This window comes from Micromonospora sp. D93, assembly GCF_018070365.1.
GTDB lineage: Bacteria > Actinomycetota > Actinomycetes > Mycobacteriales > Micromonosporaceae > Micromonospora > Micromonospora ureilytica.
In genome coordinates, this window is record NZ_JAGPXW010000008.1 from 112,849 (window position 1) to 201,347 (window position 88,499).

General features: G+C 71.2%; 82 protein-coding genes and 2 riboswitches (1 of these 84 running past the window's edge). Of the genes, 37 read left to right on the forward strand and 45 right to left on the reverse strand.

Translation table 11 applies throughout. From position 1 onward, the window contains the following. From KBX71_RS12450 to KBX71_RS12495, 10 genes are all read right to left on the reverse strand, one after another. On the reverse strand, positions 1-432 hold the 5' portion of the coding sequence (locus KBX71_RS12450) for an ABC transporter ATP-binding protein (protein WP_210818088.1). It extends 339 nt beyond the left edge of the window; the window shows 432 of its 771 coding nt (coding positions 1-432); its start codon is at positions 430-432; the stop codon falls past the left edge of the window. Then, on the reverse strand, positions 432-1,175 hold the full coding sequence (locus KBX71_RS12455; RefSeq protein ID WP_210818089.1) for an ABC transporter ATP-binding protein: 744 nt from the start codon (positions 1,173-1,175) through the stop codon (positions 432-434). Before KBX71_RS12455 ends, KBX71_RS12450 begins: the two co-directional genes overlap by 1 nt. Next, positions 1,172-2,191 carry a branched-chain amino acid ABC transporter permease gene (locus KBX71_RS12460; RefSeq protein ID WP_210818090.1) on the reverse strand — a complete coding sequence of 340 codons (1,020 nt, stop codon included), beginning with the start codon at positions 2,189-2,191 and terminating at the stop codon, positions 1,172-1,174. The genes KBX71_RS12455 and KBX71_RS12460 overlap by 4 nt, the downstream gene beginning before the upstream one ends. After that, entirely contained in the window at positions 2,188-3,084 is an 897-nt protein-coding gene (locus tag KBX71_RS12465) for a branched-chain amino acid ABC transporter permease (RefSeq protein WP_210818091.1), read from the reverse strand. Before KBX71_RS12465 ends, KBX71_RS12460 begins: the two co-directional genes overlap by 4 nt. Continuing rightward, entirely contained in the window at positions 3,081-4,274 is a 1,194-nt protein-coding gene (locus KBX71_RS12470) for an ABC transporter substrate-binding protein (protein ID WP_210818092.1), read from the reverse strand. The genes KBX71_RS12465 and KBX71_RS12470 overlap by 4 nt, the downstream gene beginning before the upstream one ends. A 55-nt stretch (positions 4,275-4,329) precedes the next feature. After that, entirely contained in the window at positions 4,330-4,734 is a 405-nt protein-coding gene (locus KBX71_RS12475) for a roadblock/LC7 domain-containing protein (RefSeq protein ID WP_030490280.1), read from the reverse strand. A 16-nt stretch (positions 4,735-4,750) separates the two neighbouring features. Further along, positions 4,751-7,150: a nitrate- and nitrite sensing domain-containing protein gene (locus tag KBX71_RS12480; RefSeq protein ID WP_210818093.1), complete on the reverse strand. Its 2,400-nt coding sequence runs from the start codon at positions 7,148-7,150 to the stop codon at positions 4,751-4,753. A gap of 253 nt (positions 7,151-7,403) precedes the next feature. Beyond that, positions 7,404-7,886, reverse strand: coding sequence for a helix-turn-helix transcriptional regulator (locus KBX71_RS12485; RefSeq protein WP_210818094.1), 483 nt, complete (start codon positions 7,884-7,886; stop codon positions 7,404-7,406). 263 nt (positions 7,887-8,149) lie between these two features. Beyond that, entirely contained in the window at positions 8,150-9,442 is a 1,293-nt protein-coding gene (locus KBX71_RS12490; RefSeq protein WP_210818095.1) for a cytochrome P450, read from the reverse strand. Positions 9,443-9,853: 411 nt separating this feature from the next. Beyond that, entirely contained in the window at positions 9,854-12,208 is a 2,355-nt protein-coding gene (locus tag KBX71_RS12495; protein WP_210818096.1) for an AbfB domain-containing protein, read from the reverse strand. A gap of 194 nt (positions 12,209-12,402) precedes the next feature. Here KBX71_RS12495 and KBX71_RS12500 point away from each other — a divergent pair, with 194 nt between their 5' ends. From KBX71_RS12500 to pdxY, 3 genes are all read left to right on the forward strand, one after another. Further along, a complete protein-coding gene (locus KBX71_RS12500; protein ID WP_247683359.1) occupies positions 12,403-13,419 on the forward strand; it encodes a LacI family DNA-binding transcriptional regulator in 1,017 nt (338 codons plus the stop codon). A gap of 132 nt (positions 13,420-13,551) precedes the next feature. Continuing rightward, complete coding sequence (locus KBX71_RS12505; RefSeq protein ID WP_210818097.1) at positions 13,552-14,346, forward strand: trypsin-like serine protease; 795 nt, start codon at positions 13,552-13,554, stop codon at positions 14,344-14,346. A 142-nt stretch (positions 14,347-14,488) separates the two neighbouring features. Then, a complete protein-coding gene (gene pdxY, locus KBX71_RS12510; protein WP_210818098.1) occupies positions 14,489-15,340 on the forward strand; it encodes a pyridoxal kinase PdxY in 852 nt (283 codons plus the stop codon). A 58-nt stretch (positions 15,341-15,398) separates the two neighbouring features. Here pdxY and KBX71_RS12515 read toward each other — a convergent pair whose 3' ends face one another. The 7 genes from KBX71_RS12515 to KBX71_RS12545 all read right to left on the reverse strand — a co-directional run bounded on the left by KBX71_RS12515 (position 15,399) and on the right by KBX71_RS12545 (position 24,447). Next, a complete protein-coding gene (locus KBX71_RS12515) occupies positions 15,399-15,731 on the reverse strand; it encodes a putative quinol monooxygenase (protein WP_210818099.1) in 333 nt (110 codons plus the stop codon). 9 nt (positions 15,732-15,740) lie between these two features. Beyond that, positions 15,741-18,989, reverse strand: coding sequence for an ATP-binding protein (locus KBX71_RS12520; protein WP_210818100.1), 3,249 nt, complete (start codon positions 18,987-18,989; stop codon positions 15,741-15,743). After that, positions 18,986-19,717, reverse strand: a complete 732-nt coding sequence (locus KBX71_RS12525) for a hypothetical protein (protein WP_210818101.1) — start codon at positions 19,715-19,717, stop codon at positions 18,986-18,988. The genes KBX71_RS12520 and KBX71_RS12525 overlap by 4 nt, the downstream gene beginning before the upstream one ends. Next, positions 19,714-20,817, reverse strand: a complete 1,104-nt coding sequence (locus tag KBX71_RS12530) for an endonuclease domain-containing protein (RefSeq protein ID WP_210818102.1) — start codon at positions 20,815-20,817, stop codon at positions 19,714-19,716. The genes KBX71_RS12525 and KBX71_RS12530 overlap by 4 nt, the downstream gene beginning before the upstream one ends. Positions 20,818-20,885: 68 nt before the next feature. After that, on the reverse strand, positions 20,886-22,304 hold the full coding sequence (locus tag KBX71_RS12535; protein ID WP_210818103.1) for a PQQ-binding-like beta-propeller repeat protein: 1,419 nt from the start codon (positions 22,302-22,304) through the stop codon (positions 20,886-20,888). 60 nt (positions 22,305-22,364) lie between these two features. Continuing rightward, positions 22,365-23,324: an acetamidase/formamidase family protein gene (locus KBX71_RS12540; protein ID WP_210818104.1), complete on the reverse strand. Its 960-nt coding sequence runs from the start codon at positions 23,322-23,324 to the stop codon at positions 22,365-22,367. Positions 23,325-23,421: 97 nt separating this feature from the next. Then, positions 23,422-24,447, reverse strand: coding sequence for a polysaccharide deacetylase family protein (locus tag KBX71_RS12545; protein ID WP_210818105.1), 1,026 nt, complete (start codon positions 24,445-24,447; stop codon positions 23,422-23,424). A gap of 429 nt (positions 24,448-24,876) precedes the next feature. On the opposite strand from KBX71_RS12545, the gene KBX71_RS12550 reads away from it, so the two are divergent. Further along, positions 24,877-25,956 (forward strand): glycoside hydrolase family 19 protein, encoded by a 1,080-nt coding sequence (locus tag KBX71_RS12550; RefSeq protein ID WP_210818106.1) that lies wholly within the window; start codon positions 24,877-24,879, stop codon positions 25,954-25,956. Between the two features lie 276 nt (positions 25,957-26,232). Continuing rightward, entirely contained in the window at positions 26,233-31,854 is a 5,622-nt protein-coding gene (locus tag KBX71_RS12555; RefSeq protein ID WP_210818107.1) for a GH92 family glycosyl hydrolase, read from the forward strand. Positions 31,855-31,956: 102 nt separating this feature from the next. On the opposite strand, the gene KBX71_RS12560 is transcribed toward KBX71_RS12555, so the two are convergent. From KBX71_RS12560 to KBX71_RS12570, 3 genes are read right to left on the reverse strand one after another with little or no spacing between them, the layout of a single operon-like run. Next, entirely contained in the window at positions 31,957-32,544 is a 588-nt protein-coding gene (locus KBX71_RS12560) for a histidine phosphatase family protein (protein WP_210818108.1), read from the reverse strand. Then, positions 32,541-33,311, reverse strand: a complete 771-nt coding sequence (locus KBX71_RS12565) for a CbtA family protein (protein WP_210818109.1) — start codon at positions 33,309-33,311, stop codon at positions 32,541-32,543. The genes KBX71_RS12560 and KBX71_RS12565 overlap by 4 nt, the downstream gene beginning before the upstream one ends. Next, positions 33,302-33,505: a CbtB domain-containing protein gene (locus KBX71_RS12570; RefSeq protein WP_124822026.1), complete on the reverse strand. Its 204-nt coding sequence runs from the start codon at positions 33,503-33,505 to the stop codon at positions 33,302-33,304. Before KBX71_RS12570 ends, KBX71_RS12565 begins: the two co-directional genes overlap by 10 nt. 58 nt (positions 33,506-33,563) lie before the next feature. Further along, positions 33,564-33,644: riboswitch (cobalamin riboswitch) on the reverse strand. Between the two features lie 317 nt (positions 33,645-33,961). Between KBX71_RS12570 and KBX71_RS12575 the strand changes: the two genes are divergently transcribed. The 5 genes from KBX71_RS12575 to KBX71_RS12595 all read left to right on the forward strand — a co-directional run bounded on the left by KBX71_RS12575 (position 33,962) and on the right by KBX71_RS12595 (position 39,094). After that, the gene (locus tag KBX71_RS12575; RefSeq protein ID WP_210818110.1) at positions 33,962-34,840 is read left to right on the forward strand and encodes an amidohydrolase; all 879 of its coding nucleotides are present in this window, start codon (positions 33,962-33,964) and stop codon (positions 34,838-34,840) included. Positions 34,841-35,159: 319 nt separating this feature from the next. Next, positions 35,160-36,167, forward strand: a complete 1,008-nt coding sequence (locus KBX71_RS12580; RefSeq protein WP_210818111.1) for an ABC transporter permease — start codon at positions 35,160-35,162, stop codon at positions 36,165-36,167. 40 nt (positions 36,168-36,207) lie between these two features. Further along, positions 36,208-37,260, forward strand: a complete 1,053-nt coding sequence (locus KBX71_RS12585) for an ABC transporter substrate-binding protein (RefSeq protein ID WP_210818112.1) — start codon at positions 36,208-36,210, stop codon at positions 37,258-37,260. Continuing rightward, on the forward strand, positions 37,260-38,078 hold the full coding sequence (locus tag KBX71_RS12590) for an ATP-binding cassette domain-containing protein (RefSeq protein ID WP_247683360.1): 819 nt from the start codon (positions 37,260-37,262) through the stop codon (positions 38,076-38,078). Before KBX71_RS12585 ends, KBX71_RS12590 begins: the two co-directional genes overlap by 1 nt. Next, a complete protein-coding gene (locus KBX71_RS12595; RefSeq protein WP_307847052.1) occupies positions 38,075-39,094 on the forward strand; it encodes an aldo/keto reductase in 1,020 nt (339 codons plus the stop codon). The genes KBX71_RS12590 and KBX71_RS12595 overlap by 4 nt, the downstream gene beginning before the upstream one ends. A gap of 10 nt (positions 39,095-39,104) precedes the next feature. Here the strand turns inward: KBX71_RS12595 and KBX71_RS12600 are convergent, their stop codons facing one another. Both KBX71_RS12600 and KBX71_RS12605 read right to left on the reverse strand, forming a co-directional pair. Then, the gene (locus KBX71_RS12600; RefSeq protein ID WP_210818113.1) at positions 39,105-39,824 is read right to left on the reverse strand and encodes a FadR/GntR family transcriptional regulator; all 720 of its coding nucleotides are present in this window, start codon (positions 39,822-39,824) and stop codon (positions 39,105-39,107) included. Positions 39,825-39,831: 7 nt separating this feature from the next. Next, positions 39,832-41,229 (reverse strand): enolase C-terminal domain-like protein, encoded by a 1,398-nt coding sequence (locus KBX71_RS12605; protein ID WP_210818114.1) that lies wholly within the window; start codon positions 41,227-41,229, stop codon positions 39,832-39,834. Between the two features lie 280 nt (positions 41,230-41,509). Then, positions 41,510-41,727, forward strand: a riboswitch (cobalamin riboswitch). A 191-nt stretch (positions 41,728-41,918) separates the two neighbouring features. Here KBX71_RS12605 and KBX71_RS12610 point away from each other — a divergent pair. Together KBX71_RS12610 and KBX71_RS12615 are read left to right on the forward strand one after the other, a co-directional pair. Beyond that, complete coding sequence (locus tag KBX71_RS12610) at positions 41,919-44,243, forward strand: ribonucleoside-diphosphate reductase subunit alpha (protein WP_247683386.1); 2,325 nt, start codon at positions 41,919-41,921, stop codon at positions 44,241-44,243. A gap of 56 nt (positions 44,244-44,299) precedes the next feature. After that, positions 44,300-45,295 (forward strand): ribonucleotide-diphosphate reductase subunit beta, encoded by a 996-nt coding sequence (locus KBX71_RS12615; RefSeq protein WP_210818160.1) that lies wholly within the window; start codon positions 44,300-44,302, stop codon positions 45,293-45,295. On the opposite strand, the gene KBX71_RS12620 is transcribed toward KBX71_RS12615, so the two are convergent. Next, positions 45,292-46,206 (reverse strand): MerR family transcriptional regulator, encoded by a 915-nt coding sequence (locus KBX71_RS12620; protein WP_210818115.1) that lies wholly within the window; start codon positions 46,204-46,206, stop codon positions 45,292-45,294. The two genes, KBX71_RS12615 and KBX71_RS12620, sit on opposite strands and share 4 nt — an antisense overlap. Positions 46,207-46,324: 118 nt before the next feature. On the opposite strand from KBX71_RS12620, the gene eno reads away from it, so the two are divergent. Then, complete coding sequence (gene eno, locus KBX71_RS12625) at positions 46,325-47,590, forward strand: phosphopyruvate hydratase (protein WP_210818116.1); 1,266 nt, start codon at positions 46,325-46,327, stop codon at positions 47,588-47,590. 422 nt (positions 47,591-48,012) lie between these two features. On the opposite strand, the gene KBX71_RS12630 is transcribed toward eno, so the two are convergent. The 7 genes from KBX71_RS12630 to KBX71_RS12660 form a co-directional block, all read right to left on the reverse strand. Continuing rightward, a complete protein-coding gene (locus KBX71_RS12630) occupies positions 48,013-48,366 on the reverse strand; it encodes a TraR/DksA C4-type zinc finger protein (protein WP_210818117.1) in 354 nt (117 codons plus the stop codon). A gap of 23 nt (positions 48,367-48,389) precedes the next feature. Next, complete coding sequence (locus KBX71_RS12635; protein WP_210818118.1) at positions 48,390-49,601, reverse strand: ferritin-like domain-containing protein; 1,212 nt, start codon at positions 49,599-49,601, stop codon at positions 48,390-48,392. Beyond that, positions 49,598-50,443: a phosphate/phosphite/phosphonate ABC transporter substrate-binding protein gene (locus KBX71_RS12640; RefSeq protein ID WP_210818119.1), complete on the reverse strand. Its 846-nt coding sequence runs from the start codon at positions 50,441-50,443 to the stop codon at positions 49,598-49,600. Before KBX71_RS12640 ends, KBX71_RS12635 begins: the two co-directional genes overlap by 4 nt. Continuing rightward, complete coding sequence (locus KBX71_RS12645) at positions 50,443-51,612, reverse strand: acyl-CoA dehydrogenase family protein (protein WP_210818120.1); 1,170 nt, start codon at positions 51,610-51,612, stop codon at positions 50,443-50,445. Before KBX71_RS12645 ends, KBX71_RS12640 begins: the two co-directional genes overlap by 1 nt. Positions 51,613-51,688: 76 nt before the next feature. Further along, on the reverse strand, positions 51,689-52,636 hold the full coding sequence (locus KBX71_RS12650) for an ion transporter (protein WP_210818121.1): 948 nt from the start codon (positions 52,634-52,636) through the stop codon (positions 51,689-51,691). Between the two features lie 182 nt (positions 52,637-52,818). Next, the gene (locus KBX71_RS12655) at positions 52,819-53,283 is read right to left on the reverse strand and encodes a GNAT family N-acetyltransferase (protein WP_210818122.1); all 465 of its coding nucleotides are present in this window, start codon (positions 53,281-53,283) and stop codon (positions 52,819-52,821) included. A gap of 160 nt (positions 53,284-53,443) precedes the next feature. Beyond that, positions 53,444-54,301: an SDR family oxidoreductase gene (locus KBX71_RS12660; RefSeq protein ID WP_210818123.1), complete on the reverse strand. Its 858-nt coding sequence runs from the start codon at positions 54,299-54,301 to the stop codon at positions 53,444-53,446. A 96-nt stretch (positions 54,302-54,397) separates the two neighbouring features. On the opposite strand from KBX71_RS12660, the gene KBX71_RS12665 reads away from it, so the two are divergent. Continuing rightward, positions 54,398-54,793, forward strand: a complete 396-nt coding sequence (locus KBX71_RS12665; protein WP_196930147.1) for a helix-turn-helix domain-containing protein — start codon at positions 54,398-54,400, stop codon at positions 54,791-54,793. A gap of 72 nt (positions 54,794-54,865) precedes the next feature. On the opposite strand, the gene KBX71_RS12670 is transcribed toward KBX71_RS12665, so the two are convergent. Then, complete coding sequence (locus tag KBX71_RS12670; RefSeq protein ID WP_210818124.1) at positions 54,866-55,828, reverse strand: helix-turn-helix transcriptional regulator; 963 nt, start codon at positions 55,826-55,828, stop codon at positions 54,866-54,868. Positions 55,829-55,863: 35 nt separating this feature from the next. Between KBX71_RS12670 and KBX71_RS12675 the strand changes: the two genes are divergently transcribed. The 3 genes from KBX71_RS12675 to KBX71_RS12685 all read left to right on the forward strand — a co-directional run bounded on the left by KBX71_RS12675 (position 55,864) and on the right by KBX71_RS12685 (position 58,677). Next, positions 55,864-56,004, forward strand: coding sequence for a hypothetical protein (locus tag KBX71_RS12675; RefSeq protein WP_210818125.1), 141 nt, complete (start codon positions 55,864-55,866; stop codon positions 56,002-56,004). A 247-nt stretch (positions 56,005-56,251) separates the two neighbouring features. Then, positions 56,252-56,914, forward strand: a complete 663-nt coding sequence (locus KBX71_RS33670) for a hypothetical protein (protein ID WP_247683361.1) — start codon at positions 56,252-56,254, stop codon at positions 56,912-56,914. A 251-nt stretch (positions 56,915-57,165) separates the two neighbouring features. Beyond that, a complete protein-coding gene (locus KBX71_RS12685; protein WP_210818126.1) occupies positions 57,166-58,677 on the forward strand; it encodes a phosphoesterase in 1,512 nt (503 codons plus the stop codon). Positions 58,678-58,758: 81 nt separating this feature from the next. Here KBX71_RS12685 and KBX71_RS12690 read toward each other — a convergent pair whose 3' ends face one another. Next, positions 58,759-59,355 carry a MarR family winged helix-turn-helix transcriptional regulator gene (locus KBX71_RS12690; RefSeq protein WP_210818127.1) on the reverse strand — a complete coding sequence of 199 codons (597 nt, stop codon included), beginning with the start codon at positions 59,353-59,355 and terminating at the stop codon, positions 58,759-58,761. 114 nt (positions 59,356-59,469) lie between these two features. Between KBX71_RS12690 and KBX71_RS12695 the strand changes: the two genes are divergently transcribed. The 3 genes from KBX71_RS12695 (at position 59,470) to KBX71_RS12705 (ending at position 63,016) form a co-directional block, all read left to right on the forward strand. Then, positions 59,470-61,092, forward strand: a complete 1,623-nt coding sequence (locus KBX71_RS12695; protein ID WP_210818128.1) for an LLM class flavin-dependent oxidoreductase — start codon at positions 59,470-59,472, stop codon at positions 61,090-61,092. 62 nt (positions 61,093-61,154) lie between these two features. Further along, positions 61,155-61,751, forward strand: a complete 597-nt coding sequence (locus tag KBX71_RS12700) for a helix-turn-helix transcriptional regulator (protein ID WP_210818129.1) — start codon at positions 61,155-61,157, stop codon at positions 61,749-61,751. Next, positions 61,748-63,016, forward strand: coding sequence for an MFS transporter (locus tag KBX71_RS12705; protein ID WP_210818130.1), 1,269 nt, complete (start codon positions 61,748-61,750; stop codon positions 63,014-63,016). The genes KBX71_RS12700 and KBX71_RS12705 overlap by 4 nt, the downstream gene beginning before the upstream one ends. Before the next feature lie 5 nt (positions 63,017-63,021). On the opposite strand, the gene KBX71_RS12710 is transcribed toward KBX71_RS12705, so the two are convergent. The 4 genes from KBX71_RS12710 to KBX71_RS12725 form a co-directional block, all read right to left on the reverse strand. Beyond that, positions 63,022-63,717, reverse strand: coding sequence for an alpha/beta fold hydrolase (locus KBX71_RS12710; RefSeq protein WP_210818131.1), 696 nt, complete (start codon positions 63,715-63,717; stop codon positions 63,022-63,024). A gap of 39 nt (positions 63,718-63,756) precedes the next feature. After that, the gene (locus KBX71_RS12715; RefSeq protein ID WP_196927021.1) at positions 63,757-64,137 is read right to left on the reverse strand and encodes a VOC family protein; all 381 of its coding nucleotides are present in this window, start codon (positions 64,135-64,137) and stop codon (positions 63,757-63,759) included. 105 nt (positions 64,138-64,242) lie between these two features. After that, positions 64,243-64,812, reverse strand: coding sequence for a hypothetical protein (locus KBX71_RS12720; protein ID WP_210818132.1), 570 nt, complete (start codon positions 64,810-64,812; stop codon positions 64,243-64,245). Positions 64,813-64,930: 118 nt separating this feature from the next. After that, complete coding sequence (locus tag KBX71_RS12725; protein ID WP_210818133.1) at positions 64,931-65,668, reverse strand: class I SAM-dependent methyltransferase; 738 nt, start codon at positions 65,666-65,668, stop codon at positions 64,931-64,933. Positions 65,669-65,715: 47 nt separating this feature from the next. On the opposite strand from KBX71_RS12725, the gene KBX71_RS12730 reads away from it, so the two are divergent. Together KBX71_RS12730 and KBX71_RS12735 are read left to right on the forward strand one after the other, a co-directional pair. Further along, positions 65,716-66,132, forward strand: coding sequence for a GNAT family N-acetyltransferase (locus KBX71_RS12730; protein WP_210818134.1), 417 nt, complete (start codon positions 65,716-65,718; stop codon positions 66,130-66,132). An 85-nt stretch (positions 66,133-66,217) separates the two neighbouring features. Continuing rightward, positions 66,218-66,751, forward strand: a complete 534-nt coding sequence (locus KBX71_RS12735) for a DUF6817 domain-containing protein (protein ID WP_210818135.1) — start codon at positions 66,218-66,220, stop codon at positions 66,749-66,751. Positions 66,752-67,025: 274 nt separating this feature from the next. Here the strand turns inward: KBX71_RS12735 and KBX71_RS12740 are convergent, their stop codons facing one another. Next, positions 67,026-67,448: an MmcQ/YjbR family DNA-binding protein gene (locus KBX71_RS12740; RefSeq protein WP_210818136.1), complete on the reverse strand. Its 423-nt coding sequence runs from the start codon at positions 67,446-67,448 to the stop codon at positions 67,026-67,028. Between the two features lie 154 nt (positions 67,449-67,602). On the opposite strand from KBX71_RS12740, the gene KBX71_RS12745 reads away from it, so the two are divergent. Further along, positions 67,603-69,405: an acyl-CoA dehydrogenase gene (locus KBX71_RS12745; protein ID WP_210818137.1), complete on the forward strand. Its 1,803-nt coding sequence runs from the start codon at positions 67,603-67,605 to the stop codon at positions 69,403-69,405. Positions 69,406-69,420: 15 nt separating this feature from the next. Here the strand turns inward: KBX71_RS12745 and KBX71_RS12750 are convergent, their stop codons facing one another. Both KBX71_RS12750 and KBX71_RS12755 read right to left on the reverse strand, forming a co-directional pair. Then, positions 69,421-69,597 carry a hypothetical protein gene (locus KBX71_RS12750; RefSeq protein ID WP_210818138.1) on the reverse strand — a complete coding sequence of 59 codons (177 nt, stop codon included), beginning with the start codon at positions 69,595-69,597 and terminating at the stop codon, positions 69,421-69,423. Positions 69,598-69,694: 97 nt separating this feature from the next. Beyond that, positions 69,695-70,414, reverse strand: a complete 720-nt coding sequence (locus KBX71_RS12755; protein WP_196927017.1) for a spermidine synthase — start codon at positions 70,412-70,414, stop codon at positions 69,695-69,697. Positions 70,415-70,543: 129 nt separating this feature from the next. On the opposite strand from KBX71_RS12755, the gene eccB reads away from it, so the two are divergent. Next, positions 70,544-71,929, forward strand: a complete 1,386-nt coding sequence (gene eccB / locus KBX71_RS12760; RefSeq protein ID WP_210818139.1) for a type VII secretion protein EccB — start codon at positions 70,544-70,546, stop codon at positions 71,927-71,929. A gap of 22 nt (positions 71,930-71,951) precedes the next feature. On the opposite strand, the gene KBX71_RS12765 is transcribed toward eccB, so the two are convergent. From KBX71_RS12765 to KBX71_RS12780, 4 genes are read right to left on the reverse strand one after another with little or no spacing between them, the layout of a single operon-like run. Beyond that, on the reverse strand, positions 71,952-72,557 hold the full coding sequence (locus KBX71_RS12765; protein ID WP_210818140.1) for a bifunctional 2-polyprenyl-6-hydroxyphenol methylase/3-demethylubiquinol 3-O-methyltransferase UbiG: 606 nt from the start codon (positions 72,555-72,557) through the stop codon (positions 71,952-71,954). Positions 72,558-72,611: 54 nt separating this feature from the next. Continuing rightward, positions 72,612-73,478 carry a carbohydrate ABC transporter permease gene (locus KBX71_RS12770; RefSeq protein ID WP_091406739.1) on the reverse strand — a complete coding sequence of 289 codons (867 nt, stop codon included), beginning with the start codon at positions 73,476-73,478 and terminating at the stop codon, positions 72,612-72,614. Next, positions 73,478-74,434, reverse strand: a complete 957-nt coding sequence (locus KBX71_RS12775) for a carbohydrate ABC transporter permease (protein ID WP_210818141.1) — start codon at positions 74,432-74,434, stop codon at positions 73,478-73,480. Before KBX71_RS12775 ends, KBX71_RS12770 begins: the two co-directional genes overlap by 1 nt. Further along, on the reverse strand, positions 74,431-75,825 hold the full coding sequence (locus tag KBX71_RS12780) for an ABC transporter substrate-binding protein (protein ID WP_210818142.1): 1,395 nt from the start codon (positions 75,823-75,825) through the stop codon (positions 74,431-74,433). The genes KBX71_RS12775 and KBX71_RS12780 overlap by 4 nt, the downstream gene beginning before the upstream one ends. Before the next feature lie 115 nt (positions 75,826-75,940). Between KBX71_RS12780 and KBX71_RS12785 the strand changes: the two genes are divergently transcribed. The 5 genes from KBX71_RS12785 to KBX71_RS12805 all read left to right on the forward strand — a co-directional run bounded on the left by KBX71_RS12785 (position 75,941) and on the right by KBX71_RS12805 (position 80,160). Beyond that, positions 75,941-76,978 (forward strand): zinc-binding alcohol dehydrogenase, encoded by a 1,038-nt coding sequence (locus tag KBX71_RS12785; RefSeq protein WP_210818143.1) that lies wholly within the window; start codon positions 75,941-75,943, stop codon positions 76,976-76,978. Further along, a complete protein-coding gene (locus KBX71_RS12790) occupies positions 76,979-77,800 on the forward strand; it encodes a sugar phosphate isomerase/epimerase family protein (RefSeq protein WP_196927011.1) in 822 nt (273 codons plus the stop codon). Positions 77,801-77,916: 116 nt separating this feature from the next. Continuing rightward, complete coding sequence (locus KBX71_RS12795; RefSeq protein WP_210818161.1) at positions 77,917-79,203, forward strand: hypothetical protein; 1,287 nt, start codon at positions 77,917-77,919, stop codon at positions 79,201-79,203. A gap of 44 nt (positions 79,204-79,247) precedes the next feature. Next, the gene (locus KBX71_RS12800) at positions 79,248-79,646 is read left to right on the forward strand and encodes an NUDIX domain-containing protein (protein WP_210818144.1); all 399 of its coding nucleotides are present in this window, start codon (positions 79,248-79,250) and stop codon (positions 79,644-79,646) included. A 40-nt stretch (positions 79,647-79,686) separates the two neighbouring features. Continuing rightward, positions 79,687-80,160, forward strand: a complete 474-nt coding sequence (locus KBX71_RS12805) for a DUF2267 domain-containing protein (protein WP_210818145.1) — start codon at positions 79,687-79,689, stop codon at positions 80,158-80,160. Positions 80,161-80,194: 34 nt separating this feature from the next. Here KBX71_RS12805 and KBX71_RS12810 read toward each other — a convergent pair whose 3' ends face one another. Next, positions 80,195-81,466: a hypothetical protein gene (locus KBX71_RS12810; RefSeq protein WP_210818146.1), complete on the reverse strand. Its 1,272-nt coding sequence runs from the start codon at positions 81,464-81,466 to the stop codon at positions 80,195-80,197. Positions 81,467-81,708: 242 nt separating this feature from the next. Between KBX71_RS12810 and KBX71_RS12815 the strand changes: the two genes are divergently transcribed. The 3 genes from KBX71_RS12815 to KBX71_RS12825 all read left to right on the forward strand — a co-directional run bounded on the left by KBX71_RS12815 (position 81,709) and on the right by KBX71_RS12825 (position 83,828). Further along, positions 81,709-82,200 carry a type II toxin-antitoxin system PemK/MazF family toxin gene (locus KBX71_RS12815; protein ID WP_030336385.1) on the forward strand — a complete coding sequence of 164 codons (492 nt, stop codon included), beginning with the start codon at positions 81,709-81,711 and terminating at the stop codon, positions 82,198-82,200. A 699-nt stretch (positions 82,201-82,899) separates the two neighbouring features. After that, positions 82,900-83,643, forward strand: a complete 744-nt coding sequence (locus KBX71_RS12820) for a helix-turn-helix transcriptional regulator (RefSeq protein ID WP_210818162.1) — start codon at positions 82,900-82,902, stop codon at positions 83,641-83,643. Continuing rightward, on the forward strand, positions 83,634-83,828 hold the full coding sequence (locus KBX71_RS12825; protein ID WP_196927002.1) for a DUF397 domain-containing protein: 195 nt from the start codon (positions 83,634-83,636) through the stop codon (positions 83,826-83,828). Before KBX71_RS12820 ends, KBX71_RS12825 begins: the two co-directional genes overlap by 10 nt. Before the next feature lie 35 nt (positions 83,829-83,863). Here KBX71_RS12825 and KBX71_RS12830 read toward each other — a convergent pair whose 3' ends face one another. Then, a complete protein-coding gene (locus tag KBX71_RS12830; protein ID WP_196927000.1) occupies positions 83,864-84,514 on the reverse strand; it encodes a GGDEF domain-containing protein in 651 nt (216 codons plus the stop codon). A gap of 264 nt (positions 84,515-84,778) precedes the next feature. Between KBX71_RS12830 and KBX71_RS12835 the strand changes: the two genes are divergently transcribed. From KBX71_RS12835 to KBX71_RS12855, 5 genes are all read left to right on the forward strand, one after another. Then, the gene (locus tag KBX71_RS12835; protein WP_088947853.1) at positions 84,779-85,018 is read left to right on the forward strand and encodes a DUF397 domain-containing protein; all 240 of its coding nucleotides are present in this window, start codon (positions 84,779-84,781) and stop codon (positions 85,016-85,018) included. Between the two features lie 142 nt (positions 85,019-85,160). Then, complete coding sequence (locus KBX71_RS12840) at positions 85,161-86,048, forward strand: helix-turn-helix transcriptional regulator (RefSeq protein ID WP_210818147.1); 888 nt, start codon at positions 85,161-85,163, stop codon at positions 86,046-86,048. A gap of 113 nt (positions 86,049-86,161) precedes the next feature. Next, positions 86,162-87,226, forward strand: a complete 1,065-nt coding sequence (locus KBX71_RS12845) for a LacI family DNA-binding transcriptional regulator (RefSeq protein WP_210818148.1) — start codon at positions 86,162-86,164, stop codon at positions 87,224-87,226. Between the two features lie 2 nt (positions 87,227-87,228). After that, entirely contained in the window at positions 87,229-87,432 is a 204-nt protein-coding gene (locus KBX71_RS12850) for a hypothetical protein (protein ID WP_247683362.1), read from the forward strand. 99 nt (positions 87,433-87,531) lie between these two features. After that, positions 87,532-88,499: serine/threonine-protein kinase (locus KBX71_RS12855; RefSeq protein ID WP_247683363.1), on the forward strand; the 968-nt coding region annotated here is incomplete at its 3' end.

The window sequence follows — 88,499 nt, forward strand, 5'->3', positions numbered from 1 at the left end:
CATCTGCTGCTCGCCGCCGGAGAGTTCGCAGCCGCGGTGTCGCAACCGCACCGCGAGCCTCGGCAGCAGTTCCAGGGTCCGGGCGACCGTCCAGCCCTCACCGCCGGAGGTGGGGGCCCGCCACGGCGCGGCCGCCAGGTGCAGGTGCTCGGCCACTGTCAACCGGGAGAAGACCCGCCGGCCCTGCGGGACGAGACCGACGCCGGACTGGGCGATGCGATGCGGTTGTCGGCCGGCGACGTGCACACCGCCGATCTCGATGCGACCGCTGGACGCACGAACCAGCCCGGCGATGGTGTGCACGAGCGTGCTCTTGCCGGCCCCGTTGCGGCCCACCACGGCCTGGATGCTGCCCGGGCGTACCCGCAGGCTGACCTCGTGCAGGACGATGCCCCCGCCGTAGCCGGCGCTGAGGCGATCCACTGTGAGCATCAGGCCACCCCGTCGGCGTAGGCCTGCCGCACCAGCGGAGAGGTACGGATCTCGTCCGGTGTGCCGGCGGCCAACGTCTGACCGTCGCGCAGCACCGTGACCGTGTCGGAGAGGGCGTACACCAGGTCCAGTCGATGTTCGACAAGTAACACGGCGACGGCCCTGGGCAGCGCCTGGAGCAACTCGACCAGCCGGCCGACCTCGACGGCGGACAGCCCGGCCGCCGGTTCGTCGAGGAGCAGCAGGCGGGGGCGACCGGCCAGGGCCATCGCGATCTCCAACTGGCGTCGTTGCCCGTGCGCGAGGTGCCCGGCGGGCACCGTCGCGACCGCGGTGAGCCCCATCTGATCCAGCAGCGGACCCGCCAGGTGTTGCGCGGCGCGTCGGCGTCCGCCCGGCAACCACCGGCGGTGCGGGATGACCCGTGGCAGCGCGGCCACCACGACGTTCTCCGTCGCGCTGAGCGTCGGAAAGACCGCGGGTCGCTGGTGGATGCGGTTGATGCCCCGCCGGGCCCGGGCCGCCGGGCCGAGCCGACCGACGTTCCGTCCGTCGAACCGCACAGTGCCGCGCTGCGGCCTGGTGGACCCACCGATCACGTTGAGCAGTGTCGTCTTGCCGGCCCCGTTCGGGCCGATCAGGGCGTGCCGCTGGCCGTCGTGGACGCACAGGTCCACGCCGTCGAGCGCGGCGAGCGAGCCGTACCGCACGCTGATCTCCTGGGCGTCGAGCAGGCAGGTCATCGGCGCAGCCCCGGGACGGTGGCCTGCCTCTGGGCGGCCGGCGGGTCCGGCTGGTGCGCCGGGGCCCCCGGCGGGCGCAGCCGGACCCGGGCCCGGCTGACGCCGGTGGGCAGCAGGTAGACCGTCGCCACGAACAGCACGCCCAACACCAGCGGCGCGTGGCCGGGCAGCACCCCGAAGAGCCAGTCCCGGACGGCGATGACCAACGCCGCACCCACCAGGGCGCCACCCACCGAGGCGGTGCCACCGATGACGACACCGAGCAACAGCAGGGCGGACGTGTCGAAGCCGAAATCGGCGGGGGAGATGTACTGCTGGGCGACGACCAGGAGCGAGCCGGCGGCACCGGCTATCGCCCCGGCGGCGATGTGCGCGCCGGACAGGTGCAGCGCCACCCGGTGGCCGCTGGCGCGCAGCCGCGTCTCGTCGTCGCGGCCGGCCCGCAACACCAACCCGGCCCGGGTACGCAGCAGCACCAGCACCGCGCCGATCAGCGTCGCCACGACGACCAGGGCGTACAGGTAACGGGCCTGATCGCTGGCCAGGGCGGGGAGCCCCCAGAACGGGCGGACCGCGGGGATGCCGGCCAGCCCGTCCGTGCCACCGGTCACCGACCGCCACCGCCCGAGGACCACGACGACGAGTTCGCCGATGGCCAGGGTGATCATCAGGACGATCACCCCTCGGGCGTGTACGACGAGCGGCACGGTGAGCGCCGCCAGCAGCGCCCCGGCGGCCGCCGCGACGACGAGCTGCACGACGCCGACGTCGGAGATTCGGCTGCCGACCACGGCACAGGCGTATGCGCCCGCCGCGTACGGTGCGGTCTGGCCGAGGGTGGGCATGCCGGCGACGCCGGTGAGCAGCGCGACACTCACCCCGACCAGGGCCAGCGCCAGCGTCCGGGCCAGGATCGACGTGGTGTAGTCGTCGACCACCCAGGGCGCCACGACCAGGCCGACCAGGACGAGCGCCGCGATGCCGCCCCGAACCCGTCGGATCACCTCACCCCTCATGTCGTCCTCCACCTGCCGGCCAGGCCACGCGCCCGCATGGCCAGCACCGCCGCCATGGCGGCGAACAGCAGAAACGGCGCGGCGGACGGCAGCAGCGCCACTCCCAGGGTCTGGATCTCACCGATCGCGAGCGCGGCCAGCAGGGTGCCCGCCATCGACCCGAGACCACCGAGGACGACGACCACCAGGGAGAGCAGCAGCACCGTGTCGGCGGTGCCCGTGCCGGGGCCGATGATGGGCGCGCCCAGGACCCCGGCCGCGCCGGCCAGAGCACCGGCGGCGGCGAGCACACCGGCCCGGATCCGCGCCGGACTCACGCCCAGACAGGCGACCATCTCCGGGTCGTCGACGGCCGCCCGGACCAGCATCCCGGCCCTGGTGCGTCGCACCACCAGGTAGAGCCCGGCGGCGAGCACCGCGGCGACCACGATGAACACCAACCGGTACGCGGCGTAGCGGTGACCGGCGACCATCACCGACCCCTCCAGGGCCGCGGGAACCTGGACCTGCGGGTTGTCGGGCCCGAAGCCGGCGACGAGCAGGCTGCCGCCGGCCAGCGCCACCCCGAACGTCAGCAGCGCCTGACTCAGGTGATTGCCGGTGGCGACGGGTGTGAGCAGGCCGGCCAGGAGTACCCCCGCCGCTGCGGCGGCGAGCACACCGATGGCGAGGGCCAACGCCAGGCTCGCCCAGCCGCCGTCGAGCACCGCCGCGGCGGTGTACCCGCCGATCGCGTAGAGCAGGCCGTGCGCCAGGTTGAGGATGTTGGCGACGCCGAAACAGAAGACCAGGCCCGACGCGGCGACGAACACGAGCAGCCCGTAGGCGACCCCGTCCAGGGCTGGGATCAGGTACGGGTCGATCCGGTTCGTGCCGGCCGCCACCGCTGTCACCGGCCGACGGTCGCGAGGTCACCCACGACGGTGTTGGACAGCGCCCGGCCGTCCTGGCGGACCTGCCGCAGGTACCACTTCTGCACGGGGGAGTGCGTGGTGGTGGAGAACTGCCAGGTGCCGCGCGGGCTGGCGATCTGACCGAGTTGGCCGATGGCCGCGTTGATGGCCTCGGGGGTCGGGTCGCTTCCGGCGGCGCCGATCGCCCGGTCCAACACCGCCGCCGCGTCGTACGAGGCGAGCGCGTAGGTCGTCGGCGAACCGTCGTGCTTCGCCTTCCACGCGGCCACGAAGGCACGGTTCTCCGCGTTGTCGAGGTCGGGCGAGTAGTTGAGCACCGAGTAGATGTCCCGGGCGGCCTCGCCCTGCGCGTTGAGCACGCCGCCCTCGGTGAGGAACCCGGCCGCGTACAACGGGATGTCCTTGATCTCGGACTGCGCGTACTGCTTCACGAAGTCGACGGCGGCGCTGCCGGCGTAGAAGGTGTAGACCGCCGCCGCGCCCGAGGCCTTGATGCGGGCGAAGTACGGGAGGAAGTTGGCGGTGGCCGGGAACGGCGTGAACGTCGTCTTGCCGTCGGTGTTCGCGAGCTTCCCGCCGATCTTCCCGAACGCGTCGGTGAAACCGCGCAGCTCGTCCCAACCGCCCTGGTAGTCCGGGCCGATCGCGTAGACGGAGCCCTTCACGTTGTCACGGACGTGCTGGGCGATCGCCGCCCCGGGCTCGTCGGAGAGGTACGAGGTGTGCCAGACCCGGGAGACGTCCTTGAGTTCCGGTCGGCCGTTGGAGCCGACAAGTGGCACCTTGGTCTCGTTGAGCAGCGGGGTGACTCCGGCGACCGAGCCGCCACCGACGATGCCGGTCAGCGCGGACACCCGGTCCTGCTTGAGCAGCTTGGTCGCCGCCGGGACCGCGGTCTGGGCGCCGTTTCCCTCGTCCGCGACGACGAGGTCGACCTGCCGGCCGCCCAACTTGCCGTCGTGGGTGTCCAGGTAGAGCTGGAAGCCGTCGCGGATCTCGGTGCCGACCGCCTGGTACGTCCCGGACAGCGACGCGAGCAGACCGATCTTTATCGAGCCGCCGGCGCTCGTGCCCGGCGCGTCGTCACCGCAGGCCGTGCTTGTGGTCAGCACGGCCGCGAGCAGCGCGGCGGTCAGGGCACGGCTGCGCCAAGGGGTGGTGAGAGGCATGTCTGACTCCAGGGGAAGGGGAAGGGGTCTCCGGCGTGTGGGGGCGCCGGGGTTGTCAGCGACTGCGGGCGAGCGCCGCTCGGGCAGCGGGGGTCAGGGCGTCCCCGATGCGGTTGGCCAGCTCGGTCATCTCGTAGGAGACCTTGCCCACGTCGCACTCGGGGGCGGCGAGCACCAGCAGCGAGGCGCCGTCGTTGAAGGCCATCGAGAACATGAACCCGCCCTCGAGCTGCGTGACGTTGGAGATCACCGCGCCGGCGTCGAAGAAGGCCGCCGCGCCCCGCAGCAGGCTGACGAGCCCGCTACCCGTGGCGGCCAACTGGTCGGCCCGGTCCGGTGGCAGGTCGCGGGTGGCGGCCACCATCAGACCGTCGCTGGAAATGGCGATCGCGTGGCTGACCTCGGTCGCCCGCGCGGCGAAGTTGTCCAGCAGCCAGCCGAGATCCTGTTGGTCGGTCACGTGCTCTCCTGTCCCGTCATTTGTTGCCGAGGTTTATCGGGGTACGCCGTCGGTTCGCCACACCCCTCGCGTACGCGGCCATCGCCGTCGCCACCTGCGCCGGGTCGCGGTACTCGGAGCGTTGCTGCTGCTGGGGCACCGTCACCCCGCCGGGCACGAGGTGCCGTTGCGGCTGCCGTTTCGGCAGACCGGAGTTGGTGGTCGTGGCGACCTCGGGGGTGTGCGCCTGGGCGGCCGTACGCCAGGCGTCGTCGGCGGGGGTGGACCACTGCTGACCGTTCTGACCGTTCTGGCCGTCGACGACGTCGTTCTGGAACCAGTGGTTGACCTGTTCGAAGATGAGGAGCTCCTCGGTGGGCGCGTCACCCCGGTCCGGGGGTTGGGGAGCCGGTCGGAAGACCGGCGCCGCCGGCAGCGTCCGTTCGGCCGCAGGGCGTCCGGCGGTGGGCTCGGGGCGCGGCTGGTACGGCGGCGGAGTGCTGGGCGTCCGCGCTGCCCGCCGCGACAGCCGGCCGGGTGCGAGCAGGTACTCCTCCGGCGGCAGGGACCGGATGATCGCCGCGGGCAGTGTCGCCTCGGCGAGGATGCCGCGTCGGGGGCCGCGTCGCAGTTGGACGGTCGCGCCCAGCCGAGCCGCGAGCTGGCCCACGACGACCAGCCCCATCGCCCGCACGGCGGCCACGTCGATGGCCGGCGGGCGGGCCAGCAGCTCGTTCAGCTGTTGCATCCGCAGCGCGGACAGCCCCACACCCTCGTCGCTGATCTGGACGATGACGCGGTCACCCAGGCTCCGGCCGCTCACCCAGGTCTCACTGCCCGGCGGCGAGTACGTCGTGGCGTTGTCCATGAGTTCGGCGAGCAGGTGCACGACCTCGTCGACGGTCTTGGCGGCCACTGCCACGTCGCCGTCGATCATGCCGAGCCGGACCCGCGCGTAGTGCTCGATCTGGGACAGCGCAGCCTGGAGCACCTGTTGCAGAGGGACGTCCCGCTGGCGTACGCGACCCACGCCGACGCCGCCGAGCACCAGCAGGCTGGCGTTGATCCGGCCCATCCGGGTCGCCAGGTTGTCCAGTGTGTAGAGCTGGTCGAGCCGGTCGGGGTCGGTCTCGTCCCGCTCGACCAGGTCGACCTGGGCCAGGACGGCGTCGACCAGTCGCTGTTCGCGGCGGCTCAGGTGGATGAAGATGTCGGCGGTGTTGGCGCGCATGACTGCCTGTTCGGCGGCGGTCCGCACGGCGGCCTGGTGCACGGCGCTGAACGCCTGACCCAGTTCGCCGATCTCGTCGTCGCTGGACGGTTCCAGGGCGGCGCTGGACTGCTGGTGGGCCAGCTTCTGTGGGTCGACGGTGGCGCTGCCGGGCTGTTGGAGCTGGGCCACCACGGCGGGAAGCTGTTCGAACGCCACGGCGTTGGCCGCGTCCCGGAGGCGACGCAGCCGTCGGGTGATCTGCCGCGCGACGGCCCAGGTCACCAACGCGGTCAGGATCAGGGCCAGGAGGACGCTGGCGGCCTCGGCCACGGCCCGGCGGCGCTGGTCGGCGTGCGCGGCCCGAACGTCGTCGCGGACCGCGTCGTCGACCCGGGCGCGCAGGTCGGCCAGGCGGGCGGCGCGCGTCTGGGTGGTGGTCACCCACGCGCCGGTCTCCAGTCGCAGCTGTGACCCCGGCTGGGCCCGGGACACCTCGTCCTGCATCCGTTGCAGGGCGAGCGCCTCCTTGCCGGTGCCGGCCTGCTCCCACCAGATGCCCCACTCGGGTGGGGCCAGGGCCAGGAACGACAGGCTCGACTCGGTGTAGCTGGTGCGGGCCGCTGTGATGTCCTGCTGCATGGCCGGGGTCAGCTCGCCGCCCGCGACGGCGCGCAGCACGGCGACCTGCTGCTGACCGATGGCCTCGGCCGTCTTCGACAGCGCCGCCGAGGCCCGGATCCCGTCGGCGAGTTGGGCGTCCACCACGCCGTGTGAGACGTTCTCCCGGAAGTTGATGAGGTCGGCGATCGCGATGCGGTAGCTGAAGGTCATCGCCGACACCGAGGCGTGCGTGGCGGTGCGCACCTGGGTGCGCAGAGGGGCGAGGCCATCCAGAGCCGCGTCGATGCGCCGCAGGAGAGACGGATTGGTGTCGTTGTCGTTGGACAGCCGGTCACGCTGCTCGCGGTAGCGGGCCACGGCGTCGTCGGTGGCGGCCATCTCCGCGCCGAAGGCGTCCTGCTGCTCCGGCCGGGCGTAGGTGAGCAGGTCGGCGGCGGCAATGCGTTCGCGTTGCAGCCGGTAGGCCAGGTCGCCGGCCTCGGCACCGACCTGGGCCAGGATCTGCAGGTCGCTGGCACGGGCCGTCTGGCGTGCGCTCTCGGTCAGTGCGAGACCGGCGAAGCCGATCACGGCGACGAGGGGGGCCGCGACGATGAGGCGCATCCGGCCGGCTATCTTCCAACCGCGTCGGCGGGTCGGGTAGGGTCTGGCCGCGTGGGACCGGGTGCTCGACGCCAAGATTGACTCCCACGACTCGTCGATGACGGTCTATCCGCACCTTGCCGAATGCAAGTCCCATTCGGCCGGACGCCGCGCTCGTAGACCAGACCTGGCCGTGGTACAAACTGCCCGTACCAGCATCTGTACCCAACGTCAGCGACCGGTGACGCCGCGAGGTCGTGCCGAGTCGGTCGGGTCAGCGCTGGTTGTCCAGGGGTTCGGCCGGCGGGTGCCGCCGCTCCGGATCGTCCAGCTCGGGCTGGCCGTTGAGCACCTGGCCGATCAGTTCACGCAGCTCGTCGATCGCGTCCACAACGGCGCCCGGGTCGCGCGCGTCACGCCGCCCAGGCTGACGCGGCACCCGTCGATCCAGCCGAGCCGGTTCCGGAGCGCGCGGTCCCCGGCGACCGTCGGCCGCCAACTGCTCGGCCGCGACCTGCGGCCACAGGGCGGCCAGTCGGCCGTCGGTGCCGAGCACGTCGTCGCAGCGCAACGCGAACTCGTGACTGCCGAACCGGCGACCCGACTCGACCGCCGCCACCGTCTCCCGGCTGAACCGCACCAGATCCGCCAGGGCCCTTTGGGTCAGGCCCCGTTGGACGCGACAGTTGCGCAACTCCCATCGGAACCGCTGACTGGCCGCGGAGGGAGCCGAGCTCGACGGGGACGTGTGCTCCATGCGCTCACCTTCGTGGAACGGATATTCGGCGGCGGACACCAGATCGAGATTGGCCGATGAGCAGGACATTCACAGAGGGCAATTCTTAACCCAACACGTGATGGGTGTGAAGACGTTCACCGGTTTGAATCGTCGGGCAAAGCGCGAAAGGTGCGCGCCGGGCCCGTTGCCGGCACCGAGGTGCGCCCGGTGGAGCGGGCAACACGCGCCCCGCCCCACCCTCGACCCGTCCGCAGGTCAGCACCGCTGGCGCTCGCGTCCACTCAGGCGGCGCGCACTTCGGCCGTCACCCCACCCCGTGCCACCGGCGCGTCCGCGGGCGTCGGGATATCGATTATCGCGAGCAGTGTGCGGTGCGCACGGAACGCGACATTGGGTTTGTACGTGCGATGCTGCTCCGGTGACAACCGTAGGTCGGGAATGGTTTCGGCGAGCCGGCTGAGGGCGACCCCGGCCTCAAGTCGCGCCAACCCCGCGCCGATGCAGAAATGCGGACCGTGCCCGAACGACAGGTGATTGCCGACATCGGCCCGGTGTGGGTCGAACCGGTCCGGGTCATGGAACGCCGCGGGGTCCCGGTTCGCCGCTCCGATCAACAGCAGGCAACGCGCCCCGGCGGGGATCGTCACCGCCCCCACTGTGACATCCCGCGTGGTCACCCGGAGCCAGCCGTCGATGGCCGGCGCGAAGCGCAGCGTCTCGCCCACGAAGGCGGGAACGAGCCCCGGGTCCTTGGCGATCGCCGACCAGCGCTCGGGATTGGACAGGGCCTGGTCGAGGGCGTGCGCGAGCAACCCGGCGGTGGTCTCGTGGCCCGCTACCAGGAGATTGAAGGCCAGGCTCGCGACCTCGGGCACCGTCAACACGGTGTCGTCGTCGTCCCGGTAGGCCAGCGCGCGACTGATGAAGTCGTCACCCAGGTGCCCGCTGTCCACCCGCTGGCGGACCAGATCTTCGCAGTAGTGCCAGAACTCCAGTAGGCCCTGCGCCAGGCGCACCTGTTCGGCCGGGTCCGGCTGCCCCCAGATGAGGGCGATCTGGCCGTCCGCCCAACTCCGGATCCCCCCGATGTCGGCGTCGGGCACCCCGAGGATGTCCAGGACCACCAGCAGCGGAAGCTCGGTGGCGAATTCCGGGATCAGGTCGACCTGGTCGCCCCGGCGGGTGGCGAGCCGGGACACGAGTTGGTCGACCCGGCGCCGGACGATCGCACCGTACTCGGCCTCGACCCGCTCGGCGGTGTTCGCGAAGGTCGCCCGTAGGGCCCGGCGGGTGCGCGGGTGCGCCGGTGGGTCCGCTGCGGCCGTCGTGGGCGGCGCGTCGATCTGCATGATGACGTTCAGTGCCGGGGGGCACACCTCGTAGACCGGGGCGAGGGTGAGGGCGTTGGCGAATGTCGCGGCGTCGGCGAGGGCCCGTCGGACGTGTGCGTGCCTGCTGATCAACCACAGGCCCAGATCCTCGGCGTAGTGCACCCCGTCGGGATCGTCGAGAATACGCCGCCACATGCTTGCCGGGTCGGTGAGGTAAACCCCGGTGAACGGATTCAACCGCATGGAAAGCCTCCTGATGCACGCGGCGCAAAACCGGCAGCGCCCCCATTTGGCGATCCACTTCAGCCGGGCCGATAATGGCGCGCATCTGCCTCTGGCTCTTTACGGTGCGCTGGCCGGCCGCACAAGTCAAGATTGGGTTTCGTCTATTTATTGGTCGGCATAATTGCGTGTTGCAACCGCCGGGCGAACCTGGCCAGATGCAAGTTGCGGCTCGGTCCTTGCCATGAGGTCGACCCAGCCGGATGGTGCATTCGACTCCCCGATTTCCCTCATGACCGGGGAAACGACCCCCGCGACGCCGGGTGACGCCGAAGTCCGGTCACCGACCCCAGACAGAAGCGGGGGGCTCCAGCCAGTGCCGGAACCCCCCGCGCGTCGTCGTGTCGTGACGGCTCGGTCAGCGCGCAGCGGTCAGGGCGCCCATGGGGCGGCGATGCTCCAGGTGCTGTCGGCGGTCCACGACGTCGGCGTGTTGTACGCGTCGCCGCCGGTGCCGTTGCTGAGCCAGACCTCCGCGTTGTAGTGCCGCAGGTACTTACCCCGGAAGTTGTACGACTCCAGCGACACGCCGGTGCCGGTCAGCCCGGTGCGGGCGCACCAGGTGGCGTCGGCGCGCAGCAGCGCGGAGCCGTCGTCCGGTGAGTTGCGGACCCGGGAGTTCTGGTGGCGCAGGTACTGCCCGGGAAAGTTGACCGACTCGAACGAGTAGCAACCGGTGCCGGCCAGGCCGGGTCGGACGGTGTACGTGGCGTCGGCCTTGAGCAGGCTGGAACTCGCGGCGTCGACCACCTCCGTGTAGGCCAGGCTGTCCTGGTGGCGTAGGTAGCGGTTGGTGAAGCCGGGCGTGGTCACCTGCAACGACCGGCGGGTGTTGACCGGCAGGGCGACGGGCGCCGAACTGCCGATGGTCTTCGAGGCGTTGATCAGGGCGGTGTTGGCGGCGCGCACCCGCGCCTGGTCCATCTTGATCACCTGCCGGTCGTAGGTGACGAAGCCGTTCAGCTCACCCTCCAGGTCGGTGATCTCGGTGTAGATCGAGGCGCTGAGCCCCTTGCCGAGCATCAGGTTCTGGGTGCCCTGCACCAGCCCGACGTACCGGTCGGTGAGGGCACTCGAACTGGACTGCCACTCGTACGCGAAGAAGCTGCCGCTCGGGCTGTACTCGTGACCCGGCGTGTGCAGGCCCAGGCCGCCGAACTCACCGAGAACCGCGATCCGGCTGCTCGACGGTACGGGGGAGTCCGGTCCGAGGTAGACGTGCCAGTCGTCGATGTCGCCGTTGCCGGGGTTGCCGAGGGACTGGCAGCAGTTGTGGCCGCTGTGCGGGTTGACCAGACGGGTCGGGTCCTGGTTCTTGATGTTCTGCGCGACCCGCCGGGTGTCGGTGAGGGACCGCTCGCCCCAGCCCTCGTTGTAGGGCGTGTACGCGATCACGGCGGGTGAGCTGCGGTGCTCGTCGACGATCTCCCGTGCCTCGGCCTCGAACTGCGCCTGCTGGGCGTCGGTCGGGTCGACGTCCTGGGCGGTCAGCGAGGGGATGTCCTGCCAGACAAGCAGGCCGAGCCGGTCGGCGTGGTAGAACCAGCGCTGCGGTTCCACCTTGATGTGCTTGCGCACCATGTTGAAGCCCAGATCCTTGTGCTTCTGCAGGTCGAAGGCGAGGGCTGCGTCGGTCGGCGCGGTGTAGAGCCCGTCCGGCCAGAAGCCCTGGTCCAGGGTGCCGACCTGGAACACGAACTGGCCGTTGAGCTTGGGGCGCAGCACACCGTTGACCATGCCGGTGGTGATCTCCCGCATGCCGAAGTAGTGCGTGGTCCGGTCCACTGTGGTGCCGGTGGCGTTGCGCACTGTCACCCGGAGGTTGTAGAGGAACGGGTCGTCGGGTGACCAGCGGCGGGCGTTGGGCACCGGCACGCTGAAGTCGGTGAAGCCGCCGGTGGCCGAGCCGACCACTGTGCCACCGTTCAGCGCCTCGGCGAGCACGCTGTGACCGCTCACGTCGCCCCGGGTGGAGACCCGGACCCGCACTGTGTTGTTGCTCAGGTTCGGGTAGACGTCCACGCTGCTGATCGAGGCGGCGGGCACCGGCTCCAGCCACACCGTCTGCCAGATGCCGGAGCTGGGGGTGTAGAAGATCCCGCTGGGTGTCTTCGTCTGCTTGCCGATGGCGGGCAGGCTGCCGTTCTGCCGGGTGTCGGTGGGATCCCAGACCTTGACGACGATCTCGTTCGTCCCGGCGGTGAGCTGGGGAGTCACGTCGAAGGTGAAGGCGTCGTAGCCGCCGGTGTGCGCGCCGACCCGGACACCGTTCACCCAGACCGTGCTCTGCCAGTCGACGGCGCCGAAGTGCAGCAGGGTCCGTCGACCCGACCAGTTGGCCGGGATGGTGACGGTGCGTCGGTAGAACAGGTAGTTGCGGTTGTCGTTGGCGGCCCGCTGGATGCCGGACAGGGCGCTCTCGACCGGGAAGGGCACGTTGACCCGCTCGGGCAGGTTGGCGCCGAACTGTGGGGCGTCGTCGGTCGTCGACTGGCGTAGCTGCCACTCGCCGTTGAGGTTGAGCCAGTCCGGCCGCGTCATCTGGGGTCGCGGGTACTCGGGCAGTGGTGTGCCGGCCAGGGCCTGGCTGGTCCAGGGGGTGGTCAGTGGTGGCGTCTTCGCCGGCGCGGCGTACGCCGACGAGGAGGGCGCGGCGAGAATGCCGGCCACCAGGGCGAGGATGAGCAGTAGGGGCAGGGCGGGGCGGATGGGGACGTGACGTGTCATGCCGTCTCCGAGGGGGCGAGTCGCCGCGGGCGGTGCAGCCAGGCCCGAAGCGCGTGGGTGGTGGGCATCGGTGACCGGCATATTGACATCCATCATCACCTGTATAACGTTATAGAGCCGCGCCGGGCGTCCCGTCAATGCTTGTTCATCAATGCCTTGTCGGTCCGCCTGCCGAATTCGCGAAAGGTTGGTGGATGGGCGTCAACCTGAAGGACATCGCCCAGCGCGCCGGCGTCTCGCTGGCCACGGTCTCGAACGTGGTGAACGGGTACCGGCCGGTGGGGGAGCGGACCCGACAGCGGGTGCAGCAGGCGATCGACGAACTCGGCTACAGCCCCAACCTCGGCGCCCGACATCTCCGCCGGGGGCGTACCGGCCTGATCGCCCTGGCCGTCCCGGAACTGACCAACCCCTACTTCGCCGAACTCGCCGAGATCGCCATCGCCGAGGCCGCCGCGCTCGGCTACACGCTCGTCATGGAGAACACCGCGGCGGACCGGGGGGCGGAGCTGGCGCTCCTCGACGGTTCCCGGCAGCGCGTCATCGACGGCCTGATCCTCAGTCCGGTGCGCATCGGCCGGGAGGAGGTGCTGGCCCGGTCCGCCGGCAGTCCACTGGTGCTGATCGGCGAGGGCGTCTTCGACGTGCCGCACGACCACATCGCCATCGACAACGTGGCCGCCAGTCACGCGGCGATCCGGCATCTCGTGGCGATCGGGCGCCGCCGGATAGCGTTCATCGGCGCCACCCCGGGCGGTGACCGGCAGTCGGCGCACCTGCGGTTCCGGGGTTACCGGGAGGCCCTGGCGGCCGCCGGCCTGCCGTACCGACTGCGGCTGGTCGCCCGCACCGACGCGTTCGGCCGGCTCGACGGCAAGCGGGCCATGCGTGACCTGCTCGCGCTCGGTGACCCGCCGGACGCGGTGTTCGGTTACAACGACCTGGTCGCCATCGGCGCGCTGCGGGCGCTGGCCGAGGCCGGTCACCGGGTGCCCGAGGACGTCGCGGTGGTCGGGATCGACGACATCGAGGAGGGCCGGTTCAGTGCCCCGACCCTCACCACGATCGCCCCGGACAAGAGGGAGATCGGCCGTCTCGCGGTACGCCGTCTCGTCGCGCGCATCGAGGTCGCGGAGGTCGCGGGGCCGCTGACCGTGCAGACGCCCTTCCGGCTCATCCGCCGGGAGAGCACCGGCACGCCGGGCGGGTGAGACCGAGATCCATAGTCTCGGTGGTACGACCCAGAGAGGATGACCCGCAACATCCACGCACCTCAATATGATGACCGCTATCTCGAAACGGGGTGCGCTCACGAGGCGCGCCATCCTGATGCGGAGGAATGCATGGTTCGCTGGCGTACCCTCACTGGCCTGCTGGCCACCGCGTTGGCCGCGGTGACCGCGGCCAGCCTCACCCTCACCGCGCCGGCCGCCGCGGCCGACAGTCCCGTGACGCCGAACGTCGTCGGTGGCACCCGCGCCGCTCAGGGCGAGTTCCCGTTCATGGTGCGTCTCTCGATGGGCTGCGGCGGGGCGCTGTACAGCTCCCGGCTGGTGCTCACCGCGGCACACTGCGTGGGCTCGACCGGCACCAACACCAGCATCACCGCGACGCTCGGGACTGTCGACCTCCAGTCGTCCAGCCGGATCACCGTCCGGTCCAACTACGTCTACCGCGCCCCCGGTTACAACGGCGCCGGGCGCGACTGGGCGCTGATCCGGTTGGCCAGTCCCGTCACCGGGCTGAGCACGCTGCCGATCGCCAGCACTACCGCGTACGACAGCGGCACCTTCACCGTCGCCGGTTGGGGCGCCGCGCGCGAGGGCGGCGGCCAGCAGCGGTACCTGCTCAAGGCGACAGTGCCGTTCGTCAGCGACTCCACCTGCAACGCCAACTACGGCGGGGACCTCATCCCGGCCCAGGAGATCTGCGCCGGCTACGCCAGCGGCGGCACGGACACCTGCCAGGGTGACTCGGGTGGCCCGATGTTCCGCCGTAACGCCAGCAACGCCTGGATCCAGGTCGGCATCGTGAGCTGGGGCAACGGCTGCGCCCGGCCCAACTACCCGGGCGTCTACACCCAGGTGAGCTACTTCGCCTCGTCGATCGCCTCGGCCGCGGCGAGCCTCGGCGGCTGACCGTACGACCGCTCGGGCGGCCCGGACGACACGGTCCGGGCCGCCCGTTCGTGCCGTCAGACGGAACGGGCGGCGAGTGGGCCACCCGACAGATTCGGCGGGCCGTCGGTGCGGCACCGGGCGCAACGGCGATGATGGGCCGGTGAAGATCCTGTCCATCCAGTCGTCGGTCGCCTACGGTCACGTCGGCAACTCGGCGGCGGCCTTTCCTCTGCAACGGCTCGGGCACGAGGTCTGGCCGGTCCTGACTGTGCACTTCTCCAACCACACCGGGTACGGCGCGTGGCGGGGCCCGATGCTCCCGGCGGCGGACGTGGCGGAGGTGATCGCGGGCATCGAGGACCGCGGGGTCCTCGGCGACGCCGACGCGGTGCTCTCCGGCTACCAGGGCGACCCGGCCATGGGCGCGGTGATCCTGGACGCGGTGGCGACGGTGAAGGCGACAAACCCGGCCGCTGTGTACTGCTGCGACCCGGTGATGGGCGACGCCGGTCGGGGCATGTTCGTCCGGCCGGGAATTCCGGAGTACCTACGGGACACCGTCGTGCCACGCGCGGACATCATCACGCCGAACCACTTCGAGTTGGACTTCCTCGCCGGCCGTACGACGAACTCGCTGGCCGAGGTGCTCGACGCGGTCGACGTGGTGCGCGCGACCGGGCCGCGGCACGTCCTGGTGACCAGCGTCCTGCACGGCGGCCTGCCGCCGGACTCGCTGGAGGTGGTGGCGGTCTCCGACGAGGGCGCGTGGGCGGTGACCACGCCGCTGCTGCCGATCAACCCGAACGGTGGGGGCGACGTCACCGCGGCGCTGTACCTCGCGCACCTGTGGACGACCGGCTCACCGGCGACAGCGCTGGAACGCACCATCGCCTCCGTCTACGCCGTGCTGGAGGCGACTCTCGCGGCCGGCACCCGGGAGATCCAGCTGGTCGCGGCGCAGGACGTGATCGCCGACCCGCCGACCCGTTTCACCGCCCGCCGGCTGCGCTGACGGCGGACGGCGGGTCACCGACCGGCGACGCTGACGGCGGGCAGCGGGTAGGCGGCGGTCAGCGGCCCTCGGGGACGGCCATCTCGCCGAGCAGCGACCAGTCCTCCTGCGGCACCGTTGCGTTCACGATGCGCGGCGTCTCGGCCAGGTGCGGCGGCAGGGTCTCCTGGGCCGCGCGGAAATGGGCGGACTGGACGTGAGCCGCGCCGGCCTGGTCGTCGCGGAACGCCTCGACCAGCACGTACTCGGTCGGATCGTCTAGGCTGCGGGACCAGTCGAACCACAGGCAACCCGGCTCCGCGCGGGTCGCCTCGGTGAACTCGGCGGCGATCTGCGGCCACTGGTCGGCGTGCTCGGCCAAGATCCGGAATTTGGCGGTAATGAAGATCATGGGCCCAGGCTACCCAGCCGGGCGGGCGCGGGCGACGACCTCCTCGGGGGTCAACGGCGCCTTCGGGTGGTGCGTCAGGCACAACGGGGTGCGGACCTTGACGAACGAGAATCCCTCCCCGGCGGCGTAGAACTCACCGCTGTTGAGCAGGCCGATGTCCGGCAGCCGCCCGCCCTTGGCCTCGGCGAGTTGCCGGGCCGCGTCGATCTGCGCCGGCGCGTTGAGCAGCCCGAAGAACTGCGTCGTCGCGTTGCCGGAGATCTGGTTGTGCAGACCCTTGGGCGCCTGGGTGGCGAAGACCAGCCCGAGCCCGTACTTGCGGGCCTGCGCGGCCAGCGCGATCGAACTGGCCGTGCAGGCCGTGGTGCCGGTCGATGGCGCCAGCGTCTGCGCCTCGTCCATCACGAACAGCCCACCCAACGGTCGGTCACCGGCGGGGTGCCGCTTGATCCACGCGAAGAGCGCCATCTGCAACTGGTTGACGAAGCTCTGCCGCTCCTGGTCGGAGGTGAGGCCGACGAAGCTGATCACCGACACCCGGGCCCGCCGCCCCGGCGACGGCGTCAGCAACAGCCCCGGGTCGGCCGGCGCGCCAACCCCGCCGAAGAGCGGATCGGTGACCATCGCCGCCTTGAGCGCCTCGGCCAACTCCTCGGCGAGCTTCCCGGCGCGGGCCAGCCGACTGACCCCCTCGGGCAGGTCGGTGAGGAAGTCGGTGAAGCCGGGCAGGCCCACCATCCCGCTTCGCGCGTACGCCTGGAGGGCCTCGGTGAGCACGGCCTTGCCCTGCTGGGCGAGCCGGCTCGACCTGTCGACGCCGGCTCGGGGCGCGAGCGCCTCCACGGCGGAGCGGACGGCCTGGTCGAACTCGTCGGGCCAGTCCCGCAGGGAGGTGAAGTCGGGCAGCGGCTGGAAGCTCAGCGGCCGACCGGCGGTGACCCGGGGCGTCCACACCACCACCTCGGTGTGCGCGAGGTAGTCGGCGGCCCGTTCGGCGTCGCCGGGACCCCAGCCGCTCGGTGGATCGGGCCACGCGTCGCCGAGCCGGGCGAGGTCGTTGTTGGGGTCGAGCACGATCGCCGAGACTCCCTCGCGGGCGCACTCCTCGACCAGCCGACGGATGAGCACGGTCTTGCCCGAGCCGGACCCGGCGAACACGACGGCGTGGCGGCGCAGCGACTCCAGGGGCACCGTGAACGGTTGACCACCGTCGACGGTCCGCCCCAGCCCGACCGCCAGACCATCGGCGCCGACCACGGGGTCGACCGTGTCAGTCGGCACCGGCCCGGCCGCCGAACCGGTCGCCGGACCACCTGCCACGTCGGCGACCGGCGCGTTCGTCGGGTCGGAGTCGCTGCCGTCCGACGGTGGCTCGCCGTCGTCCGGCGTCGTCGGCGGGGCGCCGCCGCGCGTCCCGTCGGGCCCGGGCAGGACCGCGCGGAACAGCTCGGTGCCGCTGGCCGGGCGACGGGTCACCAGCCACTCCTGCAGGGCCGTGGACGGCTCGGCCGCCATCACCCGCAGCGCCGCGAAGACCCGCAGGTCCGCCTCCGGCACGGCGCACCGCAGGCCGCCGGCCGCGTCGAAGCCGGCCAACACCTCGGTCGTACGTTTCCCCGTCGGCCACGGACCGTTGCGCAGCAGGATCAGCCGCCGTTGTGGCAGGTCCCGGTCCAACCCGGCGAGGGTGCACGCGGCCTTGACCCGCGCGGTGACGGCGACGGCGTTGGGGTGCGCGATGGCCCGGAAGCACCAGTGCGCCTCGTTCTCGGTGGCCTCGTCGAGCACCTCGATCAGCCGCCCGTGCAGCGCGGGCTTGCGCCCGGGCGGCGGATCGTACTTGTAGGTGGCGCCGGTCGGTGCCTGCTCGGCGATCCAGGCGGCCAGGCCGGCGGCGAGCAGCGGTGGCATGTGTTCGTCCTCGCCCGCAGGGTCGACGGCGGCCGACACGTCCGCGGCCTCGACCAGCTCGGCGAACCGTGCGTCCAACTCGTGCAGGCGGCGCTCGTCCGTCGTCGGGTCATTGGAAGCGCCACGGACGGGGCCCACCGTCGGCGTCGAGTCGGCGCCGTCGATGAGCCGGTCCAGCTCGACCACCTCGTCGCGGTCACGGCACCAGGCGATGTGGCGGTCCACCCGGCGCAGCAGGGCGCGTGGCGTCAGGGTGGGGGCGTCGGCGAAGGCGGCGGGGGCGATCGGCCAGGTGGGGTGCGGTGGCCCGAAGAACATCCCCGCGAACGCTGCGGTGAGGCGCTTCGCCACGATCGCCTGCCCGATCTCCGCGGTGGGGATCCGGTCCGGCAGGGTCGACGTACGGAAGCGGTCGGCGACCGGGGTGGGCGCGGCGCGGGTCATCAGCACCCAGGTGTCCGGCAGGCACGAGACAACGACCAGGGTGCGGCGGGTGATGTCGCGGAGCTTGAGCAGGCCGTCGGCGATCGGGCCGAGCATCTTGGCCTGGCCGTCCTCCAGCCCCTGATGCTGGTTGAGCAGTGAGGTGCTGGTCTGGGCGAACAGCGTGTCGAGCTGGTCCACGGCGATGACCGTGGGGTCCAGGGTCAGGGCCATCAGCCGGGAGATGTCCTGCACGACCTGCTGCGGGGTGCGGATCGCGGTGCTCAACCCCCACGCCGCCCGCGCGGCCGGGTCACCCGGTTCGGAGATCAGGTGGGCGTAACCGACGTCCTGTGCCTCGAAGTCGATGGCGCCGTGCAGGACGAGCGCCCGAGCGGTGTCCTGGGCGTCCCGCCCGACCTCCCGATCGCGCTCGCGTAGCGCCCAGATGAAGGTGTCGAGCTGTGCGCGGGTCACTGGTTGGGCGCCGGCGACCGCGTCACGGACCTCAGTCGGCAGGCCGAGCTGGGGGGTGAGTCGACGCAGGAAGGTCTTCAGCTGGGTGCCCCAGCCGACGTGGGGCCGACCCATCCCCTCCACCAGGGCCAGGGCCACGCTCTCCCAGAACGTCTTGCCACTGACCATGTCGACAAGGAAGAAGTAGCCGCCGTCGCGTTGGATCCGTTCGCGCACCGCCCCGAGTAGGTGCGTCTTGCCGGCGCCCGCTCGGCCCTGCATGGCCACGCCGAGCGGCATGCTCGTGTCGTCGGTGCGGGCCCGCGCCACCCCGCGCAGGATCTCCGCGGCCACCTTCTCGTGCAGCTCCGGCACGTTGTGCGGGCTGGGTCGCCACACGTCGTCCGGGGTGACCGCCGGGTTGAGACTCACCGCGTCCAGCGCGGTCCGCTGGTCGTCGGAGATCATGCCGGGCCGATCGCCAGGGCGTGGTTGTCCTCGTTCCCGATGCGGACGGCCGCGGTCCGGTCCCGTGCGGTCAGTGACTTGGTGTTCGCCACCGGGATGATGCGGACGTCCTCCCGGCCGACCATCGCCCGCAACGCCGCGTCCAGGGCGACCCGATCGGTGTCGACGAGCCGGTCGCGGACGTCGGCGAGGCCGACCCAGGCGCCAGGCGCGGTGGCCAGATCCCGGTACGCCGAACGGACCAGCGCCTCCACCTCCACCGCGGACACGGGTGCCGCCGGTGCCGGTGCCGCCGCAGTCGGTGCCGCCGCCGTGGCCGGTGCCGGTGCGTCGGGCCGAGACTCGCCGGCCGCCAGCGCCGTTGCTCCGGTCTGCTTGAAGAAGTCGCCGTGGCTGACCCGGAGCCGGTCCAGCGAACGGTGCAGGTTGGACAGGACGACGAACAGCGAGCGGGTCGTCGAGCCGCCCTGCTTCGGCGGCGGGGAGGTGTGCAGCTGACGTGCCACTCGCCAGCCCTCCTCGGTCAGCTCGTGGGCGAACGGCCGGTGATTCTTGTCGGTGTCCACCAGGCCCAGGTCGACGAGCTTCGTGTTGTCCTTGCCGGTCAGCGTGAAACCGGCCAGCTCCTTCAGCTCGACGTTTGTGACTCGACGCGCCTCGACCATCAGCACCACGAGGGCGTTGATCTGGTTCGGCGTCAGGTGCGGGACGTCCGCCGGGCTCGTCATGATGTCTCATCTCCATGGGGGTACGTGCCGCCCGCGCGCCGCCGGGCCAGTAGCCGACGGATCCCGTCGACCACCGCCGGAGCGTCGGTCAGCACCTGCTCGTTGGTGAAGCGGAGCACGTCCAGCCCGAGGAGTTGCAGCTGCACGTCTCTCCGCCGATCGTTGGCGAAAGCGATTCGCCCACGATGCTCCGGGCCGTCCACCTCGACCGCAAGACCCTCCACGGGCCAAAACAGATCCAGTCGGTATGCCGCACCCAGGACGTGCCACTCGTAGGTCTGGTTCCACCGCCGGCCCCGCGCCCAGTCGTGCGGCGCGAGCGCGCGTTCCAACGCCTGCTCGGCGGCGCTGTCACCGCGTGGCACGCCCGCGATCGGTGGCCACGCCAGCACCGTCGACTCCGGCTCGGCGGCGGTGGCCGGAATCGGTTCGGTCGTGCTGGCCAGCTCGGCGAATCGCTTCGGCACCGGCAGGGGCACCGAGCGCACCCGGTCGACGTGGCGCAGCGGCCCGCCGACCAACCACACTGTGAAGCCGCCGTGCCGCACGAACCACTCGGCGGCTGCCACCAGCGTCCGCTCGGCGTCCGCGTCCAGGTCGGGTAGGGCCACGACGAGTACGCAGCTCTCCCGGTCGTACGCCTCGGCGATCACGCGGGCGAGCCCGGCGGCGCGTACCCCCGGGGCGAAGCGGGACCGGTCGGCGGCACGGCGCCGATCGCGCAGCCCACGCTCGGCGAGGTCGGCGAGGAACGGGCCGAAGTGCCGGGAGCGGGCGGCGGTACGGGCCGCGAGGGCGCGCACCGCCGCCACACCGAGCGTGCCCGCGCTGTCGAAACGGTCGGCCCCCGCCAGCCAGCGGGGGAACATCGTGAGGGCTGCGGTGTCCAGTTGGTCGAGCAGGGCGTCCACGAGGTCACCGAGCGGACCTACCACAGTGGGCCGGTAGTGCACGATCGCGGGCGCTGCCGGTGGCAACGGGTCGAGCGCCACCCGCAGCAGCTCCGGGTCGACGCCCGGTAGGTGACTCACTCGCCGCGTCGGCGGGGCGGCCCACCAGGCCCTGGTGGCGTCTCCGTTGACCCGGACGGGGTGCGCCATGCCGGCACCCTACGACACGAGCGTGCGCGACCGGGGCCCCTCGACAGCGGAAGCGGCGCGCTCGCCGGTCAGCGCAGACGGCGGATGTCGCCGTACGCGCGGTAGTAACCACCGCGGCTGGACTCGCGTACCTCGGTCACCAGATAGCGGGCGCCCGGCTCGCGAATCCCCTTGGGGAACTGCACCGACCAGTCGCGCCGGTAGCCGTCGGAGAGCACCTGAACCCGCAGCCGCCCCCGGTCGTCAAGGCACTGCACGACCACGCCCGCGCCCGAGTCGCTTGTCACCTCGACGATCGTCGGTTGCACCGGTTGGGGCGCCTGGCGGGGGGCCTTGATGTCGCGGACCTGGGGAACGTCACCGGCCTGCGCCGCGCGGATGGCCGGCTCGCTCGCGTCGATGCAGGCCAGATGGCCGCCGGTGGTGACGACGTAGAGCCGGTCGTCGTGGTACTGCATGGAGTACGCCGAGCCGCACCCGGTGCCGAGCTTCCACAGCCGGGTGCCCGCCGCGTCGAAGCAGTAGATCGAGGACTGGCTGTCGCCGGCGAAGACGTACCGACCGCCCTCGGCGGTGGCGCAGGAGAAGACCGGGGCGTCGCAACGGTAGGTGCGTTCGAGGCGACCCGACTTGGACAGGCGCACCACCTCGCGGGTGCCCGTCCCGGCGAACACGCTGCCGTGCTCCTGCCAGCCGAAGAGCACCGAACCGGTAGTGGTGTGCCACAGCTCCCCGCCGGTACGCCACTCGTAACCGGTCACGCCCTGCGAGTGGCCGTGGTAGATGGCGTCGTTGTCGCACCGCACCATCCAGGCCGAACGCCCCCGCCCGGGGCGACGCCACAGGAACTCGTCCTCGTGGTCGACGGCGGTGATCCCGCCGTCGGCGTCGGAGACGCCGAGGACGCCGTCGTGGATGTCCAGCCAGTAGATGTCGATCTCCGGGGCGATCGCGTACGCCACGCGGGGCACCTTGCCGGACAGGTCGTAGACGTTGCCGTCGTCGCAGCCGGCGTAGATCCAGGCGTCGTCGGCGACGATGCACTTCACACCGTCGGGGAGGCGGACCTGGCTGCGGACCTGCGCGTCGTGGTCGAGCGTCGTGATGACACCGTGCTCGTTGCCGACCATGCAGTGCTGCCCGTCGACGAAGATGCCGAACGCGGGGGCGCCGGAGTCGTAGCGCCAGAGCACCGGGGCGGTGTGGGCGGTGGAGCGGGTGCTCACGATCTGCCGCCGTGACACGGTGCGCTTCTGGCGGACGCCGGGGACCGCCGGCGCGTAGCCCTTGCGGACCTTTTCCCCGATTTTCTTCGCCGCGGCGGCCCGGGCCCGGGTGTTGTCCGGATAGGCACTCGCCTTGACCTGCCCCTGGTCACCGATCCGGCCGTAGCGCACCGTCAGTGTGGCGTTGTCGACGATGACCTCGTAGAACTTGTGCGCACCGTCCACTTCGGACAGTTCGAGGTAGGTCGTCTCCTGGGACATGGGGGCCTCCGAGGGTCAGCGAGCGCGCGATCCGGCCGGCGCGGCGACAGTGCCCACACGCTAACGGCGGCCCCCGACAGAATCGGTGTCCGGCCAGCGCAGCGCGTCGTCGCGGAGCACCGCGTGCGCGCCGACGGTCTGGTTGACGATCTGCGTCACCCGTACGTCGACAGCGATGCTGGCCAGCGCCACCGCGTCCGCGCGGCTGAGGGAGTGCAGCCGCTGCATCAGGGTCAGCATCGAGTCCAGGGCGGCGAACGTGGCGTCGTCGAGGGACGCACCGACGCCCAGCGTCAGCCAGGCATCGGGGGTACGGGCCACCGGGCCGGTGACCGGAAAGTCGTCGCGCACGTCGAAGGTCAACGTCACCTCGTCCATCGGACACTCGATCGCGGTGCCGCCGACCTCGCCGTCACCCTGTGCGGCGTGCCCGTCCCCGACGGAGAACAGCGCGTCGTCGACCGGGATCGGCAGCAGGAGGGTGCTGCCGGCGGTGAGGTCCCGGCAGTCCAGATTGCCGCCCCAGGGGCGCGGTGGGGTCGTCGAGTGCCGTCCCGGCTCCGCGGGTGGCATGCCGAGCACTCCCATGAAGGGCCGCAGCGCGACAGCGTGGCCATGCTGGTTGCGGCCGGTCATCGTCACCGGGTCCAGCGTCCAGGCGTGCACCACCTGGTGGTCCTGCACGCCGTAGCGCTCGTTGAACCCGCTCGGCCAGCCGCCGGCCACTGTGGTTCCCCAACTGGCCGGGACGACCGCGTCGATGCGTACCACGAGGGTCTGTCCGGCGCGCGCACCGCGGACCGCGACCGGACCGATCAACGCGTGTCCGTGGTCGGGTTGGTGCTGCGCGACACGGGGCCGGTCCCGGTTCGGTCCGCCCGGGTACGGGCCGGCGGACCACCAGCAGTCCAGGGTGCGATAGGTGACTGTGTCGCCGGCGTCGATGGTGAGCACCGGCGGGAAGTCGGGGGAGAAGTGACCGTGGAGGCTGTCATCCCCCGGGATGAGGGTGTGTCGCATCTGTGCAGGCTAGTGGCAGCTGGTTCGCGCCGCGGGTGGCCCGGTGCGCGGTGGGTGCCGGGCGCACCCACCGCGCACGTCTCGGACCCGGGCGATGTCAACCCGAGGTGCAGGAACGGATCTGCGGGCGGGCGCTGCTGTTGCCGTTGGTCATCGTGGTGAAGCCGAAGGTGTTGCCGCTGCCGTTGGACCGCATGGTCATGACGGTGCCGCTGCTGTCCCAGGTGGCGGTGCCGTTCCAGATCGTGGAGACCCGCTGCGGCGAGGTGATGGCCACGACCACTGTCCACGTGCTGGCGCCGCTGACCGTCACCGACGTGTTGTACCTGTCGCCCCAGACGTTGGGGGTCGTGGCGGTGGCGGTGCAGGTGCCGCCGGCGGGCGGCGGGGTGGTGGTGGTGGGCGGCGGGGTGCTGCCGTCGGGCGCTACCGCGCGGCCGGTGGACGGCGAGATCATGCCGGGGCACAGGTTGCGACTGGTCAGGTTGGCCATGATCTGGGGGATCGCGTCGCGGGTGTTCTGGATCCCGTCGTGCATCAGGATGACCTGACCGGCCTGGAGTCGGCTCGCGTTGGCCACGATCTGGCTGACGCTGGCGCCGTTCCAGTCCTGGGAGTCCACGTCCCAGATCACCTGGCGCATGCCCAGCGACGACGCGACCGACTGCAACGTGGAGTTGGTCTCCCCGTAGGGCGGCCGGAACAGCGTCGGTCGGCTGCCGGTCGCCGACTGGATCGCCGAGCTGGTCTGGGACAGGTCCGACTGCATCTGAGACTGCGACATCGAGGTCATGTGGGCGTGGTTCCAGCTGTGGTTGGCGACCCACATGCCGGCGGCCACCTGGGCCTGCGCGGCCGACCGGTTGTTCTGGACGTTCTGCCCGACGTTGAACATCGTGGCGCGTACGCCGTTGGTGCGCAGCACGTTCAGCAGCGAGCTGGTGCTGCCGGTCGGACCGTCGTCGAAGGTCAGGCCGACGTAGCCGTTGCAGGTGGCGGCGCTCGACGGGGTCGAGGTGGCCGCGAGGACGACGCCGCACATGGCGACGGCGGTGGCCAGGACGGCGAGCGCCGCGCGCAACCGCCTCGACCACAGGGCGGTGCGGGGGAAGAGCCTGCTCATCTGGTGCCCCTTCGCGCAGGCCGGACGCGCCCTGGGGGGCGGGCAGCACAGTCCGGACAGGTGTGGATGAGTGGTGGGGTGGAGCCGAGACCGCAACGAAGCCGATGGCATTGACCTCAGTGGATCGGAGTATTACAGCGAGAATTCCAACGCGTCAACAAGTTCCGGAAAACCCTCGGAACAACGCAGAGGGCTGTTCGGGGGCTGGCCAGGCACTGCGGCCTATCGGAGGGTCTCGATCATGCTGATCGATGAGTATGCACCCGACATGATCCGGAAAGCTGCCGGAATTATCGACAGTCGTCGCCGAGCCCACCGCCGAGCCGGCCACACGTAATAGTAAAGATTGTGAACAGAAGATGTTACAGTCACTTCGGTCGATCTCCGCTCGGGTTTCGGCCAGCGAGGTCCCAGGAGGGAAGTGATCACATGACGAGACTGCGCGCGCTGGTCGCGCTGGCGGCACTGATCGTCGCCGGTGGACTGGTGGCGGTCATCCCGGCCACCGCCGCGTCGGCGGCGGCCTGTTCAGCATCGTGGCAGGCCTCAGCCGTCTACTGGGGAGACGCCCAGGTCTCCCACAACGGCCGTAACTACCGGGCGAAGTGGTGGACCCAGAACGAGGCGCCGCCGGGCACGACGGGCGTCTGGGAGGACCTCGGCGCGTGCGGCGGGGGCACCACGCCGCCCACCGGGGGGACCTGCAGCTACCCGAACTGGACCGCCGGGACCTGGTACGCCACCGGGGCGATAGTGCGGTACACGAACGGTTCCTACTACATCGCCGAGCACGACAACCCGGGGTACGACCCCGTCGTCAGCACCTGGTACTGGGAGCCGTACACCTGTGGCGGTCAGCCACCGACCACCCCGCCACCCACCAACCCGGGCGGCTTCGTGGTCACCGAGGCCCAGTTCAACCAGATGTTCCCAGGTCGCAACTCGTTCTACACGTACTCCGGACTCGTCGCCGCGCTCAGCGCCTACCCGGCGTTCGCGCGCAGCGGCAGCGCCACCGTCCAGCGGCAGGAGGCCGCGGCCTTCCTGGCGAACGTCTACCACGAGACCGGCGGGCTCGTGCACGTCGTCGAGCAGAACACCGCTAACTACCCGCACTACTGCGACTACGGGCAGCCGTACGGGTGCCCCGCCGGGCAGGCCGCCTACTACGGGCGGGGGCCGATCCAGCTCAGTTGGAACTTCAACTACAACGCCGCGGGTAACGCGCTCAACCTGCCGCTGTTGACGAACCCGTGGCTGGTGCAGACCGACGCGTCGGTGGCCTGGAAGACAGGTATCTGGTACTGGATGACCCAGAACGGTCCGGGCACCATGACCGCCCACAATGCGATGGTCAACGGCGCCGGGTTCGGTCAGACGATCCGCAGCATCAACGGCTCGATCGAGTGCAACGGCGGAAATCCCGCCCAGGTGCAGAGTCGCGTCACCAGGTACCAGCAGTTCGTCGGCATCCTCGGCGTGTCCGCCGGAGCCAACCTCTACTGCTGATCCGTGGCCGGGCCTCGGCGTCCGTCGCCGGACGGCGTCGAGGCCCGGCACCTCGGCCGCCGGGGCCCGGGAGGGGCGGCGGCCGTTTCGGCGCGACCGACCCGTTGACACGGCCGTGCTGTGCCCGGAACTATCAGCGGCAGTCCACAGGCCCCGGCTCCCGTTGCTCACGATCTCCAATGACAACGATGTCAGGGCTCCGACCCGCCACCCGCTCCACACTGCCCAGACGTTCGACGTACTCGACCCGGTTCGAGTCGAAAGGCTCCGTCCCTCATGTCGCACACCCCCCTTGCGCGTCCCCTGTCTCCCCGCCTGATCGCGGCGACGACAGCAGTCCTGCTACCGCTGGGCCTGCTCGTCGCCGCGCCCCTGGCGAACGCCGCCCCCACCCCCGCGACTCCCGGCACCTTCACCTCCTCGTTCGAGTCCGCCGACCCGCAGCCCGCCACGAGCACCGTGGAGGTCGGCGCGAACGGAAAGCCGGTCCAGGCCAACCTGAGCGGCACTGTCGCCTCCCTGCCCGGCAGCCTGCTCGGCCAGGTCAGCGCCGTGACCGCGAGCGACGAGAACCCGCCACGGGAGGTCGCCGCGAACCTCACTGACGACGATCCGTCGACCAAGTGGCTCGTGTTCGCGTCCACCGGCTGGGTGACCTACCAACTCGCCAAGCCGGCGACTGTGGTGCGTTACTCGCTGACCGCGGCCGACGACGCACCGACCCGAGACCCCCGGGACTTCGTCCTCCAGGGGTCGAACGACGGCAGCACCTGGGCCGACCTGGACAAGCGCGCCGGCGAGAAGTTCAGCGGGCGCTTCGCCACCAGGACGTACAGCTTCACCAACACGAACGCCTACGGCTTCTACCGGCTCAACGTCACAGCGAACTCCGGTGACTCGCTCGTGCAGCTCGCCGACTGGAACATCAGCGACGGCTCGGACGTCCGCCCGCCGGCCACCCCCATGGTCAGCGAAGCGACCGCCGGCCCGAACGGTGGCTACACCACGAAGCCGGACGTCGGGTTCACCGGACTGGCCGCGCTGCGCTACTCCGGCGGCGCCGAGGGCAACGGCCGCTCGTACGCGACGAACAAGCTGTTCGACGTCATCATCCCGGTGGGGCCGAAGACCCGACTGTCGTACAAGATCTTCCCCGAGTTCACAGGCGGGGACGGTCGGTACCCGTCCACCTACACCGCCGTCGACCTGCACTTCACCGACGGCAGCTACCTGAGTGGACGCTCGCCCGCCGACCAGCACGGCTACCCACTCACCGGCGCCGGGCAGGGCGCCTCGAAGGTGCTCTTCGCCGACCAGTGGAACCTGGTGCAGGCCGACCTCGGCACCGTCGCGCGCGGCAAGACGATCGACCGCATCCTGCTGGCGTACGACAATCCGCAGGCCACCGGGGAGACCCGGTTCCAGGGTTGGCTCGACGACGTCGAGGTGACGGCCGCGCCGGCGTCGATCGACGGCTCGAAGCTGACCAACTACGTCGACACCCGACGGGGCACCAACTCGACAGGCGGTTTCTCGCGCGGCAACAACCTGCCGATCACCGCCGTGCCGAACGGGTTCAACTTCTTCACGCCGGTGACCGACGCGACCTCCGACTCGTGGGAGTACGAGTACCACCGGGTCAACAACGAGGCCAACCTGCCGATGCTCCAGGGCCTGGCGATCTCCCACGAGCCGAGCCCCTGGATGGGTGACCGCAACCAGATGTCGGTGATGCCCGTCGTCGGTGGCGGGCCCCTCACCGGTCAGCCGGCCAGCCGTGCGCTCGCGTTCAGCCATGACGACGAGACGGCGCAGCCGGATCTCTACCGGGTCACGCTCCAGAACGGCCTGGTGGCGGAGGTGTCGCCCACCGACCACGCCGGGATCATGCGGTTCACCTTCCCCACCGGGCAGGCGACCGGAAGTCTCGTCTTCCACAACGGCACGTTCACCATCGGCACGGACGGCACGTTCACCGGTTGGGTCGACAACGGAAGTGGCCTGTCGGCCGGCCGTAGCCGGATGTTCGTCTCCGGCGCCTTCGACCGGGCGCCGACGGTGTCCGCCGCGACCTCGGCCACCTTTGACATCTCGGGCTCGCGGGAGGTGACGATGCGTCTCGCCACGTCGTTCCTCTCCGTCGACCAGGCGCGCCGGAACCTCGACCTGGAGGTCACCGGTAAGAGCTTCGACCAGATCCACGCCGCCGCGACGGCCTCGTGGAAGGATCGGCTCGGCCGGGTCGAGGTGCGGGGCGCCACCGAGGCGCAGCTAATCACGATGTACTCGAACCTGTACCGGTTGAACCTCTACCCGAACTCGCAGTCGGAGAACACCGGCACCTCCGCCGCGCCGCGCTGGCAGTACGCGAGCCCGGTCTCGGCGGCGACCGGCGCGTCGACCCCCACGCAGACCGGCGCGAAGGTCGTCGACGGCCAGATCTATGTCAACAACGGCTTCTGGGACACCTACCGCACCGTGTGGCCGGCCTACGCGCTGCTGTACCCGGACGTCGCCGCCAAGATCTCCGACGGGTTCGTCCAGCACTACCGTGACGGCGGCTGGATCGCCCGCTGGTCGTCCCCCGGCTACGCCGACCTGATGACCGGCACCAGCGCGAACGTGGCCCTGGCCCAGGCGTACCTCACCGGGGTCAAGCTGCCCGACCCGCTGGCGGCGTACGACGCGGCGGTCAAGGACGCGACCGTCGCGTCCGGGCGCAGCGCTGTCGGACGCAAGGGCATCGAGAGCTCCCTGTTCCTCGGCTACACGCCGACGTCCACGGGGGAGTCGGTGTCCTGGGCGCTGGAGGGCTACATCAACGACTACGGCATCGGCAACATGGGTGCGGCGCTCGCCAAGGACCCGGCCACGCCGAAGTCGGAGCGTGCCCGGCTCAAGGAGGAGTCGCGGTACTTCCTGGAGCGTGCCCGCAACTACGTCCACCTCTTCGACCCGAAGACGAAGCTCTTCCAGGGCCGCGACGCCGCCGGAAACTTCCTCGCCGGTGACCCGCTGGACTGGGGTGGCGTCTACACCGAGACGAACGGGTGGAACTTCGCGTTCACCGCCCAGCAGGACGGCCAGGGCCTGACCAACCTGTACGGCGGGCAGAAGGCGCTGCGGGACAAGCTGGACGCGTTCTTCACCACCCCCGAGAACGCCGACCGCCCCGGTGGGTACGGCGGTGTCATCCACGAGATGCTCGAAGCGCGCGCGGTGCGGATGGGGCAGCTCGGCATGAGCAACCAGCCGTCGCACCACATCCCGTACATGTACAACGTCGCCGGCGCGCCGGCCAAAACCCAGGAGACGGTGCGGGAGATCCTGCGCCGCCTCTACGTCGGCAGTGAGATCGGCCAGGGCTACCTGGGCGACGAGGACAACGGCGAGATGTCGTCCTGGTACATCCTCAGCTCGCTGGGCATCTACCCGTTGCAGGCCGGGTCGTCCGAGTGGGCGATCGGCTCGCCGCAGTTCACCAGGATGACAGTGCACCGCAGCAGCGGCGACATCGTCGTCAACGCGCCGAACAACAGCACGACGAACATCTACGTGCAGGACGTCAAGGTCAACGGCAAGAAGCAGCGCGGCCTGTCAGTGGATGTGGCGGCGCTCGCCAAGGGCGGCACCATCGACTTCCAGATGGGCCCCAGGCCGTCGCCGTGGGGCACCGGCAAGAACGACGCGCCGCCGTCGCTGACCAAGGGTGACGATGCGCCGAAGCCGTTGCAGGACGTCACCGGTCCCGGTCTCGGCACCTCGACCGCGACGGGCGGTCAGGACGCGTCGAAGCTGTTCGACGACTCGTCGACCACCCAGCTGACCTTCACCTCGGCGACCCCCCAGATCACCTGGGCCTTCCGTGGTGGCAAGCAGAAGCCGAAGTACTACACGGTCACGTCCGGCGCCGGTGCGGGCGATCCGGCGGACTGGCACCTGCAGGGCTCCAACGACGGTCTCACATGGACCACAGTGGACTCCCGCACCGGCCAGGTGTTCCCGTGGCGCAACCAGACCCGCCCGTACTCGATCGACAAGCCGGGGCGGTTCGCGCAGTTCCGCCTCGCCGTCACCAAGACGGTCGGCGCCGCGCAGACCAACCTCGCCGAGGTCGAGCTGCTCGCCGGGGGTGACCTCGACCTCGGTGGCGGCGACATCGCGGTCACCGCCGCGGACGGCGTGCACGCGACGTCAGGCGTACCCGTCTCGGTGCCGTTGGCCACCGTCACCGGCGGCGACGCCAGCGGCTACCAGGCCACCATCGACTGGGGTGACGGCACGCCGGTCACCGCGGGCACCGTGACGTTGAGTTCGCGGGCCGTCTACCGCATCGGTGGGTCCCACACCTACGCCACGCCGGGCTACCACCAGGCGAACGTCACGGTGACCGACGGCGACAGCCAGAGTTCCGCGACGGTCGGCGTCGAGGTGGCGTACGCCCCGGCCTCCGGTCTCACCGCCGCGTTCGACAGCGTCTGCGTCGGTGACGAAGGGGCACTCGCGGCAGACTGCGACGCCAAGTCGTGGGCGTACTCGCGGGCGGCCCTCGCGGCGGGCGGTGTGACCCAGGGTCAGCAGCGGCAGATTCCCGGAACCGAGCTGCGGTTCACAGTGCCGGTGATCCCGGCCGGGCAGCCGGACAACGCCACCGGCAACGGGGCGACTGTCGTCCTCGACCTCCCGGAGGACGCGAAGAGCATCTCGTTCATCGGCGCCGGAACGCAGGGCAACCAGAGCACCACCGGCACGGCGACGTTCAGCGACGGCAGCACGGCCAGCATTCCGATCCAGTTGAGCGACTGGACGCTGGGCGGCAACGCCAACGGCACCCCGTCCTACGGCAACATCATCGTCGCCCGGACGGCGTACCGGTTGCAGGGCACGAGCCGCGACGGCGCCCAGCCGTTCCTGTTCGCCACCGCGCCGTACCAGATCCCGGCGGGCAAGACGCTGGTGTCGGTGACCCTGCCGACGCAGACCGGCGACCCTCGCTCGGCCGGCCGGATCCACGTGTTCGCCGTGGCCAACGACGGCACGCCCGCCCCGGCGCTGAGGACCGCCGCCCCGAAGGACCAGACGGCCACCGCCGGGCAGGCCCTCGCGGCGAACCTCGGTGCGGTGACCGGCGGCGTTCCCGGTACGACGGGCTACCGCGCCCGCGTCCAGTGGGGTGACGGCACGGTTCCGAACGACGTGACGATCGGCGAGTCCGGTGCAATGAGTGGCCAGCACACCTACGCGCGGGAGGGCACCCACACGGTGCGCGTCACCGCGTGGGACACGCAGTCGAGCAGCACCGGGTCCTTCACCGTGACCGTGGCCCGGGGCGGATCGCAGCCGGCGATCGCGCTGTCCGCGTCCGGCGCCGTCACCACCGGTGGCGCGGTCACCGTCGACGGCAGCGGCTTCGCCGCCGGCGAGCAGGTGACAGTCAGCGTCGGCACCGACCCGGGCCGGACCGTGAAGGTCGCGGCCTCCGCGACGGGAACGGTTCGCGCCTCGGTGCCGACCTCCGGTGACGCGCAACCCGGCCGGTACGCCGTCACCGCGACTGGCGCGTCCTCGCGTACGCCGGCCACGGCCACCGTCCAGGTGACCGGGCGGCCGGAGGCGCGGACCTACCAGCCGCGGGTGGCGCTGTTGACCACCTCGGGACCGCGCGGCACGTCGATCATGTTCGACGGTTCCGGGTTCGCTCCGAACGAGGTGGTCACGATCGCCTTCGGGTCCGGACTGGCGGTCAGCACCGTGCGCGCGAACGGTGACGGCGTCATCTCCGGCGCGACGGTGAGCGTTCCGGGTGCGGCGAAGGCGGGCGCGACAAGCGTCACGCTGAACGGCGCCACGTCGGCGGCGAAGGTGTCCCGACCGTTCACCGTCACCGTCACCGGCTAGCGCCAAGCCAGGGATAGTGCAGTCGCGCAACCCACTGCCACTCGAGAGGGCTGAAGCAGACCGTCCGGTCGGGCTCAGCGGGCCATCCACCCGCCGCTCAGCTCACTGCGGGCCCAGTCGCAGCTGCCAGCGCGTGCCCTGGCTGGTGAGCCGGACGACGGCCAGGGGTTCCACGTCCACCTGCCGGTACGTCGCCGTCGGCAGGCCGAGGGCGTGCACGACCGCGACCCGGATCACCAGCGGGTGGGTGACCGCGACGACGCGTCGACCGGCGTTGCGGTGCTCGTCCAGCCAGCGACCGACCCGATCCCGTACGGCCGTGACCGATTCACCGCCGTGCGGCGCGGAGTCCGCGTCGGACAGCCAGTCGTGCAGCGCCTGCGGGTGCGTACCGGCGATCTCCTCAAGCGACAGTCCGGACCAGTCGCCGTAGTCACAGTCGGCCAACGCAGCCTCGATAGTCGGCAGCAGGCCCAGGGCGTCGGCGGTCTGTCGGGCCGCCGCCGCCGGGCTGGACAGGCACGTGTCGTGCACGCCGAGGGGCCCACGCCGGTCCGGACCGGCGTGGGCCTGGGCGAGGGCGGCACGAAGGCCACCCTCGTCCAGGCCGTCGTCTGTGCCGCCGAAGCGCGCCCGACGCAGAGCGGCGGTATGACCGTGGGCGACCAGCCGGAGGCTGGTGCCGGTCACGTGCTCGGCAGTGCGGTGCCGGCCCGGTGACGCCGCTCGTGGTGCATCAGGGCCGCGAACAGCAGGCCGATGCCGGTCCAGAGCACGACCTGGGTGCCGAGCGAGGCCAGCCGGAAGTTCCACAGCAGGGTCGCCGGGAAGTCCGCCGGAACCTCCTGGAAGGACGGCATCACCACGTACGACACTGCCGTGACCAGCAGGAACCCGCCCACGGCCGCGGCGGCGCGCAGCCACGTCGGCGCCTGGGCACCGACCGACCGGTAGCCCAGCGAGCCGGCCCACACGGCCACCAGCCCGAGTACCACCATCAACAGGTAGGTGACGGTCCGCTGGTTGATGGTGGCCGGGTCGCCGACCGCCGGCGGGTTCGCCGGGTACTTGAGGAACGGCACGATCACCGCGCCGAGCAGCGCCGCGCCGGCCAGCAGCAGGCCCGACCGCCCGCCGTCGTCGCTACGCCGCCGACGGGACAGCAGGACGTACGCCGTGGCCAGCAGACCACCCATCGCGGCGCCGAACAGGCCGGTGGCCAGGAACAGGCCGCCACGCTGACCCGTCCGGCTGACCAGGGCGTCCTCGTGGTCGTGCGCACCGGCGGCGGGCTCGGCGTGTGCCGCCGCCTCCTCGATGGCGATGGCTGCCTCGACGTGGGGTTCGCCGGCGACGTACGCGAACGCCCCGGCGAGCAGGCCGGCGATCAGACCGGCGAGCAGCCCGCGAACGAGGACGGCGACGAACGGGGGAGCGGTGGTGGTGTTCAGTGGCACGGGACACCCAGCAGGTGCCTGCCGTCGTGCATCAGCTCGTGCAGGTACATCCCGCTGCGCGATACCGCCCCCTGGTCGAAGGCGACGAGGTAGGCCAGCAGGGTGAGCACGGCAACGGTCGCGAGAGCCGTCCACAGGAGACGTGCGCTGCCAGCGGGGTGCACCACCGGCTGGCTGGAAGCGGAACTAGACATGAATACACGAACCTCCCCAGGGATGACGCGTCCCCATCGCAAGGCTGCGGACGACCGAGCGTCCTGGCTCGCGGCCCCCAGTTTGAGGTGGGGGAACCGCTCACAGTGGCGCGACCGCGCCGGATTCACACCGGCTTCCCTCGCGTCGCCGCAGATAGTGGGTCGACGGTATCGGGGCCGCCTCAGGCGGTCAACCCGGGCCCCGCGCCCGCAGGGCGCCCGCGCACTGGAGGTTCAACGAGCCGGACCAGCCGTCGGTGCCGGCGGATTCGTCTGACCAAAAGGCGACTCGGTGGGAATCCGGTCCGGCGCGCGTTCCGCGACCCGGGAACAGCCTGTTACCGCTAACATGGTCAACCTGCCAGATCGACTCTGTGGCTCCGGGTCTACCCGGAGGGGTTCGGTCGGTGGCGGGGCGGGGTGTGGGGTGAACGTGAACACGCCAGGACGGGTCCGATGACGACCGGCGAGGTCGCGCGACGGCCGGGCATCGTCGACGCGCATCATCACCTCTGGGTCCGGGCGCGGCACCCGCAGCCCTGGATCGATCCGCACACCATGGCCGCGATCGACGACGACTTCACCCCTGTCGAACTCGCCCCGGCGACCCGGGCCGCCGGGGTCACCCAGACCGTGGTCGTGCAGTCCGTCGCCGTCCGGTCGGAGACGCCCGAGCTGCTCGGTATCGCGGCCGACGATCCTCTCGTCGCCGGGGTGGTCGGCTGGGTCGACCTCACCGCCGCGGAGGTCGGCCGTCGTCTCGACCGACTGCGGAGGGCGCGGGGCGGCGAACGGCTGGTCGGGATCCGCCACCTGGTCCAGTCCGAGCCCGACCCGGCCTATCTCGACCGCCCCGAGGTGCGGCGGGGCATCGCCGCGGTCGGCGCCGCCGGCCTCGCCTTCGACCTCCTGGTGCGCCACGGTCAGCTGCCGGCGGCCACCCGGCTCGTCCGGGACCTGCCCCAGGTGCGGTTCGTCCTCGACCACCTCGGCAAGCCCCCGCTCGGGCGCGGCGATCTCGCCGACTGGCGCCGCGACCTCCGCGCGTTCGCGGCCGAGCCCAACACGACGGCGAAGCTCTCCGGCCTGGTGACCGAGGTGGACGGCGCGTCCTGGACGACGACCGACCTGCGGCCCGCTGTCGAGCACGCCCTCGACGTGTTCGGGCCGGATCGGCTGATGTTCGGCTCGGACTGGCCGGTGTGCCTGCTCGCCACCTCGTACACCCGCTGGGTCACGGTCCTCGGCGACCTGCTGGACCCGCTGTCGGCGGGCGAGCGGGCGGCGATCTGGCGTGGGACCGCCGGCCGGGTGTACCAACTGCCCCCCTTCTGACCCGGCAGCGGGTTCCGAACTGGGGACATAGCATGTTGTCGATGGCATCCTAGCGACGGTGGCCGATGGCGTTTGGTCAGATGTATGCCTTCGGCGGTGCAGGTAACGATGGCAAAACACGCCCGTAAGGCCTTGGCAACATACGTGAATGCATGGGAAGGTAACGCCTGATCGGGGCAAACATCCGACCTATCTCGAGGGTCGTGCGGGCACATTGCCGCACTGCCCTCCGAGCAGGGTCGGTCGCGCACAGGCGTTCGGCTCGTCGGCGGGTCACCGTCGGGTGCCACCGCCACGCTTGGGGAGGTCAGGTCCGACGATGAGTAGCGCCGAGGCAACCGCCGGCACACAGCGCGGCGAACTCAGCGACTGGTTCCGGGAACGGATCTCCCACGCCGTCTCCGAGTTCACGGCCGCGACCGCGTTGGTCGTCCTGTTCATCGCCTTGACCTTCGCGAGTCCGTACTTCCTGACCGCGGACAACCTCTTCAACATCGGGGCGCAGACGGCGGTGATCGCCATCATCGCCACGGCCCAGACGATGGTCATCATCACGAAGGGCATCGACCTGTCCGTGGGGTCGGTCGCCGCGCTCGCCGGCGTGTTGGGCGCGATGGTCGTGCGCGACCTCGGCTTCTCACTGTGGGCGGCCACGGCCGTCGCGATCGGCGTCGGCGCACTGGCCGGGCTGTTGAACGGGCTGCTGGTGACGGTGGCCCGGATCCCACCGTTCATCGCGACGTTGGGGACGATGTCCGTGGGCCGCGGCCTCGTCTTCATCATCACCGGAGCCGTCGGCGTCTACGGCCTGCCCCGAACCTTCCAACTGCTCGGCAACGGGGAGATCCTCGGCATTCCGTTCGCCGTGGTGATCACCGTCCTGGTCGCCGTCGGGGTCGCCTTCCTGCTCTCCCAGACCCGCTTCGGTCAGCACACCTACGCGATGGGCTCCAACCTGGAGGCGGCCCGCCGCTCCGGCATCCGGGTGGGGCGCCACCTGACCGGGGTGTACGTGCTGGCCGGCGTCCTGGTCGGGCTGGGCGGCATGATCGCCGCCTCCCGGGTCAACTCCGGCCAGCCCAACTACGGGATCTCGCTGGAACTCGACGTCATCGCCGCCGCCGTCATCGGCGGAGCCAGCCTGTTCGGCGGGCAGGGCCGGATCGTCGGGACCATCATCGGCGCGTTCCTCATTGCCCTGGTCCGCAACGGCGCCGTCCTGCTCGACATCAGCATCCACTACCAGCAGGTGATCGTCGGCGTGATCATCTGGGCCGCCGTCTACTTCGACCAGTACCGCCGCCGGCGGTTGGAATCACGGGGTTGACATGCCATTCCGAGAGTCCGAACGAGGAAGGACACACACCATGGCACAGACCACCACCAGCCGGCGGACGCGAGGACCCCTCCTGCGTGCGCAGGCGATCCTCGCCGCGGCCGCGGCGACCGCTCTGCTCAGCGCCTGCGGCGGGGTCGAGGTCCGGGACGGCGGCGACGGCGCGACAAAGGACGCCAGCGGCCCGCTGAAGCTCGCCGTCGTACCCAAGGCGGTCGGGGCGGACTACTGGAACACGGTCAAGGCGGGCGCGGAGTGCGCCGCGCAGCGCGCGGGGGACGTCACCGTCCAGTGGGACGGGGTGACCGCCGAGACCGACGTCGAGGGGCAGGTCAACCTGATCCAGAACTTCGTCACCAAGAAGGTCGACGGCATCGTCTACGCGGCGACCGACTCCAGCGCGCTGGCACCGGCGACCGACAAGGCGCTCAGCGCCAACATCCCGGTCGCCATGATCGACTCTGGCACCAGCCCGCAGCCGTCGACCGTGCCCCTCTTCGCCACCGACAACCGTGCGTCGGCGACCGAGGCGGCGAAGCTGCTCGCCACCGAACTCGGCCCCGGAAACCACGAGGTGGCACTCGTCGAGTTCCAGCCCGGATCGCAGACCAACACCGAGCGGGTCGACGGCTTCAAGGCCGGCCTCGCCCAGTACCCCAACCTGAAGCTGGTCGGCCAGCAGCCGAGCCGCAGTGATGTCAACGAGGCCCGACGGGTCACCGAGAACATCCTCACCGCGAACCCCAACCTCGCCGGCGTCTTCGCGGCCAACGAGCCGAGCGTGCTCGGTGCCGCGCAGGCCATCCAGGCGGCCGGCAAGTCCGGCAAGGTGGTCATCATCGGCTGGGACGCGGCGCCGGACGAGATCGCCGGAGTGCGCAACGGCCAGATCTCGGCGCTGGTCGTGCAGAACCCGTTCAAGATGGGCTACTTCGGCGTCGACAAGATGGTCAAGCACCTTCGGGACAAGGCGCCGCTGGCGTCGGCCGACACCGGCGTCACGTTCGTCACCAAGGAGAACATCGACTCGGCGGAGATCAAGGCGGTGCTCGAGCCCAGCTGCGCCAACCCGCCGGTGCAGTGATGGGCGGCATCCCTTCGGCCACCGCCGACAGCGATCAGCAACCCACCGACGCGGAACCGCCGGCCCTCGAAGCCCGCGGCATCGTCAAGCGGTTCGGGCACGTCGAGGCGTTGCGTGGCGCCGACTTCATGGTCCGCCGGGGTGAGGTCGTCGCGCTGATCGGTGACAACGGTGCCGGAAAGAGCACGCTGATCAAGACCCTGTCCGGTGTGCATCCGCCGGACGAGGGCGAGATCCGGATCGGCGGCCGTCCGGTTGAGTTCTCGACTCCGGTCGATGCCCGGCGCGCGGGGGTGGAGACCGTCTACCAGGATCTCGCCGTCGCCGACGACCTCAGCGTGGCCGCCAACCTGTATCTCGGCCGGGAGATCCTCCGCTCCGGACCACTCGGCCGGCTCGGGCTGTTGGACAAGCGCGCCATGCGGCAGGGCGCCGCCACGGCCCTCGACGAACTGGGCGTACGCATCCCCCGGGTCACCACCCCGATCGCGATGCTGTCCGGTGGGCAGCGGCAGTGTGTCGCCGTGGCCCGCGCCATCATCTGGGCGACAAACGTGGTCATCCTCGACGAGCCCACCGCGGCGTTGGGCGTGGTCCAGACCGGACGCGTGCTCGACGTCGTCCGGCGTGCCCGCGACGCCGGCATGTCGGTGGTGTTGGTGAGCCACAACATGCCGCAGGTGCTCGAGATCGCCGACCGGGTCGAGGTGCTGCGCCTCGGCCGGCGAGCGGCCCAACTACGCGCTGACGAGGTCACCACCGACGACCTGGTCGCGGCGATGACCGGCAGCACCAGCGTGGATCGGGACGAGAGGTGACGGTGGCCGCCCACCGGGTCGCGCACGATCTCGCCCGTCAGGCGACCCGGCTCGCCGCCGGGTCGCCGCTGCGGCTGGGCCCACTGGGCTTCGGCGCCTCGCAGGGTGGCAATCTCTACCGGGCGACCTCGGACGAGCAGTTCGCCGCCGCGGTGGACACCGCGTGGGCGGGCGGCATCCGATACTTCGACACGGCACCGCACTACGGGCTGGGCCTGTCCGAAACGCGCCTGGGCGCGGCCCTCCGCTCCCGCCCGCGCGAGGAGTACGTGGTGTCGACGAAGGTCGGCCGGCTGCTCGTGCCGTCACCGGAGACGGCGCACCGGCGGGATCCGGAGGGGTACGACGTTCCCGCCGATCATCGCCGGGTCTGGGACTTCAGCCGCGACGGCGTGCGCCGTTCGTTGGAGTCGAGCCTTCGGCGCACCGGCCTGGACCGGATCGACGTGGTGTATCTGCATGATCCGGACGAGCATTGGGAGCAGGCCGCGCGCGAGGCGATCCCGGCGTTGGTGGAGTTGCGGGAGCAGGGCGTGATCGGTGCGGTCGGGGCCGGGATGAACCAGTCCGCGATGCTGGCCCGCTTCGTGGCGGAGACCGACGTGGACGTGGTGATGTGCGCCGGCCGGTACACCCTGCTGGAGCAGGGCGCGTTGACCGACCTGCTGCCCGTCGCGCAGGCCCGCCGCGTCGGTGTGGTGGTCGCCGGGGTCTACAACTCCGGGCTGCTGGCCCGGGACATGCCGGCGACCGACGCCGTCTACGACTATCAGCAGGCTCCGGCAGAGGTGATCGACCAGGCCCGCCGGATGGCGCGGGTCTGTCAGACGTACGGCGTCACGTTGCCCCAGGCGGCGTTGGCGTTCGTCCGTCGGCACCCGGCCGTGGTCTCGACGGTGGTCGGCATGCGGGACGAGGCCCAGGTGACCGAGACCCTGCGCCGATCCGACGTCGACGTCCCGGATCAGCTCTGGGCGGCGTTGTACGACGAAGGGTTGCTCGACGTGCAGTCGTGACGGCCGGCGGTCACCGGGCCGTCTCGATGCCCGCGTCCGCGTCGTCGGGTAAACCCTGCAACGACTCCTCCACGCCGATCAGGTGGTTGGCCATCCGGGTGCGGGCCCGCTCCGGGTCGCGCGCCACGAGGGCCTTCAGGATCGCCACGTGTTCGTCATGGGTACGCACGTCCGCGCCCTCCTCGTGCAGACTCCGCCAGAGTCGGCCGCGGATGGTCCGCCCGGCGAAGGCTTCGATCAGGCCGACGAGCACCGGATTCCCAGCGTGCGCGGCGATGATCCGGTGGAAGGCGATGTCGATCTCCATGATCCGCTCGTGATCCAGCGGTGACTGGCCGACCAGCCGGGCCGCCTCGGCGAGCAGGTCACCGGCCTGGGCCAGCGCCTCGTCGGTGATCCTGGTCGCCGCCAGGCAGGCGGCCTCGCACTCCAGCAGTCGCCGAACGGTGTGGATGTGCCGTGGGTCGCCCTGACCCTGGAAGTCCACCACGAAACCCATCGGGGCCAGCAGTTGTGGCGCGTCGAGGTTGGTGACGTAGGTGCCGTCGCCCTGGCGGATGTTGACGATGCCGAGGATCGACAGGGCCGACATCCCCTCGCGCAGCGAGCCCCGCGAGACGCCGAGCGACTCGGCGAGGTCCTTCTCGATGGGCAGCCGGTCCCCGGGCCTGAACTGCCCTTCGAGGATCATCCGCTTGATGCCGTTGACCACTTCGTCAGTGCGAGACATGACTCCCCTAGCGGCCGGCGGGGGTGGCCTTCCCACCCGCGATCACGTACGCCGCCTCCGGAGATGACACGGTAGTCGGGTCTGTCGCTGCCCAGTAGCCGCCGTCCGGAAAGCGGTAGAGCGCGACCGACTCCTGGCGCATCCGGGTGGAGTAGCCGGGCTGGCTGGGCAGGACGTAACCGCTGCCTGAGCCGGTGTCCTGGATGATGCACGGATCGGTGAAGTGCTCGTGCAGGTGATCGACGAACTCGGTGACACGGTTGGTGAGATCCCCCGAGATCGCGACGTAGTCGAGCACCGACACGTGTTGGACCATCTCGCACAGGCCGACACCACCGGCGTGTGGGCACACCGGTACGTCGAACTTCGCGGCGAGCAGCAGCACGGCGACGATCTCGTTGATGCTGGCCAACCGGCCGGTGTCCAGCTGGCAGAAGTCGATGGCCTCGGCTTGGAACAGCTGCTTGAACATCACCCGGTTGTGGCAGTGCTCGCCGGTGGCGACGCCGATCGGAGCGACGGCACGGCGGACGGCCGCGTGGCCCAGGATGTCGTCGGGGCTGGTCGGCTCCTCGATCCACAGTGGCTTGAACTGGGCGAGGGCCGTGACCCACTCGATGGCCTGACCGACGTCCCACACCTGGTTGGCGTCGATCATCAGGTTGCGGTCCGGTCCGAGGATCTCCCGCGCGATCGCGCATCGGCGGATGTCGTCATCGAGGTTGGCGCCCACCTTGAGCTTGACGTAGCCGTAGCCGGTGTCGACCGCCTCCTGGCACAGTCGGCGCAGCTTGTCGTCGCCGTAGCCGAGCCAGCCCGCCGAGGTGGTGTAGGCGGGGTAGCCGGTCCGGTCGAGTTCGGCGAGGCGGGCGGCCTTAGTGGCCTCCTTGGCCCGCAGGATGGCCAGTGCCTCGTCCCGGGTCAGCGCGTCGGACAGGTAGCGCAGGTCCGCGATGTCGACGAGCTGCTCGGGGGACATGTCGACGAGCAGCCGCCACAGCGGCTTGTCGGCGACCCGGGCGACCAGGTCCCACGACGCGTTCAACACGGCGGCGAGGGACAGGTGGACGACACCCTTCTCCGGGCCGAGCCACCGCAGCTGTGAGTCGGAGGTCAGCAGGCGGTAGACCGCGCCCATGTCCGCTGCCATCGTCGCCACGTCCAGGCCCACGAGGAGCTGTGCCTGGTGGACCGCCGCCGCCGCGACGATGTCGTTTCCTCGACCGATGGTGAAGGTCAGGCCGTGCCCCGCGAGTGGCGCACCCACTCCGTCGACGCCGTCGGTGTGCAGGACGACGTAGGCCGCCGAGTAGTCGCCGTCCTTGTTCATCGCGTCTGACCCGTCAGCGGTCAGGGAGGTGGGGAAGCGGACGTCTTCGACGGTGACGGCGGTGATCTGCGGCATGCGCTCCTCGCCCAGCTAGGCTAAAGATCAGATGATCACTGGGAGTATACGGAGGGCGGCTCCGGCACGTCAACGATATCGATCGCCGCAGGCCCGCATACGTATGATGTTTGCTGCCCCGATAGATCAAACCTATGTCGCTTGTCGACACACGCGCGGAAGCCCGTCCCAGATGCTCGGCGTGCGTGGGTTGGCCACAGTGGTGACGGTGATCACCGAGCCGGTCCCCGACACGCCCGAGACCGACATGTGGGGTGTGACAACGACTGCGTCCCTATATATGGTGTCGAACGCAGCTGGTTCGGCCGCTCATCCGGTGCGGTCGAGGCAACAGGGAACCCGGTGGAAATCCGGGACTGTCCCGCAGCGGTGAGTGGGAACGACAGCCGTCATCAGCACTGGGCCACCAATCGGCCTGGGAAGCGACGGCCAGTAGGAGACCGGCGAGTCCGGTCGTGCCCGCGAGTCCGAAGACCTGCCAGCGCGCCGCGTACCCGCACCCGGGTGGGCGGCGGTCCGAGGCCGCGTGGGACGGCTGACGCCACCTGACCCACGCCGGGCTGGCGTGGCGTCCGTCGGTGTCTGTCTCCTCGCGTCCGGGCCACCAGGTCTCGAACTCCGAGGAGCGAGTGGTGACAGTCACCGAGGTAGTCCCGGTCAGCGGCGACGCGACAGTGCGGCGGACGCCGATGCAGGTCCGCAAGCGCGACGGCGCCACCGAACCCGTGGACGTGAACAAGATCGTCCGGGCGGTCGAGCGGTGGGCCGACGACCTGACCGACGTCGACCCGATGCGGGTTGCCACCCGCACCATCAGCGGTCTCTACGACGGCGCGACCACTGCCGAACTGGACCGGCTGTCCATCCAGACCGCGGCCGAGATGATCGGCGAGGAGCCGCAGTACTCGCGCCTCGCCGCGCGGCTGCTGGCCGGCTACGTCGACAAGGAGGTGCGTCGGCAGGGCATCACCTCGTTCAGCGCGGCGATCCGGGTCGGTCACGCCGAGGGCCTGATCGGTGACGACACCGCCACGTTCGTCGCCGCGCACGCCACGACGCTCGACCACGCCATCGACCTGGACGGCGACCGCCGGTTCGAGTACTTCGGCCTGCGCACGGTGTACGACCGCTACCTGCTGCGCCACCCCACCAGCCGACTGGTGCTGGAGACCCCGCAGTACTGGCTGCTGCGGGTGGCCTGCGGCCTGTCCCGGACGGCGGACGAGGCGGTCGGCTTCTACCGACTGATGTCCAGCCTGGCCTACCTGCCCAGCTCACCGACCCTGTTCAACTCCGGGACCCGGCACACCCAGATGTCCTCCTGCTACCTGGTCGACTCCCCGCTCGACGAGTTGGACTCGATCTACCAGCGGTACGCCCAGGTCGCCAACCTGTCCAAGTTCGCCGGTGGCATCGGCATCGCGTACTCCCGGGTCCGTTCCCGGGGTGCGCTGATCCGAGGCACGAACGGACAGTCCAACGGGATCGTGCCGTGGCTGCGCACGCTGGACGCGAGCGTCGCCGCGGTCAACCAGGGCGGCCGGCGCAAGGGCGCGGCCTGCGTCTACCTGGAGCCGTGGCACCCGGACATCGAGGAGTTCCTGCAACTGCGGGACAACACCGGCGAGGACGCCCGGCGTGCCCACAACCTCAACCTGGCCAACTGGATCCCCGACGAGTTCATGCGCCGGGTCGAGGCCGACGAGCTGTGGTCGCTGTTCGACCCGCACGAGGTGCCCGAGCTGCCCGACCTGTGGGGGGAGCGGTTCGACACCGCGTACCGGGAGGCCGAGGCGCAGGGCCGCTACGTGCGGCAGGTCCCGGCCAGGGAGCTGTACGGGAAGATGATGCGCACCCTCGCCCAGACCGGCAACGGGTGGATGACCTTCAAGGACGCCGCCAACCGACTCTGCAACCAGACCGCCGAGCCGGGCAACGTGGTGCACCTGTCCAACCTGTGCACCGAGATCGTCGAGGTGTCCAGTGACGCCGAGACCGCCGTGTGCAACCTGGGCTCGGTGAACCTCGCCGCCCACCTCGCCGACGGCGGCATCGACTGGGAGCGGCTGCGCGCCACGGTACGGACCGCGGTGACCTTCCTCGACCGGGTCATCGACATCAACTACTACCCGACCGCGCAGGCGGCGGCGAGCAACCCCCGCTGGCGGCCGGTCGGGCTCGGGCTGATGGGCCTGCAGGACGTGTTCTTCGCGCTGCGGCTGCCGTTCGACTCGCCGGCCGCGCGGGAGCTGTCCACCCGGATCAGCGAGGAGCTGTACCTGACCGCACTGGAGACGTCCGCCGACCTGGCGCGCGACTTCGGAGCGCACCCGGCGTACCCGCAGACCCGGGCCGCGCGGGGTCAGCTGCAGCCCGACCTGTGGGGTGTCGAGGGCACGCAGGCCGCGCGGTGGGGCGCGCTGCGGAAGCAGGTCGAGGCGTACGGGCTGCGCAACTCGCTGCTGGTGGCGGTCGCGCCGACCGCGACCATCGCCTCGATCGCCGGGTGCTACGAGTGCATCGAGCCGCAGGTGTCCAACCTGTTCAAGCGCGAAACCCTGTCGGGGGAGTTCCTCCAGGTCAACACCGCTCTGGTACGCGAGCTGAAGGCCCGCGGTCTGTGGACCGAGCGGATCCGTTCGGCGATCAAGCGGGCGGAGGGGTCGGTGCAGGACATCGCCGAGCTGCCGGCCGGCGTACGGGAGTTGTTCCGCACCGCGTGGGAGCTGCCGCAGCGGGCGCTGATCGACCTGGCCGCCGCCCGCGCCCCGTTCATCGACCAGTCCCAGTCGTTGAACCTGTTCCTGGCCGCACCGACCATCGGCAAGCTCTCCTCGATGTACCTCTACGCCTGGAAGGCCGGGCTGAAGACCACCTACTACCTGCGTTCGCGCCCCGCGACGCGGATCCAGCAGGCCACCGTCAGCGCCGTGGCACCCGTCGCCGTCGCCGTCGACGCGGAGGCGCTGGCCTGCTCGCTGGAGAACCCCGAGTCGTGCGAGGCCTGCCAGTGACCCCCGCCGACGCCACCACCGCCGACACCCGCACCACCGACACGAGGACCACGCACATGCTGCTCGACCCCGGGATGGACCTCACCCTCCGCCCGATGCGCTACCCGCACTTCTTCGACCGGTTCCGCGACGCCATCCGCAACACCTGGACCGTCGAGGAGGTCGACCTGCACGCCGACCTCGCCGACCTGGACAAGCTGTCACCGGCCGAACGGCACCTGGTCAGCCGGCTGGTGGCGTTCTTCGCCACCGGCGACACGATCGTCGCGAACAACCTGGTGCTCAACCTCTACCAGCACGTCAACAGCCCCGAGGGCCGCCTCTACCTGTCCCGGCAGCTGTTCGAGGAGGCCGTGCACGTCCAGTTCTATCTCAACCTGCTCGACACGTACGTGCCCGACGAGACCGAGCGCTTCGAGGCCTTCGCGGCCATCGAGAACATCCCCTCGATCCGTCGCAAGGCCGAGTTCTGCTTCCGCTGGATCGACTCGCTCAACGACCTGCGGGAGCTGCGGTCCCGGGAGGATCGGCGGACGTTCCTGCTCAACCTGATCTGCTTCGCCGCCTGCATCGAGGGTTTGTTCTTCTACGGCGCGTTCGCGTACGTGTACTTTCTGCGCTCCCGCGGCCTGCTGCACGGCCTCGCCTCCGGCACCAACTGGGTGTTCCGCGACGAGTCCATGCACATGGCGTTCGCGTTCGACGTCGTCGACACCGTCCGCGCCGAGGAGCCGGACCTCTTCGACGACGACCTCGCCGACCAGGTTCGCCGGATGCTCACCGAGGCGGTCGAGTGTGAGGTGCAGTTCGCCGAGGACCTGTTGGGTCACGGCGTGCCCGGTCTGACGTTGACCGACATGCGGGAGTACCTCCAGCACGTCGCCGACCGCCGCCTCGCCCAGCTCGGCATCGCCCCGCACTACGGGTCGAGCAACCCGTTCGGCTTCATGGAGTTGCAGGACGTGCAGGAGCTGTCCAACTTCTTCGAGCGGCGGGTGTCGGCGTACCAGGTCGGGGTGAGCGGCACCGTCGCCTTCGACGACGACTTCTAGGCGGCAACCGATCCGGGGGCCTGGCGTCGCTTGGTGAGCCACCGCATCACGTGCAGGGGGTGCGACGCCGGGTCCGGGATCGGGTGGAAGACGTGTTCGACAGCGCCATTGGCAATGATCAGCGTCAACCGCTCGTAGAGCGTCATGTCGCCCGCGGCGCGGGTCGGCAGGCGCAGCGCGTCGGCCAGGGTCAGCCTCGGATCGGGGATCAGCGGGTACGGCAGCCGCAGCCGGTGCACGAGCTCACGCTGGTACCCGGTCGACTGCGCGGACAGGCCGTACACCCGTGCCGCGCCGGCCGCGCGGAGTTCCGCGTGATGGTCGCGGAACCAGGCGGCCTGCTTGGTGCTGCCGCGGGCGCCGTGGATCTCCAGCAGCCCGTTGGGCAGGTCGACGCCCGGCCGGCCGGTCAGTGGGTAGACGAAGATGACGCTGCGCCCGGCGCCGAGCGCGCCGAGATCGACCGGACGGCCGTCGGTGCCGTAGAAGGACAGCGACGGCAACCTGACGCCGACCAGCGCGGCGGGGTCGGCGCCTTCGGCGGGACTGCCGGGTACGACCTGGGTCGCGGCCGCGTCGAGGCGCGCGTCCAGCGCCTCCCGCTGGGCCGTCAACTTGCCGATCCGTTGCTGGAGATTGGTGATGGTGCTGCGGTACGTGGCCACCGCCGCCGCGCACACGTCGGTGTCGTCGGAACCACCGGCGATCGACTCGACGAACGGGCGGGTCTCCTCCACCGTGAGGCCGAGCGCCATCAGCTCGCGGATCTGGGCCACCAGCCGCTCCGCGATCGGGTCGTACTCTCGGTAGCCGTTGCTCAACCGTCGGGGCACGACCAGCCCGGCCGACTCGTAGTACCGCAAGGCCCGGACCGTGGTCCCGGTCCGTCGTGCCAACTCACCCACCCGCATCCCGCGACCCTAAACCCGCACCCCGGGGTACGGGTCAACGTGTCCATCGTCGCGGTGTCGGGGCCGCCGTTTCCTGCCAGTCTGGCTGCGAAAAGGAAGCCTGAGCAGGGAGTGTGTGATGACGGCAATCAGTCGGGTGCGGGGTCGGCAGATCCTCGACAGCAGGGGCAACCCGACGGTGGAGGCCGACGTGGTCCTCGCCGACGGGTCGACCGGCCGGGCGGCTGTGCCGTCCGGCGCGTCGACGGGGGCGAACGAGGCGGTCGAGTTGCGCGACGGGGACCGGACGCGTTTTCACGGCAAGGGGGTCAGCGCGGCCGTCGCCGCGGTCAATGGTGAGATCGCCGACGCGGTGCTCGGGTTCGACGCGGAGGACCAGGCCCGGATCGACGAGACGATGATCGACCTCGACGGTTCGAAGGACAAGGGTCGACTGGGTGCCAACGCCATCCTGGCGGTCTCCCTGGCGGCGGCGAAGGCGGCGGCGCTGGCCCACCGGCAGCCGCTCTACCGCTACGTCGGTGGCGTCGGCGCCCGCCTGCTGCCGGTGCCGATGATGAACATCATCAACGGTGGCGCGCACGCCGACAATCCGCTCGACTTCCAGGAGTTCATGATCGCCCCGGTCGGCGCGCAGACCTTCGCCGAGGCGGTCCGGATGGGCTCGGAGGTCTTCCACACCCTGAAGGCGTCCCTGGCCGCGGCCGGGCACAGCACCAACGTCGGTGACGAGGGCGGCTTCGCGCCCACCGTCGCGGACGCCGACGAGGCGCTGCGGTTCGTGCAGCGCGCCATCGAGGACACCGGTTACGAGCCCGGGGCCGACGTGCTGATCTGCCTCGACCCGGCCAGCTCGGAGTTCTTCCGTGCCGGCGTCTACGACTACGTGGGTGAGGGACGTCGGCGCACCGTTGAGGAGCACATCGACTACCTGCTCGATCTCGTCTCCCGGTACCCGATCAGCTCGATCGAGGACCCGATGGCCGAGGACGACATCGCCGGCTGGAAGCGGCTGACGGCGGTGGCGGGGGAGCGCGTGCAGTTGGTCGGCGACGACGTCTTCTGCACCGACGTCGACCGGCTGCGCGACGGGATCGACGGTGGTTACGCCAACGCGATCCTGGTCAAGGTCAACCAGATCGGCACGCTCACCGAGACCCTGGCGACTGTGGACGCCGCCCACAAGGCGGGTTACCGGGTGGTGATGTCGCACCGATCCGGGGAGACCGAGGACACCACCATCGCCGACCTGGCCGTGGGCGTCGGCTGCGGGCAGATCAAGACCGGCTCGTTGTCGCGCTCGGACCGGACGGCCAAGTACAACCAGCTCATCCGCATCGAGGAAGAGTTGGGCGACCGCGCCATCTACGCCGGCGGCCGCTGAGTGCTGTGCTCCGGTCGGGTGCCCCCCGGTGCACACCGCCGACCAACCCCTGCCTCGTCGATCATGGAGTTGTGATGGGCGACAAAGCGCTCTTATCACACCAAGTCGGGCACCATAACTCCATGATCGACGGTGCGGACTCGCGATCTTGCACTTACTGTCCCGAATTAAGGGGCATTCCGTGCTTTTCGGCGACCGGAACTGCAAGATCGGCGCGGGGGTTTACGTTGAGACAGCCGCTGACCTCTTCCGAAAGGCAGCCTGCTGATGGTCGACATCACCGTGCGTCCCATGACCGACGCTACCGCTCGTCAGTGCGAGATGCCGGGCAGCGCGCGCAGTCGGACGGTCCCCCCGAAGTGGGACTTCCGATCACCGGGGGCGCGGTCGGCCGGACCGCCGCGAAGGCCGGGCTGGCACCGTCACCGTTGGCTGGCACAGGCCACACACGTCCGTGCTGACGGGCGGGCCACCAGGCGCTCGGCGGGAATGGGGAGCAGGCATCGTTCGCACACGCCGTAGCTGCCGTCGTCGACCCGTCGCAGCGCGACATCCAGCTCGGCCAGGCGTCGGCGGGTGGCGTCCAGCACGGCGCTGAGCTGTGCGCGTTCGAAGGCGATCGTGCTGCCCTCGGGGTCGTGTTCGTCATCGGCGTTGGACGACCGGGACGCCTCGAAGAGGCTCCGCAGGTCGCCCTCCAGGGCGGTGGCCTGAGCCTCGGTCTGCTCGCGCAGCCGCAGCAGTTCCTCGCGGACCGCGTTGGAGTCGCTGGTCATGTCCGCTCTACCGTACTGCTCGCCTACATGAAGTTGCGGGTGTGCAGGGCGGAGAGCGCCGCCGCCTCGTCGGGCCGGAATCCCAGGCGGACGAGTCGGCGCTGACGGCCCTGATCCATGGCGTGTTGCAGAGCCTGCACCCGGTCGAAGCCGACGGACACGTCGTTCGGATGCCAACCACCCGCCGCGAGCACCACCAGCGCGTCGAAGACGTCCGCGTTGAGCCCTGCGGTGTCGACGAGCGCGTCGTGACGGCGGTGGATGGCGGCCCGCAGCCGGTCCCGCAGCAGCGGATCCAGCTGGGCCTGATGCTCCAGGTGTGCCATGCCGAACACCACGTGCCGGCGCTCGTCCTGCATGGCGAGCCAACAGATCCGCCGCGTCACCGGGTCCGGGGCGAACTCGTGCAGAAACGAGAGCAGATCGACGAAGCTTCCCTCGCCGAGCACGGAGAGCAGGAACGACGCCAACGCGAAGTCCGACTCCGCGACCAGCGTGAACAGCGACTGCCGACCGCCGGCGGATGACGTTCCCAGCTCGGCGCCCCGCAGGAGTGCCCGCCGGCTGAAGACCTCCATGTGCCGCGCCTCGTCGGCCATCTGTACGGCGAGGAGCTGCACCACCTCCCGAAAGTGCGGATGGATGCGCCCCACGAACCGGGCCGGTACGACGAGGGCGGCCTGCTCGTTCTCGACCAGGTAGGTCATCACCTGTACCACCGCGGCCTCGACGTCGGCCGGCAGCGCGAACTGGTCGTCCCACGGCACCGCGGTCTGCGGGTCCCACTGCCGCGCGGCCGCCTGCGCGTACAGGTGCGGGGCGATGTCGGCCCAGACCAGGTCGCGGTCGTCCAGGTCGAACCGGGCTTCGGGACCACCGGCTTCGAGGAGTGCGCCCCGGGCACCGAGCCCCCACCGCGCCGGCGGACGGCTGCTGAGCGCCGACGGCAGAGCCGGCCCGGCCCGCTCCGCGCCGAACCAGCGGTCGTCGTCCGCCGACCCCCGGACCACGACCGCGACGAGGTCGCTCGCCTCGCCTCGATCCGGCCATTCGACCCGATGACCCCGCCGACGACACCAGGCCGGCAGGTGTACGCGCAGCGCCGGGTCGCGGCCGGAGACCGCCAACCGGCCGCCGGGCGGCAGCCCGGCCAGTGCGCGTTGCACGAGCAGGTGCGCGCCCCGGCCGAAACCCAGGTCACCGAGGTCGACCTCGGCGACCGGCGCCGCGCTCACGGCCGGTAGTCCGTGGCCGTCACCCGCCCGTCGGGGGAGTAGAAGCCGCTGGCGTCGACCGCGTCGGCGAGAGCGCCATACCCCGAGGTGCGACCCTCGCGCCAGGCCGTCAGCCCCTCCAGGTCGAGCAGCGGACGCACCTGTGGATCGGCGTACGACATGCCGAGCAGCAGCGTGCCGAAGAGGCGGACGCCGTCGGACTCCGGCGCGCGGACCGTCATGTTGCAGTGGTCGTAGCGTGCGGTCTGCGCCACGATCCGGGTGCCCTCGGGCGGTAACGTGCCCTCCTGGACGAACGCCAGATGGTTGGCGTCGATCATGCAGGCGGCGTCGACCTCCCCGGCCGCGAGGGCGCGGGCCGCGTCGCGCTCGCCGCCGATGTGGTCGCCGTGCAGGCCGACACCCACGTCGAAGCGGCGTACGTCGACAGTGACCCCGGCAGCCGCGAGGTGGCCCAGCGGAATCAGCGTCGCCTGTGGACTGTCGATCGCCCCGACGGCGACCACCCGTCCGGTGAGGTCGGCGATCTGGCGTACCGGCGAGGCCGCGCGAACCACCACGACCGAGGTGAGGTCCTGGTCGGTGTCGCGCATGGTGAGCGCGCGGACGGCCGTGCCGTTGCCCGCCGCCAACCGCTCGGCCCGCAGCCAGGCCAGGGGAGAGTTCCAGGCCGCGTCGATCCGCCCGGCGACGAGATCCTCGACCTGTCGTTCGTAGTGCGAGTACAGGACGAAGTCGAAGTCCAGGCCCCGACCGCGCAGCCAGGCGCGGAAGCCCTCCCAGATGGTCACCACCTTCGGGTCGTACGCGACCGCGCCCAGCAGAACCGTTGGCGCGGGCATCAGCGGTTGGCCTCGTCGAACAGCGGCAACCCGGTGGCCACACGGCCGACGAAATCGTGCAGCGCGTCGGTGGTCGGTGCCATCACCCGCGCCGCGCGTGCGTCCCGGAAACGACGCTCGAGGCCCAACTCCTTGCGGAAGGCGCTGCCGCCGCAGAGCTGCATCGCGCCATCGGTCACGTCGGCGACGGTCTCGCCAGCGAGCGCCTTGACCTGCAGCACCCGCAGCATCGCGTCGGCGCGGCCGGTCTCCAGCGCGGTGAGCGTGTCGCCCAGGAAGGTGCGCAGCGCGTCGGTGCGGATCATCAGCCGGGCCAGGTCGCGTCGGGTGACGGGCGCGTCGCGCAGGGCGGCGCCAGTGTGCGCGAGCGTGGTCCTGGTGAGATGTCGGCTGGCCTCGGCCACCGCGCTGCCGGCGAGACCGAGGCAGAAGGCGGCGTTGAGCACCAGGAACCAGGGTAGGACCGCGCCGAGCGCGGCGTCGAGCCCGGCCCCGTCGGCCGCCATCCGCGCCGTCGACGGAACCCGGAGCCCGTCGGCGGTCATCGGCCGAGAGCCGTTGCCGCGCAGGCCCAGCCCGTCGAAGTCGCCGGTCACGCTCAGGCCGGCGCTGTCGGCCGGCACGAGCCACAGCGTCATCGGGCCGGCATCGGGGGTCAGCGGAAGGCTCGACCAGACGTAACTGTTGGCCTCGCCGGCCGAGGTGACCCAGCTCTTCCGGGCGTCGAGGCGGACGACGTCGTCGTCGGCGGCTGTCGCGGTGCCGGTCGGCGACCAGAAGCGGCTGCGCGAGCCGTACTCGGAGAACGCCAGGGTGGTGAGGTGATGGCCGGCGGCGATCGCCGCGCGGACGTCGCGCGGGCCGTGCGCCTCGATGACGGCGGTCGCCGCGTAGTGCATGAGCAGCACCATCGCTGTGGACCCGCACTCGGCGGCCAACCGCTCGATGACCTCGGCGACCGCCCGCATGCCGTGGCCGCCGCCACCGACCTCGGTCGAGGAGGCCAGGCCGAGCAGGCCGGCCGCGGCGAGAGCGTCGACACCCGGGCGGGGGAAGGCCCCGTCCCGGTCGACGATCGGCGCCCTCGGGCGGATCACGTCGTCGATCACCGTGCCGAGCGTGTCCGTGGGATCGGTGGCGGTCTGGGCACTGTCGACAGTTGTCGTCACGCCGGTACCTCTTCCGAAGGCCGATGGGACCGCCGCCGACACTATCCGAATCCGAAGACTCAGCGCGAGCGTCGGATTACCGTCTGACGCGGGCGTTGTCCCGGAGGGGGCGGCCGTGCCCGTCGTCCCGGTCGATGCGCAGCTCCCGTTCCAGCTCGGTGACGACCGCCCGCAGGTCGTCCAGCCGCTGCGTGAGCGCGATGCGGTCCACCTCGTCCGGTACGCCGTCGCCGTCCTCGTCGTACCCGGGGGCCAGTCGCTCGGTCATCTCCAACCGGCGGGCCTCCTCCATGGAGTTCACGATGACCGCGATGAGGATGTTGAGCAGCAGGTTGACGGTGATGACCACGTAACTGACGTAGTAGAGCAGCGTCCACGGTGAGATCGCCATGCCCTGCTCGATGAGGTCCGGCAGCGTCTCCAGAGACAACAGCACGAACAACGTCAGCAGCGATCGGCCGATGTCGCCGTACTCCTCCGGATACCTGTTGCCGAAGATCAGCCAACCGGCCATGCCGTACACGTAGAGCGTCACCACGGCCAGGGCGAGGAACCCGGTGACGCCCGGCAGGCTGCGCCACAGCGCGGAGACGATGGTCCGCAGACCCGGCGAGAACCGCACGAGGCGAACCATCCGGGCGACCCGCACGACCCGCAGCAGCGCCGGGTCGCCGTGCAGGCCCGGAATGAAGATCGCCGCGATCACCACGAAGTCGAAGACGTTCCAGCCGTGTCGGAAGAAGTCCTGTGGGCGCCTGCCGTAGGCGGCCAGCCGGACGGCGATCTCCACGACGAAGACGGCCCGGAAGAACAGCTCCAGCCCGTGCAGCGCGGTGCCCGCCGGGCTCAGGTCGTCGTACGTCTCCAGGCCGAGAACGATGCCGTTGGCGAGGATGACGACGACGATGGCGATCTCGAAGGGGCGGGACCGGGCGAGTCGGTCGCAACGGTCGGTCCAACCCGAGCGGTGCCGCGGTGGTGTGGACGGCCCATCCCGCGGGGCGGGCACGGGTGCGTCACTCACCAGTCGGCCGGCTCGATCGGGCGCGCCGCGGCGGGGGCCCACCTCCGGCCGTCGTGGTGGCGGTGCGGATGGTGTGCGGGCATGCCCATCAGCCTAGCCAAGACCGGCGTTCAGTCAGCCCTCCGGACCGGCGCCCCGGGCGGAGCGGTCGGCCGGGCGCTGGAGCGTGCCCGCGTCCGGTGTCACGGCGCGGCGGTGAGGTATCGGCGGTAACCGACAGCGGACTGCGCAAAGCCGATTGACGCGTAGAACCGATGGGCCTCGGTGCGCGCGGCGTTCGACACCAACTGGACCTTGTAGCAGCCGGCCGCCGCCGCGTCGTCGAGCGCCGCGAGCATGAGGGCCCGGGCGACCCCACGACGGCGCCATCCGGGTGCGACCACCACGTTCTCCACCAGCATGTACGGTCGCGCGCCGTGGGTGAGGTTCGGGGCGACGAGGGTGTCCACGGTGCCCACGAAGGTGTCCCCGGCGACGGCCAGCAGGAGGCGCCGGCCAGCCTGCGCGTGCAGGGCGGGCCAGGCGGTGGCCAGCCGGGTGGCGTCCGGCCGTGCGTCGTCGGGAGCGAGTTGCCACAGCACGTCGAAGACCCGCTCGGGGTCGTCCTCCGGTACGGCGGCGCGGACGACGAAGTCGCCGTCGCTCACCGGGCCGAAGCCGGAGTGTCCAGGTCGGACCGCGCGGGGTGCCGGCAGAGCCGGTCATCGACGTGCCTGAGCATGCGGTCGAGGATACGTGTCCAGCTGCACCGCGTGGCGGGCGACGGCGACCGGGGGCCCCGTCGCCCGCTCCGGCGATCACTACGGGTCAGGCCCGTGCGGCCCGGATGGCGTCGCGCAGCGGGGTGCTCGGCCGGCCGAGCAGCCGGCTGAGGTCGTCGCTGTCGGTCGCCAGCTCGCCGTTGGCGATCGAGTGGTCGAGCGCGGCGACGAATCCGGCGGTGCCCCCGTCCAGGCCGACGTTCTCCAGGGCCGAGGCCAGCTCGGCGGCGGACATGTCCTGGTGGACGACTGTGGTGCCGGTCACCTCGGTGACGGCCTCGGCCAGCTCGTCGAAGGTGAACGCGGTGCCGCCCAGTTCGTAGACGGCGTTGCCGTCCTCCGCGCGGGTCAGCGCGGCCACGGCCGTCCCGGCGTAGTCGGCCCGGGTCGCGGCGGAGATCTTGCTGCCGCCGGTGGCGCCGAGGATCGTGCCGGACCCCAGGTACTGCGGCAGCTGGTCGGTGTAGTTCTCGATGTACCAGCTGTTGCGCAGCACCGTGTAGGCCAGACCGGACGCGGCGAGAACCTCCTCGGTGGCCTTGTGCTCCGGAGCGAGCGGGTTCGCGGTGGTGTCGGCCTTCAGGATGCTGGTGTAGACGAGGCGCTCCACCCCGGCGAGCTTGGCGGCGTCGATGACCGCTGTGTGCTGCGCGACGCGCTGACCGGGAGTGTCGCCGGAGATGAGCAGCAGGCGGCGTACGCCGGCCACGGCGCCGGGCAGCGTCGACGGGTCGTCGTAGTTGGCCTTGCGGATCCCGATCCCGCGTGCGGCCAGGTCGGCGGCCTTCTCCGGGTTGCGCACGATGGCGGCGATCTCGACGGCGGGTACGCCGTTGTCGAGCAGCTGCTCGATCACCAGGCGGCCCAGCCGGCCGGTGGCGCCGGTGACGGCATAGGTGGGCATGGGAACCTCCGGAGGGTAGTGGCAAATCAGTAAGCACTTACGAATCTACAGCACTAACCAAAAAGTGGCATGGGATAGGCTGGTGAGGTGAGCGACATGCCGGCCCAGGACCCGGCGGGGCCTACCCAGGAATTCGTCAGCGATGTCTTCGCGCGGGGGTGCACCTCCCGTGCGGCCTTCGAGGACGTCACCTCGAAGTGGGCCTCGCTGGCCCTGTTGGCGCTCGGCGAGGGCCGCTACCGGTTCAACGCGCTGCGCCGCCGCATCGACGGCGTCAGCGAGCGGATGCTCTCCCAGACCCTGCAGACCCTCGAACGGGACGGAATGCTCACCCGCGAGGTGCTCACCGCGATCCCGCCGCGCGTCGAATACTCGCTGACCCCCCTCGGTGCCCGGGTCGCCGAGCAACTGCGTGGCCTCGCTGATCTGCTGGAGGCATCGGTGCCCGAGTTGCAGACCGCCCGCGACAGCCGCGAGCGCGACCAGGGCTAGACCGGCGAACGTCGGTCAACGCTGGTCGGCGTCCTGCACCCGCCCGGTCAGCGGAGGCGGACCATCCGTGCCTCAGGTTTGCAGCGTCTCGCGTGGCGGCACACCGTAGCTGGCGTGGTATCGCGCCGTGAACCTGCTGTGGCTGGCGAACCCCCACCGACTGGCGATCGCCGAGACCGTCTCCTGGCGTGGGTCGGCGCGTACCAGGTCGTGGTGTGCCCGAACGAGCCGGATCCGACGCAGGTGGGCCATGGGAGTGGTGCCGAGATGACGGCGGAAGGCGAGTTGCACCGCCCGGAGGGAGACGCCGGCCGCGCTGGCGATGTCGACCGCGCTGATGTCCCGGTCGGCGTTCTCCTCCAGGAACGCTATCGCCCGGCGCAGCGTGGCGGTGGTGGCGTCGTTCCGGTCCGCGGCGGTCGGTTCGGTGAACGCGGTGTTGGGAAATACCGCGAGCGCCGCCGCGGCCAGCATCCGGGCGGCGTTGCCGATCACCAGCGACTGCGCCCCGGCGGCCGGGCTGTTCAACACGACGTCGCGGACGAAGCTCGTGGTGTTGCGCCACTGCCGGGCGAGGGCGGTACTGGTGGCGCCGAGCTCGGTGAACTGGATCCGACCGGGCCGGCGGGCCGGCGCGGTGGTGGCCACCTGCGCCAGCACCGACAGGTCCAGTACGCAGAGCTCCACCTCGCCGGGATGCCAGCCGACGGCGCAGGGCTCCTCCGGCCTCGTGACGAGGAAGACGTCGCCGGGGCCGAACCGGTGGGCCGACCCGGCACAGGAGCGATCGACGTGGGCGGTGCGGGTACTACCGATGACCAGTCCGCCGAGGGCGCTGGCATAGATCTCCAGGCGTCCGGTCTGACGGGTGGTCGCGATGGCGAAGGGGCCGGTGTCCAGGCGCTGATGGGTGAGCCGGTATCCGTTCCTGCTCTGAATGCGCAGCTTCGGGTCGTACGTGGCGGACAGGAATTCCTGGATGGCCGCCGGGTCACGGCTGTCGAACTGGTGGGTCTGCACTGGCGATGACGTCATCCGCTGTCTCCGTCCGGTGGAGGTGCCGCCGGGTCGTGGAACGGGTGCCGGCGGCAGGGTCGGGCCGTGCCGGGGTGCTCGGCGGTGACTCGGCACGTCGTTGCCGGCGGTGCGGTGAGGTGGAACGTCGCGAGCGGGACGGCAGCGACCGGGTGCGGGCGTCGGATCTGGTCTGACCATTCGGTGACGCTGAGGCGCAATATCTGTAGATGGGAATGTCACCATACGACAATCACCGACGTGCCGTCCCGCGAATCAATGCGGTGTGTCGGCAGCTCGACTTCGTTTTCCGGCTAGCGCGCCGAATGGTTCTACGTCTGCTGTCCTAGCCACCCTCGTGGCCGACAGCGAAATCTTGTTCATGATTCGTCTGGGGGGTGGCCGGGTCACTGCCGGGAGACCGGCCCACGGAGGGGGGAAACGTTGGACGCTACTGATCCTGACCGCGTTGTTCGGCTGGCCGTGGCCGAGGCACTGGCCCGGGTGGCCGACGAGGACAGCCTGGGTCTGGGTGAGGGTGACGCGCTGGCGAGGCTCGGCGGTGGGCTGCGTGAGGTGCTGCGCCGCGCACTCGACGACCGGGTGCCGCTGACCACGCCGGAGTTCGTCGACCTCTGCCGCGACCTGGGTCTGCACCGTGACGCCTTCGACCTGCTGGGGCACTACCTGATGACCGCGTTGCTGACCCAGCACGTCGGACCGGACGCCCTGATCCGCGTCGGGGTGCTCTTCGGCACCGTCGGGCGCTACCTGCCCGGTGCCCGTCCGGTGGCCCACCGCAACGAGGGCCCCGCGCCACGGCGACGCGACGTGCGCTCGGACAACAGCGTCGTCGGTCGGTACCGCCGCGCCAAGCTGCCAGAGCACCTTCCCAACCCGCCGAGCTGGACCTGCACCGGGTGCGGCCGCGAGTGGCCCTGCGCCACCAAGCAGAGCCAACTGCTCGCCGAGTTCGGTGGAGCGCGCGCCTCCCTCGCGGTCTATCTCGGTTCCTGCCTCGTCGCCGCCGCCCAGGACCTGCCGGCACTGCCGCTGCCTCGGGTCCGGCTCCGATTCCTGGGCTGGCTGCCGCGTGCCCGGATCTGACCGGGCCGGCTGACCCGTCCGCCGTCCGCACGGCCCGGGACACCCGGCAGGTGCCCTGAACCGGCCGGCCTCGGTCCTGATCGGGCACTCCGCGCGGTCGCGAGGTGACCCGCTGCTGCCCCGGCCGCGCTCCCTGCGGGTCGGAGCAGGGTGTTCATCGGGGGCACCCGCTGCGTACGGCGGCTGTTCACCGCCTTCTCCGAGGCTCCTTGATCGAAAGAGCATTCGCTTGATCGAGGAGAGGCTCTCACGTGAGAGACAAGCATCCCGAAGAGACCGAGCACGCGCAGCTGTCCCGGCGCAAGCTGGTCAAGTACGCGGGCGTCGGCGCGACGCTGGCCGCTGCCAGCCCGCTGGTCGGCGCCGGAGCGGCGTGGGCCGACGAGGACCGCCGCCCGGGTGACGACGACAAGACCGACCGGGGTAACTCCAAGAACCGGGCGTGGCGTGCGGGCGACCACCACATCCACTCCGAGTACAGCGGCGAGTTCGACACCACGAAGTCCCCGATCGTCTTCCACAAGGGCGCGGACGCGGTCTACCCGATCGTCACCAACGCCATCATGGCGAAGAACTTCGGACTGACCTGGGCGATGTGCACCGACCATGGTGGACCGACCCACTCGAAGGTGAACATCGAGCAGGCGTACCCCGACCTGCTGCGGTCGCGCAAGCTGGTCCCCGAGGTGCTTCAGTTCTGGGGCATGGAGTTCGACGCGCCCTCGCTGGACCACCACACGCTGATGATCCCGCGCCACGACGACGAGGCGAAGCAGCTCTTCGAGCTGGAGAGCCGGTTCGCCAAGTACGACGCGTTCCCCACCGATCCGGCCCGCGACACCGAGGCCAGGATGGTGGAGTTCCTCAAGGTCGCCCGGGGCATGCCACACAAGCCGCTGGTGATCGCCCACCACACGTCCCGTTCGGCGCCCGGTCTCGGCGTCTACGGTCAGGACACCCCGCGCGAGTTCCGCAACGGCAACAACGCCGCACCGGACGTCTACATCGGCTTCGAGGGCGCGCCCGGCCACCAGGCCGGCCCGCTCAACGGTGGCAAGCGGGGCGGCTACGGCAACCACCCCACCTACGGCGGCTTCGACCAGATGACCGCCCGGGTCGGCGGAATGTGGGACTCGCTGCTCGGCGAGGGTCGGCGCTGGTGGATCACCGCGACCTCGGACTCGCACGTCCACTGGACCCGTGGTGGCTCCGACTTCTGGCCGGGCGAGTACAGCAAGACGTACGTGCACGCCCGCCAGGACTACGGCGACATCATGGACGGCCTGCGCAACGGCCGGATCTGGGTCACCACCGGTGACCTGATCCGCAGCCTCGACGTCACCGCCACCTCCCAGGGCCGGACCGCCGAGGTGGGCGAGACGATCACGGTGAGCCGTCGGAGCCGTACCGATGTCGAGATCGAGATCACGTTCCGCCCGTTGGGTGGGGTGAACGCGAACGGCGACCGGCCCGAGGTCCGCCGGGTCGACCTGATCGTCGGCCAGATCACCGGCCCGAGCGCCAACCTGGACGCCGACACCAACCCCACCACGAAGGTGGCGGCCCGGTTCGGCCCGCGGGACTGGCGGCGGCACGGCGACAGCTACGTCATCCGGCACACCCTGCGCAACGTCGAGGCGGACACCTACGCGCGGGTGCGGGGCACCAGCACCGACGAGGCCGAGCCGCTCGCCGACGGGCTGGAGAGCCCGTGGGACGACCTGTGGTTCTACTCGAACCCGGTGTTCGTGCACGTGCGGTAGGGATGTCGCGGGCCGGTCCGGCACCGCTCGACGGACGACGTCGGGTGGTGCGGGGCGGGCCCGTCCCGCCGTGTCGGCAGGTCAGTCGGCGCTGCGGCGGCGCGTTCGGGGGGTAGCGGTTCGGCCGCTTCGCGCCGCCGCGGCGCCGGTCCCGCGCGCAACGGGTGCCGCCGGGTCGGCCTGCACCTGCGTCACCACCTCACAGAGGTCGCGCAGCGGGTCCACCGCCTGGGTCGAACAGGCGACCTTCTGGAGCAGTGACCGCAGCGTCGCCGACTCGGTCGGCGTGAGCGCCCCCAGCAGATGCGATTCGACCTGCCGCAGCGCCAACCGCCGCTGCTCCCAGGCGGCACGACCGGTGTCGGTGACCTCGACCAGCCGGTTGCGTCGGTCGGCCGGGTCCGCGCGCCGGGCGACGAACCCGGGCCGCTCCAGGTCATCGATCAGGTACGTGAGGACCGTGCGGTCGATGCCGATCTCCTCGGCGATCGCGCCCTGGTTTCGGGCCGGCCCGTTGGCCGCCGCGGTGAGCAACTGGTAGCCGCGCGGGCCGCCGGGGAAGTCGGTGAGCGCGTGCTCGGCCGCCCGGACGTAGCCGCGGAAGACGATCCCGAGCATCCAGCCCAGGTCGTCGTCGAGCGGATCGGGCCGGTCCGGCCGGTGAGTGGCACCCGTCATCCCCCGACAATACCGCAGTGGGCCAGACCTTGTTGGCAGCAGATGTTCTGTGTGGCATAAGGTTAAGGTCACGACGCATCGTCCGACGCGTCGGGGGAAGCGGGAGGCTCGCAGATGAGCGACTACGGCCACGACCTGGTCTTCGGATCCTTCGTCACGCCAAGCGCTGGCAATCCGGACCGTACGGTCGGCGTCGCCGTCCTGGCCGAGCAGGTCGGGCTGGATCTGGTCACCTTCCAGGATCACCCGTACCAGCCGGCGTTCCTCGACACCTGGACGCTGCTGAGCTTCGTGGCGGCCCGCACCAGCCGGGTGCACCTGGCAGCGAACGTGACGAACCTGCCACTGCGTCCGCCGGCGGTGCTCGCCCGCAGCGTGGCCAGCCTGGACCTGCTCAGCGGCGGCCGGGTCGGCCTCGGCCTCGGGGCGGGAGCGTTCTGGGATGCCATCGAGGCGATGGGCGGCCGGCGGTTGACCCCCGCCCAGGGCGTGCGAGCGCTGGAGGAGGCCATCGAGGTCATCCGTCAGCTCTGGGACGTCGAGACGCGGGGCGGAGTGCGGGTCGACGGCGAGTTCTACCGGGTGGTGGGCGCCAAGCGTGGGCCCGCTCCGGCCCACGCGGCGCCGATCTGGCTGGGTGCGTACAAACCCCGGATGCTCCAGCTCACCGGTCGTCGGGCCGACGGCTGGCTGCCCTCGCTCGGCTACCTCCAGCCCGGTGACCTGGCCAGGGGCAACGCGATCATCGACGATGCCGCGCAGCAGGCCGGCAGGTCCCCGCAGGACGTGCGTCGGCTGCTCAACATCAGCGGCCAGTTCTCGGCCGTCGGACGGGGCCCGCTGGACGGGCCGGCCGAACAGTGGGCCGAGGAGCTGGCCGAGCTGGCGCTGGAGGAGGGAGTCGGCACCTTCATCCTCGGCAGCGACGATCCCGACGACCTGCGCCGGTTCGCCGGCGAGGTGGCCCCCGCCGTCCGCGAGTTGGTCGCGGCCGAACGTGACCGGGGCGCGGCTGCGGCCGGTACGCCGGCACAGCCGGAACGAATGCCGGCACAGCCGGAGCCGGAACGTATGCCGGCACAGCCGGAGCCGGTCGCTGCGCCGCCGGTCCGGGCGAGCCGCGCCACCGCTACCGGCGGCGCGTTCGCCGTGGTGCCGACCCCCGACGACGGTGTACGGCGAAGCGAGCAGGAGGTGTGGGACGAGTCGACCCGGCCGACCGGGCCCGTGCCCGACCCGGAGCGCACGTACACCCCGCAGGAGCAGGCCACCGGCGCGCACCTCGTGCAGATCCACGACGGCCTGCGCGCCGAGTTGGCCCAGATTCACGACCTCATCGAGCAGGTGGCGGCCGGCGAGATCGACGCCGGCGCGGCCCGGTCCCACATCAACACGATGACCATGCGACAGAACCGGTGGACGCTCGGTGTCTACTGCGAGTCGTACTGCCGCATCGTCACCACCCACCACACGATCGAGGACCAGTCGTTCTTCCCCCGGTTGCGGGCGCGGGACCCCCGACTCGGCCCGGTGGTCGACAGGCTGGAGCAGGAGCATCACGTCATCCACGACGTGTTGGAGGGTGTCGACCGGGCCCTGGTCGCGTACGTCGGGTCTCCGGACGGTCTCGCCGAGCTGCGGGCCGCGGTGGACCTGCTGACCGACGCGCTGTTGTCGCACCTCAGCTACGAGGAGCGCGAGTTGGTCGAGCCGTTGGCGCGGTTGGGCATCGCCTGATCAAAGCCCCCGGCGGCGGTTCGGGGTTGCCCCGATCCGATCTGAGAGACTACTCTCGAAACATGTCTCTCAAGAATCCGTACGGGGATTTCGAGATCACCGAGCCGCAGGCGCTGCGAGCACTGGCCCACCCGGTCCGGCTGGCGATCCTGGAGCACCTTCAGCGACACGGCCCGGCCACGGCCACCGGGCTCTCACCGCACGTCGGCGCCACACCGTCGGTGGTCAGCTGGCACCTGCGGCACCTCGCGACGTTCGGCCTGGTCCTCGACTGGGACGGTGCCACCAGCAAGCGGGAACGCTGGTGGCAGGCGGCAGCCCGAGGCTTCCGCTTCACGATGCCGGAGGGGACCGAGGGGCAGTCCGCCAGCCAGCAGCTGCGCGGCGAGATGTTCGCCCGCAACGCCGACGCACCCCAGCAGTGGCTGCTGCATGAGGAGCCTCGGCTGGACCCCGAGTGGCGCGCGCTGGCGGGCATGGCCGACACCCGGTTCGTGGCAACCGCCGACGAACTGCGGCAACTGGAGGAGTCCATTGAGGAGCTGATCGCCCCGTACGTGCGGCGCAAGGAGGAGTCGGCCCCGGCCGACGCGCGGATCATCCGGATGCTGCGGTACCTGCTGCCCGAACCCGGCGACGACGACCCGGCCGCGTCATGACCGCCACCGACGTCCCCACCGAGACCGGGGCCCCGCCGGCCCTGCACCGCGACCGGCGCTTCCGCACCTTCTGGATCAGCGAGACGATCTCCCAGTTCGGCGATCGGATCAGCGAACTGGCTCTACCGCTGATCGCCGTCACCCTGCTCACCGCCACACCCGTGCAGGTCAGCGTCCTCACCGCCTTGATCTGGCTGCCCAACCTGCTGGGTCTGTTCCTGGGCGCCTGGGTGGACCAGCGCACCCACAAGCGGCGACTCCTGATCATCGCGGACCTGATCCGCGCCGCGGTGCTGCTCAGCCTGCCGGTGGCCTACCTGTTCGACGCGATCACCCTCACCCAGCTCTACCTGGTGGCACTGCTCACCGGCTTCGGAGCGGTGCTCTTCGCCATGGCGCGTCAGGCGTTCTTCGTCGCCCTGGTGCCACGATCGGCGTACGTGGACGCCACCAGCAAGCTGAGCATGAGCCGGTCGCTGTCCTTCATCGCCGGCCCGGCCGTCGGCGGTGGGCTGGTCCAGGCGCTCAGCGCGCCGGTCGCGATAGTCGTCGACGCGGTCAGCTTCCTCGGCTCCGCGCTACTACTCAGTCGCATCCCGGTGACCGAGCCGCCGCCCCCGCCGCGTCGGACGTCCACTCTCGGGCTGGTCCGCGAAGGGCTCGTGCTGGTGCTGCGGCACCCGGTTCTGCGGGCCGCCCTCGGCTGCACCAGCACTGTCAACTTCTTCACCTTCATCGCCAGCGCGCTGCTGGTGCTCTACGCCAGCCGCGAACTCGACCTGTCGGCCGGCGCGATCGGCATCGCCTTCGGGTTCGGAGCGCTCGGCGGGTTCGCGGGTGCGGCGCTGGCTCCGCGGATCTCACGCGCGATCGGTCTGGGCCGCACCGCCATGATCGGCGTGGTGCTCTTCCCCGCGCCGCTGGCGCTGACCGCGCTGGTGTCCGGACCCACGTGGACGAAGGTGGCCATGCTGGCGGCCATCGAGCTGGTCTCCAGCGTCGGGGTGATGCTGATGGACGTGAACCTCAACGCCCTCCTCACCGCCGTGACACCCGACGACGCGCGAGGACGCCGGGCCGGCGCGTACAGCGCCGTCAACTACGGCATCCGGCCGCTCGGCGCGCTGGTCGGCGGTGCGTTGGGCACCACCATCGGCCTGCGGCCCACCCTGGTCATCGCCGGCCTGGGTGGCGTGCTCGCCGTGCTGTGGTTGGTCGCGTCGCCGGTGCGCCACATCAGAACCCTCGACGAGCCCACCGCCTAACCTGGTCAGCCAGCCTCTGCCAACAGAATCCGGGCCAGCTCGGCGGGCTGGGAGAACATCGGCCAGTGGCCGGTGGCCATCGTGACCAGTCGCCAGTGCTCGCTGGTCAGCAGCTTGGCCACCGTGTCGTTGGGCTCCGGCCCGTCGAGCAGGCACTTGACGTACGTCGCCGGCAGCTCACCCAGTGGCCGGCTCAACACGGCCGGCTCGGTCAGCGTGGCACCCGGGTGCGGAGTGGAACTGTCGACCAGGCGCGCGATCTGCTCATCGGTGAGACCCTGACCGTCGAAGTCGGCAGCACCGAGCGGAGCCCAGTAGCCGTTGTTGTCGGCGATCTGCGCCTCGAAGGCCGCCTGGCCCTGCCACCATCCGGACGCGAACGACTCACCGTCGACCGGCACCTCCGAATCGACGAAGACCACCCGGGTCAACCGGTCACCGATCCGCTCGGCGGCCTGACCCACCGGGATGCCCGCGTAGCTGTGCCCGACCAGCACCACGTCGCGCAGGTCGCGACGCTCGATCTCGTCGACGATGTCCTGCACGTGGGTCTGCTGCCCGGCGGGCGCATCCCGCTTGTCGGCGAGGCCGGAGAGGGTCAGCGGGTGGGTGCCGTGCCCGGCCGCCCGCAGTGGCGGCACCACCTCGTCCCATGCCGACGACCCCAGCCACGCCCCTGCCACCAACACGAATTCAGCCATGGCCGGGAGCCTAACGCCGACCTACGACAGGTCGGCGGGTCACGACCAGGTGCGGGCCTCGGCGGCGAACACCTCAGGTGGACTCGCCACCGGAAGCACACAGAGCAGGTGGCCGCCGGGGGCCCGCAGGACCCGGCACTCCAGCCACTGTGACACCTCGGTGGCGCCCAGGGCCGTCAACCGCGCGGTCTCGGCTGGCACGTCGTCGGTCTCGATGTCCAGGTGGAAGCGCGGCGCGTCATCGACCGCCTGGACCGCGGTGACCAGCCCCGGCAGTGCCTCGTGCAGGCCGACGAACTGCGGCTCGGCCGGATCGGACCGGGTGCCGACGCCGAGCGCCGCCGACCAGAACTCCGCCGACCGGGCGGCCTCCGCCTCGGGGGCGTCGATCAGCAGCGCGAACACGCGGCTCCGGTGCATGCCGAACAGAATATCGACGCCGCCAACAGCCTGCTCGACTCGGCGTGTGGCAGCGGAGAGACCGTTGGCCCGCAGAGGGGCAGCTGCGGTTGGCGAAGTGGACGGTCAGGTGTGGTCCCGTGCGGGCGGCCCGGTGTCGACGGGCATCCGGTAGATCTGGACCGGGTAGTCGACGGCCTGGTGCCCGCCGTTGAGCCCGGCGGTCAGGTGCAGCTGGGCCGCCGGCATCCACAGCCGGGCATCGGCGTCCAGCCACATCGCGTCCACCCACGCCAACCGCGGGTCGGCGACGAGCGTCCGGACGCTGCGGTCGGGTGCGAGGACGAGAACGCGCCGCCGTTCCAGGTCGCTGAGGTAGATGGTGCCGGTGGCGTCGATGGCCGTCCCGCCGGTGCTGGGGGTGTCACACCACCATTCGACCCTCCGGGCCATCTCGTCGGCGGTCACCGACGGGTCGTCCAGCCAGCGGGTGGCGATTCGGGACATCCCGCCGGAGGCCGGTTGGTAGTACAGCCAGCGACCGTCCGGCGACACCTCCAACTGGTCGACGTGCAGGCGTACCTCGGCACCGTCCGGGTCACGCAGCACGCGCCCGTCGGCGATGACCGGGCCGCCCGCCGTGCTCGGATGCCCGTCCTGCACCCGTCGAGGCCGACCCGAGTCGAGGTCGAGCACGATGAGCCGGCCTGACAGGCCTGGTTCCTGTGGTGTTGTCCCTCGTTGAAGAGTGTCAGGAACGGCTCCGGGCCGCGTTCCCGGAGTACGAGCTGCTGGCCTGCTCGCTGGCGGGGAATCATTCTCTGCGCAGTACGAGCAGGTCCAGGGCGTCGATCACCGGTCCGGTTTCGGTAAGCGCTGCTTGGTGCAGGCGGCCCAGGCCGGTGTCGTACTCCTCGTCGGTGATCAGTTGCAGCAGCGTGTGTGCCTCGCGGCGCAGGGTGGTCGCCGCTTCGTGCAGCGACGCGGCGGTGATCTGCGGGACCTGCTCCAGGCTGACGGTGGAGAATCCTTCGCCGCCGAAGGCTGCTTCGACCTGGGCGACGCTGGGATAGGTGTCCAGTACCCGGATCGCTTCGGAAAAGTAGCGGAACAGCGTGATCGCCTCGTGCCGACCGGCGAACGCGGACCGGATCAGGACGAGCGCGCCGGGGCGCAGGACGCGGCGCAGCTCGCGTGCCGCGGCGTTCAGGTCGGGCACGTGGTGGAGGACGGTGGAGATCCAGGCGGCGTCGACGCTTGCGTCGGGGAGCGGGATGTCGGCGGCGTCGCCAGCGACGACGGGTTGGTACACCGAGCGTTCGCGCATGGCCATCGACGGCTCGACTGCGGTCACTTCGACACCGGGGAACCAGGAGGAGAACGCCTTGGCCCAGCTGCCCGTGCCAGCACCCAGGTCCAGCAGCCGCATGCCCGGCTGCGGGTCGAGGTGCCTGGTCACAGCGGCCTGCCACTCGCCGGCTTCCTCGTCGCCGAGGTGCCGGGTCGATGCGAACGCGCCCGCGTCCGCGTGGTCGTATGCGATGCGAGCCATGTCGATGAGCGAACCGCGTCAGCAGGGCGCAGGCAAGGAGACAGGTTGTGATTCACATCCGCCAGTTCCAGTGGAGCGACTACGACGCTGTCGTCGCGGTGTGGACAGCGGCGGGTCGTGACGTCCTGCCCCGCGTTGAGCTGGAAGCCAAGCTGACCCGCGACCCTGAGCTGTTCCTGGTTGCCGAGCTGGGTGGCGCGGTAGTGGCCGTGATCATGGGAACCTATGACGGGCGGCGGGGCTGGATCCTGCGACTCGCCGTGCACCCTGCCCACCGCCGGAAGGGCATAGCCAGCCGGCTGGTGGATGAACTTGAGAGCCGCTTTCGGCAGTTGGACTGCCCGAGGGTGAACCTGCTCGTCATGCCGGACAACGTCGGCGGGCTGCAGTCTTGGCAGGCGCTCGGCTACCTGCCACTGCCGGACGTGCTGTGCTCCAAGCCCATGCAGGTCGGCAGGACGTGACCTTCGGCTGTAGACCGACCGCCTTGTGACCAGCAGCGCGCGCTTCGGGGCCACCAGGCCCTCCGCATACGCCTACCGTGAGAGCGTGAGCACTGATGCCTATGTACGGGCGTGGCTGCGTCAATGCGGAACCGAGACTGTCCAACATCCCGGTGGAAGCCTCTACGCTCATCTGTGCCGGGTCCAGGAACGCCTCGCCGACCTGGGTTACGGAGCTGACGTGCAGTTGGCCGGCCTGACCCACGCCGCCTACGGCACCGACGGCTTCGACCTCGCCCTACTCGATTGGAAGAATCGCGCCAAGCTACGGGATCTCATCGGTGAAGCTGCGGAGACTCTGGTCTACCTGTACGGGGCATGCGACCGCAAACGCAGTTGGCAAGGGCTCGCGACCACCGGCGAGGTCACCGACCGCTTCAGCGGCCAGGTCATCCGGCTCGACGCCGATCAGCTGACGCCGTTCATCGATCTGAGCATTGTCAACGAGATCGATGTGATCGAGCATGACCCGGCCCTCCTGGACAGGCACGGGGAGTACTTCCGCGCGTTGTTCCGCTCCTGGGCACCGGCTGTGTCCCCGCCGCTCGTTGAAGAACTCCGCCATACTCTCGACCGCTGATGGTTCTCGTCGCGCGGAGCCTCCAGATCATCTAACTTCATGCGCTGCAACCTTCGCGTCCGCCGGCAGAACGGGACCCATCGTCGGCGCCCAGACCGCCGCGAGCCAGTCGGGAATGAGGCATGCTCGACCGCCCAAGACAGCGGGGAAGAACCAGCAACCCGCGACCCGGTCAGCGGGCGAGTAGCCGTCGTCGTGCAGCAGCGCGCGGGCCCGGTCCCAGCGCCGCTCGTTCTCGGCGGCCGGGGTCCCGGAGGCAGGGTGCCGCCGACGCTCAGCCGGACGGCGGCACCGGGGGGCCGACCCGGGCGGCGAGCCGCTTCGGGGCCATGACGCAGTAGCTCTCGGTGAGCAGCTCACCAACCTCGTCCCAGTCGGTGTGCTCGTCCAGGACCATGCCCATCACGTTCGGCGCCCAGTCCGGTTTGTAGAAGGGGTGCCCCGTGCCGAGGAGCCCGGCGATCTCGTCGAGTGGCGACCGGAAGGTCAGCAGGCAGGCGGGCTGGTCGAGTGCGGCGGCCCGGGCGTGGACCGGCTGGCGATCGGGATCGACGGTCAGCACGTGGGCGATGGTCCGCTTGCGGATCCGCCAGCGGGTGCCCACCCAGGCGGGCTCCTCGTAGGTCTCCGGCAGCCCGAGACAGATCGGCCGCAGCCGGTCGAGGACCTCGGGCGGGACGTCTCCGGGCGCGATCACGGGCAACGACGTTAGTCGGTCGGTGTGACAAGTTCCGCTCGTCGAACCCGACCCCGGCCGGTGGTGTGCGCCCGGTCGATCGGCCAGGATGGGCCGGGGCGACAGTGGGCCGTCACCCCCGCCCGCCCCGCCCCCGTGCCCGCCGAGGAGTGCCGTGCCGTCCACCCTGCTCTCCCGCCGTGACCTCGACTTCCTGCTGCACGAGTGGCTGCGGGTGTCCGAACTCGTCGAGCGTCCCCGCTACGCGGAGCACTCCCGGGAGACCTTCGACGACGCCCTGGACCTCGCCGAGCGGGTGGCCACCGAGCAGTTCGCCCCGCACAACCGCGCCGCAGACCTCGCCGAGCCCACCTTCGACGGGCAGCGGGTGCGGCTGATCCCGCAGGTCCGCGCGGCGTTGGACAGCTTCGCCGAGACGGGCCTGCTCACCGCCGGGCTGGATGCCACGGTCGGTGGCCTGCAACTGCCGCACGCGGTCGCGGCGGCCTGCTTCACCTGGTTCCAGGCCGCCAACGTGGCCACCTCGGCGTACCCGTTCCTCACCCTGGGCAACGCCAACCTGCTGCTGGCGCACGGCAGCCCCGATCAGGTGGACACGTACGTCCGGCCCATGCTGGACGGTCGGTTCTTCGGCACCATGTGTCTGTCCGAGCCGCACGCCGGCAGCTCACTTGCCGACATCACCACGCGCGCCGAACCCCAGGCGGACGGCACGTACCGGCTCTTCGGCACCAAGATGTGGATCTCCGGTGGCGACCACGAGTTGGCCGAGAACATCGTCCACCTGGTGCTGGCCCGCATCCCCGGCGCCCCGCCCGGGGTCAAGGGCATCTCGCTGTTCATCGTGCCCAAGGTGCTGGTCGGCCCGGGCGGGTCGCTCGGCGAGCGCAACGACGTGGTGTTGGCCGGGCTCAACCACAAGATGGGGTTCCGGGGCACCACAAACGCCCTGCTCAGCTTCGGCGACGGGGCGCACACCCCCGCGGGCCGCGCCGGAGCGGTCGGACACCTGGTCGGCCCGCCGCACCAGGGTCTGGCACAGATGTTCCACATGATGAACGAGGCCCGCATCGGGGTCGGGGCGGGTGCCACCGCGCTGGGCTACACCGGCTACCTCAAGAGCCTGGCGTACGCGAAGGAGAGGCCGCAGGGCCGACCGGTCGGCGCGAAGGACCCGGCCGCCGCGCAGGTGCCGATCATCGACCACCCCGACGTACGACGGATGCTGCTGGCGCAGAAGAGCTACGTGGAGGGGTCGCTGGCGCTGGTGCTCTACTGCGCGCGGTTGCTCGACGAGCAGAAGACCGCCCCGGCCGAGGCCGACCGCGAGCGCGCGCACCTGTTGCTGGACGTGCTCACCCCGATCACCAAGAGTTGGCCGTCGCAGTGGTGCCTCGCCGCCAACGACCTGGCGATCCAGGTGCTCGGGGGCGCCGGCTACACCCGCGACCACGACGTGGAGCAGCACTACCGCGACAACCGGCTCAACCCGATCCACGAGGGCACCCACGGCATCCAGGCACTGGACCTGCTGGGGCGCAAGGTGACCATGCAGGGCGGCGCTGGTCTCGCCCTGCTGACCACGACGATCGGTGACACTGTCGAGCGGGCCCACAAGGCCGGGGGAGAGGCGGCCGAGCTGGCCGACCGGCTGGCCGCCGCGGTGGACCGGGTCACCGCGGTCACCCGTCGACTGTGGACCGACGGTGACCCGGTGCTCGCGCTGGCCAACGCCAGCGCCTACCTGGAGGCCGTCGGGCACGTGGTGATCGCCTGGATGTGGTTGGAGCAGGTGCTGGCGCTGCCGCCGGAGGGGGCCGGCGACGCGTTCCACGCCGGCAAGCGGCAGGCCGCCCGCTACTTCTTCACCGTCGAGTTGCCCCGGACCGGCCCGCAGTTCGACCTGCTGGCCAGCCGGGATCGGACGACCCTCGACATGCGCCCGGACTGGTTCTGACCGGCCCGCCGCCCGTCACCGTCGCCGGGACGGGTGGCTCATGGCCTGCCGCCCCTTCACGACACCCCAGATGATCACGATCACCAGCGCGATCACACCGATGATGATCAGCCAGCGGACCGCCTCGAGGAGCAACCCGAGCAGGATCAGCACACCGGCGACCACGCCGACAACCCAGAGCAGTGCACGCATGTCGACCTCCCGTAACCGGCCGCGCCTGGTGCGGCCGGCCTCGGCTTCTCGTTCCCCGTCCGGCCGACACCATGCGCGAGCGGCGTACCGGAGTCGATCAGCTGCCGGTGCGCGCCACGTAGACGGTGTTTGCCGACTCCCCGCCGGTCAGCGGATTGGCGAACGGCACGACGTGCGCGCGTACGCTCGCGAACACCTCGGTGAGCGCTGCGGTGAACTCGGCGTCCGGCGGGTCGTCCGACCAGAGCGCGAAGACGCCCTCGGGGCGTAGCAGGGCGGCCAGGCGGCGCAACCCGGCCGGCGGGTAAAACGCCGCGTGGCTCGGGTGCAGGACGTTGCGCGGGGAGTGGTCGACGTCGAGCAGCACGGCGTCGAACCGCCGTCCGGGCACCTCGGTGTCGAAACCGGTGTCACCGGCCACCGCCGCAAAGAAGTCGGCCTGCACGAAGCGGGTCCGAGGGTCCTCGGCGAGCCCCGCCGCGAACGGCAGCAACCCTCGTTGGTGCCAGTCGATCACGTCCTCGATCGCCTCCACCACGAACAGGGAGCGCACCCGGGGGTCGCCCAGCGCCGCGCAGGCGGTGTAGCCCAGCCCGAGACCGCCCACCACCACGTCGAGGGAGTCACCGGCCACCTCGGCGAGACCCAACCGGGCCAGCTCGATCTCCGCGACCGGGAAGAGGCTGGACATCAGGTACTCGTCGTCGAGCTTGACCTCGTACACCTCGACCTGGAGTGCCGGGTCCCGCCGTCGGCGCAGACTGATCGCGCCGATCGGAGTCTCCCGCCAGGCCAGCTCTTCGAAACGCGCGCCCACGGGTGCCCTCTCGCCGCCGGATTCGTCCACGGATGGTAGCGGTTGCCCCGCGACGGGCGGCCACGCAGGGTCCACGGGACGTCGACGCAGCGCATATCCTGTGCCCGGCCGATCCACCGGAGGGGAACCATGCCGTCGCGGCAGGACCAGCTGCACTCCTACCAGTTCAGCGTCCAGCGGGCAGTCGCCGCCCTGGTCATGCGGGAGACCGACCCCGTGCAGTCGCCGTTTCGGCGGTTGGCCGGCGCCGGCCTGGCCAGCGTCCTGGTCGCGGCGATCGGGCTCGGTGGTTTCGCCCTCTACGGTCTGTTCGCCGGCGGCGGCAAGGGGTGGCGCGACCCCGGCGCGGTGATCGTGGAGAAGGAGTCCGGCGCCCGGTTCGTCTATCGCGAGCAGAAGCTGCACCCGGTGCTCAACTACGCCTCGGCGCTGCTCATCGTCGGCGCGGACCGGTCGAAGACCGTCCTGGTGTCCCGCCGCACGATCGACGGCGTGCCGCGCGGGCTGCCGTTGGGCATCGCCGACGCACCCGACTCGCTGCCCGCCCCGGGCCGGCTGGCCGCCACGGCGTGGACGGTCTGCTCGACGGGCCCGGCCGGCGCGGGCGTCGAGGCGCCCCGCTCCGCGTTGCTGATCGGCACCGAGCCCGACGGCGGTCGGCCGTTGGGGGACGACGCGTTGTTGCTGCGCCATCCCGACGGTGGGCTGCACCTGGTCTGGCACCAGCGGCGCTATCTCGTCCGTGATCCCAGCCGCGTGCTGGCGGCGCTCGCCACCACCCGGGCCCAGGCGGTCCCGGTGGCGCCGGCCCTGCTCAACTCGCTGCCCGCCGGTGCCGACCTCGCCCCGCTCGACCTGCCCACGCTGGGTCGGCCCGCCACCCGCGTCCCGGGTGCCACGATCGGCACGGTCTACCTGGTGAGCAACTCCGGTGGCGGCCGGCAGTACGCGGTGGCGCTCGACGGCGGCCTGGCCGGCATCACCGAGTTGCAGGCGGGGTTGTTGCTGGCCCGCACCGGGCAGGTCGGGCCGGCGTCGATGACGTTGGGCCGGTTCGCCGCGCTGCCCACGGTGCCCGATCTCGCCCCGACCGGCCCGAACGCCCCACCACCGGCTCCGCCCCGGCTCGCGCCCGGCGAGGGCGGCGCGCTCTGTACCCGTATCGGCGACGACGGCGGCGTGGGTGCGGTGCGCTTCGGCGTACCGCTGCGGGACCTGACGGCCGTGCCCCGCACCGCGCCGACCGGTGGCGCGGTGCTGGCCGACCACGTGGTGGTCGAGCCGGGCCGCGGCGCGGTGGTCGAGGCCGCGGCGGCGCCCGGCGCGACCGGCGGCGCGGTCTCTGTGGTCACCGACCTGGGCCGACGGTACGTGCTGGCCGACCGGGAGGTGCTCCCGATGCTCGGCTACCGCGACGTGCGACCGGTACGGCTACCGGCCGGGCTGGTCAGCCTGGTGCCCGCCGGCGCCACCCTCGACCCGGCCGCCGCCCGCGCCGTAGCCGCCCCGGACTGAGGGCGAGGTGGCCCCGCCGGTGTCAGTCGGCCGGGCGGCGCAGGACGGTGACCGCGAACGGGGCGTCGTCGCGCCACGGGCGCAGGTCCCAGGTGGCGAAGCGCTGCTCCACGCGCAGCCCGGCGGCCACCGCGTCGGCGTCGAACGCGGTCAGCGGGTAGCCGCGCTCGGTGCCGAAGCCCACCGTCAGCACGCCATCGGGTCGCAGGTGTGCTGCCACCCGGCGCAGTACCGCCGGTTCGGTGCCGACGGCGACGAAGGCGAGCACGTTGCCGGCCAGCACCGCCGCGTCGAACGGCTCCGCCTCACCCAGCGCCGACAGATCCAGTTCGGCGAGGTCGGCGACCAGCCACGTCGGGCCGGGATAGTCGGCGCGGGCGGCATCCACCAGCGCGGGATCGGCGTCCACGCCGACCACCGTGTGCCCCCGCTCGGCCAGCGCGGCACCGACGCGGCCGGTGCCGCTGCCGGCGTCGAGAATGCGGGAGCCGGGCGCGACGAGGGCGTCCACCAGCCGGGCCTCGCCGGCCAGGTCCGCGCCCTCGGCCACGAGCTTGCGGAACCGGTCGATATACCACTGTGAGTGCTCGGGACCGGTGTCGGTCGCCCAGCGGGTCGGGTTGGCCATGAGGCCACCGTATCCGGGCCGGCGGGGGCCGGGCGGGCGACCCGGACGAGACGATCATCCCTTCTCCGCGCCGCTGGTCAGCCCCTCGGTGAGCAGCCGTTCGCTGGCGAAGAAGAGGATCACGATGGGCAGGGTGAGCACTACCGACCCGGCCATCAAGACCGTCTTGGGGACCTCCACCCCGTCGGCGAGCAGGGACAACCCGAGTGACACCGTCCACCTGTTGGGTTTGTCGACCAGGAACAGCAGGGCGAAGAGGAACTCGTTCCAGGCGATCATGAAGTCGTAGAGGGCGACCGCCATGATCGACGGCATCGCGAGGGGCAGGCTGACGCGCCGGATGATGCCGAGCCGACCGGCGCCGTCGATGGCGGCGGACTCCTCCAGACTGACCGGGATGGTCTCGAAGTAGTTCTTCAGCATGTAGACCGACACCGGCAACGTCTGCGAGATGTAGACCAGCACCAGACCGAACAGCGAGCCGCGCAGCCCGGCCCGCGTGAACACCACGAACAGCGGGATCGCGATGACGATCGACGGGAACAGGTAGACCGCCAGGAACAGGAAGTCCACCTGCCTCCGGCCGAAGAACCGCAGCCGGGCCACCGCGTACGCGCCGGGGATCGCGACCAGGAGGGTGAGCACTGTCGCCGCGACGGCGACCAGCCCGCTGTTGCGGATGAAGGTGAGGAAACCCTGGCCGCCGTCGTCGGTGGCCTTGAGCACCTCGGCGTACGTGGCGACGGTCAGCTCACCGAAGCCGACCACCAGTGCGCCGGGGTCGAGCAGCAACCGCTCGATGGGACGCACCGAGAGCACCAGCATGTAGTAGAAGGGGAAGACGGTGATCACCAGGAACACGGCGATCACCAGGCGGCGCAGCCAACGCAGGCTCACCGTCTCGACCACGTCCCGGTCCATCAGCTCACCCTCCGTCCGAAGAAGCGCAGATAGATCAGCACGAACACGATCAGCACCACGGCCAACACGACCGCCTGCGCGGCCGCGGCCCCGATGTCGGTCCGGGCGGTGAGGAACTCGTACACCCGCACGCTGACCACCTCGGTGCCGGCCGCACCGCCGGTGAGCAGGTAGACGTCGTCGAACTTGTTGAACGTCATGATGAAGCGCAGCACGCCCAGCAGGGCGATCACCGGCAGCAGTTGCGGCAGCAGGATGTGCCGGAACCGCTGGGTGGGGGTGGCGCCGTCGACGCGGGCGGCCTCCTCCAACTCGCCGGGCACCGCCTGGAGTCGGGCCAGCAGGAACAGGAACGCGAACGGGAAGTACCGCCACGCCTCGAAGACGATCACTGTGGCCAGCGCTGTCGACTCCTGGGTGAGGAACGGCACCGGGGCGTCCCAGCCGAGCAGGCGTTGGCCCCACGCGTTGACGATGCCGAGCTGCGGGTCGAGCATCACCTGCCAGACGAACGTCACCGCGACCACCGGTGCCACGTACGGCAGCAGCATGGACGCCCGGACCAGGGTGCGGCCCCGGAACGGCCGGCGGACGACCAGGGCGGCCACCAGACCGAGCAGTATCGACCCGACGGTGCCACCGATGCTGTAGATCAGCGTGACCCAGAGCGTCTCGGCGAAGCCGGGGGTGTGCAGCACCCGGTCGATGTTGTCCATGGTGAACTCGCCGAACAGCCCGGTCTTGCGCAGCGTGGCGAGGCGGACCCGCTGGAAGGCGAGCACCACTGTCCACACGATCGGGATGCCGATGACCGCGATGGTGACGAGCACTGTCGGTGCGACAAGCGCCAGCCCGGCCCGGGATTCGCGGCGGCGCAGGGTCAGTGGTCGGCGCCGGGGTGGCGCCGGCCGCTCCCGGGTGGGGGAGCGGCCGGGGCCGGGCGCGGTGGTGGTCAATTGACGCCCGCCTTGATGGCGTCGACGTCCTTCTTGGCGCGGTTGGCGGTGGCAGCGGCGTCGGACTTGCCCGCGATGAGGTCGCCCAACACCTTGGGCACCGGCAACTCGCCGAGCATGGCGCCGACCAGCTTGCCCTGCCCCTGGCTGAGACCCCACCGCCCGAAGGTGTCCGGGCTGCGGCGCAGCGTGGCCAGCACCTCGTCGCCGTACACGTCGGCGAGGGGCTTCTTCGCGTCCACGCCCGCCTGGCTGGTGTTCCAGGCGATGAGGTACGCCTCCGGCTCGGCCGGGGTGCCCTTGCGCACCGGGAAGCGGCCCTCCGGGGACATGCCGAACCAGCGCGGGTAGCCGTTGCCGAGCATGAACTCCACGAAGGACTTCGCCGGGTCGGCCGCCGCGCCGTCCAGCACGGCCCAGGAGCTGATCTCGCCGTACTGGGCCGGCTCGCTGGCGTTCGGGCCCTTGATCGCGGTGACGAACCCGCTGTTCTTCGCGAGGAACGCCGGATCGGCCTGGCACTGGGGGCAGGTCGGCTTGGCGTCGTTGCGCAGCCCGGCCAGCTCGTCGAGGATGAACGGTGACCAGACCACCATGGCCGCCTTGCCGGCGAAGTAGGTGGCCCGGGTGGTGTCCACGTCCTGCGCACCCTTCACGGAGCTGGTGCGGATCAGGTCACCGTAGAAGCGGAACGCCTCGACGCACTGGGGCGAATCCAGTGTCACCTTGCCCGAGTCGTCGGTGAGCTGACAGCCGTTGGCAAGCGCCAGGTGCTCGAAGGTCTGCTGGGTGAACACGTCGCTGGGGGCGGTCGCCGCGGTGATCCCGGCGACGCCGCCGGTGTTCAGCTGCGCCGCTGCGGCGGTTATCCGCTCGTACGTGTCGGGGGCGGGCAGGCTGGCCGCGGCGAACAGGTCCTTGCGGTAGACGAGCAGCTGCCCCCACCCGTCGCTGGGCACGGAGAGCTGTTTGCCGTCGTCGGAGGTGAGCTCCAGCGCCCGGGGCGAGAACGTCTGCCTTCCGAGCTTGTCGACGACCTCCGCGTTCGCCGAGTCGTGCAGCAGCTCGTTGCCGGCGAGCGTACGGATGCCGGCGAGGGAGACCGAACCGACCACGTCGGGCAGGTCACCGGCGGCGGCGTTGGCGGCGATCAGGGAGGGGAACTGGTCCTCGTTGACGGTCACGAGATCGACCTGGATCCCGGTCTTGGCGGTGAAGTCGGCGATGATCGCCTTGGTGGCGGTGACCCGGTCGGCCACGTCTTCCAGGCTCCAGACGGTGATCTTCTTGCTGTTGCTGTCCGATCCGTCGTCGCCGCAGGCCAGCAGGGTGGACGTGGTCAGTGCCAGGATCAGGGTGGTGGCGAGTATCCGCCTCGGAGGTGCTGACATCGGTGGCACTCCTCTCGAAGGGTACATGACGGATCCAACACCTTCGATTGATCAATAGCAAGACATATCGCGATTTTTTGCTATCCTGGAGCCCAGTGCTACCGGGATGTGACACATGGGCAACTGGGTGGTCTCTCTCGCCGGGCCTCGACGCATCAGCCTCGAGCCCTGCCCACCGGATCCGCTCGGCCCCGGCCAGGTCCGGGTCCGCACCTGCTACTCGGGCATCTCCGCCGGCACCGAGCTGACCCTCTATCGGGGCAGCAATCCCCGGCTCAGCAAGGACTGGGACGACGTCGCCCGGATGTTCGTCCCCCGACAGACCCCGGTGCCCTACCCATTGATCGGCTTCGGCTACGAAGAGGTCGGCGAGGTCATCGAGGTCGCACCGGAGGTCACCGACCGGCATCCGGGGCAGCTCGTCTGGGGCATCTGGGGGCACCGGGCCGAGGCCGTGCTCGCCGCCGACGCGGTCCGTGCGCTCCCCTCCGGGCTGGACCCGCTCGTCGCGGTCTTCGCCCGCCCCGGCGCCATCGCGCTGACCGCCGTGCTCGCCGGCGACCTGCACCTCGGCGACTGGGTCGGCGTCTTCGGGCAGGGCGTCATCGGGCTGCTCGCCACCCGGCTCGCCGTGCTCTCCGGGGCCCGGGTGGTGGCCGTCGACCCGGTGCCCGACCGGCTGGAGCACGCCGCCCGATACGGCGCCCGGTCCATCGTGGACGCCACTGTCACGTCCGCCGCCGCCGTGCTGCGCCAGGCCACCGACGGCCGGGGGGCCGACGTCTGCCTGGAGCTGTCCGGCGCGTACCCGGCGCTGCACGAGGCGATCCGCTCCACCACCCACGCCGGCCGGGTCGTGGCCGCCGGCTTCTACCAGGGCCAGGCCGACGCGCTCGGCCTTGGCGAGGAGTTCCACCACAACCGCATCCAGTTGGTGGCCGCCCAGGTCTCCGGGCCCAGCCCCGCGCCGAGCATGGCCGGCCGGTGGACCGGTGACCGGGTCGCGCAGACCTTCATGGACCTGGTGGCCGACCGCAGCGTCGACCCGCTGCCGCTGGTCAGCCACATCGTCGACGCCAGCGCGGTCGCCGACGCCCTCGCGCTGCTCGACCGCGGCGCCGGTGACGTCCTCCAAGTCGTGCTGAGGTTCTAGATGACCACCATCGCGCTGGCCTGTCAGGAACAACTCCTGCCGGGCACCAACCTGATCCAGAAGTACGCCCTCGCGGCCGCCCTCGGCTACCAGGGCATCGAGCTACGCGGCCGCGGCGACCTCGCGTTCGCCCGCCGGCTGCCCGAGCTGCGCCGGGCCCGCGCCGCCGGGGTGGTGATGCCCACCGTCTGCGTCGAGATGGACCACTTCATCGGCGACTTCGACCCCGCCCGGTCCGCCGACGCCGTCCGCAACCTGCGCTCCCAGCTCTCGGTGATCGCCGAGTTGGGCGGCGTCGGGGCGATGACCCCGGCCGCCTGGGGAATGTTCTCCCGGCGACTGCCGCCGTTCGAGCCGCCCCGGCCGCCGGGCGGAGACCGGCAGGTGCTCCTCGACGCCCTCGGCGAGCTGGGCGAGCACGCCCGGGCCGAGGGGGTCAGCCTCTTCCTGGAACCCCTCAACCGGTACGAGGACCACATGGTCAACCGTCTCGACGAGGCGGTGGCGCTCTGCGCCGCACTCGGGCTGCCGTCGGTCCGGGTGGTCGCCGACACCTTCCACATGAACATCGAGGAGGACGACGTGCACCGCGCGCTGCGCGCCGCCGCGCCGTACCTCGGGCACGTGCAGGTCAGCGACTCCAACCGGTACCAGCCCGGCGCCGGGCACCTGGACTGGCCGGCGCTGGTGCGCACGCTGCTGGAGCTGGACTACCGGGGCTGGCTGGCCCTGGAGTGCCGGCTCCGCGGCGACCCGGTCCGGGCCCTGCAACAGGCCGCCACGGTGCTGCGGCACGCGTTGCCCCGGCGGGCCGCCGCGTGACCGCCGACGCCGGGCCGACAAGTGTCGACGCGACCGCCGGTGTCGACGGGATCGCTGACACCGGACCGACGCGCGCCGACGTCGCCGGCACGGGTGGCCCGACCGACGCGACCGGGCTGCGTCGACTCGCTGTCGACACGCTCGACGCCAACTGGGAGCACGACCACACGGTGCCCTCGCGCACGCTCTACCCGCACCAGTGGAGCTGGGACTCCGCGTTCATCGCCATCGGGTTGGCCCAGGTCCGCCCCGACCGCGCCTGGCGGGAGCTGGCGAGCCTGTTCCGGGCGCAGTGGGCCGACGGGCGGGTGCCGCACATCGTGTTCAACCCGGCGCTGCGGGTCGGCGCGTACTTCCCGGGGCCGGAGATGTGGCGCTCGGCCGACGTTCCGGGAGCACCGACGGTGGCCACCTCCGGCCTGGTCCAGCCACCGGTGCACGCGCTCGCCGCGTTGCTGGCGTACCGGCAGGCGCCCGACCCCACCGGCCTGGCGGCGCTGCGCCGGCTCTATCCCGCGCTTGTCGCCCAACAGCGCTACCTTTCCGACCGGCGGGACGTGGCCGGCGACGGGCTGGTCTGCATCGTGCACCCGTGGGAGTCCGGGTTGGACAACAGCCCGGCGTGGGACGAGCCGATGGCCGCGGTGCCGGCCGAGGCGGCCGTCATGTCCGCGTACCGTCGACACGACACCACGCACGCCGACGCCGCGCACCGCCCCACGGACCTGGACTACGCGCGTTACCTGGCGATCGTCGCCGCCTACCGCGACCAGGGCTACTCCGACCGGGACCTGGCCGCCGGCCACCCGTTCCTGGTGGAGTGCCCGCTGTTCAACGCGGCGTTCGGGGCAGCCGAACACGCCCTCGCCGAGATCGCCGCGCTCGTCGGCGGCGACCCCGGGCCGCACCGGGCCCGCGCGGCCCGGATCACCGAAGCGCTCCTCCGGCGGCTGTACGACAGGGGCACCGGCACGTTCCAGCCCCGTGACCTGCGAGCCGACCGCCTGGTGAGCGCCCGTACCGTGCTCGGGCTGACCCCGCTGATCCTTCCCGACCTGCCGACCCGGCAGGCCGACGCGCTGGTCGTCGAGGCCCGGTCGGCGCGCTTCGGGGTGGCCCGGCGGATGGACCGGCCGCTACCCACCTACGACCGCACCGCACCCGACTTCGAGCCGCTGCGCTACTGGCGCGGGCCGAGCTGGCTCAACATCGGCTGGCTGGTCCGGCGCGGGCTGCTCGCGCACGGGCACCCGGAGCTGGCCGCCGGGCTGCGCCGCTCGATGATCGGTCTGGTCGCCGGGGCCGGCTGCCACGAGTACTTCCACCCGGACACCGGCGTCGGGCTGGGCTCGCCGGCGTTCAGCTGGACCGCCGCGTTGCTGCTCGACCTGCTGGCCGAATGAGCGCGGTGCCGGGTGGTAGCGTCCCGGCGGCTGGAGGGAGCATCGTGCGCGAGATCGACAAGGTGGCCTGGATCCTCATCGAGGACGGTCGGGTGCTGAGCACCCGCTCGGCCGGCAAGGACGTCTGGTACCTGCCGGGTGGAAAGCGCGAGCCGGGCGAGACCGACCTGGAGACCCTGCGGCGGGAGATCGACGAGGAGTTGAGCGTCGAGGTCGACGTGCGCGATGCCGTACACCTGGGCACCTTCACCGCTCAGGCGCACAGCCACGCGGCCGGCGTCACCGTGCGGATGACCTGCTACCAGGCCGGCTATCGGGGCCAGTTGCGGCCGGCCAGCGAGATCGCCGAGATGGCCTGGCTCGGGTACGCGGACCAGCACCGCACCTCGCCGGTCGACCAGATCATCTTCGACCACCTGCTGGCCGAGGGTCTGCTTCGCTAGCGGCAGTTTGTCGCGGCCGGCCAGGGGTAACCGCCCGAGCGTGACCGACGGCGACGGGTTCCCGTACTTCATCGACGCGGTGTCCCAACGGTCCGGCCTGCCGGCCGAGGAGGCCGGCGTGCTCGCCCGCGCCGTGCTCCAGACGTTGGCCGAGCGGGTGACCGGCGACGCGCCCGGCGACCTCGTCGGGCACCTCCCTAACGAGGTCGGCGGCTACCTGACCGGCCCGGCCCCGGACGAGGGCCCCGGCCCTGCCCCGGACGTGGCCTCCGGTCCTGATGTCGGCGCCGATGGGTCGACGAGCGGGGTGGGCCTGGAGGTCGGCGGTTCCGCCGCGACCCCGATGGACGCCGGCCCGACGGAGTTCCTTCGTCGGGTGGAACAGCGTGCCGGGGTGGACCCGGCCACCGCCCGGTCCGGAACCGGCGCCGTCTTCGCCACGTTGCGGTCCGCGATGACGGTACGGGAGTTCCGGGAGATGGTGGCGCGACTGCCGCGCGACGGCGGGCCCTGACCCGGCTCCTGGCTTGGGCGAGACCCACTCGCGCTCACGCCTCGGGCGCTTCCTCGGGCTCGGTGACCCAGGCGGAGAAGACCGGCAACCCGTGCCAGGGACCTGTGACACCGTCGGTCCGGGTGTCGGTGGCGACGGCCACCACGGCGTACGGGTGCCCGAAGCGCAGCTCGGCGGTGCGGGCCACGCCCTCCGGCGGCAGACTGGTCAGCCCGAACATGCCGGTCACCGCCGCCGCCTCGAAGCCGTACCTGTCGAACCGGGCCACCGCCGTCTGCCGTGCCTCGAAGCGCTCCACCGGCAGCGCCATCGCCGTGGCCAGCGTTGCCGCCGCCGCCTGGAAGCCGAGCGTCGGCGCGGTCAGGTCGTGCTCGCTCCGCGCCGACCAGGAGGGCAGGACGGCGTGGTGGCGCTCCTCGCGGCCGTCGCGAGCGCGGGTGCGGACGCGCTCCTCGCTCAGCGTCCACAGCGGAGTCGCGCCGAGCGGCAGGTCGAACAGCGAGCGGCTGCCCGCCGGTTGCGTGCCGTCGGCCGCGCCGGCGCTGAGGTCGTACGCGACGGCCAGCACCTCGGCCGGTGGCACTCGCGGCGCGGCGGCCACCGAGAGGACCACCAGCCCCGCGCCGTCGGTCGTCTGGGCCGGTGCGGCGTGCACGATCACGTCACCGGCCCGCGCGGTGGACACGATGGCGCACCGGTGGCCCTGACTCGGGCTGCGCAGGGTTCGCCGCAGTTGGCTGGCCCACGGGCTGCCAGCGCCGAGCGCGCGTGCGTCGGCGACGTCGAACGGGGTCGCCCAGGACACCCGGGTGGCCAACGCGCTGGCCAGGGCCAGCACCACGTCCGGCCGGACCCGCAGGGGGAACGTCTCGATCAGGCCGAGGGTGTGCTCGCGCGCCCAGGCGTCCAACCCGGCCTGATCGGGCAGTACGCCGACCTCCGTCGTGCTGGGCAGCGCGGCCCGCCACGCCACCGGACCGCCGTCGCCCTGCCCCGGTCGGTGCCAGAGAGCTGTGGCGGCCCCGACCAGCGGGTGCGGCGCGTCCAACAGCGTTCGGGCGATCTCGGCCGCGCTCGGCAGGTCGGTGCCCAGGGCGCGCGCCAGCTCCGCGGTTGCTCCATTCGCGGCGGCTTCCGCCTCGGCGGCTCCTGCCTCGGCGGCCAGGTCGGGGCCGGCCGCCGTGGTGGCGCCGACCGCGAGCAGCAGCCAGGCGCCGAGCGGAGAGGCGACGTGGTGCCGGTCGCCGGCCGTGGCGTGCAGCCGCGCGGCGTACGCGGAGAGCGGCCCGTGCAGATCGGTCCTCATGTCCCTACTCTGCCCGCCGGCCCGGCTCACGACCACAGCTCGAACGGCTCGTCGATCTCCGTGTCGGCGAGAAGCGGGGTGATCAGTCGGGGGAGCTGCCCGGGGTAGAACCGCTCCCGACAACCTCGCGGTGACCACCACCCGTACCGCGCGTCGCTCCAGGATCGGCAGGTCGCGGGGCAGCTCGTTCATCGGGCCAGTCTGTCGCACCGCCCAATTCGGCGGCGGGTAGGCTGCCCGCCGTGGCTGGTCTGTTGAGGAATGTCGCGGCGCGTATCTCTCGGGTCGGTGCGGTGATCCCGTCGCCCCGGCGCACCGGGCCGGCGCCCGCCCAGGTGGCCCGCCGCCGTCAGGTGAGCGCGTTGCAGCGTCGGGAGCTGACCTACGCTCCGGAGCGGGACGGTCAGGCCGACCCGGGCGAGATCGTCTGGACGTGGGTGCCGTACGAGGACGACCCCCGCCAGGGCAAGGACCGGCCGGTGCTGGTCGTCGGGCGGCACAGCCGGACACTGTTCGGGTTGATGCTGTCCAGCCAGAGCGAGCGGGACGGGCAGCGGCACTGGTTCGCGCTCGGGCCGGGTGAGTGGGACCGCGACAACCGGCCGAGCTGGGTCCGGCTGGATCGGGTGCTCACCATGCGCGAGGACAGCATCCGCCGTGAGGGCGCCGTGTTGGATCGGCCTCGGTTCGACCGGGTCGGGCAGGCGTTGCGCGCCGGCTACGGCTGGCGCTGACCGCCGCGGGGCCACCGTCCGCAGTGCCTCGCCGACAACGAGCTGAGGTGTAGCAACGGAATCCGCACTGGGTTGGTGTGGGCTGGCGACGTGTGCGGGAGCCGGAGGTATGCGGTTGGTTGCCTTTGGAGCTGAATCGTTTGCGACATCACGGCCCACCCGGGATCGCGCTTGGTGTCCCTGCTGGCGTCGCACGTGGCTGTCGTGCCGGCGTCGCGTTGGCGGTCCTGCCGGGTCGCGCCGCTCAGCCACGACGGCTCGTCGGCGGGGCTGCTGGCGGCCGAATCGTTTGTGACATCAGCTCCAAAGCGCCAGCCCGGTGGTACCCCCCCGGTTACCCCCCGCACGGACGCCGCCTCGATCCACTTCGAGTCGCTGACATCGCGATGTTCGGGGGTGGTTGATACCGCGATTTCAGCGAAGTCGAGTGGATCAAGCGAGGGCGGGGCAGGACGCGGGCCGTGGGACGCTGGCGGGGCATCTCGGGGGCGGTCGGGGGGCCTCCGGAATGCGCGTCAACACGTCACACCGCAACACGCCGGTAGGCCGCAGACACGGGCACGCAGCGTGGTTATCGTCCGCCGCAACGTGCATCGAGCGGCGTCGCAGCACGCCTGCTGGGCGGGGCTTCCAGGTCGTCCGCCACGGCACCGAGAGCGGCGGGAGAATCTGGTGGCGAACGAGGCGTTGCGGGTGGCGATGGCCGAGGCGGGCGAGACCGTCGAGTCGTTGGCCGAGAAGGTCCACGTCGACCCGAAGACGGCGGCGCGATGGCTCGCGTCGGGGCGCATCCCGCACCCGCGCACCCGGGTCGCTGTGGCCAAGGTACTGCGCCGGGACGCGGCCGACCTCTGGCCGGAGCCGTTCCGCCGTCGGGACTTGCCGTGGTTCCGACCGTGGGCCGAGCTGGAACAGGACGCCACCTCGCTCCGGTGGTACGAGCCGCTGCTCGTGCCGGGTCTGCTCCAGACCGAGGGGTACGCCCGCGCGATCCTGGGCACCGGTGGGCTGGTCCCACCGTCCGAGGTGGACCAGATCGTGGCGGGCCGCATTGAGCGGCAGGCGGTCCTCGGCCGCGACGCTCCACCGCAGCTGGTGGCGGTGATCGACGAGGTGGTGCTGCGCCGGTCGGTCGGCGACCGCACCGTGATGGCCGGCCAACTGGCCCACCTCGCGAGAGTGGCCGAGTGGGAACACGTGCAGGTGCGGGTGATCCCTGCCGAGTGCCCGTGGCACACCGGGCTGGCCGGTCCCTTCGTGCTGGGTCGGCTGCCCGACGGGACCGAATTGGCATATCTCGACAACCAGCTCCGCGGTCAGGTCGTGACCGATCCCCTCGACGTCGCTAGCCTGGGACGCAGGTGGGAGAGCGTCACCGGCGAGGCGTTCCCCCGACGACGGTCGATCGAGCTGATCAGGGAAGTGGCCACGACATGGACATGACCGACGCCCGCTGGCGCACCGCGACCCGCAGCAGCAACAACGGTGGTGCCTGCGTCGAGGTGGCCGACAATCTGCCCGGCCGGGTGCTGGTGCGCGACAGCAAGGACCGCGACGGCGGCACCCTGACCTTCGCGCCGACCGCCTGGACGGCGTTCGTTCGAGAAGTGCGTACACCGGGCCGCTGATCCACTCGGGGCGGCGCGCCCGTCGCCTGAAACGGTCAGCGCTCCGTGAGGAACGCGCTGTCGACAAGTTGGCGGGGTGACCGGGCGCCGCCGAGGCTCTTCGCCTGGTACATGGCCGCGTCGGCGCGGCTGAGCGCGTCGGTGAGCTGGGCGGGGCCGGTCACCGGGGCGAGCCCGACGGAGGCGGTGACCCGGACGCTGCACCCGCTGAGCCGGATCGGCGCGGCGACGGTCTCGCTGAGCCGGCGGGTGGAGTGCTCGATCCAGCGCCGGTCGACGGTGGGGCTGGAGAGCAGACCGGCGAACTCGTCGCCGCCGAGGCGGGCGACGAGGTTGTCCCCGGCGAAGCCGGCGAGCCGCTCGGCCACACTGATCAGCACCTGGTCGCCGGCGGCGTGCCCGTACCGGTCGTTGATCTGTTTGAAGTCGTCCAGGTCGAGCACGACGGCGATCAGCGGCTGGCCGGCGGCGTCGGTGAGCAGGGCGGCTGCCAGGCGGTAGAAGGCGCGTCGGTTGGGCAGCCCGGTGAGCGGGTCGTGGCTGGCGGCGTGCCGTTCGGCGGCCAACTCGGCCTGGAGGTGGTCGATCTCGGCCTCGGCGCGCACCGCCCGTCGGCGCAGTTGCCAGGAGGAGAGCAGCGCGCCGGCGGCGCAGACGCCGGAGGCGACACTCATCGGATCCGGCACGAACCCTCCCATCGCCGCGACCGCCTCCAGCCTTCGGTTGACGCGGCGCGCCGCGTCGGGCCCAGTTTTGCCTGATCGTTGCCCGTGTGGGGGTAACGCAAAGTGAACGGATGGGCACCGATCATCTGCGTTATCATGCTCGCCGTCGGATGCAGATGCAATAGCAGATGCACGTGCAGAACCGTCCAATGTCGATACCGCACCCCCTCGCCGTCACCGCTCCTCCCACGGCCACCGGCGGGCTCGTAACAGAAAGACGCCTCCATGCATCAGCCACCCAATGGCGTACCGATCCACCAGTTGCCTCCGCTGAGCTGGCAGAAGAGCCGCCGAAGCAACCCGAGCGGCAACTGCGTCGAACTCGCCGAGCTGCCCGGGGGAGCGGGCATCGCGGTTCGCAACTCACGACACCCGGAGGGGCCGGCGCTGATCTACACGGTGGATGAGATCGCCGCCTTCGTTCTCGGTGCGCGGGACGGAGATTTCGACCATCTGATCAACTGACCGTGCCGGGCAGGGTCGTCCCGGCGACGGGACTTATTCACCGGTGTGGAGGAGTTCACCTCACTGTCGGTCCATGGCATGCTTACACGTCGGCCGGGCCGGGGCGCCCGGCCGCCGTGGGTCGGTGTCCGGAGGTCCGCACGTGACGATGGTTCCCGCCGAGGGCGGCCCGACAACCGGGCCGACCGTGCTGCGCATGCTGCTCGGCGCCCAACTGCGCCGCCTTCGGGAGTCCAGCGGGGTGACCCGGGAGGGCGCCGGCTGGGAGATCCGCTCCTCCGAATCCAAGATCAGTCGGATGGAGCTGGGCCGGGTCGGCTTCAAGGAGCGCGACGTCGCCGACCTGTTGACCCTCTACGGCGTCAGCGAGGAACACGAGCGCGACGCGCTGCTCAAGCTCGCACGGGACGCGAACAGCCCCGGCTGGTGGCACCGCTACGGCGACGTGTTGCCGTCCTGGTTCCAGTCGTACCTGGGCCTGGAGGCCGCCGCCGCGCTGATCCGCAGCTACGAGGTGCAGTTCGTCCCCGGCCTCCTGCAGACCCGGGAGTACGCCCGGGCGGTCGTGCTGCTCGGGCACGGCGCGGCCGGTGCGGGCGAGATCGACAGACGCGTCGGGCTGCGGATGCAACGTCAGCAGTTGCTCCAGCGGGAGAATCCGCCGCAGTTGTGGGCAGTTGTGGACGAGGCGGCGCTGCGCCGGCCCATCGGCGGCGCCGAGGTCATGCGCGGTCAGCTCACCGCGCTCATCGAGGCGACCAAGTCACCCCACATCCGGCTCCAGGTCATCCCGTTCGCCGCCGGTGGCCACGCCGCCGCCGGGGGCGCCTTCACCATCCTGCGCTTCGGCGACCAGGAGCTACCCGACATCGTCTACATCGAACAGCTCACCAGCGCCATCTACCTAGACAAGCGCGACGATCTGGATTACTACGCGGTGGCCATGGAGCGGCTCTGCGTCGAGGCCGAGCCGCCGGAGCGCACGGCGGAGATCCTCGGCCGACTGCTGGACGACAGTTACCCGGCCTGACCTCGACCGCGTAGCCGTCGCAGGCGGCACCCACAGCTCACGTATTGACCGACGCCGACTGGTCGGGCTAGTCTCTGCATCGATACAGACTGCATCGATACAGAGAGGTGCCGGTGAAGCCAACACTGCAAGCCGTGGCCGACGCCGTCGGTGTCTCCCGCAGCACCGTTTCCAACGCCTACAGCCGCCCCGACCAGCTCTCCACCGCCCTGCGGGAGCGAATCATGGACGCTGCCCGGCAACTCGGGTACGCCGGACCCAACCCCACCGCGCGCTCCCTTCGCCGAGGCTTCGTCGGGTCGATCGGGGTGCTGTTCACCTCGCAACTGTCGTACGCCTTCACCGACCCGTTCGCGGTCCGCTTCCTCGCCGGTGTCGGCGCGGCGATCGAGCGACGTGGCACGAGCATGCTGCTGGTGCCGCTGCCGCCGGCGGTGACCGACGCCCGCCGGGCGGTGGAGAACGCCGCCGTCGACGGGTTCTGCGTCTACTGCGTCGCCGACGAGGAATGGGCGTTGGACGTGATCCGCCAACGCGGGCTGCCGTTCGTCAGCACGGCCGCCCGCGACGACGCCGGCGCCGACGAACGGTTCGTCGGCATCGACGAGCGGGCCGCCGCGCGCAGTGCCGCCGCGCACGTCGCCGGGCTCGGGCACCGTCGGGTGGTGCTGCTCGCCGACTCCGTGCTGCCCGACGCGCCGGCCGGCCCGCTCACCCTGGCCGGGGTCGACCAGGTGCCGCATCCGACCACCCGAGGTCGGCTCAGCGGGTTCGCCGACGCCTTCGCCGAGGTCGGCGTCGGCTGGGCCGAGTTGACAGTGGTCAACGTCCCCGGCAACAGCCGCCCGGCGGCAGCCGCAGCCATCGCCGGGCTGTTCGGCCAACCCGCGCCGCCGACCGCCGTGCTGGCCTGCTCCGACGTCCTCGCGCTCGGTGTCCTGGACGCCCTGGCCGCGCGGCCGGCCCATGATCGTCCCACCGTCTCGGTGACCGGCTTCGACGACGTCCCCGAGGCCGCCGCGGCCGGCCTCACCACTGTCCGGCAGCCGGCCGAGGAGAAGGGCCGGATCGCCGCCGAACTGCTGCTCGACCCGCCCGCGGACGCCGCGGCCGGTCACGTGTTGCTGCCCACCGCACTCGTCGTCCGGGGCTCCACCGGACCTGTCCCGAGGAGTTGACCATGGAACTTCCCACCGGATACATCACCGCGCTCGACGCCATGAACCGGCACGTCAACTCGGCCCGACCGGACGCTCCGGTCCAGGTCGAACGCCCCCGCCGGGCCCTGCTCGCCCCGACCCGGCAGGCCACCGCCCTCGCCCTGCGCCGGCTCGCCGACCGCATCCAGCCGCGCCCGCTGCCCGGCACTGCTCGCTGCTCCTGACCCGAACCCCACCCCATTCCGGTACGCACGGGACGAACAGTGTGGGGCCGGGCACGCAGAGTGGTCGAGAGCGGCGTTGCCAGGCAGACTGGTGAAGCCATGTCACCGCTCACGCCCACTCTCCGCCTCCACGACCGCTACGTACTGCACGAGCGGATCGGTCTCGGCGGCATGTCCGAGGTGTGGCGAGGCGACGACGAGGTGCTCGGGCGGCCGGTCGCGATCAAGGTGCTCGCCGGGCAGTTCGCCACCGACCCACAGCTGCGGGCCACCATCCAACGCGAGGCCCGCGCGGCCGCCCGGCTGGCCCACCCACACGTGACCCAGGTGTACGACTACGCAGAGGCGACCCTGGCGGGGGGTGTCGTGGTCCCGTACCTGGTGATGGAGCTGGTAGACGGTCACAACCTGGCCGACCGGCTGCGGACCGGGCCGCTGCCCTGGCCGGAAGCGGTCCGGGTAGCCGGGCAGATCGCCGCCGCGCTGGCCGCCGCGCACCGCATCGGCGTCGTGCACCGCGACGTCAAGCCCGGCAACGTCATGCTCACCGACACCGGCGCCAAGGTGCTCGACTTCGGCATCGCCGCGCTCGGCGGCCTCGACGGTCAGTCCGGCGAACCGCTGATGGGCACCCCCGCCTACTTCGCCCCGGAACGGCTGGCCGCCGGCCCGCCCGACCCGGCGAGCGACGTGTACGCCCTCGGCGCACTGCTCTACCGCACCCTCACCGGGCGGGCGCCACTGCCCGTGCAGAGCTGGGAGGACGCGCTGGAGGTGCACCGGCGGGGCACCCCGGTGCCGCCGCTGCGGGTGCCCGGCCTACCCGCCGACATCGCCGAACTGACAGTCGCGTGCCTGGCCGCCAACCCGGCCGACCGTCCGAGCGCCGCACACCTCGCCCGCCGCTTCGGTGCCGGTCAGCCGATCGAGCCGCCCACCGAGCTGCTGCCCGACGGTCGGGGGCGCGGTGCTGGCGGTGGGACGTGTTGGGGACGGTGCGGCCGGCGTCGGCGAGTGCGTCGTGGGTGCGGGGGCCGGGGCGGACGTCGATGGCGCGTCGGCGATCT

Bases quoted from the DNA above. Each gene is read 5' to 3' on its own strand.
- KBX71_RS12455 (WP_210818089.1), bottom strand. From the start codon at position 1,175: ATGACCTGCCTGCTCGACGCCCAGGAGATCAGCGTGCGGTACGGCTCG.
- KBX71_RS12460 (WP_210818090.1), bottom strand. From the start codon at position 2,191: ATGAGGGGTGAGGTGATCCGACGGGTTCGGGGCGGCATCGCGGCGCTC.
- KBX71_RS12470 (WP_210818092.1), bottom strand. From the start codon at position 4,274: ATGCCTCTCACCACCCCTTGGCGCAGCCGTGCCCTGACCGCCGCGCTG.
- KBX71_RS12480 (WP_210818093.1), bottom strand. From the start codon at position 7,150: ATGCGCCTCATCGTCGCGGCCCCCCTCGTCGCCGTGATCGGCTTCGCC.
- KBX71_RS12485 (WP_210818094.1), bottom strand. From the start codon at position 7,886: ATGGAGCACACGTCCCCGTCGAGCTCGGCTCCCTCCGCGGCCAGTCAG.
- KBX71_RS12490 (WP_210818095.1), bottom strand. From the start codon at position 9,442: ATGCGGTTGAATCCGTTCACCGGGGTTTACCTCACCGACCCGGCAAGC.
- KBX71_RS12495 (WP_210818096.1), bottom strand. From the start codon at position 12,208: ATGACACGTCACGTCCCCATCCGCCCCGCCCTGCCCCTACTGCTCATC.
- KBX71_RS12500 (WP_247683359.1), top strand. From the start codon at position 12,403: ATGGGCGTCAACCTGAAGGACATCGCCCAGCGCGCCGGCGTCTCGCTG.
- KBX71_RS12505 (WP_210818097.1), top strand. From the start codon at position 13,552: ATGGTTCGCTGGCGTACCCTCACTGGCCTGCTGGCCACCGCGTTGGCC.
- KBX71_RS12515 (WP_210818099.1), bottom strand. From the start codon at position 15,731: ATGATCTTCATTACCGCCAAATTCCGGATCTTGGCCGAGCACGCCGAC.
- KBX71_RS12520 (WP_210818100.1), bottom strand. From the start codon at position 18,989: ATGATCTCCGACGACCAGCGGACCGCGCTGGACGCGGTGAGTCTCAAC.
- KBX71_RS12525 (WP_210818101.1), bottom strand. From the start codon at position 19,717: ATGACGAGCCCGGCGGACGTCCCGCACCTGACGCCGAACCAGATCAAC.
- KBX71_RS12530 (WP_210818102.1), bottom strand. From the start codon at position 20,817: ATGGCGCACCCCGTCCGGGTCAACGGAGACGCCACCAGGGCCTGGTGG.
- KBX71_RS12535 (WP_210818103.1), bottom strand. From the start codon at position 22,304: ATGTCCCAGGAGACGACCTACCTCGAACTGTCCGAAGTGGACGGTGCG.
- KBX71_RS12540 (WP_210818104.1), bottom strand. From the start codon at position 23,324: ATGCGACACACCCTCATCCCGGGGGATGACAGCCTCCACGGTCACTTC.
- KBX71_RS12545 (WP_210818105.1), bottom strand. From the start codon at position 24,447: ATGAGCAGGCTCTTCCCCCGCACCGCCCTGTGGTCGAGGCGGTTGCGC.
- KBX71_RS12550 (WP_210818106.1), top strand. From the start codon at position 24,877: ATGACGAGACTGCGCGCGCTGGTCGCGCTGGCGGCACTGATCGTCGCC.
- KBX71_RS12555 (WP_210818107.1), top strand. From the start codon at position 26,233: ATGTCGCACACCCCCCTTGCGCGTCCCCTGTCTCCCCGCCTGATCGCG.
- KBX71_RS12570 (WP_124822026.1), bottom strand. From the start codon at position 33,505: ATGTCTAGTTCCGCTTCCAGCCAGCCGGTGGTGCACCCCGCTGGCAGC.
- KBX71_RS12575 (WP_210818110.1), top strand. From the start codon at position 33,962: ATGACGACCGGCGAGGTCGCGCGACGGCCGGGCATCGTCGACGCGCAT.
- KBX71_RS12580 (WP_210818111.1), top strand. From the start codon at position 35,160: ATGAGTAGCGCCGAGGCAACCGCCGGCACACAGCGCGGCGAACTCAGC.
- KBX71_RS12585 (WP_210818112.1), top strand. From the start codon at position 36,208: ATGGCACAGACCACCACCAGCCGGCGGACGCGAGGACCCCTCCTGCGT.
- KBX71_RS12590 (WP_247683360.1), top strand. From the start codon at position 37,260: ATGGGCGGCATCCCTTCGGCCACCGCCGACAGCGATCAGCAACCCACC.
- KBX71_RS12600 (WP_210818113.1), bottom strand. From the start codon at position 39,824: ATGTCTCGCACTGACGAAGTGGTCAACGGCATCAAGCGGATGATCCTC.
- KBX71_RS12605 (WP_210818114.1), bottom strand. From the start codon at position 41,229: ATGCCGCAGATCACCGCCGTCACCGTCGAAGACGTCCGCTTCCCCACC.
- KBX71_RS12610 (WP_247683386.1), top strand. From the start codon at position 41,919: ATGCAGGTCCGCAAGCGCGACGGCGCCACCGAACCCGTGGACGTGAAC.
- KBX71_RS12615 (WP_210818160.1), top strand. From the start codon at position 44,300: ATGCTGCTCGACCCCGGGATGGACCTCACCCTCCGCCCGATGCGCTAC.
- KBX71_RS12620 (WP_210818115.1), bottom strand. From the start codon at position 46,206: ATGCGGGTGGGTGAGTTGGCACGACGGACCGGGACCACGGTCCGGGCC.
- eno (WP_210818116.1), top strand. From the start codon at position 46,325: ATGACGGCAATCAGTCGGGTGCGGGGTCGGCAGATCCTCGACAGCAGG.
- KBX71_RS12630 (WP_210818117.1), bottom strand. From the start codon at position 48,366: ATGACCAGCGACTCCAACGCGGTCCGCGAGGAACTGCTGCGGCTGCGC.
- KBX71_RS12640 (WP_210818119.1), bottom strand. From the start codon at position 50,443: ATGCCCGCGCCAACGGTTCTGCTGGGCGCGGTCGCGTACGACCCGAAG.
- KBX71_RS12660 (WP_210818123.1), bottom strand. From the start codon at position 54,301: ATGCCCACCTATGCCGTCACCGGCGCCACCGGCCGGCTGGGCCGCCTG.
- KBX71_RS12665 (WP_196930147.1), top strand. From the start codon at position 54,398: ATGCCGGCCCAGGACCCGGCGGGGCCTACCCAGGAATTCGTCAGCGAT.
- KBX71_RS12670 (WP_210818124.1), bottom strand. From the start codon at position 55,828: ATGACGTCATCGCCAGTGCAGACCCACCAGTTCGACAGCCGTGACCCG.
- KBX71_RS12690 (WP_210818127.1), bottom strand. From the start codon at position 59,355: ATGACGGGTGCCACTCACCGGCCGGACCGGCCCGATCCGCTCGACGAC.
- KBX71_RS12695 (WP_210818128.1), top strand. From the start codon at position 59,470: ATGAGCGACTACGGCCACGACCTGGTCTTCGGATCCTTCGTCACGCCA.
- KBX71_RS12700 (WP_210818129.1), top strand. From the start codon at position 61,155: ATGTCTCTCAAGAATCCGTACGGGGATTTCGAGATCACCGAGCCGCAG.
- KBX71_RS12705 (WP_210818130.1), top strand. From the start codon at position 61,748: ATGACCGCCACCGACGTCCCCACCGAGACCGGGGCCCCGCCGGCCCTG.
- KBX71_RS12710 (WP_210818131.1), bottom strand. From the start codon at position 63,717: ATGGCTGAATTCGTGTTGGTGGCAGGGGCGTGGCTGGGGTCGTCGGCA.
- KBX71_RS12715 (WP_196927021.1), bottom strand. From the start codon at position 64,137: ATGCACCGGAGCCGCGTGTTCGCGCTGCTGATCGACGCCCCCGAGGCG.
- KBX71_RS12725 (WP_210818133.1), bottom strand. From the start codon at position 65,668: ATGGCTCGCATCGCATACGACCACGCGGACGCGGGCGCGTTCGCATCG.
- KBX71_RS12750 (WP_210818138.1), bottom strand. From the start codon at position 69,597: ATGCGTGCACTGCTCTGGGTTGTCGGCGTGGTCGCCGGTGTGCTGATC.
- eccB (WP_210818139.1), top strand. From the start codon at position 70,544: ATGCCGTCGCGGCAGGACCAGCTGCACTCCTACCAGTTCAGCGTCCAG.
- KBX71_RS12765 (WP_210818140.1), bottom strand. From the start codon at position 72,557: ATGGCCAACCCGACCCGCTGGGCGACCGACACCGGTCCCGAGCACTCA.
- KBX71_RS12770 (WP_091406739.1), bottom strand. From the start codon at position 73,478: ATGGACCGGGACGTGGTCGAGACGGTGAGCCTGCGTTGGCTGCGCCGC.
- KBX71_RS12780 (WP_210818142.1), bottom strand. From the start codon at position 75,825: ATGTCAGCACCTCCGAGGCGGATACTCGCCACCACCCTGATCCTGGCA.
- KBX71_RS12785 (WP_210818143.1), top strand. From the start codon at position 75,941: ATGGGCAACTGGGTGGTCTCTCTCGCCGGGCCTCGACGCATCAGCCTC.
- KBX71_RS12790 (WP_196927011.1), top strand. From the start codon at position 76,979: ATGACCACCATCGCGCTGGCCTGTCAGGAACAACTCCTGCCGGGCACC.
- KBX71_RS12810 (WP_210818146.1), bottom strand. From the start codon at position 81,466: ATGAGGACCGATCTGCACGGGCCGCTCTCCGCGTACGCCGCGCGGCTG.
- KBX71_RS12820 (WP_210818162.1), top strand. From the start codon at position 82,900: ATGGCCGAGGCGGGCGAGACCGTCGAGTCGTTGGCCGAGAAGGTCCAC.
- KBX71_RS12825 (WP_196927002.1), top strand. From the start codon at position 83,634: ATGGACATGACCGACGCCCGCTGGCGCACCGCGACCCGCAGCAGCAAC.
- KBX71_RS12835 (WP_088947853.1), top strand. From the start codon at position 84,779: ATGCATCAGCCACCCAATGGCGTACCGATCCACCAGTTGCCTCCGCTG.
- KBX71_RS12850 (WP_247683362.1), top strand. From the start codon at position 87,229: ATGGAACTTCCCACCGGATACATCACCGCGCTCGACGCCATGAACCGG.